Origin of the sequence: Amycolatopsis samaneae (genome assembly GCF_039541975.1) — a bacterium.
GTDB lineage: Bacteria > Actinomycetota > Actinomycetes > Mycobacteriales > Pseudonocardiaceae > Amycolatopsis > Amycolatopsis samaneae.
In genome coordinates, this window is record NZ_BAABHG010000022.1 from 1 (window position 1) to 115,343 (window position 115,343).

The 115,343-nt window shown below is 71.3% G+C and carries 93 protein-coding genes (1 of these 93 running past the window's edge); 32 read left to right on the forward strand and 61 right to left on the reverse strand.

Annotated features, from left to right (window positions below):
• Nucleotides 1–271, forward strand: a 271-nt coding sequence (locus ABD987_RS39935) for an arsenate reductase/protein-tyrosine-phosphatase family protein (RefSeq protein ID WP_486303891.1), incomplete at its 5' end; no start/stop codon positions are given.
• Nucleotides 272–278: 7 nt separating this feature from the next.
• Here ABD987_RS39935 and ABD987_RS39940 read toward each other — a convergent pair.
• Together ABD987_RS39940 and ABD987_RS39945 are read right to left on the reverse strand one after the other, a co-directional pair.
• Nucleotides 279–2,174 (reverse strand): alpha-L-fucosidase, encoded by a 1,896-nt coding sequence (locus ABD987_RS39940; RefSeq protein WP_345407178.1) that lies wholly within the window; start codon nt 2,172–2,174, stop codon nt 279–281.
• Nucleotides 2,175–2,178: 4 nt separating this feature from the next.
• On the reverse strand, nt 2,179–4,011 hold the full coding sequence (locus tag ABD987_RS39945) for an alpha-L-fucosidase (RefSeq protein WP_345407181.1): 1,833 nt from the start codon (nt 4,009–4,011) through the stop codon (nt 2,179–2,181).
• 388 nt (nt 4,012–4,399) lie between these two features.
• Here ABD987_RS39945 and ABD987_RS39950 point away from each other — a divergent pair, with 388 nt between their 5' ends.
• Both ABD987_RS39950 and ABD987_RS39955 read left to right on the forward strand, forming a co-directional pair.
• The gene (locus tag ABD987_RS39950; RefSeq protein WP_345407184.1) at nt 4,400–4,789 is read left to right on the forward strand and encodes a hypothetical protein; all 390 of its coding nucleotides are present in this window, start codon (nt 4,400–4,402) and stop codon (nt 4,787–4,789) included.
• A 52-nt stretch (nt 4,790–4,841) separates the two neighbouring features.
• Nucleotides 4,842–5,183 (forward strand): hypothetical protein, encoded by a 342-nt coding sequence (locus tag ABD987_RS39955; RefSeq protein ID WP_345407187.1) that lies wholly within the window; start codon nt 4,842–4,844, stop codon nt 5,181–5,183.
• Nucleotides 5,184–5,234: 51 nt separating this feature from the next.
• Here the strand turns inward: ABD987_RS39955 and ABD987_RS39960 are convergent, their stop codons facing one another.
• A complete protein-coding gene (locus ABD987_RS39960) occupies nt 5,235–6,074 on the reverse strand; it encodes an LLM class F420-dependent oxidoreductase (RefSeq protein WP_345407190.1) in 840 nt (279 codons plus the stop codon).
• Between the two features lie 52 nt (nt 6,075–6,126).
• Nucleotides 6,127–7,191, reverse strand: a complete 1,065-nt coding sequence (locus ABD987_RS39965) for an alpha/beta hydrolase (protein ID WP_345407193.1) — start codon at nt 7,189–7,191, stop codon at nt 6,127–6,129.
• Between the two features lie 133 nt (nt 7,192–7,324).
• Here ABD987_RS39965 and ABD987_RS39970 point away from each other — a divergent pair, with 133 nt between their 5' ends.
• The 3 genes from ABD987_RS39970 to ABD987_RS39980 are packed head-to-tail and all read left to right on the forward strand — an operon-like array spanning nt 7,325 to nt 9,893.
• Nucleotides 7,325–8,470 carry a sensor histidine kinase gene (locus ABD987_RS39970; protein ID WP_345407196.1) on the forward strand — a complete coding sequence of 382 codons (1,146 nt, stop codon included), beginning with the start codon at nt 7,325–7,327 and terminating at the stop codon, nt 8,468–8,470.
• Nucleotides 8,467–9,129 carry a response regulator gene (locus ABD987_RS39975; protein WP_345407199.1) on the forward strand — a complete coding sequence of 221 codons (663 nt, stop codon included), beginning with the start codon at nt 8,467–8,469 and terminating at the stop codon, nt 9,127–9,129. Before ABD987_RS39970 ends, ABD987_RS39975 begins: the two co-directional genes overlap by 4 nt.
• A gap of 29 nt (nt 9,130–9,158) precedes the next feature.
• A complete protein-coding gene (locus ABD987_RS39980; RefSeq protein WP_345407202.1) occupies nt 9,159–9,893 on the forward strand; it encodes an FkbM family methyltransferase in 735 nt (244 codons plus the stop codon).
• A 4-nt stretch (nt 9,894–9,897) separates the two neighbouring features.
• Here the strand turns inward: ABD987_RS39980 and ABD987_RS39985 are convergent, their stop codons facing one another.
• The 3 genes from ABD987_RS39985 to ABD987_RS39995 all read right to left on the reverse strand — a co-directional run bounded on the left by ABD987_RS39985 (nt 9,898) and on the right by ABD987_RS39995 (nt 12,540).
• Nucleotides 9,898–11,010: a hypothetical protein gene (locus ABD987_RS39985; RefSeq protein ID WP_345407205.1), complete on the reverse strand. Its 1,113-nt coding sequence runs from the start codon at nt 11,008–11,010 to the stop codon at nt 9,898–9,900.
• A 123-nt stretch (nt 11,011–11,133) separates the two neighbouring features.
• A complete protein-coding gene (locus ABD987_RS39990; RefSeq protein WP_345407208.1) occupies nt 11,134–11,730 on the reverse strand; it encodes a class F sortase in 597 nt (198 codons plus the stop codon).
• A 3-nt stretch (nt 11,731–11,733) separates the two neighbouring features.
• On the reverse strand, nt 11,734–12,540 hold the full coding sequence (locus tag ABD987_RS39995; RefSeq protein ID WP_345407211.1) for a choice-of-anchor P family protein: 807 nt from the start codon (nt 12,538–12,540) through the stop codon (nt 11,734–11,736).
• Nucleotides 12,541–12,998: 458 nt separating this feature from the next.
• Here ABD987_RS39995 and ABD987_RS40000 point away from each other — a divergent pair, with 458 nt between their 5' ends.
• Nucleotides 12,999–13,436 carry a VOC family protein gene (locus tag ABD987_RS40000; protein WP_345407214.1) on the forward strand — a complete coding sequence of 146 codons (438 nt, stop codon included), beginning with the start codon at nt 12,999–13,001 and terminating at the stop codon, nt 13,434–13,436.
• Nucleotides 13,437–13,457: 21 nt separating this feature from the next.
• On the opposite strand, the gene ABD987_RS40005 is transcribed toward ABD987_RS40000, so the two are convergent.
• The 23 genes from ABD987_RS40005 to ABD987_RS40115 form a co-directional block, all read right to left on the reverse strand.
• Nucleotides 13,458–15,035: an LCP family protein gene (locus ABD987_RS40005; protein ID WP_345407217.1), complete on the reverse strand. Its 1,578-nt coding sequence runs from the start codon at nt 15,033–15,035 to the stop codon at nt 13,458–13,460.
• Nucleotides 15,036–15,264: 229 nt separating this feature from the next.
• The gene (locus ABD987_RS40010) at nt 15,265–15,846 is read right to left on the reverse strand and encodes an LppA family lipoprotein (protein WP_345407220.1); all 582 of its coding nucleotides are present in this window, start codon (nt 15,844–15,846) and stop codon (nt 15,265–15,267) included.
• A gap of 13 nt (nt 15,847–15,859) precedes the next feature.
• Entirely contained in the window at nt 15,860–17,557 is a 1,698-nt protein-coding gene (locus tag ABD987_RS40015; protein ID WP_345407223.1) for an alpha/beta hydrolase, read from the reverse strand.
• 4 nt (nt 17,558–17,561) lie between these two features.
• Nucleotides 17,562–17,882, reverse strand: coding sequence for a hypothetical protein (locus ABD987_RS40020; protein WP_345407226.1), 321 nt, complete (start codon nt 17,880–17,882; stop codon nt 17,562–17,564).
• Between the two features lie 471 nt (nt 17,883–18,353).
• Complete coding sequence (locus tag ABD987_RS40025; protein WP_345407229.1) at nt 18,354–18,638, reverse strand: HC3 family zinc finger protein; 285 nt, start codon at nt 18,636–18,638, stop codon at nt 18,354–18,356.
• Nucleotides 18,639–18,810: 172 nt separating this feature from the next.
• Nucleotides 18,811–19,116: a hypothetical protein gene (locus ABD987_RS40030; RefSeq protein ID WP_345407232.1), complete on the reverse strand. Its 306-nt coding sequence runs from the start codon at nt 19,114–19,116 to the stop codon at nt 18,811–18,813.
• A 188-nt stretch (nt 19,117–19,304) separates the two neighbouring features.
• Nucleotides 19,305–20,297 (reverse strand): helix-turn-helix transcriptional regulator, encoded by a 993-nt coding sequence (locus ABD987_RS40035; RefSeq protein WP_345407235.1) that lies wholly within the window; start codon nt 20,295–20,297, stop codon nt 19,305–19,307.
• Between the two features lie 114 nt (nt 20,298–20,411).
• On the reverse strand, nt 20,412–21,038 hold the full coding sequence (locus tag ABD987_RS40040; RefSeq protein WP_345407238.1) for a 3-oxoacyl-[acyl-carrier-protein] synthase III C-terminal domain-containing protein: 627 nt from the start codon (nt 21,036–21,038) through the stop codon (nt 20,412–20,414).
• A complete protein-coding gene (locus ABD987_RS40045; RefSeq protein ID WP_345407241.1) occupies nt 21,035–21,394 on the reverse strand; it encodes a hypothetical protein in 360 nt (119 codons plus the stop codon). The genes ABD987_RS40040 and ABD987_RS40045 overlap by 4 nt, the downstream gene beginning before the upstream one ends.
• 111 nt (nt 21,395–21,505) lie before the next feature.
• Nucleotides 21,506–22,555: a phosphotransferase gene (locus ABD987_RS40050; RefSeq protein WP_345407244.1), complete on the reverse strand. Its 1,050-nt coding sequence runs from the start codon at nt 22,553–22,555 to the stop codon at nt 21,506–21,508.
• Nucleotides 22,555–23,493 (reverse strand): SMP-30/gluconolactonase/LRE family protein, encoded by a 939-nt coding sequence (locus ABD987_RS40055; protein WP_345407247.1) that lies wholly within the window; start codon nt 23,491–23,493, stop codon nt 22,555–22,557. Before ABD987_RS40055 ends, ABD987_RS40050 begins: the two co-directional genes overlap by 1 nt.
• Nucleotides 23,494–23,504: 11 nt before the next feature.
• Nucleotides 23,505–24,308 carry an ABC transporter permease gene (locus ABD987_RS40060; RefSeq protein WP_345407250.1) on the reverse strand — a complete coding sequence of 268 codons (804 nt, stop codon included), beginning with the start codon at nt 24,306–24,308 and terminating at the stop codon, nt 23,505–23,507.
• The gene (locus tag ABD987_RS40065; protein ID WP_345407253.1) at nt 24,298–25,200 is read right to left on the reverse strand and encodes an ABC transporter ATP-binding protein; all 903 of its coding nucleotides are present in this window, start codon (nt 25,198–25,200) and stop codon (nt 24,298–24,300) included. The genes ABD987_RS40060 and ABD987_RS40065 overlap by 11 nt, the downstream gene beginning before the upstream one ends.
• 25 nt (nt 25,201–25,225) lie before the next feature.
• Complete coding sequence (locus ABD987_RS40070) at nt 25,226–26,752, reverse strand: glycosyltransferase family 39 protein (protein WP_345407256.1); 1,527 nt, start codon at nt 26,750–26,752, stop codon at nt 25,226–25,228.
• Nucleotides 26,749–27,519, reverse strand: coding sequence for a thioesterase II family protein (locus tag ABD987_RS40075; protein ID WP_345407259.1), 771 nt, complete (start codon nt 27,517–27,519; stop codon nt 26,749–26,751). Before ABD987_RS40075 ends, ABD987_RS40070 begins: the two co-directional genes overlap by 4 nt.
• A complete protein-coding gene (locus ABD987_RS40080) occupies nt 27,516–28,589 on the reverse strand; it encodes an HAD-IIIC family phosphatase (RefSeq protein ID WP_345407262.1) in 1,074 nt (357 codons plus the stop codon). Before ABD987_RS40080 ends, ABD987_RS40075 begins: the two co-directional genes overlap by 4 nt.
• Complete coding sequence (locus ABD987_RS40085) at nt 28,586–29,734, reverse strand: acyl-CoA dehydrogenase family protein (protein WP_345407265.1); 1,149 nt, start codon at nt 29,732–29,734, stop codon at nt 28,586–28,588. The genes ABD987_RS40080 and ABD987_RS40085 overlap by 4 nt, the downstream gene beginning before the upstream one ends.
• A 5-nt stretch (nt 29,735–29,739) precedes the next feature.
• On the reverse strand, nt 29,740–29,997 hold the full coding sequence (locus tag ABD987_RS40090; RefSeq protein ID WP_345407268.1) for a phosphopantetheine-binding protein: 258 nt from the start codon (nt 29,995–29,997) through the stop codon (nt 29,740–29,742).
• A 36-nt stretch (nt 29,998–30,033) separates the two neighbouring features.
• Nucleotides 30,034–30,870 carry a 3-hydroxyacyl-CoA dehydrogenase family protein gene (locus ABD987_RS40095; RefSeq protein ID WP_345407271.1) on the reverse strand — a complete coding sequence of 279 codons (837 nt, stop codon included), beginning with the start codon at nt 30,868–30,870 and terminating at the stop codon, nt 30,034–30,036.
• Nucleotides 30,867–34,919, reverse strand: a complete 4,053-nt coding sequence (locus ABD987_RS40100) for an SDR family NAD(P)-dependent oxidoreductase (protein ID WP_345407274.1) — start codon at nt 34,917–34,919, stop codon at nt 30,867–30,869. Before ABD987_RS40100 ends, ABD987_RS40095 begins: the two co-directional genes overlap by 4 nt.
• A complete protein-coding gene (locus tag ABD987_RS40105) occupies nt 34,916–43,813 on the reverse strand; it encodes a type I polyketide synthase (protein WP_345407277.1) in 8,898 nt (2,965 codons plus the stop codon). Before ABD987_RS40105 ends, ABD987_RS40100 begins: the two co-directional genes overlap by 4 nt.
• The gene (locus tag ABD987_RS40110) at nt 43,810–48,642 is read right to left on the reverse strand and encodes an SDR family NAD(P)-dependent oxidoreductase (RefSeq protein ID WP_345407280.1); all 4,833 of its coding nucleotides are present in this window, start codon (nt 48,640–48,642) and stop codon (nt 43,810–43,812) included. The genes ABD987_RS40105 and ABD987_RS40110 overlap by 4 nt, the downstream gene beginning before the upstream one ends.
• Nucleotides 48,639–50,333 (reverse strand): fatty acyl-AMP ligase, encoded by a 1,695-nt coding sequence (locus ABD987_RS40115; RefSeq protein ID WP_345407283.1) that lies wholly within the window; start codon nt 50,331–50,333, stop codon nt 48,639–48,641. The genes ABD987_RS40110 and ABD987_RS40115 overlap by 4 nt, the downstream gene beginning before the upstream one ends.
• A 442-nt stretch (nt 50,334–50,775) precedes the next feature.
• Between ABD987_RS40115 and ABD987_RS40120 the strand changes: the two genes are divergently transcribed.
• On the forward strand, nt 50,776–51,549 hold the full coding sequence (locus ABD987_RS40120; protein ID WP_345407286.1) for an AfsR/SARP family transcriptional regulator: 774 nt from the start codon (nt 50,776–50,778) through the stop codon (nt 51,547–51,549).
• A 133-nt stretch (nt 51,550–51,682) separates the two neighbouring features.
• Nucleotides 51,683–52,804 (forward strand): hypothetical protein, encoded by a 1,122-nt coding sequence (locus ABD987_RS40125; RefSeq protein ID WP_345407289.1) that lies wholly within the window; start codon nt 51,683–51,685, stop codon nt 52,802–52,804.
• Between the two features lie 27 nt (nt 52,805–52,831).
• Here the strand turns inward: ABD987_RS40125 and ABD987_RS40130 are convergent, their stop codons facing one another.
• From ABD987_RS40130 to ABD987_RS40150, 5 genes are all read right to left on the reverse strand, one after another.
• Nucleotides 52,832–53,800 carry an alpha/beta hydrolase gene (locus tag ABD987_RS40130; protein ID WP_345407292.1) on the reverse strand — a complete coding sequence of 323 codons (969 nt, stop codon included), beginning with the start codon at nt 53,798–53,800 and terminating at the stop codon, nt 52,832–52,834.
• Between the two features lie 160 nt (nt 53,801–53,960).
• Nucleotides 53,961–55,535 carry a succinic semialdehyde dehydrogenase gene (locus tag ABD987_RS40135; RefSeq protein ID WP_345407295.1) on the reverse strand — a complete coding sequence of 525 codons (1,575 nt, stop codon included), beginning with the start codon at nt 55,533–55,535 and terminating at the stop codon, nt 53,961–53,963.
• A 12-nt stretch (nt 55,536–55,547) separates the two neighbouring features.
• Nucleotides 55,548–57,176, reverse strand: coding sequence for a GMC family oxidoreductase (locus ABD987_RS40140; RefSeq protein ID WP_345407298.1), 1,629 nt, complete (start codon nt 57,174–57,176; stop codon nt 55,548–55,550).
• 167 nt (nt 57,177–57,343) lie between these two features.
• A complete protein-coding gene (locus tag ABD987_RS40145) occupies nt 57,344–58,159 on the reverse strand; it encodes a hypothetical protein (RefSeq protein ID WP_345407301.1) in 816 nt (271 codons plus the stop codon).
• Nucleotides 58,160–58,161: 2 nt separating this feature from the next.
• Nucleotides 58,162–59,043 (reverse strand): SGNH/GDSL hydrolase family protein, encoded by an 882-nt coding sequence (locus ABD987_RS40150; RefSeq protein WP_345407304.1) that lies wholly within the window; start codon nt 59,041–59,043, stop codon nt 58,162–58,164.
• A gap of 98 nt (nt 59,044–59,141) precedes the next feature.
• Between ABD987_RS40150 and ABD987_RS40155 the strand changes: the two genes are divergently transcribed.
• From ABD987_RS40155 to ABD987_RS40165, 3 genes are all read left to right on the forward strand, one after another.
• Nucleotides 59,142–60,368, forward strand: coding sequence for a PucR family transcriptional regulator (locus ABD987_RS40155; RefSeq protein ID WP_345407307.1), 1,227 nt, complete (start codon nt 59,142–59,144; stop codon nt 60,366–60,368).
• Between the two features lie 87 nt (nt 60,369–60,455).
• Nucleotides 60,456–61,682 (forward strand): GNAT family N-acetyltransferase, encoded by a 1,227-nt coding sequence (locus tag ABD987_RS40160; protein WP_345407310.1) that lies wholly within the window; start codon nt 60,456–60,458, stop codon nt 61,680–61,682.
• 85 nt (nt 61,683–61,767) lie between these two features.
• Nucleotides 61,768–62,406, forward strand: a complete 639-nt coding sequence (locus ABD987_RS40165) for a helix-turn-helix transcriptional regulator (RefSeq protein ID WP_345407313.1) — start codon at nt 61,768–61,770, stop codon at nt 62,404–62,406.
• Between the two features lie 14 nt (nt 62,407–62,420).
• On the opposite strand, the gene ABD987_RS40170 is transcribed toward ABD987_RS40165, so the two are convergent.
• The 3 genes from ABD987_RS40170 to ABD987_RS40180 all read right to left on the reverse strand — a co-directional run bounded on the left by ABD987_RS40170 (nt 62,421) and on the right by ABD987_RS40180 (nt 74,547).
• On the reverse strand, nt 62,421–63,017 hold the full coding sequence (locus ABD987_RS40170; protein ID WP_345407316.1) for a hypothetical protein: 597 nt from the start codon (nt 63,015–63,017) through the stop codon (nt 62,421–62,423).
• 29 nt (nt 63,018–63,046) lie between these two features.
• Nucleotides 63,047–73,738, reverse strand: coding sequence for a DUF7927 domain-containing protein (locus ABD987_RS40175; RefSeq protein WP_345407319.1), 10,692 nt, complete (start codon nt 73,736–73,738; stop codon nt 63,047–63,049).
• Nucleotides 73,739–74,085: 347 nt separating this feature from the next.
• Nucleotides 74,086–74,547, reverse strand: coding sequence for a MarR family winged helix-turn-helix transcriptional regulator (locus tag ABD987_RS40180; RefSeq protein ID WP_345407322.1), 462 nt, complete (start codon nt 74,545–74,547; stop codon nt 74,086–74,088).
• A 93-nt stretch (nt 74,548–74,640) separates the two neighbouring features.
• On the opposite strand from ABD987_RS40180, the gene ABD987_RS40185 reads away from it, so the two are divergent.
• From ABD987_RS40185 to ABD987_RS40200, 4 genes are all read left to right on the forward strand, one after another.
• On the forward strand, nt 74,641–74,967 hold the full coding sequence (locus ABD987_RS40185; protein ID WP_345407325.1) for a rhodanese-like domain-containing protein: 327 nt from the start codon (nt 74,641–74,643) through the stop codon (nt 74,965–74,967).
• A gap of 31 nt (nt 74,968–74,998) precedes the next feature.
• Nucleotides 74,999–75,577, forward strand: coding sequence for a YceI family protein (locus ABD987_RS40190; protein ID WP_345407328.1), 579 nt, complete (start codon nt 74,999–75,001; stop codon nt 75,575–75,577).
• 186 nt (nt 75,578–75,763) lie between these two features.
• Nucleotides 75,764–77,131: a cytochrome P450 gene (locus ABD987_RS40195; protein ID WP_345407331.1), complete on the forward strand. Its 1,368-nt coding sequence runs from the start codon at nt 75,764–75,766 to the stop codon at nt 77,129–77,131.
• A 9-nt stretch (nt 77,132–77,140) separates the two neighbouring features.
• A complete protein-coding gene (locus ABD987_RS40200) occupies nt 77,141–78,202 on the forward strand; it encodes a terpene synthase family protein (protein WP_345407335.1) in 1,062 nt (353 codons plus the stop codon).
• Nucleotides 78,203–78,695: 493 nt separating this feature from the next.
• Here ABD987_RS40200 and ABD987_RS40205 read toward each other — a convergent pair whose 3' ends face one another.
• Nucleotides 78,696–78,998 carry a hypothetical protein gene (locus ABD987_RS40205; protein WP_345407338.1) on the reverse strand — a complete coding sequence of 101 codons (303 nt, stop codon included), beginning with the start codon at nt 78,996–78,998 and terminating at the stop codon, nt 78,696–78,698.
• Between the two features lie 59 nt (nt 78,999–79,057).
• Between ABD987_RS40205 and ABD987_RS40210 the strand changes: the two genes are divergently transcribed.
• The gene (locus tag ABD987_RS40210) at nt 79,058–79,999 is read left to right on the forward strand and encodes a glycosyltransferase (RefSeq protein ID WP_345407341.1); all 942 of its coding nucleotides are present in this window, start codon (nt 79,058–79,060) and stop codon (nt 79,997–79,999) included.
• Between the two features lie 4 nt (nt 80,000–80,003).
• Here ABD987_RS40210 and ABD987_RS40215 read toward each other — a convergent pair whose 3' ends face one another.
• Genes ABD987_RS40215 through ABD987_RS40225 form a run of 3 tightly spaced genes read right to left on the reverse strand, consistent with a single transcriptional unit; the run spans nt 80,004 to nt 81,496 of the window.
• Entirely contained in the window at nt 80,004–80,567 is a 564-nt protein-coding gene (locus tag ABD987_RS40215) for a type 1 glutamine amidotransferase domain-containing protein (protein WP_345407344.1), read from the reverse strand.
• Between the two features lie 37 nt (nt 80,568–80,604).
• Nucleotides 80,605–80,979, reverse strand: a complete 375-nt coding sequence (locus ABD987_RS40220) for a hypothetical protein (protein ID WP_345407346.1) — start codon at nt 80,977–80,979, stop codon at nt 80,605–80,607.
• A 31-nt stretch (nt 80,980–81,010) separates the two neighbouring features.
• Nucleotides 81,011–81,496 (reverse strand): SPW repeat protein, encoded by a 486-nt coding sequence (locus ABD987_RS40225; protein WP_345407349.1) that lies wholly within the window; start codon nt 81,494–81,496, stop codon nt 81,011–81,013.
• 136 nt (nt 81,497–81,632) lie between these two features.
• On the opposite strand from ABD987_RS40225, the gene ABD987_RS40230 reads away from it, so the two are divergent.
• Nucleotides 81,633–82,235, forward strand: coding sequence for an endonuclease (locus tag ABD987_RS40230; protein WP_345407352.1), 603 nt, complete (start codon nt 81,633–81,635; stop codon nt 82,233–82,235).
• A gap of 11 nt (nt 82,236–82,246) precedes the next feature.
• On the opposite strand, the gene ABD987_RS40235 is transcribed toward ABD987_RS40230, so the two are convergent.
• A complete protein-coding gene (locus ABD987_RS40235; protein ID WP_378214375.1) occupies nt 82,247–84,187 on the reverse strand; it encodes a transketolase in 1,941 nt (646 codons plus the stop codon).
• A 22-nt stretch (nt 84,188–84,209) separates the two neighbouring features.
• Complete coding sequence (tal, locus tag ABD987_RS40240) at nt 84,210–85,313, reverse strand: transaldolase (RefSeq protein WP_345407358.1); 1,104 nt, start codon at nt 85,311–85,313, stop codon at nt 84,210–84,212.
• A 204-nt stretch (nt 85,314–85,517) separates the two neighbouring features.
• Between tal and ABD987_RS40245 the strand changes: the two genes are divergently transcribed.
• A complete protein-coding gene (locus ABD987_RS40245) occupies nt 85,518–85,802 on the forward strand; it encodes a DUF3040 domain-containing protein (protein ID WP_345407361.1) in 285 nt (94 codons plus the stop codon).
• 563 nt (nt 85,803–86,365) lie between these two features.
• Here the strand turns inward: ABD987_RS40245 and ABD987_RS40250 are convergent.
• Nucleotides 86,366–86,524, reverse strand: a complete 159-nt coding sequence (locus tag ABD987_RS40250; RefSeq protein ID WP_345407552.1) for a hypothetical protein — start codon at nt 86,522–86,524, stop codon at nt 86,366–86,368.
• A 182-nt stretch (nt 86,525–86,706) separates the two neighbouring features.
• Here ABD987_RS40250 and ABD987_RS40255 point away from each other — a divergent pair, with 182 nt between their 5' ends.
• The gene (locus ABD987_RS40255; protein ID WP_345407363.1) at nt 86,707–87,999 is read left to right on the forward strand and encodes an NAD(P)/FAD-dependent oxidoreductase; all 1,293 of its coding nucleotides are present in this window, start codon (nt 86,707–86,709) and stop codon (nt 87,997–87,999) included.
• A 45-nt stretch (nt 88,000–88,044) separates the two neighbouring features.
• Here the strand turns inward: ABD987_RS40255 and ABD987_RS40260 are convergent, their stop codons facing one another.
• Nucleotides 88,045–88,881: an SAM-dependent methyltransferase gene (locus ABD987_RS40260; RefSeq protein WP_345407366.1), complete on the reverse strand. Its 837-nt coding sequence runs from the start codon at nt 88,879–88,881 to the stop codon at nt 88,045–88,047.
• A gap of 154 nt (nt 88,882–89,035) precedes the next feature.
• Here ABD987_RS40260 and ABD987_RS40265 point away from each other — a divergent pair, with 154 nt between their 5' ends.
• Nucleotides 89,036–90,499 carry an aminotransferase class I/II-fold pyridoxal phosphate-dependent enzyme gene (locus ABD987_RS40265; protein ID WP_345407369.1) on the forward strand — a complete coding sequence of 488 codons (1,464 nt, stop codon included), beginning with the start codon at nt 89,036–89,038 and terminating at the stop codon, nt 90,497–90,499.
• A gap of 37 nt (nt 90,500–90,536) precedes the next feature.
• Here the strand turns inward: ABD987_RS40265 and katG are convergent, their stop codons facing one another.
• Entirely contained in the window at nt 90,537–92,813 is a 2,277-nt protein-coding gene (gene katG / locus ABD987_RS40270) for a catalase/peroxidase HPI (protein ID WP_345407372.1), read from the reverse strand.
• Nucleotides 92,810–93,262, reverse strand: a complete 453-nt coding sequence (locus tag ABD987_RS40275) for a Fur family transcriptional regulator (protein ID WP_345407375.1) — start codon at nt 93,260–93,262, stop codon at nt 92,810–92,812. Before ABD987_RS40275 ends, katG begins: the two co-directional genes overlap by 4 nt.
• A gap of 417 nt (nt 93,263–93,679) precedes the next feature.
• On the opposite strand from ABD987_RS40275, the gene ABD987_RS40280 reads away from it, so the two are divergent.
• Nucleotides 93,680–94,225: a hemerythrin domain-containing protein gene (locus ABD987_RS40280; RefSeq protein ID WP_345407378.1), complete on the forward strand. Its 546-nt coding sequence runs from the start codon at nt 93,680–93,682 to the stop codon at nt 94,223–94,225.
• 87 nt (nt 94,226–94,312) lie between these two features.
• Here the strand turns inward: ABD987_RS40280 and ABD987_RS40285 are convergent, their stop codons facing one another.
• The 3 genes from ABD987_RS40285 to ABD987_RS40295 form a co-directional block, all read right to left on the reverse strand.
• A complete protein-coding gene (locus ABD987_RS40285; RefSeq protein WP_345407381.1) occupies nt 94,313–95,128 on the reverse strand; it encodes a SigB/SigF/SigG family RNA polymerase sigma factor in 816 nt (271 codons plus the stop codon).
• Between the two features lie 240 nt (nt 95,129–95,368).
• The gene (locus ABD987_RS40290; RefSeq protein ID WP_345407384.1) at nt 95,369–95,803 is read right to left on the reverse strand and encodes a DUF6292 family protein; all 435 of its coding nucleotides are present in this window, start codon (nt 95,801–95,803) and stop codon (nt 95,369–95,371) included.
• Nucleotides 95,804–95,879: 76 nt separating this feature from the next.
• A complete protein-coding gene (locus ABD987_RS40295) occupies nt 95,880–96,323 on the reverse strand; it encodes an Hsp20/alpha crystallin family protein (RefSeq protein WP_345407387.1) in 444 nt (147 codons plus the stop codon).
• Between the two features lie 105 nt (nt 96,324–96,428).
• On the opposite strand from ABD987_RS40295, the gene ABD987_RS40300 reads away from it, so the two are divergent.
• Entirely contained in the window at nt 96,429–97,034 is a 606-nt protein-coding gene (locus tag ABD987_RS40300; RefSeq protein ID WP_345407390.1) for an HSP18 transcriptional regulator, read from the forward strand.
• A 179-nt stretch (nt 97,035–97,213) separates the two neighbouring features.
• Here the strand turns inward: ABD987_RS40300 and ABD987_RS40305 are convergent, their stop codons facing one another.
• Both ABD987_RS40305 and ABD987_RS40310 read right to left on the reverse strand, forming a co-directional pair.
• Entirely contained in the window at nt 97,214–97,402 is a 189-nt protein-coding gene (locus tag ABD987_RS40305; RefSeq protein ID WP_345407393.1) for a hypothetical protein, read from the reverse strand.
• A 219-nt stretch (nt 97,403–97,621) separates the two neighbouring features.
• On the reverse strand, nt 97,622–101,965 hold the full coding sequence (locus ABD987_RS40310) for a cation-translocating P-type ATPase (protein WP_345407396.1): 4,344 nt from the start codon (nt 101,963–101,965) through the stop codon (nt 97,622–97,624).
• A gap of 134 nt (nt 101,966–102,099) precedes the next feature.
• Between ABD987_RS40310 and ABD987_RS40315 the strand changes: the two genes are divergently transcribed.
• A complete protein-coding gene (locus ABD987_RS40315) occupies nt 102,100–102,720 on the forward strand; it encodes a flavodoxin family protein (RefSeq protein ID WP_345407399.1) in 621 nt (206 codons plus the stop codon).
• 10 nt (nt 102,721–102,730) lie between these two features.
• Here the strand turns inward: ABD987_RS40315 and ABD987_RS40320 are convergent, their stop codons facing one another.
• The 4 genes from ABD987_RS40320 to ABD987_RS40335 form a co-directional block, all read right to left on the reverse strand.
• Nucleotides 102,731–103,585 (reverse strand): SDR family oxidoreductase, encoded by an 855-nt coding sequence (locus tag ABD987_RS40320; RefSeq protein WP_345407402.1) that lies wholly within the window; start codon nt 103,583–103,585, stop codon nt 102,731–102,733.
• Nucleotides 103,586–103,639: 54 nt separating this feature from the next.
• Nucleotides 103,640–104,929 (reverse strand): ATP-grasp domain-containing protein, encoded by a 1,290-nt coding sequence (locus tag ABD987_RS40325; protein WP_345407405.1) that lies wholly within the window; start codon nt 104,927–104,929, stop codon nt 103,640–103,642.
• A gap of 24 nt (nt 104,930–104,953) precedes the next feature.
• Complete coding sequence (locus ABD987_RS40330; RefSeq protein ID WP_345407408.1) at nt 104,954–105,148, reverse strand: DUF2795 domain-containing protein; 195 nt, start codon at nt 105,146–105,148, stop codon at nt 104,954–104,956.
• A 275-nt stretch (nt 105,149–105,423) separates the two neighbouring features.
• The gene (locus ABD987_RS40335) at nt 105,424–105,786 is read right to left on the reverse strand and encodes an STAS domain-containing protein (RefSeq protein ID WP_345407411.1); all 363 of its coding nucleotides are present in this window, start codon (nt 105,784–105,786) and stop codon (nt 105,424–105,426) included.
• 305 nt (nt 105,787–106,091) lie between these two features.
• On the opposite strand from ABD987_RS40335, the gene ABD987_RS40340 reads away from it, so the two are divergent.
• The 5 genes from ABD987_RS40340 to ABD987_RS40360 all read left to right on the forward strand — a co-directional run bounded on the left by ABD987_RS40340 (nt 106,092) and on the right by ABD987_RS40360 (nt 109,471).
• On the forward strand, nt 106,092–107,252 hold the full coding sequence (locus ABD987_RS40340) for a cytochrome P450 (protein ID WP_345407414.1): 1,161 nt from the start codon (nt 106,092–106,094) through the stop codon (nt 107,250–107,252).
• A 73-nt stretch (nt 107,253–107,325) separates the two neighbouring features.
• Nucleotides 107,326–107,790 (forward strand): SRPBCC family protein, encoded by a 465-nt coding sequence (locus tag ABD987_RS40345; protein WP_345407417.1) that lies wholly within the window; start codon nt 107,326–107,328, stop codon nt 107,788–107,790.
• A 112-nt stretch (nt 107,791–107,902) separates the two neighbouring features.
• Nucleotides 107,903–108,358, forward strand: a complete 456-nt coding sequence (locus ABD987_RS40350) for a VOC family protein (protein WP_345407420.1) — start codon at nt 107,903–107,905, stop codon at nt 108,356–108,358.
• 59 nt (nt 108,359–108,417) lie between these two features.
• Nucleotides 108,418–108,984, forward strand: coding sequence for a hemerythrin domain-containing protein (locus tag ABD987_RS40355; RefSeq protein WP_345407423.1), 567 nt, complete (start codon nt 108,418–108,420; stop codon nt 108,982–108,984).
• Nucleotides 108,985–109,285: 301 nt separating this feature from the next.
• Nucleotides 109,286–109,471 (forward strand): hypothetical protein, encoded by a 186-nt coding sequence (locus tag ABD987_RS40360; RefSeq protein WP_345407426.1) that lies wholly within the window; start codon nt 109,286–109,288, stop codon nt 109,469–109,471.
• A gap of 35 nt (nt 109,472–109,506) precedes the next feature.
• Here ABD987_RS40360 and ABD987_RS40365 read toward each other — a convergent pair whose 3' ends face one another.
• The gene (locus tag ABD987_RS40365; RefSeq protein WP_345407429.1) at nt 109,507–110,586 is read right to left on the reverse strand and encodes a Ppx/GppA family phosphatase; all 1,080 of its coding nucleotides are present in this window, start codon (nt 110,584–110,586) and stop codon (nt 109,507–109,509) included.
• A gap of 231 nt (nt 110,587–110,817) precedes the next feature.
• Between ABD987_RS40365 and ABD987_RS40370 the strand changes: the two genes are divergently transcribed.
• Nucleotides 110,818–111,150, forward strand: coding sequence for a DUF6292 family protein (locus tag ABD987_RS40370; RefSeq protein ID WP_345407432.1), 333 nt, complete (start codon nt 110,818–110,820; stop codon nt 111,148–111,150).
• Between the two features lie 193 nt (nt 111,151–111,343).
• Here ABD987_RS40370 and ABD987_RS40375 read toward each other — a convergent pair whose 3' ends face one another.
• The 3 genes from ABD987_RS40375 to ABD987_RS40385 all read right to left on the reverse strand — a co-directional run bounded on the left by ABD987_RS40375 (nt 111,344) and on the right by ABD987_RS40385 (nt 112,936).
• Entirely contained in the window at nt 111,344–112,078 is a 735-nt protein-coding gene (locus ABD987_RS40375; RefSeq protein ID WP_345407435.1) for an SDR family NAD(P)-dependent oxidoreductase, read from the reverse strand.
• A 110-nt stretch (nt 112,079–112,188) separates the two neighbouring features.
• Nucleotides 112,189–112,779 carry a TetR/AcrR family transcriptional regulator gene (locus ABD987_RS40380; protein WP_345407438.1) on the reverse strand — a complete coding sequence of 197 codons (591 nt, stop codon included), beginning with the start codon at nt 112,777–112,779 and terminating at the stop codon, nt 112,189–112,191.
• A gap of 13 nt (nt 112,780–112,792) precedes the next feature.
• Nucleotides 112,793–112,936 (reverse strand): hypothetical protein, encoded by a 144-nt coding sequence (locus ABD987_RS40385; protein ID WP_345407441.1) that lies wholly within the window; start codon nt 112,934–112,936, stop codon nt 112,793–112,795.
• A 35-nt stretch (nt 112,937–112,971) separates the two neighbouring features.
• On the opposite strand from ABD987_RS40385, the gene ABD987_RS40390 reads away from it, so the two are divergent.
• Both ABD987_RS40390 and ABD987_RS40395 read left to right on the forward strand, forming a co-directional pair.
• Nucleotides 112,972–115,071 carry a catalase gene (locus ABD987_RS40390; protein ID WP_345407444.1) on the forward strand — a complete coding sequence of 700 codons (2,100 nt, stop codon included), beginning with the start codon at nt 112,972–112,974 and terminating at the stop codon, nt 115,069–115,071.
• 51 nt (nt 115,072–115,122) lie between these two features.
• Nucleotides 115,123–115,343, forward strand: partial view of an Rv2629 family ribosome hibernation factor gene (locus tag ABD987_RS40395; RefSeq protein ID WP_345407447.1) — the start only. The gene runs 901 nt beyond the window's last position; only the first 221 of its 1,122 coding nucleotides appear in the window; it begins with the start codon at nt 115,123–115,125; its stop codon lies off the right edge, out of view.

The following is a 115,343-nucleotide window of genomic DNA, read 5'->3' on the forward strand; positions in this document are numbered from 1 at the left end:
CGCCGTCATCCAGGTCATGGACGAACTCGGCATCGACCTGAACCACGAAACTCCGAAACGGCTGACCACCGACGCGGTCGAGGCCGCCGACGTCGTGATCACCATGGGCTGCGGCGACGCCTGCCCCATCTTCCCCGGCAAACGCCACCTCGACTGGCAGCTCGACGATCCCGCCGGGCAATCCGCCGACCGGGTACGGCCGATCCGCGACGAGATCGACCGCCGCGTCCGGGCCCTGCTCGCCGAACTCCTCCCCACCGCCGGGCCGTGAGCGGGTGTCACTCCCCGGCGTCGACCGTGCGGTACAGGGCGACCGTGCTCAGGTACGGCCGGGCCCTGGACTGGGTGAGCAGCACCCGGACCCGGTCCGTCGTGACCGGCGCGGGCAGCGTCACCAACCGCGAGTACCCGATCGTGGACACCGTCGCGACGGTCGTCCACCGGCCGTCCCGCATCGCCTGCACCTCGGCGCCCTCCACGTGCTGGCCGTGCCGGATGTCCTCGCCGAGCCGGATCTGGTCGAACGTCCTGGTGCCGGGAAGCGGAATCTCCAGCGTGCCTTCGAGCGCGCCGCGGTCCGGTGACCACGAGGTGCCGAGCGCGTCGTCGGTGACCGCGCGCACCCCGGGCGAGACCGGCTGTCCCGGCGACGGCGCCGCGAGGTTCACCGCTTCGGTCCGCCGGATCGCGGTACCGAACGCGGCCAGCGCGGCCGAGTCCGCCGTGGCGATCGTCCCGTCCGTGCCGGGCGGGACGTTGAGCAGCAGGGAAGCGTTGCGGCCCACCGATTCCCGGTAAAGGTCCACGAGCTGCCGCGGTGTCTTCGGCCGCTCCGCCGGATGCCAGAACCAGCCGGGCCGGATCGAGACGTCCGCCTCGGCGGGTGCCCACTGGAGGTAGCGCACCGACGGGTCGGCCAGCACCGCGCGGGAACCGAGGTCGGTGGCGGACGCACCACCGAGGAACAGTTCCTCGTTGTGCGCCGTCCGCGGATCGCCCGTGGTCGGCAGCGGACTCCATTCGGTCGAGCGGGCGCGTCCGTTCTCGTTGCCGACCCATCGCACGCCCGCGGGCCCGGCGAAGGTGACCGTGTTCGGCGAAAGCCGTTGGATGAGCTTGAACCAGGTGGCGAAGTCGTAGTTCTCGGTCACGCCGGAACCACGCCACGGATTGGCGCCGTCGAGCCACATCTCGTCGATCGGGCCGTACTGGGTGAACAGCTCGTAGAGCTGGTTGAGGTAGTAGGCGTTGTAGTCGTCCTCCTCGACCGAGAACTTCGGCAGTTTCCCGGCGGCGAGCGCGGCGGCCCGGTCGTCGCCGGGGACCAGCGTCGGGATGGTCCGGCGGGTGACCGCGCTGCCGGACCCGTACCGGCCCTGCCCCGCGGGCTTGTTCGCCCGGTCCTCGTAAACCGCCTGTTCCTCGATCGACAGGCTCTCCCCCTTGGCCACCTTCGCCTCGACGGCCTTGACCTCCTCGGCGAAGAAGGACGACGTCAGTTCCGAACCGTCCGCCGGCGAAAGGTAGACCCCGATCTTCAATCCGGCCCTGCGCGCGGAAGCCACGTAGCCGGCCAGGATGTCGCCACCGGGATTGGCGCATCCGGCATTTCGCACCTGCCAGTACGCGGACGCGTCGCCCGCCCGTTCACGCTGGGCTTTTTCCCGCGCCGCCAGCACTTCCGGCAGCCGCGCGCAGTCCTTCCCGGACAGCCACCACGGGCTCGCGACGACGGAGTGGTTGGTGTAGCGGCTCGGGTAGAGCACGAACCCGTCATGGTGTTTGACCGTCAGCATCACCTGGGACACGCCCGCGGTCTTCAGCGCGCGCATCCACTGATCCGTGTCCACTGTGGATGGTGTGAACGTCTGTTCCCGCTCCGCGCCCGAACCCCATTCGCGGTTGGTGAAGGTGTTCATCCCGTAGTGGGTGAACGCGGTGACCGGGCGCTGCTGCCAGGCGAGCTGGCCCTCGCCCGGCACCGTGTTCGCGGCCTTTCCGAGGATCCGGGCGAAGTCGTCGCAGGGCAGCACGGGCATGATCGGCGACGGCGTGATCCGCTGACCGCACCGGGAGTTCGGGGCCACGGCGGCCCCGGCCGGGATGCCCGGCAGCAGTGGGAGAGCCACGGCGAGCGCGACGGCTCCGGTCAGCAGGCGGCGTAGGCGGCTCATCTCCTCAGGACTCCGGGTAGAGGTTCGCCGCGGGGATGATCCGCTGTGGGGTGTCCGGGCCGGACCACAGCAGTTTCATCGTGGATTCCCCGCCCTGCTGGGTCTGTTCGACCTTGATGGGGTACCACTGCCCGGCGAGCAGCCGGACGCTCGCCTTGTCGATCGTGGCGTCGTGCGGCGTGGAGTTGTCGATCACCAGCCTGCCGTCGATCCACACCTTCACCGTGTCGTCGGAGATCGCGGTGATCGTGTAGTCCTCGGAGAAGCCGGGGGTGAGCTGCCCGGTCCAGCGCGAGGAGAACGTCCCGCTCGGCACCGACGGCGCGGGCGAGCCGCCGAACTTCCAGCTGTAGTTGACCGTCGGGTCCACCCGGGACACCGTGGGCTCGCCGGAGAACGTCGCGTTCGGCCAGAACCGCGCGGTCAGCCCCGTCCCCGCCACCGCGGCGGGACGCGGGGTCCGGATGCTCAGCTCGATCTCGGTGGCGGTCGGGTTGGTGGCACTGCCCGACGGGGTGAGCACGATCTTGTTCCGGTCCCGCACCGCCGTCACCCGCTGGGCGCTGCCCAGGACGCGGGCGCCGGTGACGTCGAACGGCGCGAGCGCGTCGAGGGTGAGCGGCTTGCCCGCGCCGGGCCACTGGAACACCGACGCGTACAGCTTGTCGCCCTTGCGGCTCACCACGCCCCAGGACGGTTCGGCCACCACGCCAGGACTGCCCGCGCCGGCGATCGCCCTGCCCTGCCCCGCGGTGCGCTGCCAGTCCCCGATCGCCTTCAGCCGGTCGATCGACTCGGCGGGCACCGCGCCGTAGCGGTCCGGGCCGATGTTGAGCAGGTAGTTCCCGCTGCGGCTGGCGATCGACAGCAGCTTCCTGGTCAGGTCCTCGGCCGACTTCCAGTTGTGGTCGTACTCGGCGAAGCCCCAGTGGTCGTTGAGGGTCATGCAGGACTCCCAGAGCTGCCCGTCCACCGGCGCGGCCGGGATCTCCTGCTCCGGGGTGCCGGTGTCGCCGTCGGTCACCCGCCGCTTGCCGACGCGGTTGTTGATCACGATCGACGGGTCGAGACTCCGGACGTAGGTCTGGAGTTCCTCGCCGTCGCGGGCGGACCAGTTGTTGACCGGGTTGTCGGTGTTCCACTCGCCGTCGAACCAGAGGATCTTAGGGTGGTAGTTGTCGACCAGCTCCTTGAGCTGGGCGTACATCCTGGCCTTGTACTTCGGGAAGGTCGCCGGGTTCGCGAAGTCCGGGTCGTGCCAGTCCCAGATCGAGTAGTACAGGCCGTAGGCGATGCCCGCCTTGTCGGCGGCGGTCTTCATCTCGGCGAGGATGTCGCGTTTGCGGTCGAACGAGGAGTGGTCGCGCAGGTTCCAGGTGTTGACCCTGGTGGGCCACATCGCGTAGCCCTCGTGGTGCTTCGCGGTCTGCACGATGTACTTCTGCCCCGCGGACTTCGCCGCGGCGACGATCTTCGCGGCGTCGAAGTCCTTGGGGTTGAACTGCGACGCGATGGTCTCGTACTGGTCCATCGGGACGCCGCACTGGCGCTTGATCCACTCCGCGTCGTGACAGACCGTGCCGTCCGCGCGGGTGTAGCTGCCCTGGAGCTGGGAGTACGCGCCGAAGTGGATGAACATCCCGAACCGGTCGTCGCGCCACCACTGGGTGCGCGGCGAGGTGAACGGGTCGTCGGTGGCGTAGTTGGTGCCCGGTCCCGGCTCCGCCGCCGCGACGGTGCCGACAGGGGCCGCTTCCGCGGCGGTGACGGGGGTGCTCAGCGCGGCCGCCGCGGCCAGTGCCGCCACGAGCCCACGTCGCAAGGTCCGACCGATCATGACGCCCTCCGCGATGAGGTTCCGCAAGACGATCCGACGCTAGCCGATAAACATCCGATGAAACACCCTCCATCGGTGGATCTCGCGAGGCCTGTCCCGTACTTGTCTCGCATTCACCACTGAGACATCGGATTATTGAGGCACCAGACGTCAGATCTCTGTTGAAGGCGCCCCGCGGGCCGTCGGCCGTTTCGTGACGGCCATCACGGCGAGTTATCTGAGGGTTGAACTATTCGGGTGAACCTCGAGCCGTGGCCGTGTGGTCGACTGCTCAGGGTTATCCCCTTTGGTGTCCCTCCGCGGGGGCGCGGAGGAAAGCTAAGGAGACACGGATGGCGACAGGACCGAAGGCACCCGAGCACCGAGCGACACCCCGTGCGAGCCGCTCATGAACAGCCCTCGACAGCCGTACGTGTCCGTCGAGGCCTACAACGCGGCGCACCCGGAAGCCCCGCTGCCGCTGGAGATGGCGCGACGGCACCGCCTGCGCAGCTACACCGCCGCCCACCGCGGCCTTGCCGACGACGTCACCGGCACCGGCTTCACCTGGACCGTCACCTTCCTGCCCGACTTCCCCGCCGCCGGGGAACGCGACCGGACCGGCGTCGTGCTGGCGACCCGCTGGGGCACGCCGCCGTTGCTGGTGCTGGGCAAGGACATCCGGCTGCGGCAGGCCTGGACCGCCCTCGTCGAACGCTGGCCGACCCGCCTCTCGGAGGCCGCCGCCCTGCTCGGCGCTCTCCCCCGCGTCCCGGCGCCGACCGACTCCCCCGCCTGACCCCTCGCGTGCGCGGGACCGGTCCCCGCGCTGTGCGGGCACCATCGACGGCATGCGCAACGCGTGGCTGATCCCGCTCCCGGCCCTCGTGATCGCCGCCTGTGGGTCTCCGGAACTTCCCCCGGCCGCGAACGGGACGAACCTCGCGGCGTGCGCCGCGGGCAGCTGCGAGGTGCGGGTCAAATCCGGTGATCAGCTCCCCAATCGGGAACTCGGCCCCATCACCGTCGTGGTGCGCGACGACAGGATCACCCTCTCGGCCGGGTCCGGCAACGACCGGAACGGGTTCAGCCTCTCCGCCGAGGGCACCGCGGGCAAGAACCTCGTCCTCAATGGGCACCGCTTCCACGTCGTCGCGGTACTGGGGGACCAAGGCGTGCTCCGCGCGGGCTGAACTCGCGCCCGGCGGCCCGGTGCCTCGCGGCCCAGACCGCCGGGCCCTGTCTCAGCGCAGCGGCTCGAGGGCCTTCGCCAGCGGCTCCAGCACGGCCGGGGTGTGCGGCGGCGGCAGGTAGACGATCGCCAGTTCGAGACCCGCTTCCCCGAGCGCTTCCGCCTCGGCGGCGACCTTGGCGTAGTCCAGGTCCGGTTCGAGGCGGACGTGCGAGGAGAGCGTGATCTCGGCGGGGTCGCGGCCGATGTCCGCGCAGTGGCGGTGCAGCACCTCGCGCTTGCGGGCGAACTCCTCGGGCGTACCGCCGACGAAGTTCCAGTGCTGGGCGTACTTCGCCGTCGTGCGCAGGGTGCGCTTCTCACCACTGCCCCCGATGCAGATCGGCGGGTGCGGCCGCTGCACGCCCTTCGGCTCGCAGCGGGCGTCGGTGAGCTGGTAGTGCTTGCCCTGGAAGGTGGTGGTTTCCTGGGTCAGCAGGCCGACGAGGACCTCGCAGGCCTCCTCGAACCGGTCACTGCGGTCCCGGACACTGCCCAGCTCCATGCCGTAGGCGCCGGACTCCTCCTCGTTCCAGCCCGCGCCGACACCGATCTCCAGCCGCCCGCCGGAGACGATGTCGAGCGTGGCGGCCATGTTCGCCAGCAGCGCGGGGTGGCGGTAGTGGATCCCGCTGACCAGCGTGCCCAGCCGCAGCCGCTTCGTGGCCTGCGCGAGCGCGGTGAGGGTCACCCAGCCCTCCAGGCACGGCCCGGTCGGATCGGAGAAGATCGGGTAGAAGTGGTCGAAGGTCCAGCCCGATTCGAACAGCTCGATCTCGTCGGCGGCCTGCCAGACGGCGAGCATGTCCGCCCAGGCGGTGTTCTGGGGCGAAGTCTTGAAGGCGAATCGCATATCCGTGATCGTAACCCTGGAGTCCCTCCAGGACGGTCCGCTTTCCCCGCGCTCAGCGGACATCGGTGCCGGCGACGGCGATGCGGGTCAGCGCGGCCTGCGAGTCCGTGCCGGGGCTGAGGTAGTGGTCGTGGTCGGGCACGTCCGCGGTGGCGAAGACGCGGGCGCCGAAGGCCGGGTCGGCTGGCTTCGTGCCGTGCCCGAGCCCGCACAGCCGCACCCCCGGCACCCAGCGGATCCAGTCCCTTGTGGACTGTCCGGCCCACACCCGCGCGGTGGTGCGCAACCGGGTGACGTCGGCCACGCCCATCCCCGGGCTGCCGAAAACCGCGACGTCGGTGACGGCCACGGGCAGACCGGGCGCCGCGAGCCCGAGCACCGTCGAGCCGTAGCTGTGGCCGAGCAGCGCGATGGTCGCTTGTGGACGGACGGCGGCGAGTCCGGCCACGAACCGCCGCAGCGCCACCGCTCCCGCGCTCGCGAGGTCTTCGCGGGCGGCGGCGAGGCCCACGCCGTCCGGGGTGTCGTAGCCGAGCCAGGCGATGACCGCGAAGTTCCTCGCACCGTTCGCGAGGGCGGTGCGGTACAGGTCGGCCGCCTGCACCGCCGGGGCGCGGTGGGCGAAACCGCCCAGCCCGGTCCAGAAGTCCGCCGCCCGGTTGGCGACCCCGGGGACCAGCACCGCGATCCTGTCCACCGTGGACAGGTCCCCGAACACCTGCGCCACCCGGCCGTCGCCACGCGGGTCGAACAGCAGGAACTGTCCGTCCCGATCACGGTAGGGCGCCCCGGAGGTACGCATGACGAGCCTGTTCGCCGCGTAGCGGGCCTCCGGCGGCGCTCCGTCCAGTGCCCCGACCACGCCCGGGTAGCGGGCGACGAGATCGCGTCGCCCGGACTCGCCCGCCGCGGCCAGGACGTCGTGGACGCGGCGGGGATCGGCGTGCACGGGGTCCGGCAGCTGCCGCGGGTCGGCCAGCCAGGCGGCGACGCCCACCGGGGGCAGCGGGGCGGCGGGCGGTGCCGTCGCGGTGGGTGTCAGCACCATCGCGGCGGTGGTGGTGAGGGCCCAGGCCCATCGCCGGGAGGCCGTTTTCGGCTCGGCAGAAGCGATCATGGGGCAGAACGGTGCCGATTCCCCGCCCGCGTTTCGTCGGCTCGCGGGCCGCAATGCCCGCCGTCGCGGGTAGCCCGTGGGCGTACGCCCGCGGGCCGATGCCCGGCCGGTGCTCGCTGGCTACGCTCGCCGCATGCCTGTCACACTCCGTGTCCCGCGACGCCGGATACCGGCGAGGGCGCGGACCGTTCTCGCGTGGACCGCGCTCGCCCTGTCCCCCGTCACGCTGTCCCTCTGGGTCGGCCTCGGCGGCCCGCCCTATCTCTCGCTCGCGCTGAGCCTGGCCCTGCTGACCGGCGTCCTCCGGCGACGGCCGCTGGTCGTGCTCGGCGTGCTGCTGGCCGAGCTGGGGCTGGTGTGGGCGGTGCCGCTGCCCGCGTACCAGTCCACCGTCCTGATGATCCAGTGCCTGGCCGCCGACCTCGTCGTCGGCTACCTCGCCGCCCACCGGCGGCCACGCGTCTCGCTCAGCGCCGCGGCGGTGACCTTCGCCGTGGAGCTCACCATCGCGAACGTCTTCTGGTTCCGGGACAGCAGCAGCATCGATCTCGCGCTCCGGATCCTGGTGCTGCTCGTCTTCTGGCTGATCGCCTGGTTCACCGGGAACACCGTCCGCATCCGGCGGCAGTACCGGCTGGACCGGCAGGCGCGGGCCGAGGCGGAGGCGGTCCAGGCCGAGCGGCTCCGGATCGCCAGGGAACTGCACGACATGGTCGCGCACACGATCGGCGTCATCGCCATCCAGTCCGGGATGGGCAGCCGGGTGATCGACACCCAGCCCGCCGAAGCGGGAGAAGCGCTTCGCGCCATCGAAGCCGCCAGCCGCGACACACTCGCCGGGCTGCGCCGGATGATCGGCGCGCTCCGCCGGTCCGACGGTGAGCCGATCGACGCGCAGCACGGCCTGGCCGACCTCGACGCACTGGTCGCGCGGTCCCTCGGCGCCGGGGTGCGCGTGGACCTCGAGTGGCGCGGCGAACGCGGCGCGCTGCCGCCCGACGTCGACCTCTCGGCGTTCCGGATCGTCCAGGAGGCGGTCACCAACGTGATCCGGCACGCCGGGACCGACCGGTGCGCGGTGGTCCTCGACCGGCGGGAAGAGGAGCTGTCCGTGGAAATCACCGACCACGGCAAAGGCGGTGAACCCGGCGCGGGCTACGGCCTCCGCGGCATGCGCGAACGGGTCACCCTGCTGCGCGGCGAGTTCACCGCGGGCCCACTTCCCGACGGAGGATTCCGGGTCACCGCCCGGATCCCGATCCCGGTGGGGGTCCGATGACGATCCGGGTCGTGCTCGCCGACGACCAGCCCCTGATCCGCAGCGGCCTGCGTGTGCTCATCGCCGACACCGGTGATATCGCCGTGGCCGGGGAAGCGGGCACCGGCGCGGAGGCGGTCGAGCTCGCCAGGGACCTCCGCCCGGACGTGGTGGTGATGGACATCCGGATGCCCGGCATGGACGGGATCGAGGCCACCCGGCTGATTACCAATCCGGCCGAGCCCGGCGCGCCGCACGTCCTGGTGCTCACCACCTTCGACGAGGACGAATACGTGTACGGCGCGCTCCGCGCCGGTGCCGGCGGCTTCCTCGTCAAGGACATGGCGCTGGAAGACATCCTCGCCGCGATCCGCGTGGTCGCCGCCGGGGACGCGCTCATCGCGCCGGGTGTCACCCGCCGCCTGATCGCGGACTTCGTCGGCCGCGCCGAACCGGCGCCCGCCCGGCGGCCACTGACCGGGATCACCGAACGGGAACGCGAGGTGCTGACCCTGGTCGGGCGCGGCAGGTCCAACCACGAGATCGCCGCCGAGCTGTACATCAGCGCGGCGACCGCCAAGGCCCACGTGGCGCGGCTGTTCACCAAGCTCGACGCCCGCGACCGCGTCCACCTCGTCATCATCGCCTACGAATCCGGCCTGGTGGCACCGCCCCGCTGACGGCCACCCCACACAACGACGGGAAACCGATGCTCCGCTCCGCCCTCACCACCGCGACGACGCACGCGCTGGCCCGCTGGACGCCCTGTCTGGACACCGAACTGCACACGCTGCGCGACCTGGTCGGCCCCGGCGACGTCTGCGTCGACGTCGGCGCCGCCGCCGGTCTCTACAGCCAGGCGCTCTCCCAGCTCGCCGGTCCCGCCGGGACGGTGCACAGCATCGAACCGCTGGCCTTCTCCCATCCCGGGTGGGCACGGGTGCTCGGCGTGTGGGCACGGCCCAACGTCGTCCGGCACACCCTCGCGCTGGGCGCCGGGACCGGCCGGGCGGCGATGCGCGTCCCGTTCGGCCCGCGCGGCCCCGCCACCAGCAGGTCCTTCCTCGACTGGCACACCAGCGGCCTCGGCTCCAACGCCGAGTACCCGTACCACGCCGACCTGCTCGTCGACACGACCACGCTCGACGGCTTCCGCGACGAAACCGGCCTCACCCGGCTCGACTTCCTCAAGATCGACGTCGAGGGCGGCGAGCTGCACGTCCTGCGGGGCGGCGCGCGGACCATCGCGGAGTTCCGGCCGACGATGCTCGTCGAGATCGAGGCCCGGCACACCGAACGGTACGACCACACCCCGGACGACGTCGTGCGGTGGCTGGGCGAGCACGGCTACCACCTGTACGCCTGGCGGCGGGGCTGGCAGCCGGTGGACCGGGTTTGCCCGCACGCCAACAACTATCTCTGCCGACCGTCCGAAAAGGACTGAACAGCTAGCGGCGCCAGAGCACGGCGTGGAACCCCTGGCCCGGGATGTCCGAACCGCCGGCGATCCACCCGCGTTCGCTGATTCCGCGCGGATCCATGAAGGCGCCGGGGACCAACGGCGGGAGCTCGAAGATCCGGCCCTCCCGGTCCCAGTACACCGGGCGGTCCAGCCGGTCCGCGGAATCGGCGAGGCCGAGCACCGTACCGGCGCCGTTCGCCGCGGTGAACCGGCTCCGCGCTCCACCCAGCGTCGGGAGCACGGTCAGTTTTCCCCGCGCGTCCCAGCGCGCCACCCTGGTCTTGCCGTCGCCGGCCCCGACCTCACCGATGACCTCCCCGCCGTCGGTGATCGCGCTCGCGGAGCTGTACTTCCAGCCCGTCTCCAGCACGGTGATCCGGCCCTTGTCGTCCCATTTCGCGGCGTGGAGGTTGCCGTCGGCGGCCTCCGTCCACCCGACCACGGTGCCCCGGTCGTCGATGGCCGAGAGCGCGGCCCGCGTCCCGCCCGGTGGCACCTGTACCGGGATCGCCTTCCCCGCCGGATCCCAGTACAGCGGCTGGTCGGCGGACCACCCGATCACCGCGCCCCCGGCGTTCATCGCACGCACCCGGCCGCGCCCGAGTTCGGTCACCCCGCCCCGCGGGTCCCACCGGCGCGCGATCGCTTCGCCGCTACCGGGTTTGTACGCGAAACCCGCGACCACACCGCGATCGGAGACCGCCACCGCCTCGGTCGAGGGATATTCCGCGGTTCCCGGCAGCTCCACGGGTTTGCCGTCCCGGCCCCACCGGGTGGCCGTACCGCTCAGCACGTCCGGCCGGGAGACGCCGATCGCGATCCCCGTCTCGCTCATCATGACCGGCCTGACGCTCGAAAACCGGGGCAGCGGCGGCAGGTCGGTGATCCGCCCCGCCGGATCCCACCGCACAGCGCGCTCGTGCCCCGCCGAGTCCAGCGCCGCCCCGAAGGCCTCACCGTGGTTGGTCACCATCATGGCGTCACTGAACTGCCCGCCGGGCAGCGTCCCCAGATCGGCGGGCTGGTAGGTGTCCCCCGCCTGCGCCGGAGACACCATCAGCACCATGGTCAGCGTCGAGCCGGCAAGTCCCGTCCCCATCGCCCCTCCTTCGTGCCCGTCACCACAGGCACGCACCAGGGATCCGCGAGGTTGCCCGGACGTGGTGGGCGGCGGCATCGCCGGACCGGGGCCTGGGCCACCCGTCCGGCGATGCCGCCGCGCTCAGCTCGCCAGCTTCGCGTAGACGATGATGTTGTCGCGGTAGTTGCCGGTGCCGTGGTCGAACACACCACCGCAGGTGATGAGCCGGAGCTCGGGATCGGCGGTGTCGCCGTAGACCGCGTCGGTCGGGAACGCGCTCTTGGCGACCTGGTCCACCTTGCTGACCACGAAGGTGAGCGTCCGGCCGTCCTGTCGTCCGACGAGCACCTTGTCGCCCGCCTTCACCTCGCGCAGCCGCCAGAAGATCCCCTTCTCGTGGTGCCCGTCGATGTGCCCGAGCACCACCGAGGGGCCGATCTGACCCGGTGGCGGGCTGTTCTCGTACCACCCCGCCTGCAAAGGCTGGTCGACCGGCGGCACCTCGACCGTCTTGTCCGGGTTGAGGCCGAGCGGGATCAGCGTCGACTTCGCCTGGATCGACGGCAGCTCCACCCAGGCGGGCCGTGGCCGCGCGGCCACGGCGTCGGCCGCCGCCCCGGGAGCGGCTCCTCGCTGGTCCGGGGTCGCGGCCGGGCTACCGCACGCACCGGTGAGCAGGGCCGCCAGCAGTGCCACCAGCAGCGCGCCCCACCGGGCGCCCCTGTTGTTCCAGGTCATCGCTCAGCGCCGGTCGCCGTCGAGGCTGCCGTCACCGGTCTGCGGCGCGCCGACCGGGACCACGGTCACCTGCTTGCCACCGCCGGCGGGATTCGAGCCGGCGGGCGCGGTCGTCGCCGGGGCGGGCGACGTGCTCGGCGCCGTGGCCGCGGCCGGGGCGCAGGTCGCCGAGGATAGCACGACGTCGCCGCTGCCCAGCGCGCCCACGAGCTGGCCGCCGAGGAGCTTGATGTGCAGCGCGTTCACGGTCAGGCTGCCGTCGTCGTTCTTGATCTGTTCGTTGACGGTGATCTGCACCAGGCCGGGCAGCCCCACCGTCTGGTTGGGCCGGGTGGCCGCGGGCACCGTGCCGATCCTGCCGAGGTCGAGCCCCGCGATCTCCGAGCTGCCGGTGATCCCGGACGCGGTCGACTCGCACTTCGCGTCGATCACCCTCGCCGAGACGGCCCCGCCGGCGAGCGGCGCGAGCACCGGCAGCGTGGCGTCGACGATGGACGCCGTCGAGGTCACTCCCCCGCCGTTCTGCTTGACATTGCTGCTGATCGCCTTCGCGGTCAGCAGCCCCTTGAGCGGCGCGTCGACCACCGAGGCCGACGCCGGGCCCGCCGTGCTCGATCTGGCCAGTTTGCCGGTGTTCACCGCCAGTCCCTGGTCGCCGAGCACACCCGCCAGCAGCGACACACTCGCCGACGCGCCGTAGGCCGAGCCCGAGCCGGCCGTCGCGGCCGACGCGGGCACGGCCACGACGCCGCAGAGTGCCGCCACGGCCACGCCGGTCGCGCTTCCGGTGCGCAGCAGGGTTTTCCGCATGAAGTGTCCTTCCGAAAATTGCGAACAAGACGCTTCGGGCGTGCGCTTTTCACCTGATCGCACCACCGGAAGCGAGAGCACGGAAACTATCAAGATCACCCGCGAAGACGAAAACCACTACGGAGTCCACTTCGGACAAATGGATTTCATAAAATCAGAAACCGCCGACGCTTTTCACTCGATCCGGTGATACGAGCCGGACCCGACGCCGCTCCCGCGCTTGCCGACCGTGACATCGCCGCGTTCCTTCGCGGAGACTGTCCCAGACTTCACTCGTAAAGGTGATTTCGTGCAAGTTTCACATGCGGACACGGGCCGTCATGTGACGAATACACATGTAACGAAACCACACTTCGCTGACCTGCAATTTTCACGGACCGTGAGTTCGGCTCCAGCCGATACGAAAAGGTCCCGGTTCGCCACCGGAGCCGGTCGGCCGGGCTCGGTAGCATGCGCCCATGACCATCAAACTCGAGAACGTCGGCATCACCGTTCGCGACCTCGAAGCAGCGATCTCCTTCTTCACCGACCTCGGTCTCACGGTCATCCACCGTGACACGGTCAGTGGTGAGTGGACCGACACCGCCGTCGGCCTCGATGGCAACCACACCACCATCGCGATGCTCCAGACGCCGGACGGTCACGGTCGCCTCGAGCTCTTCGAGTACACCCACCCCGAAGCTATCGAGTCGGAGCCCACCCGTCCCCACGAGATCGGCATGCACCGCGTCGCCTTCTCGGTCGACGACATCGACAAAGCCCTTGAGACGGCCGCGAAGCACGGCTGCCATCCGCTTCGCGGCGTGGCCACCTATGAGGATCTCTACAAGCTCACCTACGTCCGCGGCCCCAGCGGCATCATCGTGATGCTCGCCGAGGAGCTGCAGAAGAACTGACCTCCGAGCTGCCGGACAGCCCTAGTCGACGCAGGGGATTCCGCCGCCGTCGACGACGCCGCCCTGCAGTCCGTCGGCGGGCGGGGCCGCCGCACCGCTCGGCGCACCGCTCGGCGCGGCGCCGGTGGACGGGCCGGGCGCGGCGTCGGCACCGTGCGGCCCGAGTTCGGGCGGCAGGGTGAACTTCGGGCCGAGGACGATCCGGACGTGCCCGGCGGGCAGCCCCGGGTCGAGCCGCCCGAGTGGTTCCTTCACCAGCCGGGCCGCCGCGGCGGCGTCCGCCCGCGCGCCCTCGCCGTAGGTGACCGAGGAGTCCGCGGCGGTGGCGGTGTCCAGGGTGCCGGTGCGGAACCCGTAGGGCTCCAGTGCTTTCGCCACGGTCGCGGCCAGTCCGGCGGCACCGTTCGCGTTCCGCACGTCGACGGTCGAGGAAGCGCGGATCTCCGGTGTGGCGGGTACCGGCGGATCCATGCCGAACGCGGTGCGCACGGCGGCGCGCACCTGTCCGGTGTCGACCTTGTTCACGTCCTGGCCGTCGACGGTCTGGTACCCGGCGATCGGCAGCGTGGAGAACTCCAGGTTCCCGCCGGTGAGTCCCTGCGCCTGCTGGGCGAAGGAGACGAGGTCCCAGCCCCCCGAGACCACGACGTCCTTCCGCGCGGCGTCCACGAGCTTGCGCAGCTTGCCCAGGTCGGTGAACGTACCCGCGCTGCGCAGCTTGTGCGCCACCGAGGCGAGGAACGCCTGCTGCCGGTGTGTGCGGTCGAGGTCGTCGTTGTCCAGGCCGTGCCGCTGCCGCACGAACGCCAGCGACTGGGCCCCGTTCAACGTCTGCCGCCCGGCCGGGAAGTTCGCGCCCGAGAAGCTGTCCCGGACCGGACGCTTCAGGCACACCTCGACCCCGTCGAGCGCGTTCGCCAGATCGAAGAACCCGGCCAGGTTGACCTCGGCGAACCGGTCGATCGGCACGTCCAGGAACTCCCGCACCGTCTCCAGTGTCTTCTTCCGGCCCGCCTCCCGGCCGCGGTGCTCCAGCTCGGCCTTGCCGGTGACGCCCTGCTTGACCAGATCCTGCTCGGCGTAGTACTTCGCCAGCCCGTACGCTTCCTTGATTTTCGCGTTGCGGTATCCCGGGATGCCCTTCACCGGCACGTAGTCGTCGCGCGGGATCGACACCGCCTTGACCTTCCCGCCGCCGGCCGGGATGTGCATCAGGATCAGCGTGTTCGTGTTGTAGCCGCCCTGGGTGCCGTCACCCGCGTGCAACTGGTCGAGGATCTCCTTCGGCAGCTGGTTGCCGTCCTGGTCCTTCCGCGAGTCCAGCCCGATCAGCAGCACGTTCGTGTCCCCGCCCGCCGACTTCGGCGCGCCCGCGTCCAGCGCGTCCGAAGTGGACAGACCGCCGAGCAGGCCGCCGGCGACCGACCAGGCCACCCCGGTGGTCGCCAGCACCATCACCGACAACGCGCTCAGCGCGACCTTGCCCGCCGTCCCCGGCCCACGCCCACGCGCCCGCCGCGGCGCGGCACCGGCCGGGCGGATCCGCACGGTCGGTGCCTCCGCGGGCGTCTCGGCACGGGATGGCTGGCTGCGGTCCATGGCGCTCCTTCACCCGGACACGTGCCCGCCCGGTTCGTCTCGGTTCGCCCCACTTGACGCGCCGGGCCCGCTCCCCGCTGCACCCCGCTCAGGTGACCGTGCTCACCCCGAAGCCCGCCAGCGGGATCGCCGCGGCGGATCATGTTCCCCGCCTCGACAACATCCGTGGCGGCCACCCCGTCCGCGCCGAACCCGGTGCGACCGCGGCGCTGACCTGGCCGGGGCCGACCTACTGCGGGGTGCCGCGCTGCTTCGCTGCGGCTGTAAGGTGACAACCAGTCTCCACTGACAAAACCGTTGTTTTCTCCGTGGACAGCGACAACTGAGCTTGATATTGATCTTTCAGCTCAAATTCAAAATGCGGCGGCCGGTCAACTCGAACCCCCTGCTGATTGAATCCGAATTCACCGCCGACTTGCGATATGATCCCCACCGCGGCAGGCCAACGCTCAGCAGGAATGCTGGACGGCGCGGTAATGAAGCTAAGAAAATTTCGGGCCACGTCTCGACTGTTGACATCAGGGAACTCATTTGAGCATCCAGACTGCCGACCATCGTGCTTATCTTCCCACCCGGATATCCCAAGCTCGGAAGTGAGCCTCGACTGAATCTTTCCTCGCAACTCCTCGTATTTCTTGGAGATTTCCTCAAGGCTGGGTCGTTTCATGAGTTCCGCGTATTGCTGCTGGGGTTGCATGGGTTTCCCTGAAGGCGTCGGCGTCGGGTTGAGGTACTGATGGCCATCACTGCACCCGGCGGTCACCAGGACGCACATCGCCAGTGTTGCCGCTGCCAGCGTTCGTAGTTGCACGTGACCATCTTCCCTAATGTGCCGCGACCGTGAGTTGTGGCATTCCCGCGACGATGGCGGCGATGTTGTGTTTGCTCGTGCTGTCCGAGCCGTCGGGCATGGTCTTGGTGTATTCACTGTGTCCCTGCGATCCCGCCAATGGTGTGCCGTCAGGGCCGGTCGCGCTGTCTGCGGATAGCTGGTTCATGCCGTCCATGGCGTAGGGGGCGCGTCCGTAGCGCCAGGTTTCGGGGACCCATTGGGCGATCGGGTCACCCTCTGCCTTGATGTTGTAGGCGTGCCCTTGGGGGATCTTCAGATCGGCGGTGGTGTTGTCGGTGCCGAAATGGTCCGCGATTCCCGGGGAGCCGAAGACAACCGCATCGTCAACACCGGTTCCGGCGCGAGTGAGACTGACACCTGTGACGATCGATCCCTGTGAGTGCCCCAGGGCGGTCATGTGCGGATCGGTTGTACGGGATGCGTTGATCCCCTCGTCGAAATGAGCCAGCTTTTCCCCGCCAAAGGAGGCGTTTTCCCCAGTCACCAGACCAGCCAGCGACAACGGGTCATCGAAGGAAGACGGCTCATAACCCAACCATGTCACGGTCGCCACCGAGCCACCGCCTTGCGTAGCAAGCATCTTTTCGGCGGTGCGCTGCACGCCATCCATATCGTCGACATAGCCGTGCATGTTGCCGTCGACGGTGGAGTTCATGCCGGGAGTGAACACGGCGACGTGTTGGGCGGTGTCGACGTTGCCGTTGGCGACAGCGGCTTTCGGGTGGTCGCCGGTGAGGTCGAGGGACATGAGCTGACGGTTGGCGTTCAGGGTGCCGTCCGGATTGCGCATCATGCCGCCGATGGATTCAATGGCCTTGAGCCGCTGCTCGACGCGTGCGATCTCGTCGGAGTCACCGTCTTCTCGTTTCAGCTGGTCCAGATCGGCGGTGAACCTCGCTCGCTCCCGGTCCATCAGATTCAGGTTGGCTTTGCTGCGGTCGGTGGCTTTCACACCATCGCGGTTGCCGACCAGCTCGGGGTGGTCCTTAATCAGCGCGGCCCGCTGGTTGGGCGACAACGCCGCCCACCACGCGGCATTCATCGACGGCGCGGCGTCGACCGGGGGCGGCGCGAGAACCGACAACGCACCCATCGCAGTACCCGAGTTGCCCGCGGCGGCCAGGGAGGTGTTCTCGTTGTCGTTCGAGGTGGCGTCAATCGTGTGCCCGGACAAGATCCGGTCGAGCACAGCGCAGAAGTCGTCATCGATGTCGTTGGCCTGCCGGATGACTTCTTCCACCCGGTCTTTCAACTCGACCACGGTGCGCTTGCGTTCCTCGGCGACGGCTTGTTTCTGGTTCTCGGGGGTATCCGATGGTGGGCCGTTGTCGATGATCGCGCCGTCACCCCCGATAGTGAAGTGCTGGGCACGGGCGAGGGTGTCGACCTCCTTGACGCCGTTCTGCACGCCCGCGATCGCGTCGCTCACGTCTCCGGCGGCCCGGCGCAGGGAGGCAACTTCGGCGGCGTGTTCTTCGAGGCCGTCGATGACGCGGTTGACCTTGTTCGCCGCCGCGCCGGCGGCCTCGCCGTGCCAGCCGTAGGGGGTGTTGATGTCACGCAGGTCATCGGAGCAGGCGACGAGCTTGTTGTAGGCGGTGTTGATCGCGCCGACCGCCTCGGCGAGCGGCCCGGGGTTCCAGCGGGTGACATCCGACCAAGTGACCATCGGCTCAAACCGCCTTGACCTGACCGGTGGGCTGTGGGGTCGTGGTGATGTCGCTCGCCGCGGCGGACTCCTGACCGGCGTACCGGTCGGCGGCGGTAGCCATGTCCGACGCGTGCCCATCCAACGTGACCACGAAGCCGCGTTCCCGGTCCTCCAGCGTGCGTTTCACCTCGGCCAGCTTGCCGGTCGCCCGCGCGCCGGGAATCCCGGCGTCACCGGCTGGGACCGCGGCCGAGCAGGCTGCGCCCCGCACGCCGGCTGCAACCCGTCCGGCGGCCTGCCCAGTGTGCCTGATCTTGTCGATCACGACCTGATACCCCGTCACGCGTCCTCCCTCGTAGCGAGTCGATCACACACGGCGACACTACGGGACGCAGGGCAGCCCCTTCAACGACCACGGGTCTTGAAAGGGGGCTGACTACGCAGGTCGCGAGCGACTACCCGCCCGCGTCTGAGTAGAACTACTCGCTCAGTCCGGGCCGAACTACCTAGCCTGTCCGGAGGTCTTCCCCGGATCGTCGCTGGGGCTGAGCTTGGCGGCAAGCGCGTCGATATCAGCCAGCAGCTTCTCGGCAGTCCGACGCGGCACGGTTCCGTCCTCGACCGCCCGGCGTACACGTGCCGCCGCCGTGCCCAGGTCTGCGGCGACATCGTCCAAGCAAGCTCGTGCCCTGACAGCCGGAGCGCTGCCCGGCTCGTCGCTACCGTCGGTCTGCTGCCCGGCCATCACGTGATCCTCCTCAGCTTGGGTGGGCCGGTCAGCGCGGCGACGAGGGGTGCCGTCGCGCTGATCGGGTTATCGGGGATGTGGCACCGGGCGCGGACCCGGCCGCCCCGGGTGATCCGGGTACATGTCGATGCCGTGGATTCGCCGGTACTCGAAATCGCAGGACCAGCACTGCGTCGCGGGCCCGCGCGCGTCACGATGCTCAGTCCGCTCGTACTCGGCAGGCGCCGTCAGGCCACACAGCATGTGCAGCACCTGCCCCGGCTCGGGCATTTCGGCGAGCTGGACGCGATGCCACTTCCCATCGACCACGGGGTGGACGTGATCCAGGCTGACGTAGATCAGTGCGCTCATCGCCTGCCGCCTTTCGGCCATCGCGCCTTGACGTAGCGGCCCCAGTAGTCCCACGCCTCTTGGGTCATCTTCCGACAGGTGGCGCCGTACCCGGGGAAAGGTGGTGTCGGTTCCTCGACCGGTGGCGGCTCGGCGGCGGAAGTCTGGCCGTTGACGGGGTGCTCGTCGGCCATCACGCACCGCCCTGCCGGACACGCCGGGCAACGTCGATCCGCTGCCGCGCGCTGGAGTCCGTCCGCACCGCGTCGGTCACGGCGGCTCTCATATTGCCGATGATCTGCCGCAACAGTTCGTCGTCAAGCACGAGCGACGGGCCCGGCCCGAACGCGATCACACCGACCGGACGCCGGTCACGCGGACTGCCGGTCACGCCCGTGACGATGGTGACCACGCGCCCGAGGGTGTCGACGGTCGTCACCACCCGTTCCCGCGCCCAGCCCCGCATCTCGCCGGGTTCTTCGAGGGGGCTCTTCCCCAAGGGAGAGCGTGACGGCGCGGAGCGGGTGTGTTTCTTGTCGGCCCGGCCGTCAGAACGCCGGCCGCTCTCGTTGCCCCCGCCAATGGGGGGCTCGTCATCATCTCGCGCCGTCACACACAGATCTTCGGACGGTACGTAATAGCTGGTGAAGGGGTTACGCCATGCACATGTGTATGCGCATGGCCTCGTCAGCTGGCCGCGCGGGCTTGTTCCAGACCAATTCGGTACTCACCGGTCCACTCAGCATCCTGCTGGTCCTCGGGCAAGTTCTCCAGCCCAGTCCGAAGATGATCCACAGCGACTCCAGCGTCACCGAGGGCAAGATGAGCGAGCCCACTGTTCAGACGGTGAAACGTCGGCGTGAGCCAGTATGCCGTCCCAGGTGGTTCCTCCCGAGCAGCGACATCGAGCAGCCCGTCGCCCTCATCAAGTAAGCGCAGTGCGGTCTCGCGCTCGCCAAGTCGTGCATAGCCTTGCGCGGCCTGAATCGCGTCGCCGATGCGCTGGGCCACATGCGCGCCTGGTGTGTGGTAGGCGGCGAGAAACCAGCGCACCATTGCACGGGCTCGGCCCTGCTGGCGTGCCAAGTAGCCGCGGAAGTTCGCCACCTGCGCAGCTAATACTCCCGACTCGGCTTCGTCGGCAAGATCTTCAGCCTCGGCGAACAGGCGCACGGCGGACGCGTCACGCCGCGTCTCGGCGTGCAGCCAACCAGCGAACTGCACGTGCTCAGCGGCGACAGTGGCAAGCTTCTGACGGTAGGGGCCGTGCGCTTCGCGAAGCAACTCGGTGACCATCGTGGTTTCGGCGAGAGTGGCCGCGATCAAAGGCGCAGGGCCGACCGAGTCGTCAAGACGACGATGGGCCGCCAAGCTATCGGCGAGCGCAGCCACCGCGGCCGCATCGATATGCCCCGGATGCTTCACGCTGTACTCGATCGCCTCGCGCTGGTCAGCGTTCAACGGGCCAACACCTACATGCGGCAGAAAGGCCAGCAACTCGCCGCCCGCACCGAGCAGTTCGTCGAGACGAGCGGCGGTTTCATTGTCAACTGCTTGCAGGCCGGATTCGTACCGAGACAAGCTCGACTGCGACACGGGTACCAGTTCTGCAAGCTGAGGTTGCGAAAGCCCGGCCGCCTTGCGCAGACGTCGCAGGGCCTCGCCGAACGTTTCGGCCATACGTCCTCATTCGCGGAGTCGACCACTCCGCGTGCCCCGGCCCGTCGGCCGGGGGCGTTCCTCCGCGAAGAGGTGCAGTGCCCAGCGTAGCCCGTACACAGACGAGTGAGGAGCTCACCCGCGACGGACCGGGGGCAGCGTGACGACCTGTCCGGCATAGGACAAGCCCGCGCCGAACCCGAACAACAGCACGTTGCCCCCGTCCGTGAGTTCGCCGTGTGCCCGCATCCTGGACAGCGCCAGCGGGATCGTCGCGGCGATCGTGTTGCCCGCCTCGACGACGTCCGTCGCGGCCACGACGTCGGTCATGCCCAGCTGCCGCACCAGCGCGTCGACGATCCGGAGGTTGGCCTGGTGCGGGACGAACCCGGCGAGGTCGGCCACCGTCAGGTCGCTGCGCGCGCAGATCTCCCGGACCATCCCGCCCAGCCCGGTGGCCCAGCGGAAGACGGCCCTGCCGTTCTGCCGCAGTACCCGCTCGTCCGGGTCGATCGCGATCAGGTCGGCCTGTTCGCCGACGCTGCCCCACAGCACCGGGCCGATGGCGCGGTGCTCGTGCGGCAGCACGACCATCGCGCCCGCCCCGTCGCCGAACAGGATGCCGGTGCTGCGGTCGTCCCAGTCCAGCCACGCGGACGCCTTGTCCGCGCCGACCACCAGCACGCCCTGGCTCGTCCCCGAGCGGATCATCGCGTCGGCGATCCCGAGCGAGTAACAGAACCCGGCGCAGGCGGTGTTCACGTCGAACGCCGCGGGGTTCCCCGTGACGGTCCGCGCGGCGACCTGGGCGGCGCGTTGGGCATGGTGGACTCGGCGGTCGAGGTCGCCACGATCACCGTGTCGATCCGCGAGAGCCCGTGCGCGTACCTGGTGTCGGCGGCCAGGTTGCCCAGCGCGTCCAGCGCGGCGGCCGTGGCCATGTCCGCCACCGTCTCGTCCTTGGCCGCCACCCGGCGTTCCCGGATGCCGGTCCTGGCCACGACCCAGTCCTCCTCCACCCCGATCCGCGCGGCCACCTCGGCGGTCGTGACCACGGTTTCGGGCAGGTAGTGGCCCAGGGAGACGACCTGGGCCCCCGCGACGGCACCGCCCGCCATGTCAACGCCCCGCACGGACGTGCCGTGACGCGCCGCTGTCCCCGGCACGAACTGTCTTCACCTCGGTCACAGTCCCCTCCTCGCATCGAATTCGGACGGTCCGGCAGTGGATCAGGAGACGAACCGGACGGAGTCGTGGTCCGCGGCCTGGGTCAGGTAGCGCGTCACCTTGTCGCAGTACAACGCCGCCTCCTTCGCCGACATCGGGGTGCCGAGCACGGCGATCAGCGCGCTGACCACGCCGTACCACACCCAGCGCTGGTAGTCCTCCCAGCAGCGGTCCCACGGATAGTCCGCGGCGAGCGCCGCGTGGTAGGCCCGGACCAGGTCCCGTTCCCCGGCCCGCCGGACGGCGGTCGGCATCCGGCCGAGCAGATAGGCGACGTCGATGAGCGGGGACGCGTAGGTCACCAGCTGCCAGTCGACGGTGACGACCTCGCGTGCCCCGTCCTCGCGGGTGCGGAACAGCAGGTTGCCGGTGTGGAAGTCGGCGTGGACGAGCGACCGCGGCCCCTGGAATCCTTCCGTCCAGCTGTCGAAACCGGCGGCGCAGAACCGTTCCCCCAGCGCGAAAAGTCCCGGATCCAGCTCGACTTCCGCTCGTGCGGTGAAGTCCTGCCACGCCACCCGGAACAGCTGTTCCCACGCCTCCAGCCGCTCCCCGCTCAGGCTGTTCAGCCAGCCGAGCGAAGCGAGGCGGGAGTCGTCCCAGTGCGCCCCGTGCAGCAGCGCCAGCTGGCCGAGGGCGAGAAGGACGTCCTCGCGGGCCCATGCCTCGTCCTGGTCGTGCATCGTGGCGTCGGTGACGTCCTCCAGCAGCAGGGCGAACCGCTCCCCCGCCTCGTCCACCCGGCCGAAGTGACAGCGCGGCACCCGCATGCCGACCCGGGGGGCGAGCTCGCGGTAGAACAGCACCTCACGGGTGTACAGCCCGGCGCCCTTGGCCAGCATCCGCGGCAGTTCGGCCTCCGCGGGGAACTTCGCGACCAGCGAGCGCGGTGCCCCGGGCGCGGCGCCGGTGTAGCCGAGCCGCACCCGGACGGTGCGGGCGATCACGCCGCCCGTCACCTCAGAGACGGTCACCGACGACACCCGTTCGCCGAGCACGCCGGAGAGCCATTCGGGAGTGAGCGACGCGGGATCGGTCACGAACTCCGTCATCAGCGCACGTCCCGTCCGGGAAAACAGCCGCGGACCCGGGTCCGGAACCGGTAGAGACCCGTGGACGCGGTGATGTACAGCGTGTCCAGGTCCGGGCCGCCGAAGCACAGGTTCGAGACCTTCTCCGGCACGCCGATCCGGCCCAGCCTCGTCCCGTCGGGCGCGAAGACCTGCACCGAATCACGGCTGGAGGTCCAGAGATTGCCCGCCACGTCCACCCGGAACCCGTCGGACACCCCCGGCGCCACCCTGGCGAACAGGCGCCCGTCGTGACACCGCCCGTCCTTCACGTCGTAGACGCGGACGCGGCCGCCGTTCCCGTCCAGCCGCAACGGGTACGCGGTGTCGGAGACGTACAGCAGCCGCTCGTCGGGCGAGAACGCCAGCCCGTTCGGCTCCGCCATGTCGGTGATCACCGCGTCCAGGCGCCCGGTTCCGGGCTCGAAGCGGAACACGAAGCACCGGCCGTACTCCAGCTCGCCAGGGTGGCCTTCCCTGGGCAGGGTGATCCCGTAGGGCGGGTCGGTGAACCAGACGGCCCCGTCCGAGGCGACCACGACGTCGTTGGGCGAGTTCAGCCGCACGCCACGGAAACGGTCCACCAGCGTCGTCGTGCTGCCGTCGGGTTCGGTCCGCTCGACCGCGCGCCGCCCGTGCGAGCAGGTCACCACCCGGCCGGCCAGGTCCTGGGTGCGCCCGTTGGTGAACTCGACCTCGGTGCGGTCGACGCCGACCCGGCCGGTGGCCCGGTCCCAGCGCAGGATCCGGTCTCCCGGGATGTCCGACCAGATCACCGCGTCCTGTTCGGACAGCCACAGTGGACCCTCGCCCCAGGCCGCGTCCCCGCCGAGCCGTTCGACGGTCTCGCCGGGGTCGAGCAGGGCGCGCAACCGCTCGTCCTCGACCAGCACCGAGGTGCCGATGGTATTGGCAGTCAACGAAAATCACCTCACAACAGTTCGGGGCGGCCCCACCGGCGGTTGATCCGCCAACCGGCGACGGAGCCGATGACAACGGCGAGCCCGGCCAGCACCGCGGCGGCACCGAGGGCCTGGCCGGGCTGCCCGAGCAGCGCCCCCTGGAACGCGCGCACACCCCAGTGCGCCGGCGAGATCGGGGAGATCGCGCGCAACCAGTCCGGCATCAGGGCGACGGGCACCACCGCGCCGCCGAGCGAGGACAGCAGCAGCCCGCTGACGTCGGTGATGCTGCTCAGCTGGTTGTTGGAACGGGCGAAGGTGGCCACGAGCGTGCCGCAGGCGAGGATGCACAGCGCCCAGGACAGGCTCGCGACGGCGAGTACCAGCGCCCCGCCGGAGAACTCGAGACCGAACGCCAGCCGGGCCATGCCGAGCACGAGCGCCTGTTGCAGCAGCAGGACCCCGAGCAACGGCACGATCTTGCCGATCAGCAGTTCCCCGGTGCTCGCCGGGGTGGTGCGCAGCCAGCTCCAGGTCCGCCAGGTCCGCTCGGTGAGCAGCGCGGCGCCGACCGTGCTGATCGCGAACATGGAGAACATCACCAGCACCCGGGGCGCGGCCTCGACGATGGCCGACCCGCCGGGGCCGACCCGCGCGGTGGCCCGGTAGAGCGGTTCGAACACCACCAGCAGGACCATCGGCATGAGCAATCTGCTGATCACCGGGCCGGGGTCCCGGCGCAGCTGGAGGAAGTCGTGCCGCACCAGCGCGCCCACCCGCCGCGCGCTCGCGCGCAGCTCGCTCACCGGCGCCTCGGCGGATTCAGCGGGCATCGCTCACCTCCGTGGCGAGCCGGTGGTACAGGTCGTCGAAGGTGGGCGGCCGGACCGCGACCGAGACCAGCTCGCCGGACCCGGCGGCGCCGACCAGCGCGGCCAGGTCGCGGCCGGGCTCGCGGGTGGTCTTGCGCAGTTCGTCCTCGACGACCTCCCAGCCCCCGGCGGCCACCAGATCGGGTGCCGCCGGGCGGGCGAAGCGGACCCGCAGCTCGCTCGGCAGCCCGGCGAGCAGCCGCTGCCCGGTGTCGCGGGTGACCACCCTGCCCTTGATCGCGATGGCGATCCCGGCCCGCATCCGTTCCAGCTCCGGCAGATAGTGCGTGGTGTAGCAGACCGAGGCCCCTTCGTCGGCGCGGGCGCGCACCGCGGCGAGCAACGCCTCCCGGGTGGCCGGGTCCGCGCCCACGGTCGGCTCGTCCAGCAGCAGCACCGGCGGGCGGTGGACGAGCGCCGCCGCGGTCTGGACCCGCCGCCGCTGCCCGCCGGACAGCTCGGCGACCCGCCGGTCGAGCAGTTCGGTCAGCAGCATCTCCCCGGCCACCGTGTCCACCTCGCGGCGGAGCCTGCCCGGCCGGAGCCCGGCCAGGCGCCCGAACAGCACCAGGTGTTCCCGGACGGTGATCCTCGGGTAGAGCGCCAGTTCCTGCGGCGCGACGCCGAGCAGCGCCCTGGCCCGGCGCGGCTGCTCACGGATGTCTACGCCGCACACCGTGACCCGGCCGCGGTCGGGGCGCAGCTGCCCCGAGACCACCTCCAGGAAGGTGGTCTTGCCCGCGCCGTTGTGACCGATCAGCCCGACCACCTCGCCGGGTGCCACGGTCAGGTCGAAGCCGTCGAGCGCGACGACCTCCCCGTAGCGTTTTTCCAGATTTTCCGCGACCAGCACAACCGCTCCTCACCGGGACACGAATTCAGTCGACATGCCGGAACTCCGGCCACAACGCGGGCCATGGCGCCCGCGGTCCGCGGCAGACCTGGACCACCGCGCCGGCGTCGTCGTTGACCACCTCAGCGTGCCCCTCGCCGATCCGCCCGTAGGTCCGGCACTCCCGGAACCGCCCGGCGGTGAACGCGGGCTTGAGCCCCACCGCGATCACGGTGGTCGCGGTCTCCGGTGGCACGCCGCGGTAGTACAGCTGGTTGTGTCCACTGTAGACAGCGGGGAGCCGGTCGTCCGCGCCGAAGCGGTCCAGTGCCCCGGCCTGGCCGTAGTTCGCGGTCACCACCACCGTGCCCGCCTGCTCCCGCTCCGGCAGGCTCCGGTAGGCCGCGCTCGTCTGCGCGGCCAGCTCCGGCCAGCCGGTCTGCCCGGCGAAGATCGGGTCGACGGCCGCCAGCCCGCTGCCCGCCATCACGCGCTGCGGCAGCACCGGCAACGCGACGATCGAGGCGAGCACGGCGTTCAGGACCAGCCCGGCGGCCAGCAGCGGCGGACGGCCCGGTTTCCGGCCGAGCCACCGCACGGCCGAGACACTCCCGGCGGCCAGCAGCAGGAGCAGCAGCGGGACGGTGTAGTCCGGGCGGCCGCCGGTGACCAGGAACAGCACCGCGCACACCAGGCAGCCGGCCACCAGTGCGCGCGCCGGGCGCCAGGCCCGGTCCCGCCAGAGCCCCACCGCCCCGGCGAGCCAGACCGGCACCAGGAACGGGCCGAGCAGCAGCAGTTGTTGCGGGACGAAGGCGATGCGGTTGGCGGTGCCGTTCTTCGCCGTCAGCGCCGACGCGGTCTCCAGCATCGGCCAGCCGGTGCGCACTTCGTGGAGCAGGGTCGGCGCGCCGACCAGCACCGCGAGCAGCGCGCCCAACCACAGGAAGCGGTCACGGAAAACCGCGCGCGGCCCGGTGAGCAGCAGGCCCACGACGATGCCCAGCGCGAGCAGCAGGACGAGTTTCTTGTTGTACAGCGCCAACCCGATCACGGCGCCGCAGGCCAGCCACCACCGCCCGTCGGCACGCAGCAGCGCCCGTACCACGCACAGGATCGTCAGCGACGACAGCGGAAGGTCCATTGTGGACGTCAGCAGCACGTGGCCGATCATCAACGGGAACACCGAGACCGCGGTGCCGGTCGCGGCCAGCAGCTGGGCGTTCCGGCCGCCCCCGAACTCACGCGCGGTGGCCGCGACCACCAGCACGGTCAGCGCCAGCAGCAGCGCGCACGGCACCCGCAGCGCCCACACCGTGTCGCCGAGCAGCTCGCGCGTCACCCGCGCCAGCGCGGGCGTGACCGGCCCGAGCTGGTCCCGGTAACCCCAGGCCAGATCCTGCCCGAGCAGCCGGAAGTACAGTTCGTCGCGGAAGTAGCCGTACCCGGACGAGGTGGCGAGCAGCACCGCGCCCAACGCGAGGGCCACCCCGCCTACGGGCCGCCAGGCCATCGGCGGCGGACCGGTGCTCACCGGCCCCCCGGCGGCCCGCGCTTCCCCGTCCACGCTCATCGAGCCCCCTGTCCCGGCACCCGCGGCGCCGCCAGTGTCCGCGACAGCTCGACCGCCAGGAACCCCAGCAGGGACCGCATCGACTCCTGCACGAAGAAGTGCCCGCCGGGCAGCGAGTGGGCGGCGAAGGCGGCGTCGGTCTGCTCCGCCCAGGCGCGAAGCTCGGCCTCGGTCACCTTCGGGTCGCCGGTGCCGCCGAACGCGGTGATCGGCATCGGCAGCGGCGGGCGCGGCGAGTACCGGTAGTCCTCGTTGACCGCGAGGTCCGCCCGCAGCAGCGGCAGCAGGAACGCCAGCACCTCGGGATCGGCCAGCAGCGCCGCGGGCATCCCGTCCAGCTCCGCCAGCCGCGCGCCCAGTTCGGCGTCGGACAGGTCGTGCAGTTTCCCTCTCGGGTCGGTCAGCTGCGGTGCGATCCGGCCGGACACGAACAGCTGCGCCGGGAGCGGCGCGCCCCGCTCCCGCAGCGCGTGCGCCAGCTCGAACGCGACCAGCGCGCCCATGCTGTGCCCGAACAGGGCGAAGGGCGGCACGAGCCGGTCGGCCAGGCCCATCACGAGCGCGTCGACCAAGGGTTCCACCGCACGGAAGGCGGGTTCGCCCATCCGGTTTTCCCGGCCGGGCAGCTGGACCGGGCAGACCGCGATGCCCGACCGGGCCAGCGGGCCCGTCCAGGCCCGGTACGCGGAGGCGCCGGCACCGGCGTGCGGAAAGCAGAACAACCGCATGCCCTCCACCGGCGACGCCGCCGGCAACCAGGCGCTCACCCGCCGCTCTCCGGCCCGGACACGGCCTGCGCGGCGGGGGTGCGGACCTTCAGGTACGCCGGCGGATCCGCGACGCGCCCCGGATCCGCCCGCAGCACCGTGACACCGTCCTCCCGGCCGGCCTCGGTGAACCCGGCGAACCGGTAGGTCACGAACATCATCCGGTTGCGCCCGGTGTCGACGATCTCCGCCTCGAGGTCCGCCCCGTTGTCCCCGGCCAGCCGCACGATGTGGTTCAGCAGCACGCCCCCGACACCCCGGGAGAGCACCCGGCAGGACATCAGCAGCAGCTTGAGCCGCCAGGCCGGGCCCGCGGTCTCGACGAGGGCGAGCCCGATCTTGCCGTAGGACCCGAACCGGTCGGTCAGCCCCGCGATCAGCAGCAGGTGATCCGGGGAGGTCCGGTAGTGGTCGAGTTCCGCGTAGGAATAGGTGACCCCGGTGGAGTTGAGCTGGTTGGTGCGGACGGTCAGTTCCTCGGCGCGCTTGAGGTCATCCTCCGCGGCGGGCGCGATGGTGAACACCATGCCGAGGGTAGCGAGGAAATCCTCGTTGGTGCCGGTGAACTCGCGTTCGCTGGTGTCCCGTTCGATCGCGCTGCGGTACATCTTCCTGCGGACAAGGGATTCGTCGGTGACGAACCGCGGAGTGAACTCCGGGATGTCCACGATCCCGCGCGTCCGGTCGGCGGGCACGAGCAGCACCTCGGGCAGCGCGAACCGCACCTCGGCCAGTTCGAACTCCTGGTCGTCCACGAACGCGCAGGCGTCGATCCCGATGTTCAGCGCCTCGGCGACCGCGCGGATCGACTCCGACTTCGGGTTCCACGAGATCTGCGGGTGCAGGAAGTACTCGTGCAGACCGTGCTTTTCCAGCTCCCGCAACGCGAGATCGGCGTCATTGCGGCTGGCGATCGAGTGCAGCACCCCGCGCCGGTCCAGTTCCTCGATCACCTCGACCACCTCGGGCCGGGGCGTGACCTGGCCGTCCTCCAGCAACACGCCCTCCCACAGCGTGTTGTCGAGGTCCCAGACCACACATTTGACCCTGCCCTGACGGGGTTTACTCATGAGTGACCCCCGGAAGCGGTTTCGTAGGCGTGTTCGGCGATGGTGAGCTGCTGGATCTGCGAGCTGCCTTCGATGATCTCCATGACCTTGGCGTCCCGGAAGTACCGGTTGACCGGATGCCCGTCGGCGCAGCCGCTCGCGCCGTGCAGCTGCACCGCGTCGGTGGCCGCCCGCATCGCCTGCGTGGACGCGAAGTACTTCGCGATCCAGGTGGCCGTCAGGGTTTCCGGGTCCCGGCCGTCCTTCAGCTCCCCCGCGCGGCGGACGAGCGCGCGGGCGGCCTGCACCCCGGTCACCATGTCGGAGATCATCCGGCGGACCAGCTGGTGCTCGCGCAGCAGCACGCCGCCCTGCTCGCGGCCCGCGGTGTGCGCGACCGAGGCGTCCAGGCAGGCCTGCAGGATGCCGACGCAGCCCGCGGCCACGCTGTAGCGGCCGAGGTCGAGCGCGGCGGTGGCGACCATCCGGCCCGCCCCCTCCGCGCCGAGCAACGCCCGCGCCGGCACCCGGCACTCGGCGAACAGCACCTCCGCCAGCATGCTCGCCCTGGTGCCCAGCGCGTTCTCCACCGGCGTGCACCGCACCCCCGGGTTGTCCGCGTCGACCACGAACGCCGAAAGCCCCCGCTCGGTCTTCGCGAACACCAGGAACACGTCCGCCACCTGACCGCCGGTGATCCACTGCTTGACGCCGTCGAGCACGTAGTCGTCACCGTCGCGGACCGCGGTGGTGGCCACCAGGCTGATGTCGCTGCCCGCGGCGGGCTCGGTCAGGCAGAAGGCGCCGAGCGTGTCGCCGGAGGCCAGTCCGGGCAGCCAGTGTTCCCGCGCCTCCGTGGTGCCCCAGCGGCGCAGCGCCCACGCGGCCATGGTGTGCACGGTCAGCAGGCTGCGCAGCGACGAGCAGCCGCGGCCGATCTCCTCGTGCAGCACCCCGAGGGTCACCATGTCCATGCCGGAGCCGCCGTCCGTGGCGGGCAGCACCGCGCCCCAGTAGCCGCGCCCGGCCACCTGTCGCAGCACCTCGGCCGGGATCTTCTGGTCCCGGTCGAACCGGTCGGCGTACGGGGCGACGGCGGTGTCGACGAATTCGCGGAAGGACGCGCGGGAACGCGCCCCGACCGCGGGTTCGGCCAGCAGCGACATCGGTGTCACCGCCCCGCCGAGACGGCGTCGAGGTTCCGGTCCACCAGCGCCGCCATCGCGTCCACCGAACGGAAGTTGGCCATCTCCAGGTCCTCGTTGCCGATCTCGAACCCGAAGGTCTTCTCGACGAACATCACCAGCTGCATGGCGAACAGCGAGGTCGCGAATCCGAGGGTGAAGATGTCGTCGCCGTCGGCGAACTCGACACCGGGGAACTTTCCGGTAATGAAGTCGCGGATCTGGCCGCGCGCGTCGGATGGCATAGTCGGGTCCTTTGTGGATCGTCGGTCGGTGATGGTTCAGTGGTAGGTGTAGAAGCCCTGTCCGGACTTCCGCCCGTGCAGCCCGGCGTCGACCATCTTCTTGAGCAGCGGGCAGGGCCGGTACTTGCTGTCGTTGTAGCTTTCGTAGAGCACCTCGACGCTGAACAGGATCGTGTCCAGCCCGATCAGGTCGGCGGTCTCCAGCGGCCCCATCTTGTGGCCGAAGCACGACTTGAAGATCCGGTCGACCTCCTCGGCGCCGGCGACTCCCTCGTGCACGAGGTACACCGCTTCGTTCACAGTGAGCATCAGCACCCGGTTCGACACGAACCCCGGCGCGTCGGCGACGACGATTCCCTCCTTCCCCATCCCCTCCAGCAGTTCCTCCGCGGTGCGCAGGGTTTCGTCGGTGGTGTGCCACCCCCGGATCACCTCGACCGCGGGTTTCATCGGCACCGGGTTCATGAAGTGCATGCCCAGCACCCGGTCCGGCCGCCCGGTCAGCCCGGCGAGCCGGGTCACCGAGATCGCCGAGGTGTTGGCCGCGAACACGACCTCCGGACGGCAGATCGCGTCCAGCCGCGGGTAGACCTCCTTTTTGAGGTCCCATTTCTCGGTGATGTTCTCGATGACGAAGTCGGCCTCGGCGAGCTCGCCGTGGTCGGTGGTGTACCGGACCAGCTCCGGGTCGAACTCCGGGCCGCCGTTGCCCAGAAGTTTGCCCATGCGGACGTTCGCGCGGATCTGCTGCGCCGCCCCCGCCAGGATTTCGTCGGTCAGGTCGGTCAAGATCACCTCGTAGCCGCACTGGCCGAGGTTCTGCGCGAGCCCGGTGCCCATCACGCCGGCGCCGACCACACCCACTCGTTTCATCCCGCACTCCCTGCTGCTCGGGTCTTCGCGTCGGACCCGGCCGCGGCCGGGTCGAGGATCTTGATCCGGTCGGCCAGCTCGCGCACCGTCGGGCACTCGGCGAGCACCGCGATGGGCACGTTGACACCGACCGACTTCCGGAGTTTTCCGATCATCCGGACCGCCATCAGCGAATGGCCGCCCAGCTCGAAGAAGTTGTCCAGCACGCCGATGCCGGTCAGGCCCATCACTTCCTCCCACACCTCGGCGACCTTCTTCTCGATGTCGTCGCCCGCGGGCACGAACGGGTTCGGCAACGGCGGCCGGGGATGCCGGTCCCCGCCCGCGGCGTCCTGTCGGAGCCCGCCCGCGTCGACCCACGCCTCCAGGCGCGGGCGCAGATCGCCGGTGGAGTTGACCAGACGTGGCAGCGCGCCGACCGCGCCGAGCGCCCGCTCCAGCGCCGCGATGCCCTCGGCGTAGGTCATCCGGTACTTCGCCACGGTGCTGGTGGCGCCGCCGATCTCCCCGCCGTCGGTGGCGCTCGGCCAGGAATCCCAGTTCACGCTCAGCACGCGGCGGTGACCGGCGGCGAACAACGCGTCCGCCATGCCGTCCATCGCCGCGTTCGCCGCGGCGTAGGGCGAATGCCCGATCGCGCCGAGCACGGTGGCCAACGAGGAGAGTGTGACGCAGAAGTCCAGCCGGTCCAGATCGAGCGCCCCGGCGATCGCGCGCAGCCCGAACAGCTTGGCGCGGTAGTGCTCCCGGCACTGCTCGACGCTCAGGTCGTGGCTGAGCCCGAAGAACTCCTCGGACTGGATCCCGGCGCCGTGGATCACCCCGTGCGGCTCGCCGAAGACCGCCCGCACCCGCTCCACCGCCGCGGCCACCTGCGCGGGGTCGGCGGCGTCGGCGGTCAGGACCAGCACTTCGGCACCGGCGGCCCGCAGCGCCCGGACGGCACAGATGCGCGCGCCGGTGGGATCGGCCGCCGGGTGTTCCCGCAGCCAGGCGTCCCAGTCGTCCTCGGCGGGCAGCGGGGTCCGGGTGAGCAGCGCGAGCCGGGCCCGGTACCGGTCGGCGAGGTGCCCGGCCACCGCGAGGCAGACCTGGCCGAGACCGCCGGTGAGCAGGTAGACGCCCCGCTCCCGGAACACCGCGCCGTCGGCGGGCGCGGGGAGTTCGAACGGCTCGTAGTCCCGCTGCCAGCGCCCGCCCTCGTGGTAGGCCAGATCGGCCGAGCCGGGGTCGAGCGCGTCCGCGAGCAGGGCGTCGAGGTCGGGGGCCGCGCCGATGTCGGCCACCCGGCAGCGCAGGCCGGGGTTCTCCTGCGGGATCACCCTGGCCAGCCCGGCCAGCCCGGCACGCTCGGGCCGCACCTCCCCCGCGCCCGAGACGTGCGCGGATTTCGTTGCCAGCACGAGGATCCGGGGCAGGTCCGCGGCCCCGTCGCGGACCAGTTCCCCGACCAGCCGCCGGACGCCGTCGAAGCCCGCCCACTGCGCCTGGTCGAAGCCGGTCACACCGTTTTCGGCCACACCGTTTTCGGCCACACCGTCGTCGGCCGCGCCGGTGTGCAGCACCACGCGGGGACGGAGCGTGCCCAGCGACACCGGCTCGGCGGGTGACTCGACGAGCACGTCGGCGGTGGCCCCGGCCACGGCGAGCCGGCCACGCAACGCCTCGGCGAACGGGGCGGTGGCTTCGGTGGCCACGACGAGCCACGGTCCGGCCTCGGCCAGCCGCGTGTCCAGCCCGGCGGGCACCAGCCTCGGGGCCTGCCGCCAGACCGGCGCGTAGAACCACTGCCCGATGTCCTCGTTCCGTTCCTCCGACCGTGGCCGCGCGAGCCCGCCGGGCGCGGGGTCGAGCCAGACCCGCCGCCGTTCGAACGGGTAGGTCGGGAGCGCGACGCGACGCCGCCGCCCGTCCGCGTGCACCGCGGCCCAGTCCGGATCGGCGCCGCTCAGCCACAGCCGCCCTGCCAGCTCCCGCACCAGGACCTCGGCCGGGGCGGGCGAGGCGGCCAGCGCCGCGACCCGCGAACCGTCGTCGTCACGGGCCGCACCGGTGGCCACCGCGCGCAACAGGCGCCCGTCGCCCAGCTCCAGGAGCACCAGATCGGCGTCCCCAGCCAGCTTCCGCAGCTCGGCGTCGTCCGGCCGGTCCCCGGTATCCCGCAACGCCGTCAGCGGCGACGTCCCGGCCAGGCAGTCCGCCACCCGCGCACCGGTACCGACCCCGATGAACCGCCTGCCCGGCACCCCGAGGGACACCACCAGCTTTCCGAGCGCGTACCGCAGGACCGCGCCGCTCTCGGGTGCTTCCCACACCTTCGCGGCGGCCGCTCCCATCGCCTCGGCCGCTTCGGTGAGCGCGTCCCGGAACACCGGCTCCGCCTCGTACAGTGCTTGGGCGGCCGCCAGTTCCGCGTCCGTCGGCCGGTCGCCGGGCACGACCACGACCACCTCGCGGTGACGGAAGGTCTGGTGCCTGCCGTGCGCGCGCGGGGCGCCCGGTTCGGACAGCGCGGCCACCGCGTCGGCGACGTCGGCGCAGGCGAGGATCCGGCGGTGGTTGAACGCCGTCCGTCCTGTTTGGAGGGTGTACGCGACGTCGGCGAGGTCGAGTTCCGGGTGCGCCCGCAGGTGATCGCGCAGGTTCCGGGCCGCCTCGTCCAGCGCGTCGGCCGAGCGGGCGGAGAGCACCAGCACCTGCGGTACCGGCGCGGCCGGTTCGCGGGGCGCGCGTTCGGGCGCCTCCTCCAGTACCGCGACGGCGTTGGTGCCGCCCATCCCGAACGAGTTGACCACCGCCCGCCGCGGACCCGCGCCGAGGGGCCACTTCTCCGCCTCGGTGACCACCCGGAACGCCCCGCTCGCGGTGTCCAGCTTGGCGTTGGGCGACTCGAAGTTGATCTGCGGCGGGATCCGGGAGTGGTGCAGCATCAGGGTGGTCTTGATCAGCCCGAGCACCCCGGAGGCCCGGTCGGTGTGCGCGATGTTCGGCTTCACCGAGCCGACCGCGCAGGGCCCGGCCGCGGGGTCCCTCGGCTGGAACGCCTGCGACACCGCGTCCAGTTCGATCGCGTCGCCGAGCAGCGTCCCGGTGCCGTGGGCCTCCACATAGGACACCGTGTCCGGCGCCACCTCGGCGTTGGCGAGCGCCTCGGCGATGACCTCGCTCTGGCCGCGCAGCCCCGGCGCGGCGAACCCGGCGCGGGAGAGCCCGTCGTTGTTGGTCGCCGAGCCGATGATCTGGGCGTAGATCTGGTCGCCGTCGCGCAGCGCGTCCGCGGTGCGCTTGAGCACGACCACGCCCACCCCGTTGCCGAAGACCCCGCCCTGTCCCTTGGCATCGAGGCTGCGGATCACCCCGTCCGGCGAGGCGATGCCGCCCTCCTCGTAGACATATCCCTCGGCCTGCGGCGACTGGATCGCGACACCGCCCGCGAGCATCACGTCGCTTTCGTAGGTCAGCAGGCTGGTGCACGCCAGGTGGACCGCGACCATCGAGGTCGAGCAGGAGGTCTGCACGGTGAAGCTGGGCCCGCGCAGGTTGAGCTTGTAGGCGACCATCGTGCTCAGCGCGTCCCGGTCGTTGCCGATCGCGAGCTGCAGGTGGCCCATCTCGGCCATGGTGTCCCAGTGGCCGAAGATGTTGTTCATCAGATAGGTCGGGAACCCGCACCCGGCCACCACCCCGGCCACGCCGGGACAGCCCATCGGGTCGTAGCCCGCGTTTTCCAGCGCCTCCCACGAACATTCGAGGAACAGCCGGTTCTGCGGGTCGGTCAGCTCGGCGATCCGGGGGCTGAAGCCGAAGAAGGCGGCGTCCCACAGATCGACGTCGGCCACGTCCGCGACCACCGGCACGAAGTTCGGGTTCCGGCGCACCGCCGGGTCGACGGCGGCGAGTTCCTCCTCGGTGAACGGCCGGACGCCGCTGCGCCCCGCCATCAGGTTCGCCCAGAACGCGGTGGTGCCGGCCGCGCCGGGAAAACGGCCGGACATCCCGATCACCGAGATCGAGTCGGGCTCCGGGTATTCCTGGGTGTCGTCGGTCATGAGCGGTTCCTCCTGGTACGCAGGCCTTGGCGGCGCAGGGCACCGCGATCGCGCCGGTCCCGCATCCGCCCCGCCTCCACGGCGGGATCGGCGTCGTCACCGGCTAGGTGGGCGAGGGCGCCGACCGTCGGCGCCAGGTACAGCACGTGCGGGGTGAGCTCGTCCCGGTCCAGTTCCCGGCGGATCCGGGCGATCAGGTCGACGCCGATCAGCGAGTTGCCGCCGAGTTCGAAGAAGTTGTCGTGGACCCCGATGTCGGCGACACCGAGCGCGTCGGACCAGATCCCGGCGATGCGGCGCTCCAGGTCCGTGCCGGGGCTCACGTAGGAGGTGCTGAGCTCGGGCCGGGGATGCCGCGCCCCCGCGTCGCCGATGCTGAGGTTCAGCACGGTTTCGATGGTGAACCACCGGCTCAGCGCGGCGAGCACCTGGAAGTCCTGCGGCGAGACGATCACCTGCGGCTGGCCGGCGCCCAGCGCGCCGAGGAACGCCAGCCACCCCTCGTCGAAGGTGATGCCGACCCGGGACCGGTTCTCCTCGAAGAACCGCTGGACCTGCGGCGCGTACCCGGAAAGTCCCGCGCCCCACGCGTTCCAGCGCCATTCGGCCCAGTCGATGCTGAACACCCTGGTGTCCCCGTCCGCCCAGGCGCGCTGGGCGACCGCGTCGAGGTAGGAGTTGGCGGCGCAGTAGTCGACCTGACCGGGACCGCCGCCGGTGACCGAGGTGATCGACGAGAACAGCGCGACGAAGTCCGGCGCGGGATCCTGCTCGCGCCCGGCGAGGCAGTCCAGCAGCACACGGGTCCCGTCCACCTTCGGCCGGAGCGCGATCGCGGCGTTCTCGTCGTCCTTGAACTGCAACAACCCCATCCCGGGCACCCCGGCGGCGTGCACGACCCCGTGCAGCGCGCCGAACCGGTCGACCGCCGCCGCGAGCGCGTCCCGGGTCTGCTCGGGATCGGCGATGTCGGCGGCGCACACCAGCACCTCGGCACCGGCGGCCTCCAGATCGCGGACCGCCTCGATGCGCCGCCGTACCTCCTCGGGGGTGGCGGGATCGGCCAGCAGGGCCGTCCACCGCTCCCGGGGTGGCGGCGCCGAGCGGCCGAGCAGCACCAGGCGGGCCGACACCGTGCGGGCCAGTCCGCGCGCGATCGCCAGGCCGATGCCGCCGAGCCCGCCGGTCACCAGGTACACGCCGCGCTCGCGCAGCGCGGTGGTGTCCGGCTCCGGCTGGGCGGGCAGCGGCTCGAACCCGGACAGCCAGCGGCGGGCACCCCGCCACGCCACCTGGGCCTCGGCCGGGTCCGCGGCGAGTTCCCCGAGCAGCCGCCGGGCGATTTCCCCGGCCTGCGCCGGTGTCTTCGGCGCCACGACGTCGACCTGGCGGCACCGGACATCGCTCAGTTCGAGCGGCACCATCTGGCACGGACCGGCGACGGTGCCCAGTTCCGGGCGCACCGCGTCGGTTCCGCTCACGTTGAACGCGCCGGCCGTCGCCACCACCAGGTCGCACTCCCCGCCCTGGCCGAGCGCCTTCGCCAGCCACAGCAGGCTGAAGTAGCCGCGGTCGAGCAGCCACCGGCTCGCCTCGGCGTCCGCGGGTGGCGCGTCCAGCGTCCACAGGTGCAGCACGTGCCGGGGACGGACCCGGTCCACCAGTTTCGTGTAGTCCCCGGCTTCGCCGGGCCGCACGGTGAAGGTGTCGTCGTCGATGGCGGCGAAACCGCTCCCCGCCGTCACGCGGACGATCCGGGCGCCCGCCAGCTTCCCCGCCACCGCGTCGGCCACCGGCCCGGCATCGGCGAAGACGAGCCACGGCCCGTCCCGCGGCGGCTCCGCGGCCGGGGGTGGTACCGCCTGGCGCCAGGCCGGGAGGTAGTACCAGTCGCGGAGTTCCTTGCGGGGCAAGGAAGAGAGCAGCTCACGCGGATCGCCCGAAAGGTCGATGGACGCCGCCTTCGTCGTGACCGGGGCAGCGGGCCGTTCCTCGATCCAGTACCGCTCACGCTGGAACGGGTAGCCGGGCAGCGGCACCCGGGACCGCCGCTCCCCCTCGTGGTAGGCGTCCCAGTCGACGCCGACACCGGAAAGCCACAGCCTCCCCTGTGCCGCGTGCACCGCCTCGGTCCCGGTGACCCGCTCGTGGCGGGCGGGCAGGGTCGGCACGATCAGCGCCATCCGTTGCGGAGTGCAGTCCGGGTGCTGGCGGACGAAGGCGCCGAGCGACTGGCCGGGCCCGACCTCCAGCAGCAGCCGGTCCGGTTCGGCCAGCAGCGCGCCGACCGCGTCGGCGAACCGGACCGTCCCGCACATGTGGCGAGCCCAGTAGCCGGGGTCGGTGGCCTCCGCCGCGGTGATCCAGGTGCCGGTCACGTTGGACACGTAGGGCATCCGGGGTTCCGACAGCGTCACGGTGTCCCGTACCCAGGCGGTGAGCTCGGCGGTGATCGGTTCGAGCAGCCGCGAATGGAAGGCGTGCCCGGTGTCCAGCGGGCGGCAGGCGATCTCGCGCCCGGTCAGCAGGGCCGCCATCCGCTCGATCACCTCGGTCGGACCGGCCAGCACGCACTGCCCGGCGGAGTTGACCGCCGCGATGTCCACAGTGGACTCGATCAGCGGGCGCACCCGGCCCGCGGACTGCGACACCGCGAGCATCGCGCCCTTCGGCAGCTCGTCGATGAGCCGGGCGCGGTGGGCGACCAGCCGCAACGCGTCCGGCGGGCTCAGCACCCCGGCGACGGTGGCCGCGACGTACTCCCCGAGGCTGTAGCCCGCCATCGCGTCCGGCCGCAGGCCCCAGGACAGCAGCAGCCTGGCCAGCGCGTACTCCACGGCGAACACCGCCGGCTGGGCGATCGAGGTCCGGGTGAGCAGCTCGTCGGCGGGCGAGGGCGCGGCGGCCCCGTCCCGGCCGAGCAGCGACCGGAGATCGGCCGCCGGTGCCTGCCGTTCGCCGCACAGCACCTCGCGGATGTCCAGTCCCAGCAACGGAGTCAGCACCTCGGCGCATTCGCCGAGCGCAGCGGCGAACACCGGCTCGGCCGCGGCCAGCTCGGTCGCCATGCCCGGGTACTGCTCGCCGACCCCGGCGAACAGCAGCCCGACCGGGCGGGTGGTCCTCGGTTCGTGCCGGGTGAGCACCCTGGCCGGGTCCGCGCCCTCCAGCGCCTTGACCGCCTCCTCGGTGCCCGAGCACCGCACCACCCGGCGATGGTCGAACAGGCCCCGCCCGACCTGCAAGGTGTAGGCGACGTCGGCCAGCACGGCGTCGGGATTCTCGCGCAGGTGACGGCCCAGATCGGCGGTGGCCTCGTCCAGCGCGGCGGGGCCGCGCGCGGACAGCACCAGCAGCTGGGTCTCCCGGCCCGGCGAAGCGGGCTCGCGCCCGGGCGCTTCCTCGACCACGACGTGCACGTTCGTTCCTCCCATGCCCAGCGAGTTGACCCCGGCCCGGCGCGGCGGGCCGTCCGCGCGGACCGGCCACGCGCGACCACGGTCGTTGACGTAGAACGGGCTCGCCGCGAAGTCGATCTCCGGATTGGGCGCGGTGTAGTGCAGGCTGGGCGGGAGTTCCCGGTGCCGCAGCGAAAGCACCACCTTGATCAGCCCGGAGACCCCGGCCGCGCGGTCGAGGTGCCCGACGTTGGTCTTGACCGAGCCGATCGCGCAGGACTGCCGGTCCACGGTGTCCCCGAAGGCCTGGGTGAGCGCCGCGATCTCGATCGGGTCACCCAGCTCGGTCGCGGTGCCGTGTGCCTCCACATAGGACACCGTCGCCGGGTCGACCCCGGCGTCGGCGAGCGCGCGCGAGACCACCGCGGCCTGGCCCGCCACGCTCGGCGCGGTGAAGCCCACCTTGAGCGCGCCGTCGTTGTTGACCGCCGACCCCTTGAGCACGGCGTGCACCGTGTCGCCGTCGGCGAGCGCGTCGGCGAGCCGTTTGAGCACCACCACCCCGGCGCCGTCGCCGAACATCGAGCCGTGGGCCTTGGCGTCGAAGGTGCGCACGTGCCCGTCCGGGGACTCCATCCCGCCCTCGGTGTAGAGGTGCCCGATCCGGTCCGGTACCCGGATCGACACGCCGCCGGCCAGCACGACGTCGCTCTCCCCCGACCGCAGGCTTCGCATCCCCAGGTGCACCGCCAGCAGCGAGGTGGAGCAGAAGGTCTGCACCGCCATGCTCGGCCCGGTCAGGTCGAGCTTGTAGGACACCGCGGTGGTCAGCGAGTCCTTGTCGTTGCCGATCACCACCTGGTAGTCGCTGACCCCGGCGTCGAGCTGGCCCGCCTCGTTCAGCCGCATCAGGTAGGTGCTGATGTTGGTGCCCGCGAACACCCCGACGAGCCCTTCGTAGCCGGGCCCGGCGTATCCGGCGTGCTCCAGCGCGTGCCAGCAGCACTCCAGGAACACCCGCTGCTGCGGGTCGGTCAGGGTGGCTTCTTTGGGGCTGTAGCCGAAGAATCCGGCGTCGAACAGGTCGACGTCGTCGAGCACCGGCCGGGCCTTGACGTAGTTGGGCAGCGCGAGCTGCTCGGCGGGCACGCCCGCGGCGAGCAGTTCCTCGTCGGTGAAGAACCGGATCGATTCCCTGCCCTCGCTCAGGTTTCGCCAGAACCGGTCGATGTCCGGCGCGCCGGGGAAACGGCCCGCCATCCCGATGACGGCGATCTCCCCGGTGTCCGCCCGGCCCGTCGCCGCGCGTCGCCGCTCGAGTTCGGCGGCCGAGGGGGCCTCGGTCTGTTCCTGCTCGGGAGCGAGATGCCGGGCGAGCGTGGCGACGGTGGGTGCCTGGAACAGCGTGACGGCGGGGACGTTCGTGCCGAACTCCCGGCCCACGCGCTTGAGCAGTTGCAGGCCCATCAGGGAGTTCCCGCCGAGATCGAAGAAGTTGTCGTCCATGCCGACGTGCTCGATCCCGAGCGTCTCCCGCCACAGCGTGGTCAGCCGCCGCTCGTAGTCCCCTGTGGACAGTGCGGGCGCGCCGTGGTCGTCGCGGGCGGGCTCGGCGATCACCCACTGCCGCACCCGGTCTTCGAGGTCGCCCACCGCCACCACGACCCGTGGCTCGCCGGTGACCAGCGCGCGGTCGAACGCGGCGAGCCCGGCCGCCACGCTCATCGAGAACCGGGTCATCGAGTCACCGAGGCGCAGGCCGTCCAGCTGCTCGGCCGTGGGTGCCCAGGTGTCCCAGTCGACGCTCACCCAGCGTTGCCCGGACCCGGCGCCGTACCGCGCGAACGCGTCCAGGGTGGCGTTGGCGGCGGCGTAGGCGGCGAACCCGAGCCCGCCGAGCACCGTGGACATCGACGAGAACAGCGCGTGGAAGCCCGCCGGCCGCCCGGCCAGCGCCCGGCCGACGGCGAGCAGGCTGTCCACCTTCGCGGCGAAGTGCCGATCGGTCAGCTCGCCGGGCAGCGTCTGGATCGGCTCGAACTCGTCCGTCGCGGTCAGCCCGGCGGCGTGCACCACGCCGTCGAGGGCGCCGAACCGGCGTACCGCCTGGCGCACGGCGTCTTCCATCGTGTCCGGTTCCCCGCCCGCGAGGACCAGCACCTCGGCGCCGAGGTCCTCCAGCGCCAGTACCCGGGTGACGCGCCGCGCCACGGTGCCGTCGGGCTCGTCCGCCAGGATCGACGGCCACTCCGCGCGGGGCGGCAGGCCGGTCCGGCCCACCAGCGCCAGCCGGGGACGGCGCGCCGTGTTCGCCAGGTGCTCGGCCACCAGCAGCCCGACGCTGCCGAGCCCGCCGGTGATCAGGTAGGCGCCACCGTCACGCAGCGGCGGCTCGACGGCGGGCGGTGGCGCCGCGGTGTAGGACCGCGTCAGCCAGCTGCCGTCGCGATACGCGGCGGCGGGGACCGCGGGTGCGGTGAGCAGCCGCTCCGCGAGGTCCCCGAGGTCACCGTGCTGCCCGGTGACGTCCACGCTGCGGCAGCCGAATCCGGGGTGCTCCTGCGGGATCACCAGGCACGCGCCGAGCACGGCGGCCTTGCCGGGCGAGGGGGTGCCCGTCTCGTGCAGGTGATCGGCGACGACGGTGATGTCCACCCCGGACTTCGCCAGCGCGGCCAGCGACCTGACCAGGCACACGAGGGTGTCGAAACCGCGGATCCGGTGTGCCCGCAGGGTTTCCGGGGACGCCGGGTCCTCGTCGGCGCCGGTGACACCCCACAGGTGCACGACGCGCGAGGGCAGCCGTCCCAGCTCGGCGAGCCGGGCCACCAGCCGGTCGTGGTCGGCCGCCACGCCGGGACGCACGGTGAAGGAGTCCTCGGCGAGTTCGGCGAAGGCCTCGCCCGCCCGCACGGTGACGCCCGCGTCCACGCGGGCCGCCAGTGCGGCGCCGAGCCCGGAGTCCTCGGCGAAGATCAGGAACGGCCCGGTCGCGCGGTCGCTTTCGGGCACTTCGGCCGGTCGCCACCGCTCGGCGTACAGCCGAGGCTCGTCCGGCCGGTCGGCCGAGGGCGGATCGACCCAGTACCGCCTGCGCTCGAACGGGTAAGTGGGCAGCGGGACCCGCCGCCGCGGTGCGTCGTCCCGCGCCGCCCAGTCGACGGCCACCCCGCCCGCCCACAGCTTCGCGAGGGCGGTCTGCAACGCCGCAGCCGCGTCACCGGACGTGTTCCCGCCCACCCGGACGACCAGTGCCGACGCGTCCGCGTGCCGGGCGACCAGGTCCGCGGCGCCGCCGAACTGGACGATGCCCCGGTCCAGCCCACCGCCCAGTTCACCCACCTGCCCGGCCAACCGGCCCGGCGCGCGGAGCTGTTTCGCCCAGTAGCCGGGATCGGTGACCTCGTCGCCGGTGACCCGGGCGCCGGTGAGGTCCGACAGGTACGGCGTTTCCGGTGGGGACGGGGTGAGATGCTCGCGGACCCAGCCGGTCAGCGCGGCTTCGTCCAGCTCCGCGTGTTCGGGCAGCTGTGCGCGGAAAGCCAGCAGCGCCAACGCATCGGGCAGGGAGAGCACCCCGGCCAGCACGGCCGCGGCGTACGCGCCGATGCCGTGCCCGGTCAGCACGTCCGGGCGGACGCCCCAGCGCCACAACGTGCGGCCCAGCGCGTACTGGAGCACGAACTCCGCGAGGCTCGCGGCGAGCAGCGTCGCTTCCCCGGCGCCGGTCAGCACGTCCCCGAGCGCCGGAACCACTTCGCCGGAGCGGTCCACGACCTCGCCGACGGCGTCGGCGAAGACCGGTTCGGCCGCGCTCAGCTCGGCCACCAGGCCCGCGGGCACCGTCATCGGGCGGTCTTCGCCACCCGCGAAGACGAAGCCGAGCGAGCGGCCCGGCACCGGCTCGTCGCCGCGCACCAGCCGGGGCCATCCCGGCTCGCCCAGCGCCGCCACGGCGTCGGCCCGGTCGGCGACCACCACCGCGCGGCGGTGTTCGAACTCCGCGCGGCCGAGCTGCAACGTGCGGGCGACGTCCGCGAGCGGAGTGTCCGATTCGGACAGTGCTGCCAGCGCCCCGGCGAGCGCGCGGACCCTGGCGTCGGCCGCTTCGGCGGTGCGCGCGGACAGGACCAGGGTTTCGGGCCGGGTGACCGGTACCGTCGGCTCGGCCGCGGGCGCCTCTTCGAGCACGACGTGGGCGTTGGTGCCCCCGATCCCGAAGGCGCTCACCCCGGCGCGGCGCGGCCGCCCGCGCCCGGCCCACTCCGCCAGTTCGGTCTGTACCCGGAACGGGCTGCCCGCCAGGTCGATCCCGGGGTTCGGGGCGCGGAAGTGCAGGGTCGGCGGAAGCTCGCGGTGTTCGAGCGCGAGCGCGGTCTTGATCAGCCCGGCGACCCCGGCCGCGCGGTCGAGATGGCCGAAGTTGGTCTTCACCGAGCCGATGGCGCAGCCGCCCGGCTCGACGCTGTCACCGAAGGCCCGCCTCAGTGCGGCGAACTCGGCGGCGTCCCCCAGCGCGGTGCCGGTGCCGTGCGTTTCGACGTAGTCGATGTCCGCGCCGCCGACCCCGGCGTTCGCCATGGCGTCGCCGATCACCTCGGCCTGCCCGAGCACGCCGGGCGCGGTGTAGCCGACCTTGACACCGCCGTCGTTGTTGACCGCCCAGCCGCGGATCACCGCGTGCACGTGGTCGCCGTCGGCCCGCGCGTCGCTCAGCCGCTTGAGCACCACGGCACCGACGCCGTTGCCCAGCGGCGCGCCCCCGGCGTCGGCGTCGAAGGCCCGGCAGTGCCCGTCGGGCGAGCTGATGCCGCCCTCCTGGTACTGGTAGCCGACCCGGTGCGGGACGCTGATCGAGACACCGCCCGCCAGCGCCGCGTCGCATTCGCCCGCGACCAGGCTCGTGCAGGCGGCGGCGACCGCGACCAGCGAGCTGGAGCAGTAGCTCTGCACCCCGTAGGACGGCCCGCGCAGGTCGAACGCGTAGGCGACGCGGGTGCTGAGCGAGTCCTTGTCGTTGCCGAGCGCGAGCTGCATCCGCCCGGCCCATTCGGCGACACCGGGATTGGTCACGAGGTTGTTGAGCAGGTAGGTGCTCAACGCCGACCCGGTGAACACGCCCACGGAGCCGTCGAACCGGCCGGGATCGCATCCGGCGGCCTCCAGCGCCGTCCAGGCGACTTCGAGGAACAGCCGCTGCTGCGGATCACTGATCCGGGCCTCGGCCGGGGTGAAGCCGAAGAAGGACGCGTCGAACAGCTCGACGTCGTCGAGCACCGGCGCGGCCTTGACGTAGGCGGGATCGGCCAGCGTTTCCTCGTCGACACCGGCCGCGCGCAGTTCCTCGTCGGTGAACCGGGTGATCGACTCGACTCCCCCGCGCAGGTTGCGCCAGTACTGGCCGAGGTCGGCGGCGCCGGGGAACCGGCAGGCCATCCCGACGATCGCGACCGACGTGTCATCGTCCACAGTAGACTCCTCGGGCTCCTCGCTCACCGGGTCCGTCCCTTCGTTCGCCTGCCCCGCCGGGCCGCCGCCTCGGCCAGTTCGCGACGCCGGGCGCCGCGCTCGCCGCGCGGGGCGGCCGGTCCGGTTTCGCCGCCGCCGAGCCGGTTCGCGACGACACCGGCCAGTGCGGCGGGGGTCGGGGCCTCGAACAGGTCCGCCGCCGAAAGCGGCACGGCCAGTTCCTTGGCCAGCGCGGCGACGATGGTCAATCCGATGAGGGAGGTCCCGCCCAGCTCGAACAGCTGGTCGTCGACCCCCACCCGGTCCACGCCGAGACAGCGCTGCCAGACCTTCGCGATCGTGCGCTCCACCTCGGTCCGGGGCGCCACGTAGGGGGTGCGCAGCGGGGGCCGGGGATGCGCGCGCGCCGCGCCGCCCGGGACCGTGGCCAGCTCCCGCCACCGCGCGGCGAGCAGGTCCGGATCCTGCGGTACCACCATGACCTGCGCGAGCGGGGTCGCGAGGACCCGAGTCAGCAGGTCGATCCCCTCCTCGTCGGTGATCCCGTAGCGATCGCGCAGTTCCCGCAGCCGGGCCCAGGTTCCGGCGCCGGCCGGGGTCCACGCGTCCCGTTGCCACGGCCCCCAGTCGATCGCGGTGACCGGCAGCCCTCGCGCGCGCTGTGCCCGCGCGAACGCGCCGAGGAAGTTGTTGGCGGCGCTGTAATCGCTTTCACCCAGGCCCCCGAAGGCGACCACCGACGACGAGTACAGGACGAGGAAGTCCAGCGGCTGCCCGGCCAGCGCCTCGCACAGCGCGAGCGTTCCGTCGACCTTGGGCCGCAGCACGCGTTCGGCGTCCTCCCGGCCCCCCACCGTGACGAGCCCGCCCGCCGGTACCCCGGCCGCGTGGATCACCCCGTGCAGCGCGCCGAACCGCGCCCGGATCCGGCCGAGCGCGTCGGCGAGCTGGGCGGGATCGGCCACGTCGGCCGGCAGCGGCAGCACCTCCGCGCCCAGTTCCTCCAGTTCCCGGACCACTTCCGGCTCCGGTGCCGACCGGCCGAGCAGGGCGAGCCGGGTCCCGCCTCGCGCGGCGAGACCGCGGGCGAGCGCCCTGCCGAGCTCACCGAAGCCGCCGGTGATGAGGTAGACGCCGTCCTCGCGCCACACCGCGCCGGGCCCGGCCGGTTCGATCCGGACGGGATCCCACCCGCGCACCCACCGCACGCCACCCCGATAGGCGACGCACGGATCCGTGGCGCCGGACCGCAGTTCGGCCACCAGCCGCGCGCGGTTCGCCGGTTTCGCGGCGGCGAGATCGGCGGAGGCCACGTCGATCACGCGGTAGCCGATGCCGGGGAACTCCTGCTCCAGTGTGCCGGTGAAACCGTGCGCGGTCGCCATCCGGGGATCGGCGGCCTCGCCGGGAAGGACATCCTGCGCGTCGACGGAGAGCACCCGTACCCCGATGCCCGCGGCGTGCCCGCCCAGCGCGCCCAGCAGGTTCCGCAGGACGTGGTAGACGAGGTTGTCCCCGTCCGGCCAGGCGTACAGCACGTGGGTGGGCAGCCGGTCCGTGTCACGCAACCGCTCGACCAGCTGGCGATAGCCGTCGGGCGCGACGACGTAGGAATCGGCCGAGCGCTGCCGGAATCCTTCGCCGGGAGCGACCGTGACCACGCCCGCGGTCCCCGCGCCCAGCGCGGTGACGATCTCGTCCAGCGCGGGGCCGGGAGTGAGCACCAGCCAGCGATCCTTCTCCCCCATGGCGTCGCGCAGGATCGGGAAGGACTGCTTCCACACCGGCACGTGACACCAGTCCGCCCGGTCCTCGCGCTTGTCGGGCGCTTCGAGTCCGTAGTGGCTCCGCACGCCACCGGACTGTCCATTGTGGAGTTGTACGTTGTGGACACGATCGGGCCAGAACCGCCGGTGTTCGAACGGATAGGTCGGCAGCGCCAGGATCCGGCGGCCGGTCTCCCGCTCGCGCGCGGTCCTCCCGCCCGCCGCCCAGTACCGGCCCGCCGCCCGCGTCAGGTACTCGTGGTCGTCTCCCTCGATCCAGCCCGGCCGCAGGGTGGGAATCGCCGTGACGCCCCGGCCGTCGCCGTCCGCCCGCTGCCCGGCCAGGCTGCTGAGCGTCTGGCCCGGTCCGGTCTCCAGCGCGATCCCGGCCCGTTCGGCGAAGGTGCGCAGGCCCCGGTCGAACCGCACCGGCTCGCACATCTGCGCCGCCCAGTACCCGGGGTCGGCGGCCTCTTCGGCGGTGAGCCAGTCACCGGACCGCGAGGAGATCACCGGGATTTCCGGCGCTCCGCGGGAAACCTCGCCGATCAGCTCCACCAGGCCCGCCCTGACCGGGGCGAGCGCGCCGGTGTGCAGCGCATGCCCGTTGTTCACCCGCCGGTGCACGACGTCCCGTCCGTCGAGCAGGTTTTCCAGGCGCCGCACCGGTTCCGGCGGTCCGGCCACGACGGCCATCGCGGGCCCGTTGTACGCGGCGACGGAGACCCCGGCGGGCAGCAGGCCCGTCAGCTCGGCAGCCGGCAGCGGGACCGCGAGCATCACGCCCCCGGGCAGCCCGCCGATCAGCCGTCCCCGCCGCGCCACCACGGAAAGGGCGTCCGGCAGGGAAAACACCCCGGCGAGACAGGCCGCGACGTACTCGCCGAGGCTGTACCCGAGCAGGGCCGCCGGTTCGACTCCCCGGCTCTGCCACAGTTTCGCCAGCGCGTACTCCACGGTGAACACGGCGCTGTGCACGACGTCCACCCGGTGCAGCGACCGGTCCCGCGCCGCCGGTGCTCGGCCGAGCAGGCCGGCCAGCCCGGTTACGGCGGCGCCGGACGCGTCCGCCGGGTACACCAGGTCGCGCAGATCGGCGTCCAGCTCCGGGCGCAGCAGGTCCGCGCATTCGTCGAACGTGGCGCGAAAGACCTTCTCGGTGTCATACAGCCCGCGGCCCATGCCGACGGCGTGGTCCCCGGTCCCGGGGAACAGGAACCCGGCCCCCCGGTCGCCCTCCGCGCGCACCCGGGGTATCGGGCCGCTCACCGAGCCCAGCGCCCGCACCGCCTCCGGCACGTCCCGGCAGACCACGGACAGCCGGTGGGACAGCTCCGCGCGGCCCTCGCGCAGGGTGTACGCCACGTCGGCCAGGTCGACCTCCTCGCCGCGCCGGGTCAGCTCCTCCCGCAGTCCGGCCGCCACCCGCGACACCGCGGTTTCGGTGTGCCCGCTGAGCATGAGCAGCCGCCATCCGCCGCCGGCCTCCGGCGACGGCGCCCCGGGCGCCGGGCCTTCCTCCAGCACGACGTGCACGTTGGTCCCCGACCAGCCGAACGAGCTCACCCCGGCGATCCGGGGCCCGCCGGTCGCGGGCCACGCGGTGAGCCGGTCCGGGAGCGACACCGGCGAGCGCGCCCAGTCGATGTCCGGGCTCGGCTCGGTCAGGTGCAGGTTGGCCGGGATCTCGCCGTGCCGCAGGACCAGGACCGCCTTGATGAACCCGGCGATCCCCGCCGCGCCGAGCAGGTGACCGAGGTTGCTCTTCACCGCGCCCAGCACCAGCGGCGCCACCGCGTCGCGGTCCGCGCCGAACACCTCCCGCAGGGCGGAGACCTCGATCGCGTCGCCCAGCCGGGTGCCCGACCCGTGCGTCTCCAGGTAGCCGACCTCGGACGGCCGCACGCCCGCCGCGGCCTGCGCGTCGCGGATGACCTGGACCTGTGCCGCGAGATTGGGCGCGGTCATGCCGTTGCTGCGCCCGTCCTGCCCCGCCGAGGACCCGCGCAGCACGGCGAGCACCCGGTGGCCCCTGGCGACCGCGTCGCCGAGCCGTTCCAGGACGACCACGCCGCAGCCCTCGGACATCAGGAAGCCGTCGGCGGCGGCGTCGAAGGTCTTGCAGCGGCCGTCCGCGGCGAGCATATGCGCCCGGCACGCCTGCACCAGCGCGGCGGGATGCGGCAGCGCGCTGACCCCACCGGCCACCGCGAGGTCGCACTCCCCCCTCGCGAGGCTCTGCGCGGCCAGGTGCACGCCCAGCAACGAGGAGGAGCACGCGGTGTCCAGGCACAGGCTGGGCCCGCGCAGGTCCAGCAGATAGGACAGCCGCCCCGCGGCGACACTCGGGGCGGTGCCGTAGCCGAAGTAGGGATCGTCGAAACAGGCGTCCGCCTCGCGGTCGGTCTGTACCCGGGCGTACTCCTGGCTGCCCATCATGCCGACGAACACGCCGGTACGACTGCCGCGCAGCCGGTCCGGGGCGACCCCCGCGTGCTCCAGCGCCGACCAGGTCACCTCGAGCAGCAGCCGGTGCTGCGGATCCATCCGCACCGCCTCGGCGGGCGGGATCCCGAAGAAGTCCGCGTCGAACCCGGCGAGGTCGTCCAGGAAACCGCCGCGTGTCGTGTAGGACTTCCCCGGCGCCGTCGGGTCCCGGTCGAAGTACGCCGCGGCGTCCCACCGGTCGGCGGGCACCTCGGTGGCCGCGTCCGTCCTCGCGACGAGGGCGCGCCAGAACCGGTCCGGGCCGTTCGCACCGCCGGGAAACCGGCAGCCGAGGCCGACCACGCACACCGGATCCCCTTGCGGCGCGGCGGAAACCGGGGCGGGCGTCGGCGAAACGGCGGGGCCGGTGAGCGCGGCGGTGAGCGCGTCGATCGTCGGGTACTGGTAGAGCATCGACGCGGGCACGGGACTGCCCAGCCAGTCCTCGAACTCGCCGCAGGCGCTGATCAGCTGGCTGGAGCTCAGGCCGAGATCGTGGAAGGAGCTCCCGGTGTCGACGTCCTCGGCGGGCACCCCCTGCTCCGCGGCGACAATGGCCCGCAACCGCTGCCGCACGGTTCCCGGGTCGGCCCCGGAGGTCACGAGACCACCGCCGTGGTGGCGTCCACCCGCAGCGATTCGAAGTGGCCGTCGAGATACCCCGCCCGGCAGGCGGCGCGCTGGAGTTTTCCGCTGCTGGTGAAGGGAAGGCTGCCCGGCGGCAGCAGGACGACGTCGTGCACCGCCACCCCGTGCCGGGCCGAGATCTCCCGGCGGACCGCGGCGCGGATCCCCGGCCGGCGGGCCGCCCCGTCCGGTCCCCGGGAGACCCGCGCGGAGACCTCGGCCAGCACCACGACGAGTTCCCGTTCGCCGTCGTCCACCGAGACCACGGCGCAGTGCCCGGCCCGGATCTCCGCGTCCGCTTCCTCCACTGTGGACTCGAGATCGGTCGGGTAGTGGTTGGCGCCGTCCACCAGGATGAGGTCCTTGCGGCGGCCGGCGACGACCAGCTGGCCGTCCAGCAGCAGGCCGAGGTCACCGGTGCGCAGGAAGTCCGCGCCGGCGCCGTCGACCGCCTGGCCGAAGGTCTCCGCGGTGGCGCGCGGGTTGTCCCAGTAGCCGCTGCCGACGCTGCGCCCGCCGACCATGATCTCGCCGACCCGGCCGGGCGGGCACGGGCGCGAGGTGCCCGGTTCGACGATCGCCACGCGCACCCGGTCGTTCACTCCACCGCAGCCGACCAGCGTGCGGGTCTCCCCGCTGCCACCCGGTGCCAGGACCTCGCCGCGCGCCAGCGCTTCCGCGTCCACGGTGTGCACCCGGGGCTCGAAGTGGCCGGGCCCGCCGCTCACCAGCAGGGTCGCCTCCGCCAGCCCGTAACACGGGCGCAGCGCGTCGCGGCGCAGCCCGTGGGGCTCGAACGCGGCGGCGAAGCGGTCGAGGGTCGCCGCGCGCACCGGTTCCGCGCCGATCACCACGGTGTGCAGGCGGCTCAGGTCCAGCCGCGCGCGCTGTGCCTCGGTGGTGCGCCGGACGCAGAGGTCGAGGGCGAAGTTGGGGCACACCGAAACGACCTTCTCGCCGCGGCCGAGCGCCTCCAGCCAGCGGTACGGGCGACGGATGAAACCGACCGGCGAGAGGATCATCGCCGGGCAGCCTGCGAAGATCGGCAGGATGCCGCCGGAGAGCAGGCCCATGTCGTGGAACATGGGCAGCCAGCTCACCACGTCGGTGGACAGCCGCAGGGTGACCAGGTCCTCCATCACCGCGAGGTTGTGCAGCACCTGGGCGTGGGTGAGCACGACGCCCTTGGGCTCGCCGGTGGATCCGGACGAGTACTGCAGATAGGCCACGGTGTCCGCCTCGACCCCCGGGTCCCGCCAGCCGGCGGCGAGGGCGGGATCGACGGTGTCGGTGGCGAGGCGGGCCGGCCCGGCGTCGCCGAGCACCTCGCGCAGCACCGCCGTGTTCGACGCCAGGAACCCCGCCGAGGACAGCAGCAGCTTCGGCGTGGCGCTGCGGGCCACCGCCCGCGCCCTGGCCGCCGCCTCGCCTCCCCGCGCGTCCACCGGCGCGATCGGCACCGCGACGACACCGGCGTAGGCACAGCCGAAAAAACCGACGAGGAATTCGAGACCGGGCGGGTAGTGCAGTAACGCCCGATCCCCCGGCGAAACGTGCCTGCGCAGTTCCACGGCGACGGCACGCGCGGCCCGGTCCAGTTCGGCGTAGCTCAGTCCGGCTTCCTGCTCGCCGTCGACCAGATACCCGTGTGACAGTCGAGTCGGCATTGTCTCCGCCCGCCACTTGCACAGCTGCGGCAGTGTCACGACATGCGCCAGTGATTCAATCAACGTTATTGGGCCCCTACAGATCGGCCACGCAGATCAACGACGGTGGCAAACGTTGTCAACGATCCTTGTTCGCGAAGGATTTTCACCGCCTCCGCGTCCCCGAGACGGCCAACGATGCCCGCCCAGGATTGCGAAAACGTGGTGAAAACGTTGTCGAACAACAGGGGCGCGCGCCGGAACAGTACCGGCTACTCCCTTCGACGCAGAGCGGTACGGCAAATCGGTCAACTTCATTTACGAGGTACCGCTTGTGCCCCATAACACCGGCGGTTCGGCCCGGATCCCACGGTTGCCCGGAAGTGCACACAACCCTGTACCGTTCGCCCCAAAGGCAGGAGGTCTTCTCTTGTTCTCACCGCCGACAACTACTGTTCACTTCGTGACCGCAGAGAAGGCGAGGCTGGAATTCAGGGTGCTCGGCCCGATTGAAGTCCTGGACGGCGGAAAACCGTTGGACATTGGACGGCCGAAGCAACGGTGCGTACTCGGGGCGTTGCTGACCGAACCCAATCGGCTGGTACCGACCACGAGGCTGATCGAGCGGGTCTGGGGCGAGGATCCGCCGGATTCGGCCAGAAACGTGCTTTACGGGCACATCGGAAGGCTGAAGACCGCGCTGGGCGCGGACGGCGAGGACGAGGCCACCCTGGCCCGGAGATCCGGTGGCTACCAGCTCACCGTGGATCCCAACACGGTCGACCTGCACCGGTTCCGCCGTCTCGTGGTCACCGCCAGGAACACCGACGACGACAGACGGGTGGCCGCGCTGCTCGACGAGGCACACGCACTGTGGCGCGGCCCGGCCTTCGCCGACGTCTCCAGCTCCTGGCTCCTCAATCTCAGAACCACCCTCGAGAATGAACGTATTTCCACGCTGATCGACCGTAACGAATCGTTCATCAGGCTTAACAGAAGTACCGAGATATTGAGCGAACTGCACGACCTCGCGCGATATCAGCCGCTCGACGAACGCATCGCGCGTCAGCTCATCATCGCACTTCACCAGAGCGGCAAAAAGGCGGACGCATTGATCGCCTTCGCCACGCTCAGGTCCCATCTGGTGGAAGAGGTCGGCCTCGACCCGAGCCCATCGCTCCAGGTGCTCGAGAAGCAGATCCTCACCGGAGACCCGGCGCTGCACAGCTCGTCCTGACCACACCGCCCGCCGCGGCCGTCGTCCCGGACGGAAAACCACCGGCCCGGCCGAAAGGTCGCCAACAAGACTTCCGCCAGTCGGGATCGCCGCGTCCGGGAGGGGTCCCCGGCCACCCCGGCAGGATGTGCTCATGGTCGGCCAGCTGACGATCGCCAGGGTACTGTTCGTCGGATGCTGCCTGACCTGGCTGGTGGCGTGTGGTGGTACACCGCCGCCGGCGGCGCCGCCCGCTCCACCGGGGCCGCCGGAGCCGGCTGTGCGCGTGACGGAGATCAGCGCGCGGATCGCCGACTACGCCGAGCGGATCCACGCCGAGGTCCTCGATCCGACCTTCGTCTTCGAATCGGACCGGGTGGCGGCTCGGTTCTCACCGCGGAAAAGTTGCGCGGACCTGCCGGTCAAAGGCCCGGACTGGGGCGTGGCGCCGGACTCCCCCTATACCATCGGCCTCGGCGCCCAGGATCCGGCGAAATACTTCGACGCCATCAAGAAGTGGCTGGGAGACAACGGCTTCGGCGATCTCGCGGAGAACACGATAGCAGTCTCCGGATCGGGAAAACCGGGGCAGACCAGGACACTGCGCGGGCACGCCCCGGACGGGATCGGCGTCCAGTTGCAGCTGGACAGCGATTGGACGGCCTCGTTGTCGCTCGTGTTCGACGGTCCCTGCGCGTGGCCGGGTGACCGTCCCGGTGGCCCGCCACCGTCGGTGCTGCCACCGGCGGCGCGCCCGTCGGGACCGATCCAGGCAGCCGGCGACGAAACCGCCTGCGAGAAGCCGGAGCGATACGTTTACAACATCCACGGCCCGCGGTACTCCGGGCCCGGCCCGCACTGGATCACCCTGATCAAGCTCGGCAAGGAGGAGCGCATCCACGACAGCGGGTTCTTCCTGCCTGCGCAGTGGCAGCCGAAGACCGGCGCCGATGCGCTCGGCCCGGTGGATCGCTCGCGGGTCCAGCTCGTCGCCTGTCTGACCCCGAAGCCGGGCAGCCCTTCCGGCAGGCAAGTGACCTGCCCGTTCGAGAAGGGCCCGCTGATCCTTTCGCTCTTCGAAGCGACGTATGAGGTATCCGTGCTCGAAGCCGCGACAGGGCGGCGAGTCGCGGCCTTCTCCGTGCCGGGAACGGAATCCGACCAGGGCAGCTGCCCGGTCGCCGTGCGGTACCGGCCGGGCGACGGCTTGCTCAGGGGCATCGACATCGCCGCCTTCCACGGCACACTTCGCCCCCTCGTCGAAGAGGCAAGGTGACCCGGGATCCTCATGGCGCCCGGTCTCCTACGGGCTCGAGGGTGCGCCGTCTCGGTCTCCGGAACAACCGGGGCCCGGAGACGCGACGGCGCGGCCGAGCCACTCCCGGGCCCGCCCGAGGAAGTCCGCGGCGACGGGTTCCGCGGCCGCCCACGACTCGAACCCGTGCGGCGCCCCGGGAACGACGTCCAGCTCGCAGCCGACGCCCGCCGCGCGGAGCCGTCGCGCGTAGGCGGTGTCCTCCTCGTGGAACAGGTCGATGTCCCCGACGCCGATCCAGGCCGGGGGCAGACCGGCGAGGTCCTCGCGCCGGGCGGCGGAGGCGTAGGGCTCGGCGGGCCGCCCCGGTTCGTGGCCGAGATAGGCGGACCAGCCGAACCGGTTGTCGCGGTTGGGCCAGATCCAGTGCCGCCGGGCGTCGAGTTCGGTCCTCGTGGCGGTCCGGTCGTCGAGCATCGGGCAGAACAGGAGCTGGGCGCGGGGCCGGACGCCACCCCGGTCGTGGACGCGCTGGGCAAGGCAGGCGGCCAGCCCGCCGCCCGCGCTCTGCCCGCCGACCGCGATCCGCGCCGGGTCGACGCCGAACTCCGCGTGGACGCGCTGGAACCAGTCCCAGCCCGCGACACAGTCGTCGATGGCCGCCGGGAACGGATCGTCCGGGGCCAGCCGGTAGTCGACGGAAACAACGACCACGCCGAGGTCACGGGCGAGACCGGCGCAGAACCGGTGATCCTGCGTGTGCAGGCCCGCGACGAAGCCGCCCCCGTGGATCCAGAGGAGCCCGGCCCCGGAAGCACCCGACTCCGGCCGATAGACACGGACGGCGCGTCCGTCCGCGTCCAGGTCCCGGAACCGCACCCCGGCCACGACCGCGCCAGGCGGGAACCGGCGCAACACGGCCCGCGACAGGCCGCGCAGCCACCGCCACCGCACGGGCAGCACGGGAACCCGCCGCACCGACCGGCGCAACCCGGGGTGCACCCTGGTCAGCTCCATGCCCCGCTCCCGCCGCCGCGCCGGGCCGCCGCCGCCCGATCGCCGGACACCGTACCGCCGGGGCCACCGGCGAACACGCCTTCGCTCCGTGTCCTGCCCCCGCGCCCACCCGGAAATGCCCGATCGCCCGTACCGAAGAGTCCACTGTGGAACACGACGGCTATCGGATGCGAAACCTCCGCATGAGCTTCAGCCCGGACAGCATGCTCTCCACGTACTTCCCGTAGTCCTGACCCGGCCGCGGCCCCATGACCGGTTTCTTGAGCACAGCCAGGTTCTGCACGTCGGTGTACTTGAGCAGGCCCTGGTCACCGTGGCGGGCGCCGACACCGGAGCTCTTGACCCCGCCGGACGGCGTCCCCTTGGCGGCGAAGGCCGTGGCCAGGCTGTCGTTGATGTTGACGTTGCCCGATTCGATCCGCGCGGCCACGGCGTGGGCGGCGTCGAGATCGCGGCTCCACACCGAGGCGTTGAGGCCGTAGTCGGTGTCGTTGGCGAGCGCGACGGCCTCGTCGACGGTGCGGTACCTGTGCAACGCGACAACGGGGCCGAAGGTTTCCGTTACGCCGCAGAGCATGTCCTTGGTGACGCCTTCGAGGATCGTCGGTTCGAAGAACGCCGGGCCGAGATCGGGGCGCGGCTTTCCCCCGCAGAGCACCGTGGCGCCCTTGGCGACGGCGTCGTCGACGTGTGACTTGACGCGCCGCATGTGGTCCACCGAGACGAGCGAGCCCATTTCGGGGCCGAAGTCGTAGGCGGCGCGGACGTCGAGGGCTTCGGCCTTGGCCACGAAGGCCTTCTTGAACTCGTCGTAGCGGGACTCGGGCAGGTAGATCCGCTCGATGTGCATGCAGATCTGGCCGGTGTTGCCGAACGCGCCGAAGACCGCGCCCTGCGCGGCCTCGGCCGGGTCCGCGTCGTCGAGCACGATCATCGGGTTCTTGCCGCCGAGTTCGAGACAGCAGCCGACGAGGTTCCGGCCCGCCCGTTCGCCGATCACCTTGCCGGTGGCCGTGGACCCGGTGAACATCACGTAGTCGGCGTGGTCGATGAGCGTGGGGCCGACGTCGGGGCCCTCGCCGCACACCACCTGGAACAGGCCTTCCGGCAGCCCCGCCTCCTCCAGCATCCGCACGCCGTAGAGCGGGGAGAGGGCCGTCTTGTTGTCGGGCTTCAGCACGACCGCGTTGCCGGCCATCAGCGCCGGGATGGCGTCGGAAATGCCGGTGGCGAACGGGAAGTTCCACGGCGCGATGATGCCGACGACTCCCTTGGGCTGCCGGATCTCGGTCGAGGAGGTCAGCAGCGGCACCGGGCCGCCGCGCCGGACCGGGCGCAGGAGCCTGGCCGCCCGCTTGAGGTAATGACTCATCACCATCGCCGGATCGCAGGTCTCCTCGATCGCCATCCGCCGGTTCTTGCCGCTTTCGACCTGGATGAGGTCGGCCACGGCCCGCGCGTTGCCCACGAAGATCCGGTGCGCGCGCTTGAACACCGCCAGCCGTCGCTTGAGCGGGGTGGCCGCCCACTTCCGCTGGGCCGCGCGCGCGGTGGCGAACGCCCGCTCGACGTCGGCCGGTGCCGACTGCGGCAGTTCGACGAGCGTGTCGCCGGTGTAGACCTCGGTGAGGTTCCAGGTCGTGCCCGCCGACCCCGGCACCCGCGCGACGAGGCCGGCGAGGAACGCGTCGGTCACCGACCGCGGACGAGTGGGTCCGGCCGTGCTGAGGGTCATCGTCGGCTCCGCTCAGTGGTCCGCGAGAACGAGTTGCGCGCCCATCTCGCCGATCATGATGGCGGGCGCGTTGGTGTTGCCGCCGGTGATCGACGGCATGATCGACGCGTCGCAGACCCGGAGCCCGTCGACGCCGCGCACCTTGAGCTCGGGATCCACCACGGCGAGTTCGTCCACGCCCATCCGGCAGGTCCCGACGCCGTGGTACACCGAGGTCGCGCGGTTCAGGATCGCGTCGCGCAGCTCCTGGCCCCGCACCCCGGTGCCGGGGTGGAGTTCCTCCTTGACCGCGCCCTTGAACGCCTTCGACGCGAAGATCTCGCGCACCATCTCCGAGCCCTCGCCGAGCACTTCGAGGTCGGCGGGGTCGGCCAGGTACTGGAAGTCGATGAGCGGGGCCGCGGTGGGGTCGGCCGAGGCGAGCCGCAGGGTGCCCCGGCTCTTCGGGTAGATCAGGGTGGTCAGCACGGTGAGCGCGGGGCGCTTATCGACGTCGTGGCGGATCGGCGCGTCCTGGTTGGGCGTCACGTAGGCCCACGGCAGCAGGTGCAGCTGGAGGTCGGGGACCGCGCCGGCCTGCGAGGTCTTGAGGAACGCGAGGGCCTCGAAGACCGAGTTCGCCAGGAACGTGCTGCCGGGCCGGAGCAGCTCGCGGGCCAGTCCGCGCGCGAAGTACGGCGCGGTGCCCTTGTTCGTGCAGGAGGAGACCCGGAAGGTCAGGGCGTGGAACATGTGGTCGTGCAGGTTGTCGCCGACCGGCAGGTCCGCGACCACGTCGATGCCGAACTCCTTCAGGTGCTCGGCGTGGCCGATGCCGGAGAGCATGAGCAGTTGCGGCGAGCCGACGAACCCGGCGGAGACGATGACCTCCTTCCCGGCGCGGACGGTGCGCCGCGTGCCGTTCGCGTCGATCACCTCGACCCCGGCCGCCCGGCCGTTCTCGATGACGACCTTCTTCGCCAGCACCCGGGACTGCACCTGGAGCGTCGCGGGCGCGAGGTCGCGGAGGTACCCGCGCGAGGCGCTGTAGCGCAGGCCGTCGGCGGCGTTCTGCTGCATCCGGCTGACGCCTTCCTGCGACCCGGCGTTGTAGTCGTCGAGGATGTCGCAGCCGAGGGCGTCGGCGGTGGCGTCGAGGAACTGGAGCGTGCCCTCCTGCGGGGTCCTGTTGCGCGTGACCCGGATCGGCCCGCCCGCGCCCCGGAAGGCGTTTTCGCCGTCCTCGAAGTCCTCCATCCGCTTGTACGCGGCGTTCACGCTGTCCGCGTCCCAGCCCTTGTTGCCCTCGGCGGCCCACGAGTCGAAGTTCGCGCGGTTGCCGCGGACGTACACCATGCCGTTGACCGAACTGGAGCCGCCGATCACCTTGCCTCGCGGCACCGGCATCCGGCGATCGAGAACATGTTTCTGCGGCACCGAGTAGTAGCCCCAGTCGACGATCCGCTTCAGCTGCGGCACCGCGTGCATCGGGGCGACCATCCCCGGCTTCTTCACCAGGAGCTGCTCGTCGCTCTTGCCGGCCTCGAGAACAATCACGCTGGCACCCGATTCCGCCAGCCTGCCGGCGATCGCCGCCCCCGAGCTGCCCGACCCGATGACCACGTAGTCGGCCTCGTCGCTACGCGGCGCCCTTTTCACCATTTCCGCTCCTCGGTCCGGCCCGCCACCCAAAACTGTAACCTGTTCTAGTTCGCTCACCGTATAGCGGTCCCACCCGATCCGCAACGTCTCGTCCGGCGCGGAACGCCGAAAGCCCCCGTCCGCCCACGGGGTCACCGTGGACGGACGGGGGCGGGCGGGCTCGGGCGCTACGGAAGCCGGACGTAGCCGCGTAACGCGGTTGACAACGTCTTCGGCGCGGCCTCCAGGACGTGCATCACCCCGCCGTCCGGCGTGGCGAGGAACGCCAGGCCCTCGGCCTCGGCGCCGCCCAGGTCCCGGCGCAGCACCTCGGTGACCGATCCACTGTCCGGATCGACGCGGTACACGGACTTCGTGGCGTTGTCGGAAGACGCGTACAGCGCGCCATCGTGGAGCTTCGCGCCCTGGATCCGGCCGATCGCCGGGTTCAGCGGCACGGTCTTCACCAGGCTCAGGTCGGCGAGCCGGAAGACGTTCAGCGCGGCGGTCGGATCCCATTCCGCGGTGTAGACGTAGCCGCGCCCGGCGTCGACGGCGACCCACGGGACGCCCTTGGTGTGCAACGCCTGGGGAAGCGCGTACGCGGTCCCGGTGAACTCGAGGGTTCGCGCGTCGTACAGCGCGAGGTAGGGATGCCGGTAGCCGGGGCCGTCCTCGATGGGGACGTAGAGCTTCCCGTCGTGGAAGTCGATGTCGCCGATGTGGTTCCCGCCCTGCCGGGAGATTTCGGCCGGGATGGCCGGATTGTTCGCCGCGAGCGTGCGGCCGTCGAGGCTCACGTGACTCAGGCCGTACTGCCACGAGAAGAACCACGAGCCGCCGTCGGTGGCGACACCCTGCGACCGCTGGAGCGCGTCGAACAGGTAGTACCGCTGGACGCCGGTCTGCCGCCAGCCTTCGGCGGCGAGGGCCGGGGTGGCGGTCGCGGCGAGCAGCACCGCGACCGCCGCGGCGAGGGCGAGACGCCGGGAGACCCGAGCCATGCTCAACCCCGCCCGACGACGTCGCCGACGATCCGGGCGTAGGCGGCCTCACCCCGGCGGTTCGGGTGCAGCGGGGCCGCGAGGTCGGTCGGGACGTAGCCCTCGATCCAGCGGTCCCCCGGCGCCTGGCACGAGTCGTGTCCCGCGCTCGGCGCGGCGACGTCGACGTAGGTGGCGCCGTGCGCCTTCGCCTGTCCGGCGATCACATCGTTGAGCCGGAAGACGTTGCCCTGCAGGTAATCCGCGTCGACCGGGAGGACCGGCTGCAGCGGCCAGCAGCCACCGGGTTTGATGTAGAGCCCGTACCCGGTCACGAGCACGCGGGCGCGCGGGGCACGCAGCCGGATCCCGTCCAGCGCCGCCGCGATCTTCGGCGCGACCGCGTCGACACGGGCGGCGACCTGGTCCACGCCGCCCGCGGTGAACTTCGTCTTGCACGGCGTCGCGAACGGATTGAGGTTGACGCACTGGTTGGCGACGCCGATCAGGCCGGCGTCGTTGCCGCCGATGGTCAGGGTGACGAGCGTGGTGTCGGAACTGAGCGCGGTGAACTGCGGCGACACGGTGCCGGTGGGGTGCCCCAGCACACTCGTCGACTGCGGTTCGGTGAGGTGCCTGGTCTCGGCACCGCTGCACGTGACGTCCCGGAACATGGTGAACGAGAAGCGCCGGTCCAGCTCGTGCGCGTAGTTGTGCGTCGACCGGCCGCAGCCCACCGGCCCGGTGATGTCGGGGATCAGCGGCCCGGACGCCATCGAGTCGCCGAGCGCGGCGTACACCTGGCGGCCCTGCGCGGCGGCGGGGGTGGCGGGGACGGCGGACAGGGCCAGCAGCGCGGCCACCACACAGGAGTGGCGGAGGACGCGGACGGAGGGCGGTTTCACGGCGGCTCCCGGTGTCGTCAATTGTGCCGGACAACATCATGCGGACTTGTGCCACCGTTGGTAACTGGCCGGTAACGCAGATTTGGGCGGGAGCCGTTATGACGCGTAACAACGAAGTGCTGTGCTTCGCCGGGCAGCCGGTCGGGCGCCTGCTCCGCGCCCGGGTCCCCATGCTGACCCGCCGGGTGCTCGACCGGCTCCCCGGCGAACTGCCCGTCTACGCGGAGCTTCCGCGCGAAGAGCTCGTCGGCGACATCGCGGACATCGTCCAGTACAACCTGCGGCTGCTCGCCGACGTCATCGAGCAGCGGCGCCCCGCCCGTGACGGCGAGCTCGCGCGCCAGCGGGATTCCGCGGCCCAGCGTGCCGAAGAGGGTATCCCGCTGGACGCGATCCTCAGCGCCTACCAGCTGGGGATGGCGATCGGCTGGGCGGAGATCGCCGGACAGGCGTGCCCGGCCGATCTGCCCGCGCTGCACGAGGCGCTGGGCTGGCAGCTGGGCCTGCTCCGGCAGCTGATCGCGGCGGTGAGCAGCGCCTACCTGGAGGCGAGGCAGATCCTGGACGGCCACGAGCACGCCGGGCGGCACGCGCTGATGACGGCGCTGCTCGCCGGGGAGCCGCTGGAGCAGGTCGCGCAGCGCACCGGGCACCGGCCGGCGCCGTGCTACGTCGTGTTCATCCTCGCGCTGGCCCGGCATCCGGACGAACGCGGTCCCGGGCAGCGGGCGCGGGTGGCGGCCCGGCGCAAGACCCGCCGGGTCCAGACCGCGCTCGACCGCTTCGCCCGGCGACCGACGCTGACCGCGCTGGACACCTCCGGCGGCACGGTGCTCATGCCGGTCGCCGAACCGCCGCGCTGGCCCGAGCTGTGCGCGCTGGTCGGGCACGCCGCGGACCTGGCGGGCGCCGCGGTGACGGCGGCGGCCGTCACCGCCGGGCCCCCGGCCATCCCGGCCGCCGTCGCGCAGGCCGGGGAGATCGTGGACCTGGTGCGGCGCACCGGGAAACCGCCCGGGCTCTACCGCCTCGCCGACGTCCTGCTCGACTACCAGCTCAGCAGGCCGAGCGAGGCGCTGGCCGGGCTGGCCGAACTACTGCGCCCGCTGGACGCCAAGCCGGAGCTGCTGCGCACCCTGGAGTCCTATGTGGACTACGGACTCGACCGGCGCCGCACCGCGACCGCGCTGCACGTGCACCCCAACACGGTGGACTACCGGCTCCGCCGCATCGCGACGATGACCGGTCTCAACCCCGCGCGCTCCACCGAACTCCCCCGTATCACCGCGGCACTGGTGGCGCGCCGGTCGGTGGCCGGGCGGTAATTCGCTTGCCCCGGCCGCGGGGCCGGCGATGCACTGTGGCCGGGCGCCACGAACCGTGGTGCCGGTACCCGCGGGAAGGCAGCAGCAGTGGAAATCCGTCCCACGACCGAGAAGGACCTCGACGTCTTCGTCGACACCGTCCACGCCGCGTTCGGGCGCTTCCCGGACACCCCGGCCGACGACGGTGGCGGCGTCTGGTGGGCGGCGACCGAGCCGGACCGCAATCTCCTCGCCGTGACGGCGGACGGGCGGCCCGTCGGCACCGCGGGCGCGTACTCCTTCGAGCTCACGCTGCCCGGCGAGGTCCTCGTCCCGGTCGCCGGCGTGAGCGCGGTCGGTGTCCTGGCCACGCACCGGCGTCAAGGCGTGCTCAGCGCGATGATGCGGCGTCAGCTCGCCGACGTGCGTGCCCGCGGTGAGTTCCTCGCCGTGCTGCTGGCCTCCGAAACGCTGATCTACCGCAGGTTCGGCTACGGACCGGCGACCCACACGCGGCGGCTCACGGTGCCGCGTCACCAGGCCGCTTTCGCCGTTCCCCGGGCCGGTGGCACCGCCGACGCGCCGGAAACGGGCACGGTCGAACTGCTGCGGCGTGCCGACTGCGGCGAGATCCTGGAACAGGTCTACGACCGGTACCGTCGCGGGCAGCCCGGCGCGCTCTCCCGGCCGCACCGCTGGTGGTCCTCGGGCGCGGGGCATCCCCCGATCTCCCCGGCGCCGCGCTACGTGGCCGTCCACCGGGACGCCGACGGACTCGCGGACGGGTACGCCAGCTACGCGCTGGACGAGCCCGGCGGCACCTTGACGGTCGACGAGACCGTCGCCGTCGACGACACCGTTTACACCGCCCTGGCCCGGTGCCTGCTCGGGCACGACCTGATCACCCGGGTGGTGTTCAAGCACTTCCCGCCCGGGCACCCGCTGCGCTGGCAGCTGGCGGACTTCCGCGCCGGGCAGCCGAGCGACGAGGGCGACTGGCTGTGGGCGCGGCTGCTGGACATCCCGGGCGCGCTGACCGCCCGTGGCTGGTTCGCCGACGGCGAACTCGTCCTCGACGTCGAGGACCCGTTCCTCGGCGAACACGGCCGCTACCTGCTGACCGTGCGGGACGGCACCGGCGACTGCGTCCCGACCGACCGGGAGCCCGACCTGTCCCTGGACGTGAGCGATCTGGGCTCGATCTACCTCGGCGGCACCGCCCCGAGCACCCTCGTGCACGCCGGGCACGTGCGGGCCCATCACGCGGACGCCGCCGCCCGCGCGGACGCCCTCTTCCGCACCGAACGCGCCCCGCACTGCCTCCACTGGTTCTGACCGCGCCTGGACTATTAGTCCACGGCTGGATACCTTGTTCGAGGTCGTGCGCGTGCGCGCGACCTCGAACAGGAGGGACCCACCGATGGCGGCCGAGAACGCGGACGACGAGCACCTGCTCGGCGTGGCCGAGAAGATCGCCATGGCGCTGGGCCGGATGTTCCCGGGGATCTGCGAGGTGGTCCTGCACGATCTGCGCGATCCGGCGCACGCCGTCCGCGCGATCGAGAACAACCTGTCCGGCAGGCAGGTGGGCGATTCCGCCACCGAACTCGGGCTGGCCCGCATCGCGGATCCGGACTACCCCGGCGTCATCCAGAACTACGCCAACCGGTTCCCCGACGGGCGACCGGCCAAGAGCACCTCCATCGGGATCAAGAACGCCGCCGGGGAGTACATCGCCGCGCTGTGCCTGAACCTCGATGTCTCGACGCTCTCGCCGGTGACGCTGGCACTGACCAAGCTGGTGGCGACCGACCCGGAGCATCCCGGCGAAACGCCGCTGGAGACGCTGCGGGACCGGACCCGCCGGGAACTGCGCGAGGTCGTCGAGACGGCCGCCGCCGAGCGGTCCACCACACCGCGGGCCCTGTCCCGCGAGGCGAAGCGGGACCTCATCCGCCGGCTGTACGAGGACGGCTACTTCGATTCCCGCAACGCCGCCCAGACGATCGCCGACCTCCTCGGCATCTCGCGGGCCAGCGTCTACGCGTACACGAAATAGCCGGCGCTCGCGGGCTACTCGGCCCCGGCGCGCGCCGCCTCCCGGCGGCGGCCCCGGACCAGCAGCACGGCGGCGAGCACGGCGAGTACCACCAGCGCGCTGACAACCCAGTACCACCAAGGGCTTTCGCCGGTGGACGCGGCGGCCAGCGCGGTGGCGTCGAGCGCGTCGGAGTCGGTGGAACACACCGCGGGCCGGTCCTGACCGGCGACCTGCGCGCACACCGAGGAGGCCAGCCGGGTGGTGCCCTTCGGCACCGGCTCGACCACGCCCCGGCTGGTGACCGTCAGGTCCTTGCCCGCCGGGACGGTCACGGTCCAGGTCACGGACTGGCCGTCGCGGCGGCCATCGTGGTCGGCGGAGGTGAATCGCAGGCCCGGCGGGAGGTTCTGGACGAGTTTCAGCCCGGCGAGGTCGGCGGCGCCGGTGTTGGCGACCTTGACCGTGTAGGCGAGTTCGTCGCCGGCGGCGGCGTTCGCGCGCCCGTCGTCGATGCCGATGGACAGCGACGGCGGGCTCGCCGGGTCGGCCGACGCGGGGATCGCCAGCGGCATCGACGCGCCGAGGAGGAGAGCCACCACGGCGGCCGGGCGGGAGTAGCGGACGGGCACGGGAGTGTCGGTTCCCTTCGGGAGTCGGATCATCGCCTGCCCCGGCGGCGCCGGGAGGCCAGCAGGAGCAGCCCGCCGACCGCGAGCAGCAGCAGCCCGGCGATCCCCACCGGGATGATCACCGCGCCGGTGGAGGCCAGCGGCGGCTTGGGCGGCGTCGGCGGAGTGACCGGCGGGGTGGGCGGTACCGGCGTCGGCGGGGTGGGCGGCGTCGGCGTGAGCGGTGTCGTGGTGGCGCACTTCGGGTCGGTCGAGCCCGTCGGACAGTTGTTGCCCGGCGTCGAGGACGTCACGGCGTTGCGCAGGGACCGGTCGGCGCCCACCGGGGTCTTCACCTTGACGCTGTAGGTGACGGTCGCGGTCGAGCCGACCGGCAGGTCACCGGTCCAGGTCAGCTTCGGCGCCGCGTAGGTCACCGCCCCGGTGGTGGCCTTGGCGTCGCCGGTGTAGTCGGCGGCGCCGAGGACGCCGGTCAGGTCGTCGGTGAACGTCGCGCCCTTCAACGCGACCTTGCCGGTGTTGCGGACGGTGACCTGATAGGTCACCACGTCGCCCGCGGCGGCCAGCTTGGTGCCGACGGTCTTGGCGATCGCCACCCCGGCGACCGGCGTGGTGGTACCGCACTTCGGGTCGGTCGAGCCCGGCGGACAGGTGCTGCCAGGGGTGTCCGAGCCGACCGCGTTGCGCAGGGTGAAGTCGCCGCCGGGGACGTCCTTCACCTTGACGCTGTAGGTGATCGTGGCCGACGCGCCGACCGCGAGGTCACCGGTCCAGGTCAGCTTCGGCGCCGCGTAGGCCGCCGACCCGGTGGTGGCCTTGGCGTCGTTCGCGTAGGTCGCGTTGCCGAGCACGCCGGTCAGATCATCGGTGAACATCGCGCCCTTCAGTTCGGTCTGGCCGGTGTTGGCGACGGTGACCGTGTAGGTCACGGTGTCGCCGGGCTTGGCGTCCGCCTTGTCGGCCTTCTTCTCGATCGCCAGGCGCGGCACCAGGACGGTGGCCGAGCAGTTCGGGTCGGCGGCCGCCACGTCGGCCCGGGCGTTCATGGGCACCGGGCAGTTGCTGCCGGGGGTGGTCGAGCCGACCACGTTGCCCAGTTTCAGGTCGCCGGTGGGCGGGTCGCCGACGGTGACGGTGTAGGTGATCGTCGCCGTGGCGCCGACCGGGAGGTCACCGGTCCACGTCAGCTTCGGCGCCGTGTAGCTCGTGGTGCCGAGGTCCGCCGCGGCGTCGTTGCCGTAGACCGCGTCGTCCAAGACAGCGGTCATGTCGTCGGTGAAGGTCGCGCCCTTCAACTCGGTCTGGCCGGTGTTGGCCGCGGTGATGGTGTAGGTGACCTTGTCCCCCGGCTTGGCCTCGGTCCTGTCGGCCTTCTTGGTGAGCGCCAGTCCGGGCAACGGCGTCGTGGTGCCGCACTTCGGGTCGGTCGATCCCGGCGGGCAGTTGTTACCCGGGGTGTCCGAAGTGACCACGTTCGCCAGCTTGTGGTCCCCCTTCACCGGATCGTTCACCGTGACGCTGTAGGTCACCGTCGCCGACGCCCCGACCGGCAGATCACCCGTCCAGGTCAGCTTCGGCGCCGCGTAGGTGGCGCTGCCGACCGACGCGTTCTGGTCGTTGTTGAACGTCGCGTCGTCGATCACCTTCGAGAGATCGTCGGTGAACGTCGCTCCCGTTTGGACGGTCTGACCGGTGTTGCGCACCGTCACGGTGTACGTGACCTTCTCGCCCGGCTTCGCGTCCGCCTTGTCGGCCTTCTTCTCGATCGCCAGACCGGACAACGGGGTCGTCGTCCCGCACTTCGGATCCGTGGAACCCGGTGGGCAGTTGTTGCCCGGCGTGTCCGAAGTGACCACGTTGGCCAGCTTGAAGTCGCCCTTGACCGGGTTGTTCACCGTGACGCTGTAGGTCACCGTCGCCGTCGCCCCGACCGGCAGATCACCGGTCCAGGTCAGTTTCGGCGCCGCGTAGGTGGCGTTCCCGATCGAAGCGTTCTGGTCGTTGTCGAACGTCGCGTCGTCGATCACCTTCGAGAGATCGTCGGTGAACGTCGCGCCGTTCTGCGGCGTCTGGCCGGTGTTCTTCACCGTCACGGTGTAGGTGACCTTGTCGCCCGGCTTGGCGTCCTTCTTGTCCGCGACCTTCGTGATCTCCAGGCCAGAGACCGGCGTCCTCGTCCCGCACTTCGGATCCGTGGAACCCGGCGGGCAGTTGTTCCCCGGGGTGTCCGAGGTGACCACGTTCGCCAGGCTGTGGTCGCCGGTCACCGGATTGTTCACCGTCACGCTGTAGGTCACGGTCGCCGTGGCACCGACCGGGAGGTCACCCGTCCACGTCAGCTTCGGCGCAGCGTAGGTCGCACTCCCGATCGACGCGTTCTGATCATTGTTGAACGCCGCGTCGTCGATCACCTTCGACAGGTCATCGGTGAACGTCGCCCCGGTCAGCACGGTCTGGCCGGTGTTCTTCACCGTCACGGTGTAGGTGACCTTGTCGCCCGGCTTGGCGTCCTTCCTGTCCGCGACCTTCGCGATGTCCAGGCCCGCGATCGGGGTCGTGGTACCACACTTCGGGTCCGTGGAACCCGGCGGGCAGTTCCCGCCCGGAGTGTCCGAGGTGACGGCGTTGACCAGCTTGAAGTCACCCTTGACCGGGTTGTTCACCGTCACGCTGTAGGTCACGGTCGCAGTCGCCCCGACCGGGAGATCACCCGTCCACGTCAGCTTCGGCGCAGCGTAGGTGGCGCTCCCGAGCGACGCGTTCTGATCATTGTTGAACGTCGCGTCGTCGATCACCTTGGACAGGTCGTCGGTGAACGTCGCTCCCGTTTGGACGGTCTGGCCCGTGTTCTTCACCGTCACGGTGTAGGTGACCTTGTCCCCCGGCCTCGCGTTCGCCTTGTCCGAGGTCTTGACGATCTCCAGACCCGCGACCGGGGTCGTCGTGCCACACTTCGGATCCGTGGAACCCGGCGGACAGTTGTTGCCCGGCGTGTCCGAAGTGACCACGTTAGCCAGGCTGTGGTCACCGGTCACCGGGTTGTTCACCGTGACGCTGTACGTGACCGTCGCCGTCGCCCCGACCGGCAGGTCGCCTGTCCAGGTCAGTTTCGGCGCCGCGTAGGTGGCGCTACCGTTCGACGCGTTCTGATCGTTGTTGAACGTCGCGTCGTCAACGACCTTCGAGAGATCGTCGGTGAACGTCGCACCGTTCTGCGGCGTCTGACCGGTGTTCCTCACCGTCACCGTGTACGTGACCTTGTCGCCGGGTTTGGCATTGGCCTTGTCCGCGACCTTCGTGATCTCCAGCCCAGAGACCGGCGTCCTCGTCCCGCACTTCGGATCCGTGGAACCCGGCGGACAGTTGTTGCCCGGAGTGTCCGAGGTGACCACGTTAGCCAGCTGGTGGTCACCGGTCACCGGATTGTTCACCGTCACGCTGTAGGTCACGGTCGCCGTGGCACCGACCGGGAGGTCGCCCGTCCAGGTCAGTTTCGGCGCGGCGTAGGTCGCACTCCCGATCGACGCGTTCTGATCGTTGTTGAAGGTGGCGTCGTCGATGACCTTCGACAGGTCGTCGGTGAACGTCGCACCGTTCTGCGGCGTCTGACCGGTGTTCTTCACCGTCACCGTGTACGTGACCTTATCGCCGGGCTTGGCATTGGCCTTGTCCGAGGTCTTGACGATCTCCAAGCCCGCGATCGGGGTCGTGGTGCCACACTTCGGGTCCGTCGACCCCGGCGGACAGTTCCCACCGGGGGTGTCCGAGGTGACCGCGTTGACCAGCTTGAAGTCACCCTTGACCGGGTTGTTCACCGTCACGCTGTACGTCACCGTCGCGGTCGCACCGACCGGCAGATCACCCGTCCACGTCAGCTTCGGCGCGGCATAGCTCACGCTCCCGATCGACGCGTTCTGATCATTGCCGAACGTCGCGTCGTCAAGCACCTTCGACAGGTCGTCGGTGAATGTCGCTCCTGTTTGGACAGTCTGACCGGTGTTGCGCACGCTCACGGTGTAGGTGACCTTGTCCCCCGGCTTGGCATCGGTCTTGTCCGAGGTCTTGACGATCTCCAGACCCGCGATCGGGGTCGTCGTCCCGCACTTCGGATCCGTGGAACCCGGCGGACAGTTGTTGCCCGGAGTGTCGGACGTGACCACGTTCGCCAAGGTGTGGTCGCCCTTGACCGGGTTGTTCACCGTCACGCTGTAGGTGATCGTCGCGGTCGCCCCGACCGGCAGATCACCCGTCCACGTCAGCTTCGGCGCGGCATAGCTCACGCTCCCGATCGACGCGTTCTGATCATTGCCGAACGTCGCGTCGTCGAGCACCCTCGACAGGTCGTCAGTGAACGTCGCTCCCGTTTGGACAGTCTGACCGGTGTTCTTCACCGTCACCGTGTAAGTGACCTTGTCGCCCGGCTTGGCGTCCTTCTTGTCCGCGACCTTGACGATCTCCAGACCCGCGATCGGCGTCGTGGTGCCACACTTCGGGTCCGTCGAACCCGGCGGACAGTTCCCACCCGGCGTCTCGGACGTGACCACGTTCGCCAGCTGATGATCCCCGGTCACCGGGTTATTCACCGTCACGCTGTACGTGACCGTCGCCGTCGCGCCGACCGGCAGATCACCCGTCCACGTCAGCTTCGGCGCGGCATAGGACGCCGTACCCACCGACGACGCCGCATCGTTGTTGTAGGTGGCGTCGTCGACGACCTTCGAGAGGTCGTCGGTGAACGTCGCTCCCGTTTGGACAGTCTGGCCCGTGTTCTTCACCGTCACGGTGTACGTGACCTTGTCGCCCGGCTTCGCGTCCTTCTTGTCCGCGACCTTCACGATCTCCAGACCCGCGACCGGGGTCGTCGTGCCGCACTTCGGATCCGTCGAACCCGGCGGACAGTTCCCACCCGGCGTGTCCGAGGTGACCACGTTCGCCAGCTTGAAATCACCCTTGACCGGGTTGCTCACCGTCACGCTGTAGGTCACCGTCGCCGACGCACCGACCGGCAGATCACCCGTCCAGGACAGCTTCGGCGCCGCGTAGGTGGTCGTTCCCACCGACGACGCCGCGTCGTTGTTGTACGCCGCGTCGTCGAGCACCTTCGACAGGTCGTCGGTGAACGTCGCTCCCGTTTGGACAGTCTGGCCCGTGTTCTTCACCGTCACGGTGTAGGTGACCTTGTCCCCCGGCTTCGCCGTGGCGGGGCTCGACTTCTTCTCGATGCTCAGACCCGCGACCGGCGTGGTCGTCCCACACTTCGGGTCGGTCGAGCCCGGCGGGCAGTTCCCGCCCGGGGTCTCCGAGGTGACGGCGTTGACCAGCTTAAAGTCGCCCTTGACCGGATCGCTGACGGTGACGCTGTAGGTGACCGTCGCCGACGCCCCGGCCGCCAGGTCGCCGGTCCAGGTCAGCTTCGGCGCGGCATAGGACGCCGCTCCCGCCGAGGCGGCCGCGTCGTTGTTGTACGCCGCGTCGTCCAGCACCTTCGACAGGTCGTCGGTGAACGTCGCTCCCGTTTGGACGGTCTGGCCCGTGTTGCGCACGGTCACCGTGTACGTGACCTTGTCACCCGGCTTCGCGTTCGCCTTGTCCGAGGTCTTGACGATCTCCAGACCCGCGACCGGGGTCGTCGTGCCACACTTCGGATCCGTGGAACCCGGCGGACAGTTGTTCCCCGGGGTGTTCGAAGTGACGACGTTGGTCAGCTTGTGGTCACCCGCGACCGGGTTGTTCACCGTGACGCTGTAGGTCACGGTCGCCTTCCCGCCCACCGGCAGGTCGCCGGTCCAGGTCAGTTTCGGCGCGGCATAGGTCGTGGTGCCGAGATCGGCCGAGGCGTCGTTGCCGTAGGCGGCGTCGTCGAGCACCTTGGTCAGGTCGTCGGTGAACGTCGCGTTCGTCAGCGCCGTCTGACCGGTGTTGGTCACGGTCACCGTGTAGGTCACGGTGTCGCCCGGTTTCGCGTCGGTCCTGCTCGCGGTCTTGACGATCGCGATCCCCGAAACCGGGGTCGTCGTCCCGCACTTCGGGTCCGTCGAGCCCGGCGGGCAGTTGTTCCCCGGGGTGTCCGAGGTGACGACGTTGGCCAGCTTGTGGTCACCCGACGCCGGGTTCTTGACCGTGACGCTGTAGGTGATCGTCGCCGTGGCCCCGACCGGCAGGTCACCGGTCCACGTCAGCTTCGGCGCCACGTACGACGTCGAACCGACCGTGGCCGACGCGTCATTACCGTACGTCGCGTCATCGACCACATTGGACAGATCATCGGTGAACCTCGCCCCGGGCAGCGGTGTCTTCCCGGTGTTGGTCACCGTCACGGTGTACGTGACCTTGTCACCCGGGTTCGCCGCCTGCTTGTCGGCCTTCTTCTCGATCGTCATGCCCGGGACCGGCGTCGTGGTGGAACACTTCGGATCCGTCGAGCCCGGCTCGCAGTTGCCCGGCACGTTCGTACTGACCGTGTTGCGTAGCTGGTGGTCGCCGGTCACCGGGTTCTTCACTGTGACGCTGTAGGTCACCGTCGCGGACGCGCCGACCGGCAGGTCGCCGGTCCAGGTCAGCTTCGGTTCCGCGTAGGTCGCCGAGCCGATGGTGGCCGACGCGTCGTTGCCGTAGGTCGCGTCGTCGAGCACATTGGACAGGTCGTCGGTGAACGTGGCGGCGTCCGCGCCGGTCAGCGGGACCTGGCCGGTGTTGGTCACCGTCACGGTGAACGTGACCTTGTCACCCGGGTTCGCGGCCTGCTTGTCCACGGTCTTGGCGACCGTCAGCTCCTTGCCGGGGGTGGTGGTGGAGCAGGACGGGTCGGTCGCTCCGGGCGGGCAGTTGTTGCCGGGTGTGCCCGAGGTGACCACGTTGTTGAGCTTCTTGTCCCCCGGGTCCGGGTTCTTGACCGTGACGCTGTACTTCACCGTCGCGGTGCCGCCGACCGGAAGATCACCGGTCCACGTCAGCTTCGGCGCCGCGTACGACGTCGAACCGACCGTGGCCGACGCGTCGTTCCCGTACGTCGCGTCATCGACCACATTGGACAGATCATCGGTGAACGTCGCGCCGTTCTGCGGCGTCTGCCCGGTATTGGTGACCGTGATCGTGTAGGTGACCTTGTCGCCGGGCACGACCTGGGTACGGTCGACGGACTTGTCGATCCGCAGGCCCGAAACCGGCGTGGCGGTCGTGCACTTCGGATCGGCGGAGCCGGCGGCGCAGTTGTTGCCCGGGGTCGTCGAGGTGATCGCGTTGACCAGGCGATGATCCCCGGTCACCGGATTCTTCACCTTGACGGTGTAGGTGACGGTCGCGGTGGCGCCCACGCCGAGGTCACCGGTCCAGGTGAGCTTGGGCGCGGTGTAGCCCGCGGTGCCGGTGCTCGCGGAGATACTGCCGGTGTCGAACGTCGCGTCGTCGATGACCTTGGACAGGTCGTCGGTGAACGTCGCGCCGGTGAGCGGCGTCTGCCCGGTGTTGCGGACCGTCACCGTGTACCGAACCGTGTCGCCCGGGTTCGCGCTGGTCCTGTCGGCGGTCTTGCTCAGCTCGATCCCGGCGACCGGGGTCGTGGTCGAGCAGGCCGGATCGGTCGAACCCGCCGCGCAGTTGTTCCCCGGGGTCGTGGAGGTGATCGCGTTGACCAGCTTGTGGTCCCCGGTCGCGGGGTTCTTCACCGTGACGCTGTAGGTGATCGTCGCCGATGCCCCGACCGGAAGATCACCGGTCCAGGTCAGCTTCGGCGCCGCGTACGACGTCGAGCCGACCGTGGCCGACGCGTCGTTGCCGTACGTCGCGTCATCGACCACTTTGGACAGATCATCGGTGAAGGTGGCGCCGTTCTGCGGCGTCTGCCCGGTGTTGGTGACGGTGACGGTGTAGGTGACCTTGTCGCCCGGGTTGGCCTGCTCCTTGTCGGCCTTCTTCTGGATCTTCAGCCCCGAGACCGGCGTGGTCGTGGTGCACTTCGGATCCGTCGACCCGGCGACGCAGTTGCTGCCGGGGGTGGCCGAGGTGACGGCGTTGACCAGCTTGTGGTCCCCGGTGTCGGGGTTGTTGACCTTCACCGCATACGACACCGTCGCGGTGCCGCCGACCGGGAGGTCGCCGGTCCAGGTCAGCTTGGGCGCCGAGTAGGTCGCCGAGCCCGTGCTCGCGGTGATGCTCCCGGTGTCGAGCGTCGCGTCGTCGACCACTTTGGACAGATCATCGGTGAACGTCGCGCCGTTCTGCGGTGTCTGGCCCGTGTTGCGCACGGTCACGGTGTAGGTGACGGTGTCGCCCGGCTTGGCGTCCGACTTGTCGACGGTCTTGGCGATCTCGATTCCCGCGACCGGTGTGGTGGTCGAGCAGGCCGGATCGGTCGAACCCGCCGCGCAGTTGCTGCCCGGGGTCGTGGAGGTGATCGCGTTGACCAGCTTGTGGTCCCCGGTCGCGGGGTTCTTCACCGTGACGCTGTAGGTGACCGTGGCGCTGCCGCCGACGGGCAGGTTCCCGGTCCAGGTCAGCTTCGGCGCGGTGTAGGACGTGGTGCCCGCCGAAGTGGCCGCGTCGTTGTTGTAGTCGGCGTCGTCGACCACTTTGGACAGATCATCGGTGAAGGTGGCGCCGTTCTGCGGTGTCTGCCCGGTGTTGGTGACGGTGACGGTGTAGGTGACCTTGTCGCCCGGGTTCGCGCTCTGCCTGTCGGCCTTCTTCTGGATCTTCAGCCCCGAGACCGGCGTGGTCGTGGTGCACTTCGGGTCGGCCGAGCCCGCGGCGCAGTTGCTGCCAGGGGTCGTCGAGGTGATCGCGTTGACCAGCTTGAAGTCCCCGGTCACCGGGTTCTTCACGGTGACCGTGTAGGTGATCGTCGCGGTGGCGCCCACGGGCAGGTCGCCGGTCCAGGTCAGCCGGGGCGCGCTGTAGGACGCCGATCCCGCGCTCGCGGTGACGCTCCCCGTGTTGAACGTCGCGTCGTCGACCACTTTGGACAGATCATCGGTGAACGTCGCGCCGGTCAGCGCGGTCCGGCCGGTGTTGCGGACGGTGACCGTGTACTTGACGGTGTCGCCGGGGTTCGCCGACTGCTTGTCGGCCGTTTTGGCGATGTCCAGGCCCGACACGTTCACCGTGGTCGAACACTTCGGGTCGGCCGAGCCGGTGACGCAGTTGCCCGCGTTGGACCGGATGCCGTTGACGAGCTGGTGATCGCCGGTGGCGGGGTTCTTCACCGTCACCGAGTACGTCACGGTCACCGTCTGCCCCGGCGCCAGATCGCCCACCCAGCTCAGTGTCGGCTGGGTGTAGCTCACCGTGCCGGACGTGGCGCGCTGGTCGTTGTTGTAGGTGGCGTCGTCGAGCACGTTGCTCAGCTCGTCCTGGAACCGGACGCCGCCGACCGTGACCGGGCCGCTGTTGGTCGCGGTGACGGTGTAGGTCACCTTGTCGCCGGGGTTCGCGACCTGCTTGTCGGCCTTCTTCTCGAACGCGACCGCCTCGATCGGCAGCCGGTAGTCCTCGACCTCGCCGCTGTCGGCCAGCCCGGTCGGGTTCTGCACCTGCGTCGCGGTGTAGCCCGCCCGCAGCCGCAGATAGGTGTAGCCGGGGACGATCGTGCTGGGCACCGTCCAGTTCAGGGTGGCCGACGTGGCCCCCGCCGCGAAGTTCGCACACGCCCGTTCGCCGGGATTGTCGAACACCCCGTTGCGGTTGAAGTCGATCCAGCCGCAGACCTGGCCCGGCGCCGACGCCCCGGACAACGCCGTGGTGACGCTGTAGGTTCTGCCCACGTCGGCCACCGTCAGCCGGGGCAGGGGTTTCGCCACGCCGTCGGTGTGCGCCGAGGTGATGTCCGCGCCGGGCGCCACCGCGTTCGGGCTCGGGGACACCTGCCCGGTGTTGAGGACGGTGGTGTTGTTCGGGTCCACGCGCTGGCCGAGCCGCAGGTCGCCGACGATATGGCTGGCGGCGGTGCCCGCGTCGTAGCTCGCGGGGGCGTCGCCGAAGTTCTCGTCCGCGGACACGCCGAACAGGTACTCGTCGGTGGTGATCGCCGCGAAGCCGTCACCGGTCTGGTCGACGGCGAAGGTCAGCGAAGAGACCGTGCCACTGACCTGGACACTGCCACAGCCCGCGGTCCCGCCGCCCGGCGACGCGGCGCTGCAGACGGTGTTGCTCGTCCGGTTGGCGACCTCGATGGTCCGGCCGCCGGAGACCTGGAGGTTGGTGCCCGAGGACAGGCTCAGTGACGCCCCGGCGGGACTCGACCCGGTGAGCGTGTGCCGGACCTGACTCTTGCCGTAACCGTTGAACGCGCCGATCCCGGCCAGGTGCAGCACGGGATTGCGCACCGGGCGGTTGAAGGACACGGTGAGCGTGGCCATGTTCGGGCACAGGTAGGCGTCATAGCAGCCCTGGAGGTCCGGCCGGGTGCCGAGCACCGCGAACGGGGTGCTGCCCGGGATCGCCGGGGTGTACATCCCGGGCATCAGGCCCTTGCTGTCCGCGTTGTTGCCGGAGAGCCGGTTGATCTGCAGGTTGCTCTGCACCCCGACGGTGACCTGGAGCCCCGAGGGCAGCGTCGAGGCCGCCGAGGTGTTCGTGCCGGTGTTGCCGAACCAGGAACCGGCCGGATGTGTCTGGTACGCGTCCGCGGGCGGCGCGGCCACACCGGCGAGGACGGCGAAATCGGCCAGGGCCAGCAACACCGCGACGACGGCGGCGGCGAACCGGCGCCCAGGCCTGACACTCATGGGAGTTCCCCTATCCAACTTACCCGCACGCCGATGGCCCGCAACCTGCGAAATGGGGAAAACCTAGCAATGTCACGTCGAGGACGGCCATTCGAAGCGGCGCGGGTGTCACCCGCACGAGTTAACCTGGTAACGCTTTGATCAAGCACCAACGGAAAGCGCTAACGTCGTACGTTCGCCGTCCGATTGAATGCTTCTCCCTTCTCGCCAGACAGCGGGAAGGGACGTTTTGAAAGTGTTTCGGTCGCCGCCGCCGACATTTCCGCTTTCGCGCCGCGACTGTTTCCGCGCGGCCAGCGCCCCAAGAGGTCACTGTCCACACTGGCCACCGCCGGCCCCGTCCCCGGCTACTTCGGCCCGTCGAGGCGCACGTCCCGCAGGTGTGCGACCTTGCCCAGCGCCTCGGCGAGGATGCGCGCCTCCTCGCCACTGAGGTGCGAGGAGAAGTGCGCGCGGATGCTGTCGAGGTACACCGGCGCGGTCTCCCGCAGCGCCCGCCTGCCCTCTTCGGTGATGACCGCCGAGGACGCGCGCTTGTCGGCAGGGTCGAGCCGCCGGTCCACCAGACCGGCGCGCACCATCTCCTCGACCAGGCGGCTGACCCGGGTTCTGCTCAGCACGACCCGGTTGGCCACCTCCTGCATCCGCAGGCCGTCCTCCCCCGCCGCGTTCAGTTCGAGCAGGACGTCGTACCACGTCAGCGGGACACGTCCGTTCCGCTGGACATCCTGCTCGATGGCGCGGACGGCCGTGTTGTGCGCGAGCAGCAGCGCTCGCCAGGCGTCGAGGTGCGGGTCGCGGTCGGTCACCCGGCCATCCTAGCGGCATTGCATGCGTGCGCACACACTTGTATGGTAGATATGTGCGTACGCACGCACATAAATCCACGAGGAAGGCATCCGATGGTCAAGGTGATCGAGCGGGACACCGTCCGGCAGAAGATCGACGACGGCGCGACCGTGGTCGAAGCGCTGCCGATCCAGTACTGGCGGGACACCCGGCTGCCCGGGGCGCTGAACCTCCCCCACGACCAGGTGGACGTTCTCGCGCCGAGCCTGCTTCCCGACCGGGAGGCCGAAATCATCGTCTACTGCACCGGCACGAGCTGCCCCAATTCCGGCATCGCCGCGGAACGACTGGCAAAGCTCGGCTACTCCCGCGTCTACACCTACAAGGCGGGCAAGGAGGACTGGGTCGGCGCCGGACTGCCGACCGAGTCCGGCGAATGACGGTCACCACCGAACCCGGAGGAAACCAGAGATGAGTAACGACACCACCGCGGCGACGCGGGTCCTGGACGGCGTCGAACTGCCGGCCGAGGGCACCTGGAAGGTCGACCCCGGACACGCCGAAGTCGGCTTCGTGGGGCGCCACTTCCTGCTGACCAAGGTGCGCGGCCGGTTCACCGGCGTCGACGCCACCGTGCGGATCGGCGCGCGGCCCGAGGACAGCAGCGTGACGGCCGTGCTCGACATGTCCAGTGTGGACAGTGGCGACCGGACCCGCGACGATCACCTCCGTTCGGACGACTTCTTCGATGTCGCCCGGTACCCGACGGCGACCTTCGTCTCGACCTCGGTCGCCTGGGACGGCACGACCGGCACCCTGACCGGCGAGCTGACCATCAAGGACGTCCGCCGTCCGGTCACCCTGGCCGTGGACTACCTCGGGTACGCGAGGGACCCCTGGGAGAACGACCGGATCGTCTTCTCCGCCAAGGGAAGGATCAACCGGGAGGACTGGGGCCTCGGCTGGAACATGATCCTCGACTCCGGCGGCCTGCTCGTCTCGAAGGAGATCGAGCTCGTGCTGGAGATCGAGGCGATCCGGGAAGGCTGAGCCCGCCCACCGCGTGGCCGCCCCACAGAGAATCGAAGGGCGGCCACGCGGCCCGCGCCGCGAAGCCGGGACCGGTCCCGCCGGGCCCGGCTAGCGTCGGGCATCGCGGCGCGCGAGTGCGTGGTCAGGCTCGGCACCGTCCCGGAACACCGTCCGGCCCGCGGGCCGCACCCGTGGGGAGTTTCGATGCTACCGAACACGATCGCGCGCGCCCCGGGTTCGCTTCCGCTGCTCGGGCACGCCCGGCAGCTCACGCGCGATCCGCTGGGCTTCCTGGAGTCCCAGCGCGCGCTGGGTCCCCTCGTCCGGGTGAACCTCGGTCCCACCCCCGCCTACGTCCTCAACGACCCGGAGCTCGTCCAGCGGGTCCTGGTCCGCGACGCCGGCTCGTTCGACAAGGGACGGCTCTTCGAAAAGCTCCGTGACTGGCTGGGCGAAGGCCTGTTCAACTCCGAGGGGGCGACACACCGCGCCCGGCGCCGGATGATGCAGCCCGCGTTCCACCATCGGGAGATCACCCGGTACTGCCGCGTCATGGCCGAAGAGGCCGAACGCGTCAGCGCGGGCTGGCACGACGGGCAGATCGTTTCCCTCGACGAGGAAATGCACGAGCTGACACTGGGCATCGTCGCGCGGGCGCTGTTCAGCGCCGAGGTCGTCCGGTCGTCCAGCCGGGAGATCGGCGAGTCGCTGTCGGTGCTCCTGCCCCTGCTCGCCCGGCGGTCGCTGTCCCCGCTGGGAGCGCTGGAAAAGCTGCCCACCCCGGCCAAGCTGCGCTTCGACCGGGAGGTCGTCCGGATCCGCGCCGGCATCGGGGAGATCATCCGGGTGTACCGGCACGACGGTTCCGACGACCACGCGGATCTGCTCACCATGCTGCTCCGGGCCGACGACCCCGGCGCACCGGACGGCCTGCGCGACACGCACATCCAGGACGAGGTGATCAGCGTGATGTCCGCGGGCACCGACACCTCGGCGGCGACCATGAGCTGGCTGTTCCACGAACTCGCCCGCCATCCGGAGGTCGAGCGGAAACTGCACGAGGAGCTGGACGCGGTCCTCACGGCCGGTCCCGTCTCCTACGAACAGACCGGGAAACTGGAGTACACCCGCGCGGTCGTCTCGGAAACGCTGCGAATGGACTGTCCGATCTGGATCACGATGCGCCGCGCCACGTCCACCGTGGAACTCGGCGGGCACCGGCTCCCCGCCGGCACGCAGTTCATCATCTCGCCACGGACCCTGCACCGGGATCCCACGGTGTTCCCGGACCCGTTGCGGTTCGATCCGCTGCGGTGGCTCGCGCCCCGGCAGCCCGAACCCCGCCAGCGCCTGGCCTACCTCCCCTTCGGGGCCGGGCGGCGCAAGTGCATCGGGGACTCCTTCGCCTGGTACGAAATGGTCATCGCGGTCGCGACCATCGCCCGGCGGTGGCGGCTGTCCCTCGGCGCCCGCACCGGCGGCCGCGGCCGGACCTCGGCCGTCGCCAAACCGGAAGCCCGGCCGGTGACCGTGCACGACCGCACGAAGTCCGCCACGACGGCGAAATCCTGAGGAGGGCCGGTGACCAGGACGACGCCGATGGAGGTGCCGCCGTTCTACTGCCCGATTCCCCCGGCACAGCACCCCCGTGCCCACGAGGTGCAGCAGGACGCGGTGGAGTGGGCGCGAACGCGGGGATTCGAGCCCGACCCGGCCCGGCTGGCCCGGCTCGCCCGCGGCGATCTCGGCGGGCTCGCCGCGAAGTCCATGCCCGAGGCCGAGTTCGAGCCGCTGACCGTCGTGGCGCACTGGTACATGCTCGTCTTCTCCTTCGACGACACCACCTGCGACGAAACACCGGCGACGACAGCGGGACTGTGCCGGCGGCTGTCGCTCCTCCAGCGGGTGCTGGAGGCGCCGTCCCCGGCGTGGCCGGACGAAAACCCCTACACCGAAGGATTCCGGGACCTGCGCGTCAGCTGGGGAAGACTCGCGACCCCCGTCCAGGTGCGACGCTGGATCGAGGGGAAGCGGGAGTTCTTCTCCGGGCTGGTCTGGGAATCCACCTACCGCGCCTCGGGCGCCCTCCCCGGGGTCAACGAGTACGTGACGATGTGGCTGCGGGCGGTCGGGATGATCCCGCTGATGACCATGCTCGACGCCGTCCGCGGCTACGAACTCCCGCCCGCCGAACTGGAACGTCCCGTCGTGCGCGCCCTCGTCGAGATGGCGGGCACCCTGGTGGCCTGGGACAACGACCTCATCTCCCGGGCGAAGGAGATCCACCGGGCGGGCGACACCCTCAACCTCCTCGACGTACTCGCCGTCGAACGGGGGCTGTCGCTGGAGGCCGCGCGGGACGCGGTCGTCGCGATGCGCGACCGCGTGATGGTGATGTTCCTCCGCCTTGCCGAGCGGGTCAGCGCCGGGGCGTGCCAGGAGCTGCGCGATTTCGTCAGCGATCTCGGCCGGTGCGTCCGCGGCCACCTCGACTGGGCACTGACCTGCGACCGCTACCGGCACCCGTCCGGGAACCACCTCGGCCCGGTCGTCCGGCTCCCCACCGAGTTCGCCGAGCGACCGGCCGACGACCGCGCACAGCCACTGCCCCTGCCCACCCTCGCGTGGTGGTGGGACCTGTAGACCGGGGAGTCCTCGGCCGGGACCGGCCGCCTACCCGCTGTTCGCGGCGGCCAGGAAAGGCCGAGCTGCCCGACTGCTGCCCGCACATCGTGTCCGGCTTTCGCTCGCCGGACGACCGGATACCTTTCACTGCACCAAAGGGCAGGATTGGCCGCGCTGAAGGACGCCTTCAGTGCACTGAGCGCACCGAAGGCGTCCTTCAGCACAACCGCCGCCGCCTGAACTCACCACTCCTACCGAGAAACCCCGGTGCGCACTTCCCCAGCGAGCCGCGTCCGAACCCGATTCGGAAACCGGTCCGGAGCACAAGCACGCCGCGCTCGTGTACGGACTCCACCGGTTGCCGATAGCCTGGGGCAGACGGCCGCGCGTCGCGCCGGAGCCGTACCTCGGCGAAGTCGGGTTTCAGCGTTTTCAAGGTTTCGGCATGGAGGAGTGCGTCCCCGGTGATGGTCGATCGTTCCCTGCTCTTCGTCTGCACCGTGCACGCCGGTCAGATCAACTGCCTGATCGCCATCGCGGCGGAGCTGTCCCGCCGCGGCGTGCCCGGCCTGTGTTTCGCGGCGAAGTCGAGGTACCGCGCCGACATCGAAGCCGCGGCGAGCGCTTCGGAGATCACCTTCATCCCGCTCGACGAGCCGGAGGACGACGGGGCCGACGTGCTCGACAGCGAGGTCCTGGCGGTGATGCAGCGCGGCCCGATGCGGACCGACGGGCTCACCGCGTTCGGCCGCGCGTACCTCGACTTCGCGCGCAGCACCCGGGAATACGAGCGGATGCTCGAGGTGATCGACACGCTGAAACCCGCCCACCTGGTGATCGACGCGGCTCACCTACCCGGCGATCGACGCGGCGATGACCCGGGGCGTGCCGTTCACCCTCACCGTCCCCGCGCTGCCGAGTTCGGCCGCGCGGACGCCGTGGAACTACCCGAGCGGGCTGACGGATTTCCCGGCGCGCATGAATCCCGGGCAGCTCGCCGCGAACACGCTCTTCGGACTGCGGACCGCGATCGCCATGATCACGCGCACGCCGGTCGTCCGGTTCGCCAGGAAGCGCGGGGCGATGGGCATCAGGAACCCCAGCGTCACCCTCGCCCGCTACGTCGACGCGGCGGCCCTCGTGCTCACGGCCTCCGTTTTCGGTCTCGAGTACGAGTTTCCGGCGCCGCCGAAGGTCAACCTGGTGGGGGCGTTCGTGTCGGAGGCCGCGCTCGGTTCGGCGGGGGATCCGGATCTGTCGCGCTGGCTCGACGAGCACGACTCGGTCGTCTACCTGGGTTTCGGCACCTTGATGCGGCTGTCCCGCGACCAGATCGGGGCGCTGCTCGGCGCGATCGACCGGCTCGGCCCCGGCCACCGGTTCCTGTGGAAACTCCCGGCCGAGCAACAGAAGCTGCTCCCCGCCGATTCGGAGCTGCCGGGGAATCTCCGGGTGGAGAACTGGATTCCCTCCCAGCTCGACGTCCTCGCGCACCCGCATGTGCGCGCGTTCGTGACACACGGCGGCTCCAACGGTTTCCACGAGTCGATGTACTTCGGGAAACCGGTTCTGGTGGTGCCCGCGTGGTTCGACTGCTACGCCATCGCCGCGCGGGCCACGCACAGCGGCGTCGGCCTGGCCGTCGGCGACCCGAACGACCTGACCAGCGGCGAACTGGCCGGCCTGCTCGACCGGCTGCTGACCGACGCCACCTTCACGGCACGGGCCGCGTACTGGTCGGCGCGGGTCCGCGGCGCGGGCGGCACCGCCCGCGCCGCGGACCTGATCCTCGAACTGGGCTCGCCGTCCGGATAGCGGGTCAGGCCCCCGTTTCCCCGCCGGACGCGGCGAACCGCTCGACGATCGCGTCGCAGAAGGCGGGCAGGTCACCGGGATCGCGGCTGGACACCAGCCGCTCGTCGACGACCACCTCCTCGTCGAGCACCCGACCGCCCGCGTTCCGGATGTCGGTGCGCACGCTGGGAAACGAGGTCAAGGTGCGCCCGCGCACCACGTCCGCCTCGACCAGGACCCACGGGCCGTGGCAGATCACGCCGACCGGTTTCCCCGCCCGCACGAACTCCCCGGCGAACCGCACCGCGGCCGCGTGCTGCCGCAGGGTGTCCGCGTTGACCGTACCGCCGGGCAGCAGCAACGCGTCGTAGTCCGCCGGGGAGACGTCGTCGACGACCTTGTCCACTGGGAACGAGTCCGCCTTGTCGATGTCCCCGTTCATCGCCTGGATCGTCCCGGGCTCCAGCGAGACCAGGTCGGCCGTCGCCCCGGCCGCGAGCACCGCGTCCCGTGGACGCTCCAGTTCGACCTGCTCGACACCCGTGGTGGCCAGGATCGCCACCCGCCGTCCTCGCAACGCCGTGGTCATCTCCCGTTCCCTTCACTCGTCCGTCGTGTCCGCCGGGTCACCGGGCCGGCCCGGGATCGCGGACCCCGTCGGGCACCGATCCGCCCGCGTAGTCGGCCGCCGTCCCGTCCGCCGCACCGTGCTCGCCGACGTCCGGCCCGTCGTCGGGTTCACCGCCGGAGCCGCCGGACGTCCCGACGTCCGGCCGCTCCTCGGCGAGCCGTTGTCCCAGCGGCGCCGGGTGGGTCTGCTCCCACGGGGTCGTGCCGTACCGGTCCGCGGCGGACCAGTGCTCGGGCGGGTCCATCCCCTTCTCCAGCGGATCCACCCGCAGTTCGTCCTCGTCCAGTTCCTCGGTACCGCTCAGGGGCGCGGGCTCGATCTCGTCCGCGCCCGCCATCGCGGTGTCCGGCGCCGGGTCGTCCGCCGTCATCCTCGTCACCTCCGCTTCGCCTTCGTTCCGGTCACGCCCGCGGGCGGCCTTCCCGCGCGTGCCCGCCCCGGCCCCCGGACAGGCCGAGCGCGAGACCGGCCAGCAGCACGACGCCACCGGCGATCACGTTGCTCAGCCAGGTCGCCGTCGGCATCGGGCCGACCAGGGCCGAGTCGATCGGCACGATGCCCGAGCGACGGTAGATGACCCACGGCGACACGATCGCCCAAGCCCCGATGACGGGTGTCACCCAGGCGATGACGTGCAGATTGCCGAACGATCGCGCGAATCCCACCGCCAGCAGCGCCACGGCGACGCCGGTGATCATGTTGCTCGCGGCGAGGCTGAACTCGCCGATGGACTGGATCACCCACGGCGACAACGCGAGGTACAGCCCGGCCAGCATCAGTATCCCGCTGGCCAGGCCCGTGCTCGAAGTCTGGTTCGCCCGCTCGTACCGCGCGCGCAGTGCGGTCAGATCCGGTTGGACGTCCGTACGGTCCGTACGCGTCGTCATCTTCTTCACCTCCACTCCCCGGGTTCCCGTGCCCCCGGCGGGCAAACCACGGTCACCGGAGCGGAGGACAGCCTCGTTTGCCCGTGGCCCCGAACGGGCATCCGGCCGCCGGTACTCCGATCGTTGGGAGGCGGAGATGAGCCAGGTCGACGAACTGCTGGCCGAGCACGGCACGACCTACGCCGAGGAGGCCGGGATCAAGCTGGCCGACAAGCCCCAGCCGCTGTACCGGCTGCTGGTCCTCACCACCCTGCTTTCGACGCGGATCAGCGCGGAAATCGCCGTGGCCGCGGCCAAAGAGCTGTCGGAGAGCGGCTGGCGGTCGCCGTCGGCCATGCGGGCGTCGAGCTGGCAGGAACGCGTCGACGCGCTCGGCCGCGCACACTACGTCCGATACGACGAAAGCACTTCGCGACATCTCGGGGACGCGGCCGAGTTCGTCGAGGAGCGCTACCGCGGCGACCTGCGCCGGATGGGCGACGCCGCGGACGGCGATCCGCGCCGGCTGGAGAAGCTCCTCGCCGAGTTCCCGAGGATCGGCGGCACCGGCGCGCAGATCTTCTGCCGCGAGGCCCAGGCGGTGTGGCCGTGGCTGCGCCCCTACTTCGACCGGCGCGCGCTCACCGGCGCCGGGAAGGCCGGACTGCCGACCGACCCGCGGCGGCTCGCCGGGCTCGTGCCGGGCCACGAGCTGGCCCGGCTGGCCGCCGCGCTGGTCCGGGTGAGCCTGCGCCGGTAGCGCACCGGCGGTCAGCCGGACTGCGGGTCGGTGTCGTCGTGCGGGTCGCCCACCGAGGTGCCCTGCTCGCCGCGGATGATGGCACGTTCCTCTTCCGGCGTTTCCCCGAACGGGTTCCGGCGCCCGCCGAGGACACTGTGGACGGTCGCGACGATACGGTCGGCGTCGATCCCGGCGGCGGCGCGGAGCTCCGCCGGGCTGCCGGAGCAGGGCATGCCGCGGACCGCGAGCTTGCGGACCGTGACCGCGTCCGGGAAGTCCGCGAGACACTCCAGGACGGCGTCGCCGAGCCCGCCTTCGGGCCAGTGGTCCTCGACGGTCAGCAGCACACCCGTGTCCCGTGCCGCGGCGCGGAGCGTGGCCGCGTCGATCGGCTTGACCGAATAGCAGTCCAGTACCCGTGCCGCCACACCGTCGGCCGCGAGGCGTTCGGCGGCTTCCTCGGCTTCGCCGACGGTGACCCCGCACGCCACGAGCGTGACCCGGTCGTCCTCCGAGCCACGCACCACCCGGCTGCCGCCGATCCGCACGTCCTCGTCCGGGCCGGTGCGGACCGGGGTCTTGCCACGCAGAGTCCGCAGGTAGGAGATCCCGCCGCGATCGGCCATCGCGGTGACGAGCAGGGCGGTCTGGTTGGCGTCCGAGGGATGCAGGACCGCGCTGCCGTGCACGGCCCGGAACATGGCGAGATCCTCCAGTGCCATCTGGGAGGGACCGTCGGGACCGATGGAGACACCCGCGTGGGAGCCCGCCAGCCGCAGGTCCGCCCGCGAGATCGCCGCCATGCGGACGAAGTCGTGGGCGCGGGTGAGGAACGCGGCGAAGGTGGACGCGAACGCGGCCCAGCCGCGGGCCTGCAGCCCGACCGCGGCCGCGACCAGCTGCTGTTCGGCGATGTACATCTCGAAGTAGCGGCCGGGATGGGCCTCGGCGAACAGTGCGCTGGCGGTCGAGTTCGACACCTCGCCGTCGAGGGCGACCACCTCCGGCCGGGACTCCCCCAGCGCCGTCAACGTCTCTCCGTACGCCTGGCGTGTCGCCACCTCCTCGCCGACTTCCCAAGACGGGAACCGAGCTTCGGCGGGCTGTGCGTCCACTGTGGACATGGCGAACTCCGGCTTCGCGACGCGCACGGACAGTGCGCGCGGGCCGCCGAGTTCGGCGATGGCCCGTTCCGGGTCCGCCACCGGCTTGCCGTGCTTGCCGGGCTGGTCCTCCACCGCCCGGACTCCCTTGCCCTTCTTGGTTTTCGCGAACAACGCGGTGGGGCGCCCCGAGTTTTCCGCCTCGGTGTAGGCGGCTTCGACGGCGTCGAGGTCGTGCCCGTCGAGGACGACGGCGTGCCAGCCGAACGCGCGGGCGCGCTCGGCGTAGGTGTCGACGTCCCAGCCCAGCATCGTCTCGGTGGTCTGCCCGAGCCGGTTGACGTCGACGATCGCCGTCAGGTTGTCCAGGCCGTAGTGGGCCGCGTGCTCGAACGCCTCCCAGATCGAGCCCTCCGCCGTCTCCGAATCGCCGCACAGCACCCACACCCGGTACGGGAGCCGGTCGAGCCGCTTGCCTGCCAGCGCGATCCCGACGCCGATCGGCAGCCCCTGGCCGAGCGAGCCGGTGGCCACGTCGGTGGGCGGGATCCGCGGCGTCGGATGGCCCTCCAGCCTGCTGCCGAAACTCCGGTAGCGAAGCAGTTCCTCGTCCGTGATCGCCCCGGCCGCCTTCAACATGCCGTAGTACAGCGGCGAGGCGTGCCCCTTCGAGAAGACCAGGTGATCGTTGCGCGGGTCGTCCGGCCGGTCGAAGTCCAGCCGCAGGTGCCCGTCGAGCAACACGGCCATCAGGTCGGCCGCGGACATCGAGGAGGTCGGGTGCCCCGACCCGGCCTTCGCGCTCGCCCGGATCGAGTCCACGCGCAACTGCTGGCCCAGTTCCCGCCGGAAGGTCGTGTCGTTCATCGTGCTCGTCATCGAGTGCTCCTTACACGGTGCGCAGGTGGTCTCGTTTGGCGGCGATGCCCTCGGACAGTTCGCGGTAGGCGGTGCTGAACTTTTCCACGCCTTCGCGTTCGAGCACCGCGACCACGTCGTCGTAGTCGACGCCCGCGTTCGCGAACCGCTCGAGTGTCCGGTCCGCCTCCGCCATGCCGCCGGCCAGCCGGTCGGCGACCACGCCGTGGTCCACGAACGCGTCCACCGTCTCCGGAGGCATGGTGACGACGGTTTCCGGGCCGATCAGCTGCTCGACGTAGAAGACGTCCGGGCGGGTCTCGTCCTTCATCGACGTGGACGCCCACAGGCACCACTGCGGTGCCGCCCCGGCCGCGGCCAGGTCGGTCCACTCCGGACCGTCGAACACCTCCAGGAAGGTCCGGTACGCGAGCCGGGCGTTGGCGACGGCGAGGGTGCCGAGCAGGTCCTCGTGACCGCCGGACTCGCGCAGCCGCCTGTCCGCCTCGGTGTCCACACGGGACACGAAGAACGAGGCGACCGAGGCCATCCGGTGCGGGTCCCCGCCCGTGGCCAGGAACCGGCGCAGGCCGCGCAGGTACGCTTCGGCCGCGTGGCGGTGCCGTCGCAGGGAGAACAACAGCGTGACGTTCACCGGGACGCCGCGGGCGACGGTCTCCTCGATCGCGGGCAGCCCCGGTTCGGTGCCGGGGATCTTGACCATCAGGTTCGGCCGGGCCACCAGCTCGTGGAGCCGGACGGCCTCGGCGACCGTCGCCGCCGTGTCGTAGGCCAGCCGCGGATCGACCTCCAGGGAGACCCAGCCGTCCCGCCGCGACCCGCTCCGCTCGAACACCGGCCGTAACCGGTCACAGGCCGCCCGGATGTCCTCGACGGCCAGTGCCAGGAAGATCTCCTTGGGGTCGTCGTGCTCCCGGAGCACCTCGCGTAACTGGTCGTCGTAGGCCTGCCCCTTCGCCATCGCGCCCTGGAAGATCGTCGGATTCGACGTGACGCCGAGAACCCCCTGCCCGACCAGGCGGTCGAGGCCGCCCTCCCGCAGGAACGGGCGCGACAGATAGTCCACCCAGGGGCTCTGGCCCTGCCGGGCGAGGTCCTCCACCGGGGTCCGCATCGTCCGCCTCCTCTCCGCACAGCTCGCGCCTGGTGACCGGGGCGTCCGTGCCTTCGCCCCGGAGATCCGCTTCACGACTCCGGCTACCCGCCACCGCCACGCGTACACGTGCGAATCGGCACGGGCCCGCGGGTTTGCCCCGGCGCGCTCCGGGCAAGCCGGAGGGGGCACCGAACGAGCAGCGGCACGCCGAGCGGAGGGACCATGCTGGCCGACCACGAGAAGGAAGCCCTGGACGGAATCGCCGCGGAGCTGGCGGGCACCGATCCGGTCCTGGCCCGGTCGCTGAGCAGGCGGGTGCACCGCCAGGCGTGGCGTTGGCGGGCCATCGGGGTCCTCGCGGCGGTGACCGCGGTGCTCCTGGTGGCGACCGGTGTCTACACCGCGCGCGTCCCGCTCGTCTTCGCGGGGGTGACCGGCGGCACCGCGCTGCTCGGGCTGTGGTTGTTCCGCCGCCGCTCACCGGCGGAACCCGGGAGTCCACAGTAGACGACCACCGGCGGTCCGCGGCCGTCCCGCGCGCTCGCGCGGGTTTACCCGGGTCGAGAGATCGTGGCCGAGAAGAGACGGCACGCCTGGCGCGGGATGGCCGGGCCCTCGGTGTAGTGGGCCGCGCCGGTCGGGCTCTGACTGCTCACAGTGTCTACTGTGGACGGCGAGGAGCTGTACGGCCGGGTCCGCCATTCCCGTTGCGAGGCGGTGCTGTGCGTGCTCGCCGGGCTGGCACCGGCACCGGTTCACCGGAGGAACCCGAAACCGGCCACCGGCTGCCCGGGACCCCAGCGGTCCACGCCGCCGCCCGCCGCGGCGGGCGGCCAGGCCATGGACCGGATCGGCTACCTCCACGACGCGTTACCGGTCCTGCCCGAGGGCGGAACCCGCCCGCCGCCGCGCTGTGGCGGCGGCCCGCTCCGCCCGCCGTGGCCCGGCGGGCGTCGCACCATCCGCACACCGTCCATTCCGGACACATCGGCGACTACGTGGCCTGGCTGCCGGCCGGTGGCGCCGCCGGGCCGGCGCTCCCGGTCCGGAGCTGAAATCCCGTTCCGTGCTCAGTACCAGTGGGCACGACCGCCGATCCGCCGTCCCGACGTGCCGAGCACGGCCAGTGCGGCCCCGGCGACCGCCAGCACGATGCCGACGACCCAAAGCGCGTGGATACCGGTCAACAGCCCGGCGATCAGCAGGACGATTCCGAGGATGATCACCATCTCTCCCTCCGTCGATGCCCGCCACCTTCACGGGGCGAGCGTGTATGTCACGGTTTTCCCGCCACCGCGAAGGAAAACGCGGCATTCGGAGCAACCGTGTGACTCTTCGGGAGACGGCCCGGTTTCTTCCGTTGTCCGCCGGGTACCCGCCGGACAACGGACCAGCGAGAAAGGGACATGCCATGCGCGTGGTGATCGTCGGCGCGGGTTTCGCCGGCTTCCAGGCCGCGAGGACGGTGTGCCGCGACGATCCGGACATCGAGGTCGTCGTGGTCAATCCGACGGACTACTTCCTGTACGTACCGCTGCTCCCGGAGGTCGCGGCCGGGGTCCTCGACCCGCGCCGGGTGCTGATCCCGATCCCGGCCACCCTGCCGGGAGTACGGCTCGCGCTCGGCACCGTGCACGGCGTCGACCTCGAGGAACGAGCGGTCCGGTACGTGGATCCCGAAGGCCGGCACCACGAACTGGGGTACGACCGGCTCGTGCTCGCGGCCGGGAGCGTGTCCAAGCTCCTGCCCGTACCCGGCATCACCGACCACGCACACGGGTTCCGCGGTGTGCCCGAGGCGCTCTACCTGCGTGACCACCTGACGCGGCAGGTCGAACTCGCCGCCGCGGCCGACGACCCGGCCGAGCGCGACGCGCGGTGCACGTTCGTCGTCGTGGGCGCGGGCTACACCGGGACGGAGGTCGCCGCGCACGGGCCGGGACTGACCGCCGCGCTCGCGCAGCGGCATCCCGGGCTGGCGGAGCAGCCGATGCGGTGGATGCTGCTCGACGTCGCCGAGCGGGTCCTTCCCGAACTCGACCGGCGGCTCGGCAAGACCGCCGATCGCGTGCTGCGCTCCCGCGGCGTGGACGTCCGGATGGGGACCTCCATCGAGGAGGCCACGGCAGACGGTGTCACCCTCACCACCGGCGAGAAGGTGCCCGCCAGGACCCTCGTCTGGTGCGTCGGCGTCCGGCCGGACCCGCTCGTGTCCGAGCTGGGGCTGCCCACCGATCGCGGTCGCCTCGCGGTCGACGCCTCGCTGCGCGTCCCCGGCCGTCCCGACGTGTTCGCCTGCGGCGACGCCGCCGCCGTGCCCAACGCCGCCAAACCGGGCGAGATCACCCCGATGACCGCGCAACACGCGGTCCGGCAAGGAAAACTCGCCGGGCGCAACGTGGTCGCGTCCGTGCGCGGGCGGCCGATGAAGGCCTACCGGCACCACGATCTCGGCTTCGCGGTCGACCTCGGCCCTGGCCACGCGGCGGCCAATCCGCTCAGGATCCCGGTGTCGGGTTTCCCGGCGAAGCTGCTCACCCGCGGCTATCACCTGCTGTCGATGCCCGCCAACCGGGTACGGACCACGGTCGACTGGGCCCTCGACACCCTCACCACGCGGCAGACCGTCCAACTCGGACTGGTGCGGTCCGGCGCCGTCCCGCTCGACACCGCTTCCCCCGAACTGCCCGCCCAGCGTCCGTGAGCGGGCGGCGGCCCGGTCGTGCGAGGCCCCGTTGCCCGGGGAATCTCAGGGTTTCCGCGCGACCACGCCGGCCATCAACCGCTGCGCCACGTTCGGCGGGCGCAGGGACGGGCCGTCGGGCCACCAGTCGAGGAGCCGGACGATGCCCGGCTCGACCAGGTCCAGCCCACGCACCAGCTCGGCGATCTCCTGCTCGGTGCGTGCGGTGACGCCACCGAGCGAACCGCGCTTGACCGCGGTCTCGAAGGCCGCCATCGCCTCGTGATCGCCCTCGTCGCGAGGATCGAGCAGGTGCGAGATCGCCACGTACGAACCCGGCGGCAGCGCGTCGACGTACTCGCGGGTGATCTCGGCCGCCCGGTCCCGGGCCCCCTTGTAGTGATGCAGCGTGGCCACGAACAACACCGCGATCGGCCGTGACCAGTCCAGGTGCTTCCGCACCAGGTCGTCGCCAAGGATGGACTCCGGCGCAAAGATGTCGCCGGCGACGAAGCGGGTGTGCTCGTTCTCCTCCAGCAGGGCCCGCCCGTGGGCGACCACGACCGGGTCGTTGTCGACGTAGACGACCTTGCTCAACGGGTCCGTGCGCTGCACGACCTGGTGGACGTTCTCGGCGGTCGGCAGGCCGGAGCCGCAGTCCAGGTACTGGGTGATCCCGGCGCGCTCGGCCAGGAACCGGCACAGGCGGATGAGGAAGCGCCGGTTCTCGATCGCGAGATCGGCGACCTCCGGCATCACCCCGCGAAGCCGGTCGAGCTCGTCGCGGTCGACCTGGTAGTGGTCCTTGCCCCCGAGGACGTAGTCGTACATCCGCGCGACGCTGGCTCTCGTCGGGTCGACCCCGACCGGCGTGTTCGGATCGGCGTCCAGCCCCGACGACATCGTCACTACCTCCTGTCCACGGCCAACGGCCCCACCCAGGGTAGTCGCCCGAACGGACCGGGTGAACGCGCGTCCCGCGCCCCGCGTCGGTCACCGTCCGTGTCGTCTTTCGCGCGAAGACGTTTCGCCGGGCCCGAACCGGCTATCCGCCGGTATGGATCACAGCAGGGCACCGGTTCTCGACGCGTTGCGCGACTACCGCGATCAGGGCATCGTGCCGTTCACCGCACCCGGGCACAAACAGGGCCGTGGCGTCGACCCTCGGGTGCTGGACGTGCTCGGGCGCGGGGTGTTCGACTCCGACGTCATCGCGCTCAACGGGCTCGACGACCGGTTGATGCGCACCGGAGTCCTCGCCGAGGCACAACGCCTGATGGCCGACGCGGTCGGCGCGGAGCACACCTTCTTCTCCACCTGCGGGAGCTCCCTGTCGGTCAAGAGCGCCATGCTCGCCGCCGCCGGCCCGCACGAAAAGCTGCTGCTTCCCCGCCACGTGCACAAATCCGTGGTGTCCGGGCTGATCATCAGCGGCGTCGAACCGGTGTGGGTGAGCCCGCGCTGGGATCCCGTCCAGCGGCTCACCCATCCGCCGGGGCCGCGGGAGTTCGCCGACGCGGCCGACCGGGAACCCGGTGTCAAGGGCGTGCTCATGGTCAGCCCCACCGACTACGGGACCGCCGGGGACATCCGCGCCGTGGCCGAGGTCGCGCACGACCGGGGCATCCCGCTGATCGTGGACGAGGCATGGGGCGCGCACCTGCCCTTCCACCCCGACCTCCCGGCGTGGGCGATGAACGCGGGCGCCGACGTGTGCATCACCAGCGTGCACAAGATGGGCGCCGCCGTCGAACAGAGCTCGGTGTTCCACCTGCGCGGCGACCTCGTCGACCCCGCCGTGCTCAAGGCCTGCGAAGACCTCCTCGGCACCACCAGCCCCAGTTCTTTGGTCTACGCCTCGCTGGACGGCTGGCGGCGGCAGATGGCCCAGCACGGGACCGACCTGCTCGGGGCCGCCCTCGCACTGGTCGCCGACGTCCGGAAGACGCTCGCCGCCCAGGACGGGCTCACCGTGCTGCACGACGAGTTCCTCGGCCCCGGCCTGGCGCACTCGGTGGACCCGCTCAAAGTCACCGTCGACGTCCAGCACCTCGGGATCAGCGGCTACCAGGCGGCGGACTGGCTACGCGAACAACGACACGTCACCGTCGGGCTGTCCGATCACCGCCGGATCGTCGCGCACTTCACCCACGCCGACACCGAGGAGAGCGCCACCACGCTGACCGACGCGCTGACCGCTCTCGTCGAGCGGGCCCCGGAATTCCCCGTGCCACCACCGGTCGAGATCCCCGAACCGGGCCGGTTCGAGTTGCACACCGCGATGTCGCCCCGCGACGCGTTCTTCGGCCCCGCCGAACACGTCCCCGTCGAGCGGGCACCGGGCCGGATCTGCGCGGAGATGATCACCCCCTACCCGCCGGGCGCGCCCGCGGTACTGCCCGGCGAGCTGCTCACCCGGCCGATCCTGGACTACCTGCGCAGCGGGCTGGCCGCGGGCATGGAACTGCCCGACCCCGCCGACGCCCGCCTGGACACCGTCCGGGTCGTCGCCGCGACCTGACCGCCCGTGGTCCGGCCGGGCCCACGGGCGGGACGGGTCAGCCGAGGTCGAACCGGTCGAGTTCCATGACCTTGGTCCAGGCCGCGACGAAGTCGGTCACGAACCTTTCCCTGGCGGCCTGGCCGGCGTAGACCTCGGCCAGTGCACGCAGCTGGGAGTTCGATCCGAAGACCAGATCGACCGCGGTGGCCGTCCACCGCACCTCGTCGGTGGCCGCGTCGCGGATCTCGTACACGTTCTCCTCGGACTCCGACGCCTTCCACCGCGTGCCCGGGGAGAGCAGGTTGGTGAAGAAGTCGTTGGTGAGGACGCCGGGCCGGTCGGTGAGGACACCGTGCCGGGCACCGCCGAAATTGGCGCCGAGGGAGCGCAGCCCGCCGACGAGGACGGTCATCTCGGGCGCGGTCAGGTCGAGCAGGTAGGCACGGTCGACGAGCAGCACCTCCGGCTGGAGCTTTTCCCCGGGCCGCAGGTAGTTGCGGAACCCGTCGGCGCGCGGCTCGAGGACGGAGAACGAGTCGACGTCGGTCTGTTCCTGGGTGGCGTCGGTGCGGCCGGGACGGAAGGGCACGGTCACCTCGACGCCGGCGTCCCGTGCGGCCTTCTCGACGGCGGCGGAGCCGGCCAGCACGATCAGGTCGGCGAGCGAGATCTTCGCGCCACCGCTCTCGTCGAACTCACGTCGCACGGCTTCGAGCCGGTCCAGGACCGGCGCGAGCTGTGCCGGCTCGTTGACCTCCCAGCCGCGCTGCGGTTCGAGCCGGATCCGCGCTCCGTTGGCACCACCGCGTTTGTCGGTGGACCGGAAGCTCGCGGCGGCCGCCCACGCGGTGGAGATCAGCTGGGCGGGCGTCAGGCCGGCTTCGAGTACCTTCGCCTTCAGCGCCGCGATTTCCGGGTCTCCCACGAGCTCGTGGGAGACGTCCGGCACCGGGTCCTGCCACAGCTGCGGCTCCGGCACCCACGGCCCCAGAAACCGGCTCACCGGGCCCATGTCGCGGTGCAGCAGCTTGTACCACGCCTTGGCGAAGGCCAGCGCGAACTCGTCGGGATTTTCCATGAAGTGACGGGAAATCGGCCCGTAGACCGGGTCGAAGCGCAGCGCGAGGTCGGTGGTGAGCATGGTCGGCCGGTGTTTCCGGCCCGGGTCGTAGGGGTCCGGGATGATCTCGGGGGCGTCCTTGGCGACGTACTGCTTGGCGCCGCCGGGACTGGTGGTGAGTTCCCACTCGTAACCGAAGAGGATCTCGAAGAAGCGGTTGCTCCACTCCGTCGGCCGGTCGGTCCAGGTCACCTCGATGCCGCTGGTGATCGCGTCCGCGCCCGCACCGCTGCCGTGCGTACTCGCCCAGCCGAGCCCCTGCGCCTCCAGCGGGGCGGCCTCGGGTTCCGGGCCCACGTGGTCGTCCGCGACGCCGGCGCCGTGCGTCTTGCCGAAGGTGTGACCACCGGCGATCAGCGCGACGGTCTCCTCGTCGTTCATCGCCATCCTGGCGAAGGTTTCCCGGATGAAGTGCGCCGCCGCCCTGTAGTCCGCGCCACCACGGGGTCCCTCGGGGTTGACGTAGATCAGGCCCATCTCGGTCGCCCCGAGTTCGGGCACCATCTCCGAATCGGTGACGTAGCGCTCGTCGCCGAGCCAGTCGTCCTCCGGCCCCCAGAAGATCTCCTCGGGCTCCCAGGTGTCCTCCCTGCCGAACGCGAAACCGAAGGTCTCGAAGCCCATCGACTCCAGTGCCACGTTCCCGGCCAGCACGATCAGGTCGGCCCACGAGATCTTCTGGCCGTACTTTTCCTTGACCGGCCACAGCAACCGGCGCGCCTTGTCGAGGTTCGCGTTGTCGGGCCAGCTGTTGAGTGGCGCGAAACGCTGGGCCCCGTCGCCCGCGCCGCCGCGGCCGTCGGAGATCCGGTAGGTCCCCGCGGCGTGCCAGCTCATCCGGATCATCAGGCCGCCGTAGTGGCCGAAGTCGGCGGGCCACCAGTCCTGCGAGGTGGTGAGCACTTCGACGAGGTCACGCTTGAGCGCGTCGACGTCGAGCGTGGCGAACTCCTTGGCATAGCTGAAGTTCTCCCCCAGCGGATTGCTCTTCGGCGAGTGGGCGCGCAGCACCGAAAGGTCGAGCTGGTTGGGCCACCAGTCCCGGTTCGTGCGCGGACGGCCGCCCGTACTGGCGGTCGGTGAATCGATCGCCGGGTTCTCACTCTCGCTACCGTGCGCGGTCACCGAATCGTGCGCGACCGGGCATCCGGCCGCTGCCTTCCGGTCGACTCCCTGCGCGTCGGAGGGAACGTTGTCCTGGGTGTCGCTCATCTGCTTGCCTTCCGGGCCGGCGGATCGTTGCGGTGGGATTCGGCCGTGCAGCGGGGGCAGCTGCCCCAAAAGACGACCTCCGCCTCGTCGATCACGTAACCGTGGTCGTCCGAAGCGGTGAGACAGGGAGCGTGGCCGGCGACGCGGTCGACATCCGCGATCGCGCCGCAGGAACGGCACACGACGTGGTGGTGGTCGTCCCCCACCCGGGACTCGTAGCGGGCGTTGGCACCGGCCGGCTGGATACGCCGCACCAGACCGGCGTCGGTGAGCGCGCGCAGCACATCGTAGATCGCCTGGTGGGACACCGTGGGCAGATCGGCCCGCACCAGTGCGATCACGGTCTCGGTGTCGACGTGCGGATGGTCACGGAGCGCGGCGAGCACGGCCACCCGGGGCTGAGTCACGCGCAGCGAGACCGCGCGCAGCCGCGTCTCGAAGTCGGACATCGCACTCCACCGTAAGACGCTCGTCGGGAACCGGTCAAATCGCGGCGGAAACGCCGAGTGCCGCGCCACGGCGGTTTTCCCATACGGACCCTCGGCACTCCTCGACGATTTACGGCCGCCGGGAAAAGCCCGCAATTCCGGGCTCCCCGCGGGCACGGTGCCGGAATTCCTCCGTTCCGGCGAAATATCCCCACCGGCCGCGCCGTCGCGGTCCACGACGTGACCTTCGCGGGACATCCATCCGGGCCTCGCCGCGGGCATGATCGCCCTGAGTGTCGCGTTCGGCCGCGGCACCATCGCGCGGGTCGCTCGCCGAGAAACGTCCACCGTGCCCGGAAGCGACCATGGCGTCCGGATGCTTGACGGGCCGGACACGGGGTATCCCGGGGTGAGAATTCGCCCAGAAAGGAGTCCTAGGTGAACGTCGATGTCGTCGAACTGATCACCGAAGATCACCGCGAGGTCGAGCGGTTGTTCGAAGAACTGAAGTCAGCGCCCCGGAAACGGCCGCTCCTGGTTCCGGTGCTCGCCGCGCTGCTGACCGCGCACAGCAGGGCGGAGGAGGCGGAGGTCTATCCGGTGGCCAGAACCGAAGCGGGTGAGGCCGACGAAGTGGCGCACGGCCAGGAAGAACACGCCCAGGCCGAACGGCTGCTGGCCCGGCTCGTCGAAACCGACCACGATTCGGACCGGTTCGACAAGGTCCTGAAGGAACTCGTCGAGGCGGTCACCCATCATGTCGAGGAGGAGGAATCGACCGTCCTTCCCCGGATGCGGGAACACCTCGACGACCGGCGCCGCGCCGAGCTGGGCCGGGTGTTCGCCGCCAGCCGTGCGCGGCACCTTGGCGACCGGCCCGGCGAAGCGGGCAAACCGGAACTGCTGGCCCAGGCACGCAACGCCGGGGTGAGCGGGGCTTCGGCGATGACGAAGGAGGAACTCGCCGAACAACTGCGGCAGTAGGCCCGGGACGCCACTGAAATCCACTGTGGACGATCAGGGGCGGGGCCAGGGTGACCGCCGTGTCACCGGACCCCGCCCCGCCGTGCTTCAGGAGATTTCCTCCTCCTCGGGAGGTTCGTCGGTGGTGAGCTGCTCCCGCAGGGTCCGGAGCGTCTGGGCGAGCAGCCGGGACACGTGCATCTGGGACAGGCCGACACGTTCGGCGATCTGCGTCTGGGTCATGCCGCCGAAGAACCGCATGGTGAGAATCCGGCGCTCGCGTTCGGGCAGCCGGCGCAGGAGCGGTTTGAGCGCCTCCCTGTTCTCGATCCGATCCAGGCCCGGATCGTCCTCGCCCGCCGTGTCGGCCAGGGTGATGGTGCCGGTGTCGTCCTGGGTGGGACGGTCGATCGACGTGGTCTGGTAGGCGTTTCCGGCGAGCAGGGCCTCGGCGACCTCGTCGATCTCGAGACCGAGGTGATCGGCGAGTTCCCGCGCGGTGGGCGCGCGCCCGAACCGCTGGGCCAGCCGCGTGGAGGCCTGGTTGAGGCTCAGGTGAAGTTCCTTCAGTCGCCGGGGAACCCGCACCGACCAGGTGTTGTCGCGAAAGTGCCGACGCACCTCGCCCATCACGGTGGGGACGGCGAAGGAGAGGAAATCGGCCCCTCGGGCGGGGTCGAACCGGTCCACGGCGTTGATCAGGCCGAGCCGTGCGACCTGGAGCAGATCGTCGGAAGGCTCGTGACGGCGGGCGAAACGGCGCGCGATGTGCTCGGCCAGTGGCAGGTGCTCCTCGATGAGGCGACGGCGAAGGCGGGCATGCTCGTCGGTGTCCTCGGCGAGACGGCTGATCTCGTCGAACAGTGCGTCACAGTGCCGGTAGGCGTCGCTGTGCCTGGCGCGGGTGACGGTCGCCGCGGTCATACTCAATCATCCTCCCGTCAAACGAAGGGTCAGGACCAGAGCCACGAAAAAGTCTGTCCACTATGGACCTCAGGCCGAACGGGGCGGCGCCGCGCGGGAAAGCGTGACGCCACCGGGGTTTCGCGGTGCGGCCGGACTTCCATGACGATGAGGTACCCAACGCGCGGCGTGATCAATCAGACGGTGTCCGACCGGGTGCCGGTCCGACCGGACACCCTGCCGGAGTTCCGCGTGTCCGCCTCAGGTCGCGCGCCGGGCCCGGAGCACGGCATGGAGATCGGCGAACCCGCCCGCGGAGCGGATGACCGGCGGGTCGAGACGGCCGACCCGGTGGTCGTCCTCGCGCAGCGCGGCGACGAACCGGGCGACCCGCGCGGGCGGCGGCGCGACGGTGGTGCCGCCGAGGTAGCGGAGCACGATGAGGTCTTCACCCGAATGGGTTTCGATCGCGGCGGACCAGCCGCGGACCTCGTCCCACAGCAGCGCGACGTCGCGGCCGGGATAGCCGGGCAGGTGCCCGTCGAGGGCGACGTAGGCGGAGAGCGGGGTGTCCTGGTCGATGGTGCAGGACTCCAGGCCGATCCCGAGTGCTTCCGTGACGTCGGCGAGGTAGGCGCGGAGCTCGGCGACGACGGGGTGTGGGTGGCCGGTCGGGACGGACAGCGATGCGGTCACGGGTACGGAGTGCCTTTCGTGCGGAGCCGGCGGTGTGGGGGACGGCGGCGCCGTCCCCCACACGAGACGAGGAAGGTCAGGCCTTGATCTCTTTCCGGTCGGGCGGGGTACCGGTGATCTCGATCCGCCGGGGCTTGGCCTTCTCCGCGATCGGGATGCGCAGGGTCAGCACCCCCGCCTCGTAGCGGGCGGCGATGTGTTCGGTGTCGAGGGTGTCCCCGAGGAACAGCTGCCGGGAGAAGACGCCGAGTGGCCGCTCGGCGACCTGCATCTGCACGTCGTCGCCACCGGGCGAGGGCCGCCGTTCCGCCTTGACGGTGAGCACGTCGCGCTCGATGTCGAGCTCGATGGCCTCGGGCATGACGCCGGGCAGGTCGAAGCAGACGACGAACTCGTCACCGGCGCGGTAGGCGTCCATGGGCATCGCGGCCGGTTTGGACCAGGTCCCGTGCGGCGCGGCGCCGAGCATCTGCTGGGCGAACCGGTCCAGCTCACGGAAGGGGTCAGTGCGCATCAACATCGATTCCACCTCCGAAGTTCCGACGATCTGTGGTGTCAACACGCACTACTGTTCTAACATGTCATCGAAAGGATGACAACCATCTAGTCGTCGAAAGGATGACACATGACGGACGCTGCGCGAGCGGTCGAGGGCGTGCACGAGGCACTGGTGGCCGCCCGTGCCGGTGACGTGCCCGCCGAACGGCTCCTGGCCGCCCTGGCCGCGTTGCGGGCGGTGCGGGAGCAGCTCGGCGCCTGGGAACCGGAGCTGATCGCCGCGGCCCGCGCCGGCGGCGCCAGCTGGGCGGCGCTCGCGCCCGCGCTCGGGGTGGCGAGCAGGCAGGCCGCCGAGCGGCGGTTCCTGCGGCTGCGCCCCTCGGCGACCGGGGAAACGACCGGGGAGGCACGCGTCGACGCCGAACGCGACCGGCGCGCGGGCGACCGCGCGGTGGCGGACTGGGCGCGGCGCAACTCGGCGGTCCTGCGGCAGCTGGCCGGTCAGGTCAGCGCGCTGGACGGCTTCGACGCGGCGGGCCGGGAGAGCGCCGCCCGGCTCGGCGCGGCACTCGGCGAGGAGGACGTCAGCAGCCTGCTGCCCCCGCTGGCCGCGATCCGCGCGCACCTCGCGCGTGACCACGCGGGGCTGGCCGACCGGCTCGGCGCCATCGGCGAGCACACCGACCGGCTGCGTCGCGAGGCGGCGGGCAACCGCCGCGACCGCGCGCTCTGACGGCGGGGTCAACGGGGACATTGTGGACGGAGCACTCGAAGTCCCTGGTACCAAACGACAATCGCCGGAGCAGACCGTTCCGGACGAAAGGGCGGGGGCGTGCCTTCGGTAGGCGGGACGCGAAAGCGCGAGGCGCGCTCGCGGCGTCACCTCGCGCTTTCACCGTTTTCCCCAGCGGACTAGTCACCTTCGGACGAGCGGCGTGACTGTTCACGGCTCGCCGCCGGGCCGGTGAGCCCGCCGAGGTGATCGTTGACACGGCTCGTGAGCCGATCCAGCTCATCGAGCAACTGCCGGAGCGAGCGATAAGCGGTTCCGGCCGGACCGCTGCTCTTCTCCGGTCGCGCGCCGGGGTCCAGCACTGTCATTGTCGTCACCACCTCGTGCTTCGCTTGGCTACCCGTGACAGGAGTGTTCCCCTTCGGCCCCGCCGGGAAACGTCCGTGTTCCGGGAACGCGGCCCTGAGTGGCTCAGGCCACCGCCACTCGGTGTCCCAGCGGCAGCCACCCGGCACGGATGAGCCGTACCGGCACGCGCGGATCTCCGGTGGTTCCCGAGCAGCGTGCCGGGAACCGGGCGTAGCGGGTCAGCGCGACGACGACTCGCCGAACCGGCTCGCGCATTTCCCGGCGAACCCGCCGCCGGACGCCCGTTCCGGTGCGGACTGTTCGGTGGATTCCCCCGCCGGGAGCAGCAGGGAGGACAGCGCACCCGCGCCCACTCCGCAGCCGACGCCCGCCCAGCCGAGCGGGCCGAGCGGCGTGCAGCCGAAGAACCCGCTGACCCCGGGCGTCTGCACGATCGCGGCGAGCGCGAGCGCCGAACCCACCGCGGTCCCGGCCACCAGCGGGCTGTGCCACCGGCCGCGCAGGGTCTGCGCCAGCTGGGTGCCGACCAGGCCGCACAGGGCCATCGTGCTGGTGCGGCGGGCCGTGCCCGGTGTCACCCTGCCGAGCAGCCACGCCGTGGTGGCGCCGATGCCGGTGGTGACCCCGCGCACGGTGATGTCGCGGGTCAGCGAGCCGCCGAGCCCGGCGGCCGGTTCGCGTTCCTCCTCGTCCGGGCGGGTCACCGCGACCGCCATCGCGGGGAACAGGTCGGTCAGCAGGTTCACCAGCAGCAGCTGCCGGGTGCCCAGTGGCGAGTCGCCGGAGAGCAGCGTGCCCAGCACGGAGAAGCCCACCTCCCCCGCGTTCCCGCCCACCAGGATGACGACCGCGTCGGACACGCTCCGCCACAGCGACCTCCCCTCGGCCACGGCCTCCAGCAGCACCGTCAGGTCGTCCTCGGTCAGCGCGAGGTCCGCGGCGGTGCGCGCGGCCGTCGAGGAACGGGCCCGCACCCCGACGCCGACGTCGGCCGCCCGGATCGCCGCGGCGTCGTTGGTCCCGTCGCCGACCATCGCGGTGACCCGGCCCGCCTCCCGCAACGCCTCGACCACCTGGAGCTTCTGCTCCGGCGCGACACGCGCGATCACCCCGGCCCCGCCCAGCGCGGCCGCGCGCCGCGTCCGGTCGAGCCCGGCGAGCCGGTCACCGGTGAGCACCGCGGTGTCCTCCGGCCAGCCCAGCGACTTCGCGATCGCCAGCGCGGTGTGCGGATGGTCGCCGGTCAGCATCACCGGGGTGACGCCCACGTCGCGCAGGCCGCCGACGAGCGGCGCGGCGGTTTCCCTCGGGGTGTCGGACAGCCCGACGAAGCCGAGGAAATCAAGGCCGGTCAAGACCTTTTCGTCGTTCCCGTTGCCGAGCACGGGCGCCTCGCCGGTGATCTCCCTGGCGGCCACCGCGATCACCCGCAGCCCGGCGTCCGCCAGCGATTCCTCCGCCCCGGCGACGTCCCGCCCCGCTCGGCAGGCGGGCAGTACCGTCTCCGGCGCGCCCTTGACCACGAGCGTCGTGCGCCCGGTTTCGTCCCTGCCGACGGCCGCGGAGTACCCCCGGCTGGCCTCGAACGGCTGACCGTCCACTTCGGACCATCCGGGGTCCGGCCCCGCCGCGTCGAGCACGGCCCGGTCGGTGGCGTGGGCGTGCGCGGCGGGACCACCGTCCGCGCCGGGGCAGGCCCGCGCGGCGGCGGTCAGCGCCGGTGCGCCGTCGTGGGTCTCCACCGGCTCACCGTCCGAAGTGGTCACGACGGCGACCCGCAGGCGGTTCTGGGTGAGGGTTCCGGTCTTGTCGAAGCACACCACGTCCAGCCGGCCGAGTGCCTCCAGCGCACGCGGGGTGCGCACGAGAACGCCGAACCGGGACAGGCGCCGCGCGGCCGCGCGCTGCGCGACGGTGGCGACCAGCGGCAGTCCCTCCGGCACCGCTGCCACCGCGATCGCCACGCCCCCGGCGACCGCCCGGCGCAGCGGCCGGCCCCGGACGGCCGAGAGCCCGGTCACCAGCGCGCCGCCGAGCAGGGTCAGCGGCAGCGCCCGGCGGGTGAGGTGGTGCAGCCGGGCCTGGATCCCGGCCGCGCCGGGCGCCCGCGCGGCGAGTCCGGCCGCGCGCCCGGACACCGTCCGCTCCCCTGTCGCCACCACGATGGCCCTGCCCTCCCCGCCGACCACGGTGGTCCCGGCGAACACCAGGCAGGAACGTTCCGCCACCGGGGCGCCCGGCGCCGGATCGAGCCCCTTGGTCACCGGCAGGGATTCCCCGGTCAGCGCGGACTCGTCGACCTCCAGATCGGCGAGGTCGCACAACCGCGCGTCGGCGGGCACGACGTCGCCGGTGCGGACCTCGATCACGTCACCGGGCACCAGCTCGCGCGCGTCCGTGGTGACCGTCCCGGACTTCGCCGCGAGCACCTTGCGGGCCTTTTGCCGTTCGTCCTCGCGAAGCTTGGCCAGCGCACGCCTGCCACGGAACCGCTGCGTGCCGCCGACGAGGGCGTTGAGCCCCATGGCCGCGGCGACCAGCCCGGCGTCGACCGGCGAGCCGACCACCGCCGAGGCCACCGCGCCCAGCGCGAGCACCGGGGTGAGCGGGTCGTCGAGTTCGGCGGCGACGTCGGCGGCCAGGCCCGCGCCCACCCGGGCCGGGGCGGCCACCGGGTGGTCCGCGAGCGCCTTGGCCCGCGCGCGGACCCGGCGTGCCGCCGCGTCCAGCGGTGTCGGCGGGGCGCTGTTCTCCCGCAGCCGGGCGGTGACCTCTTCGACGCTCAGCTCGTGCCACGCGATCCGGGGCCGGGGCGCGGGCGGCCGGATCACCGCGGTCCGCAGCGCCGAACCCCACCCCAGTGCCAGCCCGCCGATCCCGCCGAGCGCCACCGGATCCAGCCGGGGCAGCCGCGGCAGCAGCGGACGGCGCCGCCGCCCGCTCCCGGCCATCAGCGCGAGTCCGCCGATCACCGCGCTGGCCGTCGCGAGCCCGGTCGCCCGGCGGCCGTTCCCGCGGGCCGCGGCCGCCGCGACCAGTACCCGCCACACCCCGGCGAGCCCGTGCCGCGCGAGCAGATCCGCTCCCCACAGGACCGGTGCCCCGCGGTCGGCGAGCGCGACGCAGACGTCCCCGGCGAGCAGGCCCGCGACCTCGTCCGAGCCGGGCCGCGCCGCGGCGGAGGGACGCGCGACCGTGAGCACGACGCGGCCCGCGTCCCGCAGGTGGGAAACCAGCTCGCAGAACGACTCTTCACTGTCCGAAGAGGACGATGGGAGGACGTCGTCGGCGAGCGCGGCGTATTCGCCGAGGCGTTCGCCCGCGCCCGCGCCGAAGACCACGACCCGCGCTTCCAGGCCACGGGCGGCCTCGAACACCGCTTCGGCATACGGGTCCAGCCCCGCTTCGTCGCACAGCGCGCTCAGGTGCAGGACCACGGTGTCGACCGCGTCCAAGGACTTGACCCGGTCCGGGGCACGGACGAGAACACCCTCGCGCGCCAGTGCGAGCCCCATCGCCGAGTGGAACGCCGTGTGCGCGTACCGCGCGGGCAGCGGGGAAACCGCGAGGGCGGCGTTCGCGGCCTTGCCGAGGTCACGGGTCAGCACCAGTTCGGCCAGTGTGCCGAGCAGCCCGCCGCGCACGGCGCCACCGGCGTAGTCCTCGACCGGCACCTGGACGCGTCGCGCGTCCGGCGTGACCCCCAGGCTCGGCCGGTCCGGCGCGCACAGCTCGTCGTGCGCGGCGTCGAAGGCCATCGCCCTGGCGACCGCCTCCGCGAGCTGACCGGTGCGCAGCACCGCGTCCAGGGCGAGCTCGGCCGGTTCCTGGCTCAGCCCGCGCACCGCTGCGTTCGCGGCCGCCCGGGTCAGTTCCGCCGTGTACCAGCCGAAACGCTCGTTCAGCACCGCGCGCGCCGCGGGGTGCTCCCGTGCCGAGCTCACCACCGCGCGGATCCATTCGTGGGCCCGGCGCGCCCGCATCGCCCTGGTCCCGAGCGCGATCCCCAGGCCGGCCCCGTCCATGACCAGCGCCAGCACGGCGGTGCGCACACCCGAGACGTCGCCCGGATGCGCCGGGCCCGCCTCCACCGGCTCCGCCGGTGCCAGCCCGTGCCGCCCAGCCCGGTCCCCGATCCATCCGGTGACCTCGTCCGCGACCGCGTCCTCGGCCAGGTGCGCCACGACACTGCCCAGTCCCGCGTCCCAGTAGGCACCGGCAACCGTCGCGAGCGCGGCGGCCTCGGCCGCCAGCGCGCGCCCCGCGCCCGGCGTCACCGGGCCCTCGGACTCGCCGGGGCGCACCGGCACCTGCACCCGCCGGCCCGCCTGCCAGACGGGCGAGCGGGCGCCGCCCGCGTTCTGGGCCACGCGTCCCGCGCGCACCGCAGTGTGCGCGAGTGTCCGCGCCGTCTCGCCGGCCTTCCTGGCCGAGCGGGCGACGAGTTCGTCGACGACCGGCGCGGCCGCGGCCGCCGTCCTCGTGGCCAGGACGGGCCCGGTCAACGCCGCGATCAGCCCGAACCGCCCGCCCTCTCGCAACACCGTGCCAAAACTCTTCACCCGCTCCGGTGTTCCCCTCGAGTGTCCACTCGAAACCTCACCCCGGTCGGCTCGCCGTCCGCCTCTGTCGTCCTCTGTGGACACTCGGGGAGCCGTCGAGTTTCGCCATGCGGAGAAAGGGAAACCGTCCGGACATGACGAAATCGAGGACTCCCCTGCGCGCGCTGGCCCTGGTCTGCACCCTCAAGCCCTCGCCGGCGCCCTCCAGCAGCCAGCTCATCGCCAGGCAACTGCTCGACCGGCTCGCGGAGCACGGCGCCACCGGCGAGCTCGTGCGCGTGGTGGACCACAACGTCCGGCCCGGGGTGGAGGCCGACATGGGCGAGGGCGACGCGTGGCCGATGCTGCGCGAAAAGGTCGCCGCCGCCGACATCCTCGTGCTGTCCACCCCGACCTGGCTGGGGCACGCCTCCAGCGTCGCCCAGCGGGTCCTGGAACGGCTCGACGCCGAGCTGTCCGAGACCGACGCCGAGGGGAGACCCGCGATGTTCGGCAAGGTCGCCATGGTCGCCGCGGTCGGGAACGAGGACGGCGCGCACAAGATCATCGCCGATCTGTTCCAGGCGCTGGACGACATCGGGTTCACCCTCCCCGCCCAGGGCGCCAGCTACTGGAACGGCGAGGCGATGAAACCGGGCGACTACCAGGACCTCGACGAGACCCCGGACGCGGTGGTCTCCACCCACGCGACCGCGGCCCGCAACGCCGTCCACCTGGCCCGGCTCCTGCGGGAGAGCCCGTACCCGGCGCCCTGATCCGCGCGGCTCAGCCCGGGGTGGTCTCGCCGCCGAGCGCGGCGATGACCTCGCCGCTGTAGTACGAGGAAAGCCGGTTCGAGGCCAGGAAGACGTACGAAGGCGCGAGGTCGTCGGGATGCGCGGCCCGCCGGAACGGGACCTGGAGACCGAACTTCTCGACCTTCTCCGGCGGGAAGGTGGACGGGATCAGCGGTGTCCACACCGGACCCGGCGCCACGCAGTTCACCCGGACCCCGCGCTCGGCCAGCGCCTGCGCCATCGCGTAGGTCCACGCGTGGATCGCGCCCTTGGTCGCGGAGTAGTCGATCAGGGACTTGTTGCCCCGCAGTCCGTTCACCGATCCGGTGTTGATGATCGCCGCGCCCTCGCGCAGATGCGGGAGCGCCGCCGCGGTCACCCGGAAGTAGCTGTGGATGTTGACGTCGAAGGTGCGCATCCACTGCTCCTCGGTCAGGTCCTCCGGCTTGTCCACCGGCCACTGCGTCGCCGCGTTGTTGACCAGGATGTCCAGGCCGTGCAGCTGCCGCACGGTCTGCTCGACCACGTCGCGGCAGTGCGGCCCGCCTGCCAGGTCGCCGGGCAGCAGCAGGCACTGGCGGCCCTCGGCCCGGACCCGGTGCGCGGTGGCCTCCGCGTCCTCGTGTTCGTCGAGGTAGGCGATCGCGATGTCCGCGCCCTCCTTGGCGAAGGCGATCGCCACCGCCCTGCCGATCCCCGAGTCCCCGCCGGTGATCAGCGCGCGCAGGCCGCGCAGCAGTCCCCTGCCCTCGTAGTCGGCCATCGTGTCCCGCGGCCTCGGGTCCATCCCCTCGGTGGTGCCCGGCGGCCGTTGCTGTTGCGGCGGGCGGATCTTCTCGGCCATCGTTTACTCCCTTCGTACGGATCAGACAAGACGGCAGCGAGGTCACCGCCGCGTTCACGGCTCCTCTCCGGTCTCGGCGAACTCGAACCGCAGCGCCTCGACGCAGCGGTCGTACTTCTGGCACATCTCCTCCTCCGTCGTCCCGGCGACGTACAGGTGGGCCAGTTCGAAGCTGTGGCCGTCCTGCTCGGGCAGGTCGAACAGCCGCTGGCCCTCGGCGGGGACGATCTCGATCCGGACCCCGGGGGTCCGGTTCTGGATCGTGGCGATCTCGGCCTCGGTCGGGACCCGGGTGACGAGACCGTCGGCGAACCGGCGCAGGTACCACTTCCCGGCGATCTCGAACGGGCCGCGGCGACGGCGCCGCCGCGGGTTCTCCCCGAGGCCGAGGCGGACCATGATCTCGTGGTTGGCCACCCCGTCGACGAACTCGAACAGCTCGGCTTGCGACTGCGAGTGCCGCGGGTTGATCTCCAGCAGGCAGACCTGGCCGGAAACGGGGTGGCAGAAGAACTCGATGCCGAAGGTCGCGTTGTCGTACCCGATCCGCCGCATCACCGTCTCGGCGATCTCCTGCATCCGCCGCACCGAATCCTCCGGCAGGCGGGACGGGTACTGGTGCCGCAGGAACGACGAACACTCCGGGTAGGTGACCGAGTCCAGCGTGCCGTAGACGACCACCTCGCCGTCGTACACGTACCCCTCGACCGCCGCCCGCACGCCGTGCAGCGCCTCCTCCGCGAGGCACGCGGCGCCCCCGGCGCCGGCGACCTTCGCGGGCAGCTCGACCTGGTTAAGCACGTAGTCGAACGGCTCGCCGACCCGGCCCGCTCCCGCCCGGATCTCCCGGACCGCCTGGTCGAACTCCTCCGGTCCGTCCACTTTGAACGCGAGCTCGGAGGAGAACGACTTCACCGGCTTCAGCCACATCGGGAAGCCGAGCCCGGGCGGCGGTTCCGGCCGTTCACGGTCGAGGTCGACGAGGCCGAAATCCGGCAGCTCGTCGATCACCTCCCGTTGTTCCAGCCTGCTCCAGTACCTGTGCTCGCACTTCAGCACCGCTTCCAGCGAAACACTCGGCAGCCCGTAGTGGCGGCACAGCATCGGCACCATCGACGCCGCCGGGAAACCCCAGTACGTCACGATGGCGCCGATTTCGCCGTCGAAGCCGTCCAAAATGGACTTCGCCTTCTGTATCAGGTCACCGATCGAGATTTCGCCGTGCCCCAACTCCTCGGGTGAGAGCAGTTCGTGGAACCGGTAGGCACCCGCCCACGGCAGGCGTTCGAGCAGCTGTCTGTTCTCCTCGTCGAGCCCGATGACGAAGATGTCCGTCTCGCTCATGACCCCGCCTCCCGGCCCGCCCGCTCAGCTGTCTCCCCCGATTTCCGCGCTGACCCCGCTCGGCCCCTCGTACATGCGGTCCGGCAGGCCACGCAACGCTTCGAGGGTCGGCGCGTCCGCGCCGTTGTGCTCGGCCGCGCGCACCAGGCCATCCCGTGTCTGCGGGTAGTCCACCCCGGACAGATACCGCTGGATCCGGATCGGATTCGCCTTGTTCATCCCGCCTCCTCGCTCGCCATCGGGTCATGCGGCCGGTTTACCCTTGCCACGCCTCGGCAAACCCGGGCCGCGAGTCGGCACGGTCGAGCGGGCCCGCGTAGCGGCGCGTGGCCGCGTCGAGACCGGTGATTCCGAGGGATCCGGTCCCCGGCGCCGTGGCCTCGGCGAAACGCCGCTACGCGGTGTGGGTGAAGGCCGGGGTTTCCGGGCAGCAGCGCTCCGGGGCCACGGGTGGATCGACACCGTGGTCCCGGCGGACGAGCGCCGGTGGCCCGCTACGCGGCGAGGGCCTCGGTCCGGCAGGAGTACACGTCGAGCAGGCTTCTCGCGCCGGTCACCGCGAACGCGCGCGCCACCGGACGTCGCAGGGGTCCGAAGACCCGGAACTCGGCGTCGTCCTCCCTGGCCCGCCGCCGCGCGGCGAACAGGCTGGACAGCCCCGCGCTGCCGATGAACGTCAGATCCGTCAGGTCGGCCAGCACCAGGCAGGGCGCGGGCGGCTCCAAACTCACGGAAACGGCTTTCGCCACGGACGGGACCCCGGACAGGTCCAGTTCCCCGGACAGGGTCAGCTCGACGGTCCGGCCGGAGGCACGATCGGTCACCACGGTGAACGGTTCGAAGTTCGGTAACGACATGGGTGCTCGCATCCTCGTCTGCGTATACCGGGACGCGAGGCACACCGGGAATGGCGCAGGCCGAGCGTCCGCTGGGGGAACTCGCGGATTCGGCTGCTTCTCAACCGGCACTTCCGACCGTAGAGCGTCCCCGGGGTATGCACAAGCGATACCGGGAAGAAATAACCAGCTCGAGGCAGTCCATGTCCCATAGCAACACTCGGTAGTCAATCTGCCTGCCCCGGCCAGAAGTCCACTGTGGACAGTTGTGATGGCCGATACGCTGGGCCGACCATCCTTGAGCCAGGCACTTCGAGGGAGAACCCGTGGGCGATCGCAAGGTGGCACGAGGCGACACCGAGGTCGGCTGCCCGGTCAGCCGGGACGCGAACGGCACGTGGCGGATCACCGGCTACTCCGCCGCCCGCGCGGTGCTTCGCGCCGCCGGCACCGTACAGGCAGGACTGGGCATCGAAACCGTGGACAAGATGCCGTCCCGTATCCGGCGGCCCGTCCTCTACCGCGACGGGCAGGAACATCGCGAACACCGCAGGCAGACCGCCCGTTTCTTCGCCCCGCGTCGCGTCGACGAGGCCTACCGCGGCGTCATGGAACGGGTCGCGGACGCCCAGCTCGCCCGCCTGCGTACGACCGGTTCGGCGGACCTGGGCGATCTCGGCTTCGAGCTGGCGATCGAGGTGACCTCCGCCGTGCTCGGCCTGACCGAGAGCAGGCCCGGCATCCGGCGCCGCCTGGAGTACTTCTTCCCGGAAAGGTTCGGCCGTCCGGGATTCACCAGCCTCCACGGGCTCCACTGGGTCTTCCGGCAGCTCACGGGCTGGTCGAGGATCTACTTCAACGACGTCCGCCCCGCGGTCCGGGCCCGAAAACACCGGCGCCGCGACGATCTGATCTCCCATCTGCTCGACGAGGGATGCAAGGACACGGAGATCCTCGGCGAATGCCTCACCTTCGCCGCCGCGGGCATGGTCACGACCCGCGAGTTCGTCGTACTGGCGGCCTGGCATCTGTTCACCGACGACGCGCTGCGCGCGAAGTACCGCGCCTCCGCCGAGCCGGAACGGCTGGCGATCCTGCACGAACTGCTCCGGCTGGAACCGGTCATCGCCCAGCTGCGCCGCCGCACCACGGCCGAGATCCACCTGGACGGCACTGTCCTGCCGAAGGACGCCCTGGTCCACATCCAGATCGACACCGCCAACCTCGACCCCGCCATGGTCGGCGACCGGCCGCTCGACCTCCGTCCCGGCCGCACCACGGCCGACGGTGTCACCGGCGCCGGTCTCGCCTTCGGCGACGGTCCCCACAAATGCCCCGGCTCCCCCGTCGCGATTCTCGAAACCGACATCTTTCTCCGCAAACTCCTTGCCGTCGAAGGGATTCACCTGGCCACGCCGCCTCGGGTCACGTTCAAGGAGGACATCGCCGCGTACGAACTGCGGGGCCTGCGCGTGGCCGTCGCCTGAGCCGGCGCGCCGTTTCACGAGACCTTCGCCGGGTATCCGACAGCGTGGAGATCCACTACGAAGAGGGAGATTCATGAGCACTGTCACCGAATCGGTCGACGTGGACGTGGACGTGACCACCGTGTACAACCAATGGACGCAGTTCGAATCCTTCCCGCAGTTCATGTCCGGCGTCGAAGACGTGCGCCAGCTGGACGACACGCACACCCACTGGCGGATCGCCGTCGGAGGCGCGCACCGGGAGTTCGACGCGACCATCACCGAACAGCACCCCGACGAACGCGTCGCCTGGCGATCGGACTCCGGGCCCCGGCACGCCGGGGTGGTCACCTTCCACCGGCTGGACGACCGGCACACCCGCGTGACCGCGCAGCTGGAGATCGACCCCGAAGGATTCGTGGAGAACGTCGCGGACAAAACCGGCGCCCTCGACCTGCGGGTCAAGGGGGACCTCACCCGGTTCAAGGCGTTCATCGAGCAGCGGGGCGGCCAGGAGACCGGGGCCTGGCGCGGCGACGTCGAGCGGCCGGGGCGCTGAGCCCACCCGTGTGCGGCACGCGGCGGGGCGGCCGGGCGGCCGCCCCGCCCGGACCGTCTCCGTTCGGCCCACCGCTCATGGGACCGCAGACGGGGACGGCTTATCCGGGCCAATGCCTGGCGGAGCCCGTGATCGCCCGCCGCCCCGACTCGAAAGGCAAAAAATCGTGCTACGACTGGGTTTTCCCGTGATCGGCGTGACCGACCTCGACCGCGCGACGGCCTTCTGGACCGCCGCGCTGGATCTGGCCGCCACCGAGGAGTGGGCGAGCGACACCTGGCGGACACTGGCCCGCGCCGACGGGTCCGGCCGGGTACTCGGGCTGATGCGCAGCGAGTCCCCCGCCCCGTCCCACCCGCGTATCCACCTCGACCTGTTCGTCGACACCACGGCCGAGCAGGAGGCCGAGATCGCCCGGCTGACGGGCCTGGGCGCCGAAAAGGTGGACTGGGACCGGTATCCGCCGGATCCCGACTTCGTCGTGCTGTCCGATCCGGAGGGCAACGTGTTCTGCGTGGTCGATCTGAGCCGCGCGCCCTCCGGCGGCGGCCCGGCCGCCATCCCGTGATTCGGCGTCCACGCGGCGGGTACCCCGGGAGTTCCGAACCGACGAACGCGGGAGCGTTGATGACCACCACACGACACGACACCGACCTGGTATCCGTGATCACCGAGGACCACCGCGCGGTCGAGCGGGTGTTCACCGAACTCGAAGCGGGCGACACGGGCCCCGAACGGCGCAAGGATCTCACCGATCACGTCATCGCCGAGCTCGTCCGGCATTCGGTCGCCGAAGAGCAGTTCATGTACCCCGCCGCCAGGAAGCACCTGCCGGACGGGGACGCGGTGGCCGACCACGAGATCGCCGAGCACGCCGAGGCGGAACGGGTGATGAAGGACCTCGAAGGCAGGCAGCCCGACGATCCCCGGTTCGAGGAACTCCTCGGCAAGCTCATCACCGACGTCCGCCACCACGTCGACGAGGAGGAGACGGACCTCCTGCCGAAGCTGCAGGCCGCCTGCTCGCCGGAGGAACTGCGCGACCTGGGCGAGAAGGTCCTGCGGGCCAAGAAGATCGCGCCCACCCGGCCGCACCCCGCCGCGCCCGACCGCCCGCCGGCGAACCTGATCCTCGCGCCGGGCACCGCGTTCGTCGACAAGATCCGCGACGCGCTCACCCGCCGGGAGACCTGAGCCCTCGTCCGGACTCCGGCCCGGCCGCCGACCTCCCCGGCGGCCGGGCCGGCGCGCGTCCACACCGTCACAACCGGAGCCACCCGGCGGCCGGCGGCGGGACGCCCCCGCCCTCTTCGAGGTCCGGGGTCTTCGCGGGGTCCGGGTCCGGTGGTCCAGCGGTCATGCCTGCTCTCCGTGGGTCTCGTCGTCCGGTTTCTCCCGGCGTACCCGGGCCCGGCGGCGATATACCTCTCCCGATGGTGTCGGCGAAGGTCATCGCGGGTACTCCCCTGGTACCGACACGGAGGAGGGAGCGACCATGCGGGAACTGCGTTCGTCACCGGACCTCGTCCTGGACGGCGAGGACAGCCCGGAGCAGGCGGAGATCCGGCGCAGGGCGGCACTGGCGGTGTCGTCCCGCGCGCACGACGCCGAGGACTGCGCCCTGCTGCTCGACATGCTCGGGCTCCACGAGGCGAAGACCCCGCGCAGCGGGGCGGCCTGACCCCGTCGGGCACGCCGGGTCAGGCTCCCTCGGCGCTATCCGTCCTCCCGGCCGGACGCCCGCTCCTCCGGGGTACCGGCACTCTCCACAGTGGACGGACCGGGCTCGGTGGCACCGTGCGCGGTGGGCAGGCGGCGGACCGTGGCGCTGGGCCGGCGGGCCAGCGGTTGCAGCGGCAGCGCCGCGGTGTCCGCGACGTCCTCCAGGTGCCGCAGCAGGATGCCCTCCCGCAGCGCCCACGGGCAGACCTCCACCGAGGTCACGTCCAGCGCGGTCAGCGTGGCCTCGGCCACCACCGCCCCCGCCACGATCTGCCGGGCCCGCGAGCGCGACACGCCGCGGAACCGGGCCCGCTCCGCCGCCGGCACGGCCGCGAGCTTCGTGAGCTGTTTCCGCAGGTCGGCCAGTTTCAGCTCCCGCCGCGCGAACGGTCCCTTGCGCTGGGGCGGCGCACCGGCGAGCCGGGCCAGCTGCTTGAACGTCTTCGACGTCACGACCACGCGCCGGGGGCCGCCCTCCCAGCGCAGCCGGTCGAGCACCTCCGACAACGTCTCCCGCGCCCGTTTCCGCACGGCCTTCAGCTGCCGGGGCGGCGGCGGGTCCTCGGTCAGCAGCTCGCGGGTCATCCGCCCGGCGCCCACCGGGAGCGAGACGGCCAGTTCGGGTTCGACGTCCCGGCCCAGCGCCAGCTCCATCGACCCGCCGCCGATGTCGACGAGCAGCAGGCGTCCCGCCGACCATCCGTACCAGCGGCGCGCCGCGAAGTAGGTCAGTCCCGCCTCGTCCTCGCCCGACAGGAACTGGGGACGGACACCGGCCTCCGCCTCGACCCGGTCGATGACCGCGTCCCGGTTCGCCGCGTCCCGCACCGCCGCGGTGACGAACGGGTACAGGTGGTCGACACCGAGCCGGACCGCCGCGTCGACCGCGCGGCCGACCGCCCCGGCCACCCGGTCGATCCCGGTCGCGCTCAAGGTCCCGTCCGGCAGGAGTTCCTCCGCGAGCAAGGTCGGCTCCTTCACCGCGTGCGCGGGCAGCGGCGGCGCCCCCGAGGACGCGTCCACCACCTGAAGCTGAGCGGAGTTCGACCCGATGTCCAATACGGCAAGTCTCATGAAACCGGGGTACCCCGTTCCGGGGACGCCACACCTCGGTGTCCACAAAGGACTCCGGTTGACCCGGCCCCGGCCGGGTACCCCTCCGGCGAAGAGCAGGCCGGAGAAGGGAACACCATGGCCGCGAAGACACGAAGGGCCGTGGTGGTCACCGCCGAGAGCGGCCGGGCTGGACGCGAGGACCTCGAGGCCTACGCCGTCACCCGCTGACCGCGGGAGAAGGAACCCCTCATGAAACCCGATTTCGACTTCCCGAGCGCGATGACGTTGCGTGGTTACGTGGAATCCGTGGCGACCGAACTCGGCGTCGAACCGGCCGCCACCTGGAGCGAGTACGGGCCGCCGTCGTCCGCCTACGTCGCACTCGCCGACCGCGCGCCACGCTATCCGCACCGGCTGCTCATGCTCAGCTGGACGAGCACCGACGGCTGGGCGCTGGCGCTGGAACCGCAGCGCGCCGAAGAACCCGTCGTCCTCGCGCACTGGCGCGACTCCGTCTACCTCGCGCCCGGCACCCTCGCCACCCTCGTGCACGAAGCCCTCGGACGCCAGGAAAAGCGCTGACCCGTCATGACCACTCGTCGACGCGGAAGCCGCGCTCGCCGACACCGGGAAGTGCTGGGCGCTGATCACCCTTCACCCGGTTTTACGGTTCCCTGGGGCGGCACCGTCACCACGACCGACGCCCACCCCTCGGGCCGAGCCGACCGGGCACCGGCGCGGCGTTAGTGGTGCGGCGTGGTCGTGCCCGCGTTCCTCAGACCTGGGCGAAGCCGCCGTCCACAGCGAGTTCGGAGCCGTTGACGTAGCTGGACGCGTCGGAGGCGAGGAAGACCGCCGCCGCGGCGATTTCCGCGGGTTCGGCCAACCGGCCGAGCGGAACCGACGCCCCGGCGGCGGTGAGCCCCTCGGGGGAAACCAGCTCGTGCAAACCCGGCGTGTGGGTACCACCGGGCGAGAGCACGTTGATCCGGTACCGCCGCGTCCCGGCTTCGTGGGCGAACCCGCGAACCAGGTTGCGGATCGCGGCCTTGGTCGCCCCGTAGACGGGCAGGGAGGGCTGGGGGCGCGAGACCGCCGTCGACCCGGTGAGGATGATCGACGCCCCCGGCGACAGCAGCGGCAACGCCTTCTGCACGGTGAACAGCGAGCCCTTGACGTTGGTGGTGAACATGGCGTCGAACTGCTCCTCGGTGATCTCGCCCAGCGGGGCGGCGATCGCGATCCCCGCGTTGGCCACCAGGACGTCGATCCGGCCCGCCTGCTCGGCGACGGTCGCGTAGAGCCCGTCGAGGTCTTCGAGCCGGCCCACGTCACAGCGAACCCCGGTGACGCCGGGGCCGAGTTCGGCCTCGACCTCGTCGAGCCGCGCCTGCCGGCGACCGGCGACGAACACCCGCGCCCCCTCGGCGCGGTAGGCCCGCGCGATCGCCAGCCCGATACCCGCGTTGGCCCCGGTCACGACCGCGACCTTGCCCTCCAGCACCTTCATGACAGCTCCCGTCCAGATAATTGACCGTACGGTCCATAACCTTCCCCATCTGGACCGTGCGGTCAATAACCGGAGTGGCACTGTGCCGTACACCACTACGACAGGAGCGCTCAGAACGGCGGCAGCAGGCCGTCGAGCAGAGCCTCGGCCATCGCCGACAAGGCGGCCGGATCCTGGCCGACCCGGCCGAGCACGATGAGCCCGAGCTGACCGGCCAGCACCGCGCGGGCGGTGACCTCCGGGTCGAGACGGGGCGCGACGTCGCCCTCGCGCTGCGCTCGGCGTACCGCGTCGGTCAGCACGGCAGTGGTCGAGGCGTAGCTGCGCCGCGCCTCCGCGGCCACCTCCGCGACACTCACCGACAGTTCCATCGCGGTATTGGCGAGCAGGCAACCCCGCCGGGCCTGCTGACCACTGGGATCACGCACGGGCCCGGTCACGAAGCCCCGGATCACCTCGATGGCGCGCTCGGCCCGCTCGAGCCATGCACGCAGCATCCGATCGTTGGCCTCGTCGTACTCGCGCAGCACACGCAGGAACAGGCTCTTCTTGTCTCCGAACGCTCCGTACAGGCTCCCCTTGCCGAGCCCGCTGGCCTTCAGGAGATCTTCGAGCGAGGTGCCCGCGTACCCGTTGTCCCAGAACGCCGCCCGCACAGCCGAGAGCACGCGCTCTTCATCGAACTGTCGTGGACGGGGCACGGGCCGATACTACCTATAGTGGACCGATCGGTCCAGCATTGCCACGGGCGGCGGCCGCGTCCGGCACCACCAGGTGTCCCCGCGCGGCCACGCGCTCGGCGAACTCGTCGAAGCCGAACCGCTCGCCGGGCGGCGAAACACCCCCTGGTACGGCCACGTTTCCCGGCCAAAGCCCACGGGTACGCGGGCAGCATGACCGACCACCACGACGCCAAGCACGAGCAGCTCGACCGCTCCCGGACCGACCCCGAGGGCACGGTACTGACCACCCAGCAGGGTGTCCGGGTCGCGCACACCGACGATTCGCTGCGCGCCGGGGACCGCGGCCCGACCCTGCTCGAAGACTTCCACGCGCGGGAGAAGATCACCCATTTCGACCACGAACGCATCCCCGAGCGAGTGGTGCACGCGCGCGGCGCCGGGGCATACGGATACTTCGAGGCCTACGACGACTCGCTGAGCCGCTACACCACGGCGGAATTCCTGACCAGCGGGGAACGGATCCCGGTGTTCGTCCGGTTCTCCACCGTCGCCGGGTCCCGCGGTTCGGCCGACACCGTCCGCGACGTCCGCGGCTTCGCGACGAAGTTCTACACCCGGCAGGGGAACTACGATCTCGTCGGCAACAACATGCCGGTGTTCTTCATCCAGGACGGCGTCAAGTTCCCCGACTTCGTGCACGCGGTGAAACCCGAACCGCCCAACGAGATCCCGCAGGCGCAGTCGGCGCACGACACGTTCTGGGACTTCGTCGCCACCCAGCCGGAGACCACGCACATGGTCCTGTGGCTGATGTCCGACCGCGCGCTGCCCCGCAGCTACCGGATGATGCAGGGATTCGGCGTGCACACCTTCCGGCTGGTCGACGCCGAGGGCAGGGGCACCTTCGTCAAGTTCCACTGGACGCCGGTGCTGGGCACGCATTCGCTGGTGTGGGACGAATGCCAGAAGATCGCGGGCAAGGACCCGGACTTCAACCGCCGTGACCTGTGGGACAGCATCGAGGCCGGGCAGTTCCCGGAATGGGAGCTCGGGGTGCAACTGGTCGACGAGGCCGACGAGCACGCGTTCGACTTCGACCTGCTCGACGCCACCAAGCTCATCCCGGAGGAACGGGTGCCGGTGCGCCCGGTCGGACGGCTGGTGCTCGACCGCAACCCGGACAACTTCTTCGCCGAGACCGAGCAGATCGCCTTCCACACCGCCAACCTGGTGCCCGGTATCGACTTCACCAACGACCCGCTGCTGCAGGCCCGCAACTTCTCCTATCTCGACACCCAGCTGATCCGGCTCGGCGGGCCGAACTTCGCCCAGCTGCCGGTGAACCGGCCGATCGCCGAGGTGTCGACGAACCAGCGCGACGGCCACGGCCAGCAGGAAATCCACAAAGGACGGACGAGCTACTTCAGGAACACGCTCGGCGGCGGCTGCCCCGCCATCGCCGAGGGCGGCACGTTCCGGCACCACACCGAGGCGGTGTCCGGGCACAAGATCCGGGCGCGCAGCGCGAGTTTCCTGGACCACTACCGCCAGGCGCGGCTGTTCTGGAACAGCATGTCCCCGGTGGAACGCGAGCACATCGTCGCCGCCTTCCGCTTCGAGCTGGGCAAGGTCACCGCCAAGGAGGTCCGCGCCCGCACGGTCGAGCGGCTCAACCACGTCGACCACGAGCTCGCCGCGCAGGTCGCCACCGGCGTCGGGGTCGAGGCACCGGCCGCGGTCGCCGGCTACCACGACGACCGGTCGCCCGCGCTGTCCCAGCTGGGTCGGCCCGGCGGGAGCCCGCGGGGCCGGAAGGTCGCCCTGCTCGCCGCCGACGGAGCCGACACGGTGGGGATCCGCGGGCTGATCGAGCAGGCCGAGGCGGCGGGCGTGACCGTCGAGGTGCTCGCGCCCACCGACGGCCCGATCGCCCCCGGCGCCGACGGCGCGCCGCTGCCCGCCGACCGCCAGCTGTCCACCATGGCCTCCGTGCTCTACGACGCGGTGGTCGTGCCGTGCGGCCCGCCGAGCACCGAAACGCTGCTGGCGGACGGATACGCCGTGCACTTCGTGACCGAGGCGTACAAGCACCAGAAGCCGGTCGCCGCGTTCGGTTCCGGCGTCGACCTGCTGCGGCGGGCCGGGGTCACCGCCGAGCTCGCGGACGACGTCACCGTCCGCGCCGACGACGGGGTGGTGACCACCACCGCCGCCGGGGCCGAACTGCCCGGCGAGTTCGGCACCGCGCTCCTCGCGGCGCTCGCCGGGCACCGCGCCTGGGCCAGGGCCACCACCGCCGTACCCGCCTGAATGCACCGGGTTTCACCTCGGCCTTCCCCGGTAACCCGGGGATCAAGCCCGGTGCACGCGATCCGGGGAAAGGAGTCCACTGTGGACACGACCACGCCGCGGCGGCTGCTCGACACCGATGGCCCGTTCGCCTCGGTGCATTTCGAGGACACCCACGACACCGAAGACGCGGCCAAGCAACTCGACCTGAAGCTCCGCGAGATCGAGACCGCACTCACCGGCCAGGGCGCCGACACCGCGCCCGTCGAAGCCATCGGACGAGCCGTGCGGGA

Excerpts from the sequence above, each read along its gene's own strand:
- ABD987_RS39940 (WP_345407178.1), bottom strand. The coding sequence starts at position 2,174 with ATGAGCCGCCTACGCCGCCTGCTGACCGGAGCCGTCGCGCTCGCCGTG.
- ABD987_RS39945 (WP_345407181.1), bottom strand. The coding sequence starts at position 4,011 with ATGATCGGTCGGACCTTGCGACGTGGGCTCGTGGCGGCACTGGCCGCG.
- ABD987_RS39950 (WP_345407184.1), top strand. The coding sequence starts at position 4,400 with ATGAACAGCCCTCGACAGCCGTACGTGTCCGTCGAGGCCTACAACGCG.
- ABD987_RS39955 (WP_345407187.1), top strand. The coding sequence starts at position 4,842 with ATGCGCAACGCGTGGCTGATCCCGCTCCCGGCCCTCGTGATCGCCGCC.
- ABD987_RS39960 (WP_345407190.1), bottom strand. The coding sequence starts at position 6,074 with ATGCGATTCGCCTTCAAGACTTCGCCCCAGAACACCGCCTGGGCGGAC.
- ABD987_RS39965 (WP_345407193.1), bottom strand. The coding sequence starts at position 7,191 with ATGATCGCTTCTGCCGAGCCGAAAACGGCCTCCCGGCGATGGGCCTGG.
- ABD987_RS39970 (WP_345407196.1), top strand. The coding sequence starts at position 7,325 with ATGCCTGTCACACTCCGTGTCCCGCGACGCCGGATACCGGCGAGGGCG.
- ABD987_RS39975 (WP_345407199.1), top strand. The coding sequence starts at position 8,467 with ATGACGATCCGGGTCGTGCTCGCCGACGACCAGCCCCTGATCCGCAGC.
- ABD987_RS39980 (WP_345407202.1), top strand. The coding sequence starts at position 9,159 with ATGCTCCGCTCCGCCCTCACCACCGCGACGACGCACGCGCTGGCCCGC.
- ABD987_RS39985 (WP_345407205.1), bottom strand. The coding sequence starts at position 11,010 with ATGGGGACGGGACTTGCCGGCTCGACGCTGACCATGGTGCTGATGGTG.
- ABD987_RS39990 (WP_345407208.1), bottom strand. The coding sequence starts at position 11,730 with ATGACCTGGAACAACAGGGGCGCCCGGTGGGGCGCGCTGCTGGTGGCA.
- ABD987_RS39995 (WP_345407211.1), bottom strand. The coding sequence starts at position 12,540 with ATGCGGAAAACCCTGCTGCGCACCGGAAGCGCGACCGGCGTGGCCGTG.
- ABD987_RS40000 (WP_345407214.1), top strand. The coding sequence starts at position 12,999 with ATGACCATCAAACTCGAGAACGTCGGCATCACCGTTCGCGACCTCGAA.
- ABD987_RS40005 (WP_345407217.1), bottom strand. The coding sequence starts at position 15,035 with ATGGACCGCAGCCAGCCATCCCGTGCCGAGACGCCCGCGGAGGCACCG.
- ABD987_RS40015 (WP_345407223.1), bottom strand. The coding sequence starts at position 17,557 with ATGGTCACTTGGTCGGATGTCACCCGCTGGAACCCCGGGCCGCTCGCC.
- ABD987_RS40025 (WP_345407229.1), bottom strand. The coding sequence starts at position 18,638 with ATGAGCGCACTGATCTACGTCAGCCTGGATCACGTCCACCCCGTGGTC.
- ABD987_RS40035 (WP_345407235.1), bottom strand. The coding sequence starts at position 20,297 with ATGGCCGAAACGTTCGGCGAGGCCCTGCGACGTCTGCGCAAGGCGGCC.
- ABD987_RS40045 (WP_345407241.1), bottom strand. The coding sequence starts at position 21,394 with ATGGCGGGCGGTGCCGTCGCGGGGGCCCAGGTCGTCTCCCTGGGCCAC.
- ABD987_RS40050 (WP_345407244.1), bottom strand. The coding sequence starts at position 22,555 with ATGACGGAGTTCGTGACCGATCCCGCGTCGCTCACTCCCGAATGGCTC.
- ABD987_RS40060 (WP_345407250.1), bottom strand. The coding sequence starts at position 24,308 with ATGCCCGCTGAATCCGCCGAGGCGCCGGTGAGCGAGCTGCGCGCGAGC.
- ABD987_RS40070 (WP_345407256.1), bottom strand. The coding sequence starts at position 26,752 with ATGAGCGTGGACGGGGAAGCGCGGGCCGCCGGGGGGCCGGTGAGCACC.
- ABD987_RS40080 (WP_345407262.1), bottom strand. The coding sequence starts at position 28,589 with ATGAGTAAACCCCGTCAGGGCAGGGTCAAATGTGTGGTCTGGGACCTC.
- ABD987_RS40085 (WP_345407265.1), bottom strand. The coding sequence starts at position 29,734 with ATGTCGCTGCTGGCCGAACCCGCGGTCGGGGCGCGTTCCCGCGCGTCC.
- ABD987_RS40090 (WP_345407268.1), bottom strand. The coding sequence starts at position 29,997 with ATGCCATCCGACGCGCGCGGCCAGATCCGCGACTTCATTACCGGAAAG.
- ABD987_RS40095 (WP_345407271.1), bottom strand. The coding sequence starts at position 30,870 with ATGAAACGAGTGGGTGTGGTCGGCGCCGGCGTGATGGGCACCGGGCTC.
- ABD987_RS40100 (WP_345407274.1), bottom strand. The coding sequence starts at position 34,919 with ATGACCGACGACACCCAGGAATACCCGGAGCCCGACTCGATCTCGGTG.
- ABD987_RS40115 (WP_345407283.1), bottom strand. The coding sequence starts at position 50,333 with ATGCCGACTCGACTGTCACACGGGTATCTGGTCGACGGCGAGCAGGAA.
- ABD987_RS40125 (WP_345407289.1), top strand. The coding sequence starts at position 51,683 with ATGGTCGGCCAGCTGACGATCGCCAGGGTACTGTTCGTCGGATGCTGC.
- ABD987_RS40130 (WP_345407292.1), bottom strand. The coding sequence starts at position 53,800 with ATGGAGCTGACCAGGGTGCACCCCGGGTTGCGCCGGTCGGTGCGGCGG.
- ABD987_RS40135 (WP_345407295.1), bottom strand. The coding sequence starts at position 55,535 with ATGACCCTCAGCACGGCCGGACCCACTCGTCCGCGGTCGGTGACCGAC.
- ABD987_RS40140 (WP_345407298.1), bottom strand. The coding sequence starts at position 57,176 with ATGGTGAAAAGGGCGCCGCGTAGCGACGAGGCCGACTACGTGGTCATC.
- ABD987_RS40145 (WP_345407301.1), bottom strand. The coding sequence starts at position 58,159 with ATGGCTCGGGTCTCCCGGCGTCTCGCCCTCGCCGCGGCGGTCGCGGTG.
- ABD987_RS40155 (WP_345407307.1), top strand. The coding sequence starts at position 59,142 with ATGACGCGTAACAACGAAGTGCTGTGCTTCGCCGGGCAGCCGGTCGGG.
- ABD987_RS40165 (WP_345407313.1), top strand. The coding sequence starts at position 61,768 with ATGGCGGCCGAGAACGCGGACGACGAGCACCTGCTCGGCGTGGCCGAG.
- ABD987_RS40175 (WP_345407319.1), bottom strand. The coding sequence starts at position 73,738 with ATGAGTGTCAGGCCTGGGCGCCGGTTCGCCGCCGCCGTCGTCGCGGTG.
- ABD987_RS40185 (WP_345407325.1), top strand. The coding sequence starts at position 74,641 with ATGGTCAAGGTGATCGAGCGGGACACCGTCCGGCAGAAGATCGACGAC.
- ABD987_RS40190 (WP_345407328.1), top strand. The coding sequence starts at position 74,999 with ATGAGTAACGACACCACCGCGGCGACGCGGGTCCTGGACGGCGTCGAA.
- ABD987_RS40195 (WP_345407331.1), top strand. The coding sequence starts at position 75,764 with ATGCTACCGAACACGATCGCGCGCGCCCCGGGTTCGCTTCCGCTGCTC.
- ABD987_RS40210 (WP_345407341.1), top strand. The coding sequence starts at position 79,058 with ATGACCCGGGGCGTGCCGTTCACCCTCACCGTCCCCGCGCTGCCGAGT.
- ABD987_RS40215 (WP_345407344.1), bottom strand. The coding sequence starts at position 80,567 with ATGACCACGGCGTTGCGAGGACGGCGGGTGGCGATCCTGGCCACCACG.
- ABD987_RS40220 (WP_345407346.1), bottom strand. The coding sequence starts at position 80,979 with ATGACGGCGGACGACCCGGCGCCGGACACCGCGATGGCGGGCGCGGAC.
- ABD987_RS40225 (WP_345407349.1), bottom strand. The coding sequence starts at position 81,496 with ATGACGACGCGTACGGACCGTACGGACGTCCAACCGGATCTGACCGCA.
- ABD987_RS40230 (WP_345407352.1), top strand. The coding sequence starts at position 81,633 with ATGAGCCAGGTCGACGAACTGCTGGCCGAGCACGGCACGACCTACGCC.
- ABD987_RS40235 (WP_378214375.1), bottom strand. The coding sequence starts at position 84,187 with ATGAACGACACGACCTTCCGGCGGGAACTGGGCCAGCAGTTGCGCGTG.
- tal (WP_345407358.1), bottom strand. The coding sequence starts at position 85,313 with ATGCGGACCCCGGTGGAGGACCTCGCCCGGCAGGGCCAGAGCCCCTGG.
- ABD987_RS40245 (WP_345407361.1), top strand. The coding sequence starts at position 85,518 with ATGCTGGCCGACCACGAGAAGGAAGCCCTGGACGGAATCGCCGCGGAG.
- ABD987_RS40250 (WP_345407552.1), bottom strand. The coding sequence starts at position 86,524 with ATGGTGATCATCCTCGGAATCGTCCTGCTGATCGCCGGGCTGTTGACC.
- ABD987_RS40255 (WP_345407363.1), top strand. The coding sequence starts at position 86,707 with ATGCGCGTGGTGATCGTCGGCGCGGGTTTCGCCGGCTTCCAGGCCGCG.
- ABD987_RS40260 (WP_345407366.1), bottom strand. The coding sequence starts at position 88,881 with ATGTCGTCGGGGCTGGACGCCGATCCGAACACGCCGGTCGGGGTCGAC.
- ABD987_RS40265 (WP_345407369.1), top strand. The coding sequence starts at position 89,036 with ATGGATCACAGCAGGGCACCGGTTCTCGACGCGTTGCGCGACTACCGC.
- katG (WP_345407372.1), bottom strand. The coding sequence starts at position 92,813 with ATGAGCGACACCCAGGACAACGTTCCCTCCGACGCGCAGGGAGTCGAC.
- ABD987_RS40275 (WP_345407375.1), bottom strand. The coding sequence starts at position 93,262 with ATGTCCGACTTCGAGACGCGGCTGCGCGCGGTCTCGCTGCGCGTGACT.
- ABD987_RS40285 (WP_345407381.1), bottom strand. The coding sequence starts at position 95,128 with ATGACCGCGGCGACCGTCACCCGCGCCAGGCACAGCGACGCCTACCGG.
- ABD987_RS40295 (WP_345407387.1), bottom strand. The coding sequence starts at position 96,323 with ATGTTGATGCGCACTGACCCCTTCCGTGAGCTGGACCGGTTCGCCCAG.
- ABD987_RS40300 (WP_345407390.1), top strand. The coding sequence starts at position 96,429 with ATGACGGACGCTGCGCGAGCGGTCGAGGGCGTGCACGAGGCACTGGTG.
- ABD987_RS40305 (WP_345407393.1), bottom strand. The coding sequence starts at position 97,402 with ATGACAGTGCTGGACCCCGGCGCGCGACCGGAGAAGAGCAGCGGTCCG.
- ABD987_RS40315 (WP_345407399.1), top strand. The coding sequence starts at position 102,100 with ATGACGAAATCGAGGACTCCCCTGCGCGCGCTGGCCCTGGTCTGCACC.
- ABD987_RS40320 (WP_345407402.1), bottom strand. The coding sequence starts at position 103,585 with ATGGCCGAGAAGATCCGCCCGCCGCAACAGCAACGGCCGCCGGGCACC.
- ABD987_RS40325 (WP_345407405.1), bottom strand. The coding sequence starts at position 104,929 with ATGAGCGAGACGGACATCTTCGTCATCGGGCTCGACGAGGAGAACAGA.
- ABD987_RS40330 (WP_345407408.1), bottom strand. The coding sequence starts at position 105,148 with ATGAACAAGGCGAATCCGATCCGGATCCAGCGGTATCTGTCCGGGGTG.
- ABD987_RS40335 (WP_345407411.1), bottom strand. The coding sequence starts at position 105,786 with ATGTCGTTACCGAACTTCGAACCGTTCACCGTGGTGACCGATCGTGCC.
- ABD987_RS40345 (WP_345407417.1), top strand. The coding sequence starts at position 107,326 with ATGAGCACTGTCACCGAATCGGTCGACGTGGACGTGGACGTGACCACC.
- ABD987_RS40350 (WP_345407420.1), top strand. The coding sequence starts at position 107,903 with ATGCCTGGCGGAGCCCGTGATCGCCCGCCGCCCCGACTCGAAAGGCAA.
- ABD987_RS40355 (WP_345407423.1), top strand. The coding sequence starts at position 108,418 with ATGACCACCACACGACACGACACCGACCTGGTATCCGTGATCACCGAG.
- ABD987_RS40360 (WP_345407426.1), top strand. The coding sequence starts at position 109,286 with ATGCGGGAACTGCGTTCGTCACCGGACCTCGTCCTGGACGGCGAGGAC.
- ABD987_RS40365 (WP_345407429.1), bottom strand. The coding sequence starts at position 110,586 with ATGAGACTTGCCGTATTGGACATCGGGTCGAACTCCGCTCAGCTTCAG.
- ABD987_RS40370 (WP_345407432.1), top strand. The coding sequence starts at position 110,818 with ATGAAACCCGATTTCGACTTCCCGAGCGCGATGACGTTGCGTGGTTAC.
- ABD987_RS40375 (WP_345407435.1), bottom strand. The coding sequence starts at position 112,078 with ATGAAGGTGCTGGAGGGCAAGGTCGCGGTCGTGACCGGGGCCAACGCG.
- ABD987_RS40390 (WP_345407444.1), top strand. The coding sequence starts at position 112,972 with ATGACCGACCACCACGACGCCAAGCACGAGCAGCTCGACCGCTCCCGG.